General features: G+C 61.0%; 109 protein-coding genes and 2 pseudogenes (2 of these 111 only partly in view). 71 read left to right on the plus strand and 40 right to left on the minus strand.

Annotated elements, in window-relative coordinates:
* The 4 genes and pseudogenes from HKD24_RS03155 to minC form a co-directional block, all read right to left on the minus strand.
* Nucleotides 1-22: pseudogene (locus HKD24_RS03155) on the minus strand (YidB family protein); its annotated part reaches 362 nt to the left of the window's first position; the annotation flags it as partial.
* Between the two features lie 60 nt (nucleotides 23-82).
* On the minus strand, nucleotides 83-361 hold the full coding sequence (minE, locus tag HKD24_RS03160; RefSeq protein WP_011251986.1) for a cell division topological specificity factor MinE: 279 nt from the start codon (nucleotides 359-361) through the stop codon (nucleotides 83-85).
* A 4-nt stretch (nucleotides 362-365) separates the two neighbouring features.
* Complete coding sequence (minD, locus tag HKD24_RS03165; RefSeq protein WP_194258991.1) at nucleotides 366-1178, minus strand: septum site-determining protein MinD; 813 nt, start codon at nucleotides 1176-1178, stop codon at nucleotides 366-368.
* Nucleotides 1179-1327: 149 nt separating this feature from the next.
* Nucleotides 1328-2056 carry a septum site-determining protein MinC gene (gene minC / locus HKD24_RS03170; RefSeq protein WP_194258992.1) on the minus strand — a complete coding sequence of 243 codons (729 nt, stop codon included), beginning with the start codon at nucleotides 2054-2056 and terminating at the stop codon, nucleotides 1328-1330.
* A 77-nt stretch (nucleotides 2057-2133) separates the two neighbouring features.
* Here minC and fzlA point away from each other — a divergent pair, with 77 nt between their 5' ends.
* The 48 genes from fzlA (at nucleotide 2134) to HKD24_RS03410 (ending at nucleotide 44526) form a co-directional block, all read left to right on the plus strand.
* Nucleotides 2134-2802, plus strand: coding sequence for an FtsZ-binding protein FzlA (fzlA, locus tag HKD24_RS03175; RefSeq protein WP_194258993.1), 669 nt, complete (start codon nucleotides 2134-2136; stop codon nucleotides 2800-2802).
* A gap of 11 nt (nucleotides 2803-2813) precedes the next feature.
* Complete coding sequence (locus HKD24_RS03180; RefSeq protein WP_194259117.1) at nucleotides 2814-3989, plus strand: BaiN/RdsA family NAD(P)/FAD-dependent oxidoreductase; 1176 nt, start codon at nucleotides 2814-2816, stop codon at nucleotides 3987-3989.
* Nucleotides 3990-4112: 123 nt separating this feature from the next.
* On the plus strand, nucleotides 4113-4358 hold the full coding sequence (locus HKD24_RS03185; RefSeq protein WP_194258994.1) for a hypothetical protein: 246 nt from the start codon (nucleotides 4113-4115) through the stop codon (nucleotides 4356-4358).
* 46 nt (nucleotides 4359-4404) lie between these two features.
* On the plus strand, nucleotides 4405-5637 hold the full coding sequence (locus tag HKD24_RS03190) for a DNA recombination protein RmuC (protein WP_194258995.1): 1233 nt from the start codon (nucleotides 4405-4407) through the stop codon (nucleotides 5635-5637).
* A gap of 69 nt (nucleotides 5638-5706) precedes the next feature.
* Entirely contained in the window at nucleotides 5707-6432 is a 726-nt protein-coding gene (locus HKD24_RS03195; protein WP_407646347.1) for a response regulator transcription factor, read from the plus strand.
* The gene (locus tag HKD24_RS03200) at nucleotides 6419-7849 is read left to right on the plus strand and encodes a sensor histidine kinase (protein ID WP_194258997.1); all 1431 of its coding nucleotides are present in this window, start codon (nucleotides 6419-6421) and stop codon (nucleotides 7847-7849) included. The genes HKD24_RS03195 and HKD24_RS03200 overlap by 14 nt, the downstream gene beginning before the upstream one ends.
* A gap of 169 nt (nucleotides 7850-8018) precedes the next feature.
* Complete coding sequence (locus HKD24_RS03205) at nucleotides 8019-11186, plus strand: efflux RND transporter permease subunit (RefSeq protein ID WP_194258998.1); 3168 nt, start codon at nucleotides 8019-8021, stop codon at nucleotides 11184-11186.
* Nucleotides 11183-12475 carry an efflux RND transporter periplasmic adaptor subunit gene (locus HKD24_RS03210; protein WP_194258999.1) on the plus strand — a complete coding sequence of 431 codons (1293 nt, stop codon included), beginning with the start codon at nucleotides 11183-11185 and terminating at the stop codon, nucleotides 12473-12475. Before HKD24_RS03205 ends, HKD24_RS03210 begins: the two co-directional genes overlap by 4 nt.
* Nucleotides 12475-14130: an efflux transporter outer membrane subunit gene (locus tag HKD24_RS03215; protein WP_228124133.1), complete on the plus strand. Its 1656-nt coding sequence runs from the start codon at nucleotides 12475-12477 to the stop codon at nucleotides 14128-14130. Before HKD24_RS03210 ends, HKD24_RS03215 begins: the two co-directional genes overlap by 1 nt.
* Nucleotides 14131-14229: 99 nt before the next feature.
* Nucleotides 14230-14664, plus strand: coding sequence for a 50S ribosomal protein L11 (gene rplK / locus HKD24_RS03220; protein WP_008852418.1), 435 nt, complete (start codon nucleotides 14230-14232; stop codon nucleotides 14662-14664).
* A gap of 4 nt (nucleotides 14665-14668) precedes the next feature.
* Nucleotides 14669-15361: a 50S ribosomal protein L1 gene (gene rplA, locus HKD24_RS03225; RefSeq protein WP_194259000.1), complete on the plus strand. Its 693-nt coding sequence runs from the start codon at nucleotides 14669-14671 to the stop codon at nucleotides 15359-15361.
* A 308-nt stretch (nucleotides 15362-15669) separates the two neighbouring features.
* Nucleotides 15670-16194 carry a 50S ribosomal protein L10 gene (gene rplJ / locus HKD24_RS03230; RefSeq protein ID WP_062509665.1) on the plus strand — a complete coding sequence of 175 codons (525 nt, stop codon included), beginning with the start codon at nucleotides 15670-15672 and terminating at the stop codon, nucleotides 16192-16194.
* 67 nt (nucleotides 16195-16261) lie between these two features.
* Entirely contained in the window at nucleotides 16262-16636 is a 375-nt protein-coding gene (gene rplL / locus HKD24_RS03235) for a 50S ribosomal protein L7/L12 (RefSeq protein ID WP_041110858.1), read from the plus strand.
* 239 nt (nucleotides 16637-16875) lie between these two features.
* Nucleotides 16876-21048 carry a DNA-directed RNA polymerase subunit beta gene (gene rpoB, locus HKD24_RS03240; RefSeq protein WP_194259119.1) on the plus strand — a complete coding sequence of 1391 codons (4173 nt, stop codon included), beginning with the start codon at nucleotides 16876-16878 and terminating at the stop codon, nucleotides 21046-21048.
* A gap of 80 nt (nucleotides 21049-21128) precedes the next feature.
* A complete protein-coding gene (gene rpoC, locus HKD24_RS03245) occupies nucleotides 21129-25448 on the plus strand; it encodes a DNA-directed RNA polymerase subunit beta' (RefSeq protein WP_194259001.1) in 4320 nt (1439 codons plus the stop codon).
* A gap of 378 nt (nucleotides 25449-25826) precedes the next feature.
* Nucleotides 25827-26198, plus strand: a complete 372-nt coding sequence (gene rpsL / locus HKD24_RS03250; RefSeq protein WP_011251969.1) for a 30S ribosomal protein S12 — start codon at nucleotides 25827-25829, stop codon at nucleotides 26196-26198.
* A gap of 12 nt (nucleotides 26199-26210) precedes the next feature.
* Nucleotides 26211-26687, plus strand: coding sequence for a 30S ribosomal protein S7 (gene rpsG, locus HKD24_RS03255; protein WP_011251968.1), 477 nt, complete (start codon nucleotides 26211-26213; stop codon nucleotides 26685-26687).
* A gap of 115 nt (nucleotides 26688-26802) precedes the next feature.
* A complete protein-coding gene (gene tuf, locus HKD24_RS03260; RefSeq protein WP_062368211.1) occupies nucleotides 26803-27993 on the plus strand; it encodes an elongation factor Tu in 1191 nt (396 codons plus the stop codon).
* Nucleotides 27994-28112: 119 nt separating this feature from the next.
* The gene (gene rpsJ / locus HKD24_RS03265) at nucleotides 28113-28421 is read left to right on the plus strand and encodes a 30S ribosomal protein S10 (RefSeq protein ID WP_007282720.1); all 309 of its coding nucleotides are present in this window, start codon (nucleotides 28113-28115) and stop codon (nucleotides 28419-28421) included.
* 10 nt (nucleotides 28422-28431) lie between these two features.
* Nucleotides 28432-29115, plus strand: coding sequence for a 50S ribosomal protein L3 (rplC, locus tag HKD24_RS03270; protein WP_194259002.1), 684 nt, complete (start codon nucleotides 28432-28434; stop codon nucleotides 29113-29115).
* 11 nt (nucleotides 29116-29126) lie between these two features.
* A complete protein-coding gene (rplD, locus tag HKD24_RS03275) occupies nucleotides 29127-29741 on the plus strand; it encodes a 50S ribosomal protein L4 (protein WP_011251965.1) in 615 nt (204 codons plus the stop codon).
* A gap of 41 nt (nucleotides 29742-29782) precedes the next feature.
* On the plus strand, nucleotides 29783-30079 hold the full coding sequence (locus tag HKD24_RS03280) for a 50S ribosomal protein L23 (protein ID WP_172492046.1): 297 nt from the start codon (nucleotides 29783-29785) through the stop codon (nucleotides 30077-30079).
* A gap of 16 nt (nucleotides 30080-30095) precedes the next feature.
* A complete protein-coding gene (gene rplB / locus HKD24_RS03285) occupies nucleotides 30096-30926 on the plus strand; it encodes a 50S ribosomal protein L2 (RefSeq protein WP_011251963.1) in 831 nt (276 codons plus the stop codon).
* A 16-nt stretch (nucleotides 30927-30942) separates the two neighbouring features.
* Complete coding sequence (gene rpsS / locus HKD24_RS03290) at nucleotides 30943-31221, plus strand: 30S ribosomal protein S19 (protein ID WP_011251962.1); 279 nt, start codon at nucleotides 30943-30945, stop codon at nucleotides 31219-31221.
* Nucleotides 31222-31223: 2 nt separating this feature from the next.
* Entirely contained in the window at nucleotides 31224-31652 is a 429-nt protein-coding gene (gene rplV, locus HKD24_RS03295) for a 50S ribosomal protein L22 (RefSeq protein ID WP_194259003.1), read from the plus strand.
* Between the two features lie 3 nt (nucleotides 31653-31655).
* Nucleotides 31656-32333 carry a 30S ribosomal protein S3 gene (gene rpsC, locus HKD24_RS03300; protein ID WP_011251960.1) on the plus strand — a complete coding sequence of 226 codons (678 nt, stop codon included), beginning with the start codon at nucleotides 31656-31658 and terminating at the stop codon, nucleotides 32331-32333.
* 57 nt (nucleotides 32334-32390) lie between these two features.
* Nucleotides 32391-32807, plus strand: a complete 417-nt coding sequence (rplP, locus tag HKD24_RS03305) for a 50S ribosomal protein L16 (RefSeq protein WP_011251959.1) — start codon at nucleotides 32391-32393, stop codon at nucleotides 32805-32807.
* Nucleotides 32807-33040 carry a 50S ribosomal protein L29 gene (gene rpmC, locus HKD24_RS03310; protein ID WP_011251958.1) on the plus strand — a complete coding sequence of 78 codons (234 nt, stop codon included), beginning with the start codon at nucleotides 32807-32809 and terminating at the stop codon, nucleotides 33038-33040. The genes rplP and rpmC overlap by 1 nt, the downstream gene beginning before the upstream one ends.
* 13 nt (nucleotides 33041-33053) lie before the next feature.
* A complete protein-coding gene (gene rpsQ / locus HKD24_RS03315) occupies nucleotides 33054-33326 on the plus strand; it encodes a 30S ribosomal protein S17 (RefSeq protein ID WP_041110838.1) in 273 nt (90 codons plus the stop codon).
* Nucleotides 33327-33338: 12 nt separating this feature from the next.
* Entirely contained in the window at nucleotides 33339-33707 is a 369-nt protein-coding gene (rplN, locus tag HKD24_RS03320; protein WP_011251956.1) for a 50S ribosomal protein L14, read from the plus strand.
* Nucleotides 33707-34027: a 50S ribosomal protein L24 gene (gene rplX, locus HKD24_RS03325; RefSeq protein WP_011251955.1), complete on the plus strand. Its 321-nt coding sequence runs from the start codon at nucleotides 33707-33709 to the stop codon at nucleotides 34025-34027. The genes rplN and rplX overlap by 1 nt, the downstream gene beginning before the upstream one ends.
* A gap of 11 nt (nucleotides 34028-34038) precedes the next feature.
* Nucleotides 34039-34602, plus strand: a complete 564-nt coding sequence (gene rplE, locus HKD24_RS03330; protein WP_011251954.1) for a 50S ribosomal protein L5 — start codon at nucleotides 34039-34041, stop codon at nucleotides 34600-34602.
* A gap of 132 nt (nucleotides 34603-34734) precedes the next feature.
* Nucleotides 34735-35040, plus strand: coding sequence for a 30S ribosomal protein S14 (gene rpsN / locus HKD24_RS03335; protein ID WP_011251953.1), 306 nt, complete (start codon nucleotides 34735-34737; stop codon nucleotides 35038-35040).
* Between the two features lie 12 nt (nucleotides 35041-35052).
* Complete coding sequence (gene rpsH, locus HKD24_RS03340; protein ID WP_011251952.1) at nucleotides 35053-35451, plus strand: 30S ribosomal protein S8; 399 nt, start codon at nucleotides 35053-35055, stop codon at nucleotides 35449-35451.
* A 10-nt stretch (nucleotides 35452-35461) separates the two neighbouring features.
* The gene (gene rplF, locus HKD24_RS03345) at nucleotides 35462-35998 is read left to right on the plus strand and encodes a 50S ribosomal protein L6 (RefSeq protein ID WP_062509657.1); all 537 of its coding nucleotides are present in this window, start codon (nucleotides 35462-35464) and stop codon (nucleotides 35996-35998) included.
* Entirely contained in the window at nucleotides 35998-36360 is a 363-nt protein-coding gene (gene rplR / locus HKD24_RS03350) for a 50S ribosomal protein L18 (protein ID WP_011251950.1), read from the plus strand. Before rplF ends, rplR begins: the two co-directional genes overlap by 1 nt.
* Nucleotides 36361-36372: 12 nt before the next feature.
* Nucleotides 36373-36948, plus strand: a complete 576-nt coding sequence (gene rpsE, locus HKD24_RS03355; RefSeq protein WP_062509655.1) for a 30S ribosomal protein S5 — start codon at nucleotides 36373-36375, stop codon at nucleotides 36946-36948.
* Nucleotides 36941-37129 carry a 50S ribosomal protein L30 gene (gene rpmD, locus HKD24_RS03360; protein ID WP_011251948.1) on the plus strand — a complete coding sequence of 63 codons (189 nt, stop codon included), beginning with the start codon at nucleotides 36941-36943 and terminating at the stop codon, nucleotides 37127-37129. Before rpsE ends, rpmD begins: the two co-directional genes overlap by 8 nt.
* A gap of 1 nt (nucleotide 37130) precedes the next feature.
* A complete protein-coding gene (rplO, locus tag HKD24_RS03365; RefSeq protein ID WP_194259004.1) occupies nucleotides 37131-37619 on the plus strand; it encodes a 50S ribosomal protein L15 in 489 nt (162 codons plus the stop codon).
* A gap of 96 nt (nucleotides 37620-37715) precedes the next feature.
* Nucleotides 37716-39089, plus strand: a complete 1374-nt coding sequence (gene secY, locus HKD24_RS03370) for a preprotein translocase subunit SecY (RefSeq protein ID WP_062509651.1) — start codon at nucleotides 37716-37718, stop codon at nucleotides 39087-39089.
* Entirely contained in the window at nucleotides 39086-39667 is a 582-nt protein-coding gene (locus tag HKD24_RS03375; RefSeq protein WP_194259005.1) for an adenylate kinase, read from the plus strand. The genes secY and HKD24_RS03375 overlap by 4 nt, the downstream gene beginning before the upstream one ends.
* 216 nt (nucleotides 39668-39883) lie before the next feature.
* Nucleotides 39884-40261 carry a 30S ribosomal protein S13 gene (gene rpsM / locus HKD24_RS03380; protein ID WP_011251944.1) on the plus strand — a complete coding sequence of 126 codons (378 nt, stop codon included), beginning with the start codon at nucleotides 39884-39886 and terminating at the stop codon, nucleotides 40259-40261.
* A gap of 57 nt (nucleotides 40262-40318) precedes the next feature.
* A complete protein-coding gene (gene rpsK, locus HKD24_RS03385; protein WP_011251943.1) occupies nucleotides 40319-40711 on the plus strand; it encodes a 30S ribosomal protein S11 in 393 nt (130 codons plus the stop codon).
* Nucleotides 40712-40843: 132 nt separating this feature from the next.
* A complete protein-coding gene (locus tag HKD24_RS03390) occupies nucleotides 40844-41863 on the plus strand; it encodes a DNA-directed RNA polymerase subunit alpha (protein WP_011251942.1) in 1020 nt (339 codons plus the stop codon).
* Nucleotides 41864-41890: 27 nt separating this feature from the next.
* On the plus strand, nucleotides 41891-42313 hold the full coding sequence (rplQ, locus tag HKD24_RS03395) for a 50S ribosomal protein L17 (protein ID WP_062502141.1): 423 nt from the start codon (nucleotides 41891-41893) through the stop codon (nucleotides 42311-42313).
* Nucleotides 42314-42653: 340 nt separating this feature from the next.
* On the plus strand, nucleotides 42654-43964 hold the full coding sequence (locus tag HKD24_RS03400) for an MFS transporter (RefSeq protein WP_194259006.1): 1311 nt from the start codon (nucleotides 42654-42656) through the stop codon (nucleotides 43962-43964).
* 105 nt (nucleotides 43965-44069) lie between these two features.
* Complete coding sequence (locus HKD24_RS03405) at nucleotides 44070-44294, plus strand: hypothetical protein (protein ID WP_194259007.1); 225 nt, start codon at nucleotides 44070-44072, stop codon at nucleotides 44292-44294.
* A gap of 61 nt (nucleotides 44295-44355) precedes the next feature.
* The gene (locus HKD24_RS03410) at nucleotides 44356-44526 is read left to right on the plus strand and encodes a DUF1328 domain-containing protein (RefSeq protein ID WP_011251938.1); all 171 of its coding nucleotides are present in this window, start codon (nucleotides 44356-44358) and stop codon (nucleotides 44524-44526) included.
* A gap of 62 nt (nucleotides 44527-44588) precedes the next feature.
* Here the strand turns inward: HKD24_RS03410 and HKD24_RS03415 are convergent, their stop codons facing one another.
* The 4 genes from HKD24_RS03415 to HKD24_RS03430 are packed head-to-tail and all read right to left on the minus strand — an operon-like array spanning nucleotide 44589 to nucleotide 53991.
* Nucleotides 44589-46133: an efflux transporter outer membrane subunit gene (locus HKD24_RS03415; RefSeq protein ID WP_194259008.1), complete on the minus strand. Its 1545-nt coding sequence runs from the start codon at nucleotides 46131-46133 to the stop codon at nucleotides 44589-44591.
* A complete protein-coding gene (locus tag HKD24_RS03420; protein ID WP_194259009.1) occupies nucleotides 46133-49411 on the minus strand; it encodes an efflux RND transporter permease subunit in 3279 nt (1092 codons plus the stop codon). The genes HKD24_RS03415 and HKD24_RS03420 overlap by 1 nt, the downstream gene beginning before the upstream one ends.
* Nucleotides 49408-52608, minus strand: a complete 3201-nt coding sequence (locus HKD24_RS03425; protein WP_194259010.1) for an efflux RND transporter permease subunit — start codon at nucleotides 52606-52608, stop codon at nucleotides 49408-49410. The genes HKD24_RS03420 and HKD24_RS03425 overlap by 4 nt, the downstream gene beginning before the upstream one ends.
* A gap of 39 nt (nucleotides 52609-52647) precedes the next feature.
* A complete protein-coding gene (locus tag HKD24_RS03430; RefSeq protein WP_194259011.1) occupies nucleotides 52648-53991 on the minus strand; it encodes an efflux RND transporter periplasmic adaptor subunit in 1344 nt (447 codons plus the stop codon).
* A 281-nt stretch (nucleotides 53992-54272) separates the two neighbouring features.
* Here HKD24_RS03430 and HKD24_RS03435 point away from each other — a divergent pair, with 281 nt between their 5' ends.
* The 4 genes from HKD24_RS03435 (at nucleotide 54273) to HKD24_RS03450 (ending at nucleotide 57131) form a co-directional block, all read left to right on the plus strand.
* A complete protein-coding gene (locus HKD24_RS03435; RefSeq protein ID WP_062509635.1) occupies nucleotides 54273-54563 on the plus strand; it encodes a CsbD family protein in 291 nt (96 codons plus the stop codon).
* Nucleotides 54564-54641: 78 nt separating this feature from the next.
* The gene (locus tag HKD24_RS03440; RefSeq protein WP_194259012.1) at nucleotides 54642-55280 is read left to right on the plus strand and encodes a DUF4339 domain-containing protein; all 639 of its coding nucleotides are present in this window, start codon (nucleotides 54642-54644) and stop codon (nucleotides 55278-55280) included.
* 145 nt (nucleotides 55281-55425) lie between these two features.
* Entirely contained in the window at nucleotides 55426-56049 is a 624-nt protein-coding gene (locus HKD24_RS03445; protein ID WP_194259013.1) for a ribonuclease HII, read from the plus strand.
* Nucleotides 56046-57131: a site-specific DNA-methyltransferase gene (locus HKD24_RS03450; RefSeq protein ID WP_194259014.1), complete on the plus strand. Its 1086-nt coding sequence runs from the start codon at nucleotides 56046-56048 to the stop codon at nucleotides 57129-57131. The genes HKD24_RS03445 and HKD24_RS03450 overlap by 4 nt, the downstream gene beginning before the upstream one ends.
* Nucleotides 57132-57203: 72 nt before the next feature.
* Here HKD24_RS03450 and HKD24_RS03455 read toward each other — a convergent pair whose 3' ends face one another.
* The 5 genes from HKD24_RS03455 to HKD24_RS03475 all read right to left on the minus strand — a co-directional run bounded on the left by HKD24_RS03455 (nucleotide 57204) and on the right by HKD24_RS03475 (nucleotide 64645).
* Nucleotides 57204-57821 (minus strand): ankyrin repeat domain-containing protein, encoded by a 618-nt coding sequence (locus HKD24_RS03455; protein ID WP_194259015.1) that lies wholly within the window; start codon nucleotides 57819-57821, stop codon nucleotides 57204-57206.
* A 77-nt stretch (nucleotides 57822-57898) separates the two neighbouring features.
* The gene (locus HKD24_RS03460; RefSeq protein ID WP_194259016.1) at nucleotides 57899-59956 is read right to left on the minus strand and encodes a VWA domain-containing protein; all 2058 of its coding nucleotides are present in this window, start codon (nucleotides 59954-59956) and stop codon (nucleotides 57899-57901) included.
* Nucleotides 59953-62688 carry a DUF4159 domain-containing protein gene (locus tag HKD24_RS03465; protein WP_194259017.1) on the minus strand — a complete coding sequence of 912 codons (2736 nt, stop codon included), beginning with the start codon at nucleotides 62686-62688 and terminating at the stop codon, nucleotides 59953-59955. The genes HKD24_RS03460 and HKD24_RS03465 overlap by 4 nt, the downstream gene beginning before the upstream one ends.
* Nucleotides 62685-63611, minus strand: coding sequence for a DUF58 domain-containing protein (locus HKD24_RS03470; RefSeq protein WP_194259018.1), 927 nt, complete (start codon nucleotides 63609-63611; stop codon nucleotides 62685-62687). The genes HKD24_RS03465 and HKD24_RS03470 overlap by 4 nt, the downstream gene beginning before the upstream one ends.
* Before the next feature lie 5 nt (nucleotides 63612-63616).
* Complete coding sequence (locus tag HKD24_RS03475; RefSeq protein WP_194259019.1) at nucleotides 63617-64645, minus strand: AAA family ATPase; 1029 nt, start codon at nucleotides 64643-64645, stop codon at nucleotides 63617-63619.
* A 155-nt stretch (nucleotides 64646-64800) separates the two neighbouring features.
* On the opposite strand from HKD24_RS03475, the gene HKD24_RS03480 reads away from it, so the two are divergent.
* From HKD24_RS03480 to HKD24_RS03490, 3 genes are read left to right on the plus strand one after another with little or no spacing between them, the layout of a single operon-like run.
* Entirely contained in the window at nucleotides 64801-65337 is a 537-nt protein-coding gene (locus tag HKD24_RS03480; protein ID WP_194259120.1) for a DUF1285 domain-containing protein, read from the plus strand.
* Entirely contained in the window at nucleotides 65334-66524 is a 1191-nt protein-coding gene (locus HKD24_RS03485) for a CCA tRNA nucleotidyltransferase (RefSeq protein WP_194259020.1), read from the plus strand. The genes HKD24_RS03480 and HKD24_RS03485 overlap by 4 nt, the downstream gene beginning before the upstream one ends.
* 45 nt (nucleotides 66525-66569) lie before the next feature.
* Nucleotides 66570-68324, plus strand: coding sequence for an ABC transporter ATP-binding protein (locus HKD24_RS03490; protein ID WP_194259021.1), 1755 nt, complete (start codon nucleotides 66570-66572; stop codon nucleotides 68322-68324).
* Here HKD24_RS03490 and HKD24_RS03495 read toward each other — a convergent pair.
* From HKD24_RS03495 to HKD24_RS03520, 6 genes are all read right to left on the minus strand, one after another.
* Nucleotides 68282-68794 carry an RNA pyrophosphohydrolase gene (locus HKD24_RS03495; RefSeq protein WP_194259022.1) on the minus strand — a complete coding sequence of 171 codons (513 nt, stop codon included), beginning with the start codon at nucleotides 68792-68794 and terminating at the stop codon, nucleotides 68282-68284. The genes HKD24_RS03490 and HKD24_RS03495 overlap by 43 nt on opposite strands.
* A complete protein-coding gene (locus HKD24_RS03500) occupies nucleotides 68791-69960 on the minus strand; it encodes a divergent polysaccharide deacetylase family protein (RefSeq protein WP_194259023.1) in 1170 nt (389 codons plus the stop codon). Before HKD24_RS03500 ends, HKD24_RS03495 begins: the two co-directional genes overlap by 4 nt.
* A gap of 25 nt (nucleotides 69961-69985) precedes the next feature.
* Complete coding sequence (locus HKD24_RS03505) at nucleotides 69986-71446, minus strand: S41 family peptidase (RefSeq protein WP_194259024.1); 1461 nt, start codon at nucleotides 71444-71446, stop codon at nucleotides 69986-69988.
* A gap of 130 nt (nucleotides 71447-71576) precedes the next feature.
* Nucleotides 71577-72866: a murein hydrolase activator EnvC family protein gene (locus tag HKD24_RS03510; RefSeq protein WP_194259025.1), complete on the minus strand. Its 1290-nt coding sequence runs from the start codon at nucleotides 72864-72866 to the stop codon at nucleotides 71577-71579.
* A complete protein-coding gene (gene gpmI / locus HKD24_RS03515) occupies nucleotides 72853-74385 on the minus strand; it encodes a 2,3-bisphosphoglycerate-independent phosphoglycerate mutase (RefSeq protein WP_194259026.1) in 1533 nt (510 codons plus the stop codon). The genes HKD24_RS03510 and gpmI overlap by 14 nt, the downstream gene beginning before the upstream one ends.
* Nucleotides 74386-74501: 116 nt before the next feature.
* Nucleotides 74502-74684, minus strand: coding sequence for a CsbD family protein (locus HKD24_RS03520; RefSeq protein WP_322783270.1), 183 nt, complete (start codon nucleotides 74682-74684; stop codon nucleotides 74502-74504).
* Nucleotides 74685-74869: 185 nt separating this feature from the next.
* Between HKD24_RS03520 and msrB the strand changes: the two genes are divergently transcribed.
* From msrB to HKD24_RS03535, 3 genes are all read left to right on the plus strand, one after another.
* Entirely contained in the window at nucleotides 74870-75286 is a 417-nt protein-coding gene (gene msrB, locus HKD24_RS03525) for a peptide-methionine (R)-S-oxide reductase MsrB (RefSeq protein WP_194259028.1), read from the plus strand.
* A complete protein-coding gene (gene upp / locus HKD24_RS03530; RefSeq protein ID WP_062509596.1) occupies nucleotides 75283-75921 on the plus strand; it encodes a uracil phosphoribosyltransferase in 639 nt (212 codons plus the stop codon). Before msrB ends, upp begins: the two co-directional genes overlap by 4 nt.
* Nucleotides 75922-76002: 81 nt before the next feature.
* Entirely contained in the window at nucleotides 76003-76290 is a 288-nt protein-coding gene (locus tag HKD24_RS03535; RefSeq protein WP_194259029.1) for a DUF1330 domain-containing protein, read from the plus strand.
* A gap of 3 nt (nucleotides 76291-76293) precedes the next feature.
* On the opposite strand, the gene HKD24_RS03540 is transcribed toward HKD24_RS03535, so the two are convergent.
* Complete coding sequence (locus tag HKD24_RS03540) at nucleotides 76294-77520, minus strand: threonine ammonia-lyase (protein WP_194259030.1); 1227 nt, start codon at nucleotides 77518-77520, stop codon at nucleotides 76294-76296.
* A complete protein-coding gene (gene greA, locus HKD24_RS03545) occupies nucleotides 77520-77993 on the minus strand; it encodes a transcription elongation factor GreA (protein WP_194259031.1) in 474 nt (157 codons plus the stop codon). Before greA ends, HKD24_RS03540 begins: the two co-directional genes overlap by 1 nt.
* A 203-nt stretch (nucleotides 77994-78196) precedes the next feature.
* Here greA and HKD24_RS03550 point away from each other — a divergent pair, with 203 nt between their 5' ends.
* A complete protein-coding gene (locus tag HKD24_RS03550; protein ID WP_194259032.1) occupies nucleotides 78197-78403 on the plus strand; it encodes a helix-turn-helix domain-containing protein in 207 nt (68 codons plus the stop codon).
* Nucleotides 78404-78465: 62 nt separating this feature from the next.
* Here HKD24_RS03550 and carB read toward each other — a convergent pair whose 3' ends face one another.
* Nucleotides 78466-81720, minus strand: a complete 3255-nt coding sequence (gene carB, locus HKD24_RS03555) for a carbamoyl-phosphate synthase large subunit (RefSeq protein WP_194259033.1) — start codon at nucleotides 81718-81720, stop codon at nucleotides 78466-78468.
* A gap of 3 nt (nucleotides 81721-81723) precedes the next feature.
* Entirely contained in the window at nucleotides 81724-83103 is a 1380-nt protein-coding gene (carA, locus tag HKD24_RS03560; protein WP_194259034.1) for a glutamine-hydrolyzing carbamoyl-phosphate synthase small subunit, read from the minus strand.
* A gap of 261 nt (nucleotides 83104-83364) precedes the next feature.
* On the opposite strand from carA, the gene HKD24_RS03565 reads away from it, so the two are divergent.
* Complete coding sequence (locus tag HKD24_RS03565; protein WP_194259035.1) at nucleotides 83365-83820, plus strand: GatB/YqeY domain-containing protein; 456 nt, start codon at nucleotides 83365-83367, stop codon at nucleotides 83818-83820.
* Between the two features lie 57 nt (nucleotides 83821-83877).
* On the opposite strand, the gene HKD24_RS03570 is transcribed toward HKD24_RS03565, so the two are convergent.
* Nucleotides 83878-84675, minus strand: a complete 798-nt coding sequence (locus tag HKD24_RS03570) for an AraC family transcriptional regulator (protein ID WP_228124136.1) — start codon at nucleotides 84673-84675, stop codon at nucleotides 83878-83880.
* A gap of 97 nt (nucleotides 84676-84772) precedes the next feature.
* Here HKD24_RS03570 and HKD24_RS03575 point away from each other — a divergent pair.
* The 3 genes and pseudogenes from HKD24_RS03575 to HKD24_RS03585 form a co-directional block, all read left to right on the plus strand.
* Nucleotides 84773-85669 (plus strand): annotated as a pseudogene (locus HKD24_RS03575) (NAD(P)-dependent oxidoreductase); the annotation flags it as partial.
* On the plus strand, nucleotides 85670-86083 hold the full coding sequence (locus HKD24_RS03580; RefSeq protein ID WP_194259037.1) for a nuclear transport factor 2 family protein: 414 nt from the start codon (nucleotides 85670-85672) through the stop codon (nucleotides 86081-86083). It begins immediately after the preceding pseudogene.
* A gap of 70 nt (nucleotides 86084-86153) precedes the next feature.
* Complete coding sequence (locus HKD24_RS03585; protein ID WP_194259038.1) at nucleotides 86154-87116, plus strand: cation diffusion facilitator family transporter; 963 nt, start codon at nucleotides 86154-86156, stop codon at nucleotides 87114-87116.
* Nucleotides 87117-87177: 61 nt separating this feature from the next.
* Here HKD24_RS03585 and HKD24_RS03590 read toward each other — a convergent pair whose 3' ends face one another.
* The 7 genes from HKD24_RS03590 to HKD24_RS03620 form a co-directional block, all read right to left on the minus strand.
* Complete coding sequence (locus tag HKD24_RS03590) at nucleotides 87178-87558, minus strand: hypothetical protein (protein WP_194259039.1); 381 nt, start codon at nucleotides 87556-87558, stop codon at nucleotides 87178-87180.
* A gap of 77 nt (nucleotides 87559-87635) precedes the next feature.
* Nucleotides 87636-89015, minus strand: a complete 1380-nt coding sequence (locus HKD24_RS03595) for a sensor histidine kinase (RefSeq protein ID WP_194259040.1) — start codon at nucleotides 89013-89015, stop codon at nucleotides 87636-87638.
* 125 nt (nucleotides 89016-89140) lie between these two features.
* Nucleotides 89141-90124 (minus strand): zinc-dependent alcohol dehydrogenase family protein, encoded by a 984-nt coding sequence (locus tag HKD24_RS03600; protein ID WP_194259041.1) that lies wholly within the window; start codon nucleotides 90122-90124, stop codon nucleotides 89141-89143.
* Nucleotides 90125-90149: 25 nt separating this feature from the next.
* Nucleotides 90150-91181 carry an alcohol dehydrogenase AdhP gene (gene adhP, locus HKD24_RS03605; protein ID WP_172491767.1) on the minus strand — a complete coding sequence of 344 codons (1032 nt, stop codon included), beginning with the start codon at nucleotides 91179-91181 and terminating at the stop codon, nucleotides 90150-90152.
* 24 nt (nucleotides 91182-91205) lie between these two features.
* Nucleotides 91206-92627, minus strand: a complete 1422-nt coding sequence (locus HKD24_RS03610) for an NAD(P)(+) transhydrogenase (Re/Si-specific) subunit beta (protein ID WP_194259042.1) — start codon at nucleotides 92625-92627, stop codon at nucleotides 91206-91208.
* On the minus strand, nucleotides 92624-92953 hold the full coding sequence (locus HKD24_RS03615; protein ID WP_041110778.1) for an NAD(P) transhydrogenase subunit alpha part 2: 330 nt from the start codon (nucleotides 92951-92953) through the stop codon (nucleotides 92624-92626). Before HKD24_RS03615 ends, HKD24_RS03610 begins: the two co-directional genes overlap by 4 nt.
* Nucleotides 92950-94176, minus strand: coding sequence for an NAD(P) transhydrogenase subunit alpha (locus HKD24_RS03620; RefSeq protein WP_194259043.1), 1227 nt, complete (start codon nucleotides 94174-94176; stop codon nucleotides 92950-92952). Before HKD24_RS03620 ends, HKD24_RS03615 begins: the two co-directional genes overlap by 4 nt.
* A gap of 343 nt (nucleotides 94177-94519) precedes the next feature.
* Between HKD24_RS03620 and dnaG the strand changes: the two genes are divergently transcribed.
* The 7 genes from dnaG to HKD24_RS03655 all read left to right on the plus strand — a co-directional run bounded on the left by dnaG (nucleotide 94520) and on the right by HKD24_RS03655 (nucleotide 101955).
* On the plus strand, nucleotides 94520-96364 hold the full coding sequence (gene dnaG / locus HKD24_RS03625; protein WP_194259044.1) for a DNA primase: 1845 nt from the start codon (nucleotides 94520-94522) through the stop codon (nucleotides 96362-96364).
* 147 nt (nucleotides 96365-96511) lie between these two features.
* Complete coding sequence (rpoD, locus tag HKD24_RS03630) at nucleotides 96512-98470, plus strand: RNA polymerase sigma factor RpoD (RefSeq protein WP_194259045.1); 1959 nt, start codon at nucleotides 96512-96514, stop codon at nucleotides 98468-98470.
* A gap of 133 nt (nucleotides 98471-98603) precedes the next feature.
* The gene (locus HKD24_RS03635) at nucleotides 98604-99056 is read left to right on the plus strand and encodes a GNAT family N-acetyltransferase (protein ID WP_228124137.1); all 453 of its coding nucleotides are present in this window, start codon (nucleotides 98604-98606) and stop codon (nucleotides 99054-99056) included.
* 159 nt (nucleotides 99057-99215) lie between these two features.
* On the plus strand, nucleotides 99216-99698 hold the full coding sequence (gene rpsF / locus HKD24_RS03640) for a 30S ribosomal protein S6 (protein WP_041110770.1): 483 nt from the start codon (nucleotides 99216-99218) through the stop codon (nucleotides 99696-99698).
* Between the two features lie 5 nt (nucleotides 99699-99703).
* Nucleotides 99704-99994 carry a 30S ribosomal protein S18 gene (rpsR, locus tag HKD24_RS03645; RefSeq protein ID WP_062509557.1) on the plus strand — a complete coding sequence of 97 codons (291 nt, stop codon included), beginning with the start codon at nucleotides 99704-99706 and terminating at the stop codon, nucleotides 99992-99994.
* A 10-nt stretch (nucleotides 99995-100004) separates the two neighbouring features.
* The gene (gene rplI / locus HKD24_RS03650; RefSeq protein ID WP_194259047.1) at nucleotides 100005-100601 is read left to right on the plus strand and encodes a 50S ribosomal protein L9; all 597 of its coding nucleotides are present in this window, start codon (nucleotides 100005-100007) and stop codon (nucleotides 100599-100601) included.
* 133 nt (nucleotides 100602-100734) lie between these two features.
* Nucleotides 100735-101955: an SAM-dependent methyltransferase gene (locus HKD24_RS03655; protein WP_194259048.1), complete on the plus strand. Its 1221-nt coding sequence runs from the start codon at nucleotides 100735-100737 to the stop codon at nucleotides 101953-101955.
* 6 nt (nucleotides 101956-101961) lie between these two features.
* On the opposite strand, the gene rsmA is transcribed toward HKD24_RS03655, so the two are convergent.
* The 9 genes from rsmA to HKD24_RS03700 are packed head-to-tail and all read right to left on the minus strand — an operon-like array spanning nucleotide 101962 to nucleotide 111869.
* On the minus strand, nucleotides 101962-102780 hold the full coding sequence (gene rsmA / locus HKD24_RS03660) for a 16S rRNA (adenine(1518)-N(6)/adenine(1519)-N(6))-dimethyltransferase RsmA (RefSeq protein ID WP_194259049.1): 819 nt from the start codon (nucleotides 102778-102780) through the stop codon (nucleotides 101962-101964).
* Nucleotide 102781: 1 nt separating this feature from the next.
* Nucleotides 102782-104143, minus strand: coding sequence for a peptidylprolyl isomerase (locus HKD24_RS03665; RefSeq protein ID WP_194259050.1), 1362 nt, complete (start codon nucleotides 104141-104143; stop codon nucleotides 102782-102784).
* A 2-nt stretch (nucleotides 104144-104145) separates the two neighbouring features.
* A complete protein-coding gene (locus tag HKD24_RS03670; protein ID WP_407646348.1) occupies nucleotides 104146-106470 on the minus strand; it encodes an LPS-assembly protein LptD in 2325 nt (774 codons plus the stop codon).
* Nucleotides 106470-107660: an LPS export ABC transporter permease LptG gene (gene lptG / locus HKD24_RS03675; RefSeq protein ID WP_194259051.1), complete on the minus strand. Its 1191-nt coding sequence runs from the start codon at nucleotides 107658-107660 to the stop codon at nucleotides 106470-106472. Before lptG ends, HKD24_RS03670 begins: the two co-directional genes overlap by 1 nt.
* Nucleotides 107657-108826 (minus strand): LPS export ABC transporter permease LptF, encoded by a 1170-nt coding sequence (gene lptF, locus HKD24_RS03680; RefSeq protein ID WP_194259052.1) that lies wholly within the window; start codon nucleotides 108824-108826, stop codon nucleotides 107657-107659. Before lptF ends, lptG begins: the two co-directional genes overlap by 4 nt.
* Before the next feature lie 57 nt (nucleotides 108827-108883).
* A complete protein-coding gene (locus HKD24_RS03685) occupies nucleotides 108884-109366 on the minus strand; it encodes a hypothetical protein (RefSeq protein WP_194259053.1) in 483 nt (160 codons plus the stop codon).
* 2 nt (nucleotides 109367-109368) lie between these two features.
* On the minus strand, nucleotides 109369-110382 hold the full coding sequence (locus HKD24_RS03690; RefSeq protein WP_194259054.1) for an L-threonylcarbamoyladenylate synthase: 1014 nt from the start codon (nucleotides 110380-110382) through the stop codon (nucleotides 109369-109371).
* Nucleotides 110379-111176, minus strand: coding sequence for a 3'(2'),5'-bisphosphate nucleotidase CysQ family protein (locus tag HKD24_RS03695; RefSeq protein ID WP_194259055.1), 798 nt, complete (start codon nucleotides 111174-111176; stop codon nucleotides 110379-110381). Before HKD24_RS03695 ends, HKD24_RS03690 begins: the two co-directional genes overlap by 4 nt.
* Before the next feature lie 54 nt (nucleotides 111177-111230).
* Nucleotides 111231-111869, minus strand: a complete 639-nt coding sequence (locus tag HKD24_RS03700; RefSeq protein ID WP_194259056.1) for a hypothetical protein — start codon at nucleotides 111867-111869, stop codon at nucleotides 111231-111233.
* Nucleotides 111870-111972: 103 nt separating this feature from the next.
* Between HKD24_RS03700 and HKD24_RS03705 the strand changes: the two genes are divergently transcribed.
* Nucleotides 111973-112848, plus strand: partial view of a leucyl aminopeptidase gene (locus tag HKD24_RS03705; protein WP_194259057.1) — the 5' portion only. The gene runs 597 nt beyond the window's last position; 876 of the gene's 1473 nt are visible here — the first part of the coding sequence; it begins with the start codon at nucleotides 111973-111975; its stop codon lies beyond the right edge, outside the window.

Here is a 112848-nt window from a genome sequence, read left to right on the forward strand (position 1 = left end):
GTATTGTTCCGTCTCTTGCAGATGCGGCATCAGGGCCGCAGCCGGTATCTCTAAAACTGGGTTGTGTCCGGAAGGCTCCGGATCACGAACCCCGCTTGCCGCTGAGTTCCTGTGGAACCTCGACGTCGATTTCGAGCATGGAGCAGCCGCTGCCACGGTCGACCTTGATCTGGACCTTGTCCTGATCAACGGCGACATGGCGGGCGATCACTTCCATGATCTCCTTGTGAAGCTGGCGGATCAGATCGGACTCACCGGCCTCACCCGCACCGCGCTCATGCGCAAGCAGGATCTGCAGACGGTCCTTGGCGACGCTGCTGGACTGCTGTCGCCGGGCGAAGATGTTTGAGAGAAAACTCATGAACTCATGCGTCCCTCTTGAAGAGCCAGTCAAAGAAACCGCGTTTCTCGACTGGAACCGAGACCTCGAGCTTCTCGCCGCTCAGGCGACGGGCGGCTTCGAAATAGGCGCGGGCAGGAAGGCTCGTAGGCGCGGCAAGCGTCACGGGAGCGCCGACATTGGAGGATTTCAGCACATCCTCGCTTTCCGGAACGATGCCGAGCAGCGGAATGGAGAGGATCTCAAGGACGTCCTCAACGCTCAGCATTTCCTTGCGGGCAGCGCGAGCCGGGTCGTAACGGGTCAGAAGCAGATGCTTGTCGACCTTCTCCCCCCGTTCGGCCTTCTGGGTCTTGCTGTCGAGCAGGCCGATGATCCGGTCGGAGTCACGCACCGAGCTGACTTCGGGATTGGTCACGATCACGGCCATGTCGGCGTGATACATGGCGAGCTGTGCGCCACGCTCGATGCCAGCCGGGCTGTCGCAGATGACCCAGTCGAACTTCTCGCGAAGCTCGTCCATGACGCGGGCAACGCCCTCGGATGTCAGGGCATCTTTATCGCGGGTCTGGGATGCCGGGAGGATGGACAGCGTTTCACAGCGCTTGTCGCGGATCAGGGCCTGTGACAGGCGGGCATCGCCCTGCACGACATTGATCAGATCGAACACGACCCGGCGCTCGGCGCCCATGACCAGGTCAAGGTTCCGAAGACCGACATCGAAATCAACCACCACCACATTCTGCCCGCTCTGAGCGAGAGCGGCGCCGAGCGCGGCGGTCGATGTCGTCTTGCCGACGCCACCCTTGCCGGAAGTGACAACCAGAACCTTGGCCATGAATACTCCAAAATAACGTCTTTGCGGTCTGCGGTTGCCTGTAACGAAGGACCGCAACCGGTTTTCTCATTCTATGAAAGTTTTATACCCCGCGGCAACCGGCGAATAGGGGTGCTTTCATGGCAGCGGCACTCAATTTACAGTTCCCGTTATGCCAGCAGGGGCAGGACACGGACCCGGTCTTCGTCCAGGGCTGCCTGTGCGGCCTGACCCAGGATGGCAGGATCGATGTCTTCCGTGACGGCGTAATACCCGTCGAGCGCCAGCAGTTCGGCCAGCATCCGGCTGGCAAAAATGCGGCTCTGGGATTGTCCCCCGACCCCGGCGATCGCCCGGCCGCGTAACGTTCCGTACACATGGATGGAGCCAGCAGCCACGATTTCCGCGCCAGACGAGACGGATCCAAGAATAATTACATCGCCCTGCATGTGCTGGATGCTCTGACCGGAACGGACATGCTGGTCGATGATCAGCGTCCCGCCCCCCGAGACCGGGCCCGCTGCACTGACAGCAGGGTCTTCCGGAATCTCGACTTCTCCCGCCGGACGGCCGCCATCCAGCGTTTCCGGCCAGTCCCAGTGCGCAACCACCGGCCAGTGACGGCTCCCGCCCTCAATACCGATGATCCGGACACCACGGCCGCGGATATCATCCAGCAGCGTTGCCAGACCCGGCGTGGTTTCGTTGAGGAGACCGAGGTCCAGGATGACTGGTTTTCCTGTGAAGAGGCCGCCCGAGCGGGCGATCTGATAGTCGAGGCCTTCCAGCCAGAGGGGGAGGGGGGCCTCTGGAGACAGGACGAGCGCCAGGAAGGAGCGGCCGCGCGCACGGATGCGCATGGGGGTGTGCGAAGAGGTAGTGGAAACGGGATCGGGCATCGTGAAAATCGTCGGACCTGTGTCGGGCAGTCGGTGAGGCTCTTGTGAGCGGGTATCGGCTGACTTAGAAAGTGGCAATGCGTATCCTGCATCACCTTCCACTTTCTCCGCAATGCCGTCTTGTGAGGCTCGCCCTCAGCGAGAAGCGACTCCCGTTTGAACTCGTCGTCGAGCGGGTCTGGGAACAGCGCGAGGAATTCCTGCATCTCAATCCCGCGGGCGAGGTTCCCGTTCTGGTTGAGGAAAATGGTCTGGCCGTACCAGGCGGGCGTGTCATCTGCGAATATCTCGAAGACGCCTATCCTGACACGCCGCTTCTGGGGCGCACCTTCGCCGACCGCGTCGAGACGCGACGGCTCGTGGACTGGTTCGAGACCCGGTTCGCACAGGAGGTCACTCGCAACCTGCTCGGCGAAAAGGTGGACAAGCGCCAGTTCGGGCGCGGTCACCCTGACGGCAATGCGCTGCGGGCCGGCTATGCGAACATGCGCTTTCACCTCGATTATATCGGCTGGCTGGCAGAAACGCGGTCCTGGCTGGCGGGGCCTGCACTGTCGCTCGCGGATTTCGCGGCTGCGGCCCATCTTTCGGCGCTGGATTTCATTGGAGACGTGAACTGGTCCAAGGCACCTGCCGCGAAGGACTGGTATGCGCGGGTGAAGTCGCGGCCCTGTTTCCGAGGGCTGCTGTCTGACAAGGTCAGTGGCATCACGCCGCCGGCGCATTACGCCAATCTGGATTTCTGAGAACCGCCATGATGAACCCCGATGTGATTGTGCTCGGAGCTGGTGCAGCGGGGCTGATGGCTGCGGCGACGGCCGGTCAGAACGGGGCGCGGGTCCTTGTTCTGGATCACGGGCCGGAGCCGGGGCGCAAGATCCTGATTTCGGGCGGCGGCCGGTGTAATTTCACGCATCTCGAGACCGGCCCCAACTGCTTCATCTCGCAGAACCGCCATTTCGCGCGCTCCGCACTGGCGCGATACACGCCGCAGGATTTTCTCAAGCTGGTGAACCGTTACGGCATTGCCTGGCATGAGAAGGCGCGGGGGCAGCTCTTCTGCGATGGCTCGGCCGGGCAGATCGTGGACATGCTGGTGTCGGAGTGCCGGACCGCCGGATGTGAGCTTCGGATGCAGACCCGCATTCTGGATGTACGGCAGGCGGAGCACGGCTTCATCGTCGTCACGGATGGGGGCGAGATCCGGACCGGGGCAGTGATCCTCGCGACGGGCGGCCTGTCCATTCCCAAGCTCGGAGCGTCCGACCTGTCGCTGCGGCTGGCGCGGAAATTCGGTCTGCGGATTGTGCCGCCGGCCCCGTCGCTCGTACCGCTGGTTCTGGCGGATGCCGATCCGGAGCTTGCTGGCGTGTCATTGCCGATCGTGGCGCGCGTGGGCAAGAAGGGCCCGCGGTTTGAAGACGGAATGGTCTTCACCCATCGTGGCGTGTCCGGCCCGGCGATCCTGCAGATTTCGTCCTATCTTGAAGCCGGGGATGCGGCGCAGATTGATCTGCTGCCGGGGCAGAATGCGCTGAATGTGTTGCTGAAGGTCAAGAAAGACCGTCCGAAAGCCCTGCCGCCGAGTCTGCTGGAAGCACTGCCCCAGCGACTGGCCCGTGTTCTGGCGGCCGGGCTCGGGGACACGATGCTGGCGAACCAGCCGGACCGGGCGATCAAGGCACTGGCCGAGCGCGTGTCGAACTGGCAGCTTCGCCCCGCCGGGACGGAAGGTTACGCCAAGGCGGAAGTCATGCGCGGTGGCATCGATACGCGGGACCTGTCGTCCCAGACGCTGGAGGGCCGTGATATTCCGGGGCTTTATGCGATCGGGGAAGCCGTGGATGTAACGGGCTGGCTGGGCGGGCACAATTTCCAGTGGGCCTGGGCAAGTGGCGTTGCGGCGGGGCAGGCTGCTGCCGGGCATCGCTAGACGCTCTTTGCCACAGGATTGCCATTCTCGCATCCGATCACGTGGCAACCGGTGAGGCGGCGATCCGTTTCCGCTTCTCCGAACCCTGGTTTTCTGCAACTGGCCCACAAGGACACAACCAAGATGCCTCGTTCCGTTTTTCGTCATGCTCTGCGTGCTGCTGCCGGCCTGTCCCTGCTGGGGCTGGGGGCCTGTGTCGGGACAGCGGCGTCCGGTCCGGTTGCGCCGGGAACGCCCATCGCGGGGTATGGCTATACCTGCAAGGCCGGGATCTACACCTGCAAAATGCCGACGCAGGTTCCGCTGGGGGCACCGTGCTCCTGTCCGGGACTGGGAGCTGCGTCTTACGGCAATATCCATCAGCCGTAAGCGGTACGGCATTGGCCGTATTGCGCTGAGCGGGTAGGACTGCGCCATGCAGGAGGGTTTTTCCGGAATGGCGCAGTTTCTTCCCTGGATCGTGGCGGCGGTGGGGCTGCTGGTTGCGCTTGTGGCCGTCCTGCGGGGCGGCAATGGCAGCGGCCGTTTCGAGCGTCTGCTTGAGCGTGAGGCGCAGGAACGGGCGCAGGATGTCGAATATCACCGGGCGCATCTGTCGGAAGTCGAACGTGTCCTGTCCGGGCGGCTGGATCAGTTCCGGCTGGAGACCAGCGAGCGTCTGAGCACGCTGGCGCGAAATCTGGGGCAGGATCAGGCGGAAGGGCGGCTCCTGCTGTCCGATGCGCTGCGGGAGATGGCGCAGAGCCAGAACGAGCAGATCGAGCGGATCCGCGCGACCGTAAACGAACAGCTCCATGGCGCGGTCGAAAAGCAGATGCAGACCAGCTTCCAGCGCGTGGTCGAACAGTTCAGCGCCATGCAGAAAGCCTTGGGCGAGGTCACGAGTGTGACGGCGCAGATTGGCGATCTGAAGCGGCTGTTTTCGAATGTGAAGACACGCGGTGGCTGGGGCGAAGCGCAGTGCCGGGCCATTCTGGACGATATTCTCCCCGAAGGCAGTTACGACACGAATTTCCGCCTCGGGACAGCAGGCGAGAATGTGGAATTCGCGGTGAAGATGCCGGTGCGCGGAACGGAAACGCCGCCGCGCCTTGCGATCGACAGCAAGTTCCCGACCGAAGCCTATGAACGGCTGCTGAATGCCGCGGAAGCGGGAGACGCGCTGGCCGAACGTCAGGCCCGGCGGGAGCTTGAAAACGTTATCCGGTTCGAAGCGAAGAAAATCGCGTCCAAATACATCCTGCCGCCGGTGACGGTCGAATTTGCCGTGCTGTATCTGCCGACGGACGGGCTTTATGCCGAAATCGCCCGGATGCCCGGCGTGATTGACGAGATCGGCCGGCTGTACCGGGTCATGGTGATGGGACCGTCGCTTCTGCCAGCCATGCTGCGGACCGTGCATCTGGGATATGTCACGCTGACGCTCGAAGAGCGGACAGAGGCGATTGCCGGGCTTCTCGGGGCGACGCGGCAGGAAATGCTGCGGATGGATCAGGTTCTGGAAAAGCTGCATCGCAATGCGGGTACGATGGGGAATACGATCGAGGAAGCCCGGCGTCGCACCCGTGTGCTTGGACGCAGGTTGCGGGCGCTGGACGGCACGGCGGACGAGATGGAAGAGGCGCTGGACGAGACGTCCCTGTCCTGAGGCACGGCACCTTTAAGACCGATTTTAATTGGATGACATGGGACGCTGCCCCATGTGAAGATCATGAGCATGACGTCCGCACATGAATCCGGGGCGCCTGAGCGCCTTCCCGAACCTTCCCCCCGGCTTCTGCTGATCGAGGATGACGACAGCATTGCGGCCGAGGTCGCGGAGGAACTGACGACGCGCGGCTATGACGTAACGCGCGCTGCAACAGGCGTTGAGGGGCTGGACCATGCCTGTGCCGGGCAGTTCGATCTCATGATCGTGGACCGCATGTTGCCGGAGCTGGACGGGCTGACCGTTATTGAAAGCGTCCGGGCCCAGCGGATCAACATTCCCGTTCTTGTGCTCTCCGCGCTTTCGGCGGTGGATGATCGTGTGAGTGGCCTCAAGGCGGGCGGAGACGATTATCTGACCAAGCCCTTTGCCATGGAAGAACTGGCGGCCCGTCTGGAAGCGCTTCTGCGCCGTCCGACGGACAGTCGCGTGACGATGCTTAGGGTCGGGCCACTTGAAATGGATCTGATCGAGCGCCGGGTGTTCCGCAACGGGCAGGAGATTGATCTGCTCCCGCGTGAGTTCCGCCTGCTGGAATACATGATGCGCCGCCCCGACACCGTGCTGACGCGTACCATGCTGCTTGAAGATGTGTGGAACTACCGGTTCGTTCCGCAAACGAACCTGGTGGACGTCCATATCGGGAAGCTGCGTCGCAAGATCGACGTGCCCGGCGAGCCGCTGCTCATTCACAGCATTCGCGGTGCCGGGTTCAGTCTGCGTGTCCCGGGCTGACCTGCGCCTTTCCGGACTCTTCCGGGCTGATCTTTTCCGAACGGCCACGTTCCGGCTGACACTGGCCTTTGTCGTGGCGATCATCGCGGGGATGGCGCTGCAGTTCGGGCTCGTTTACGGCCAGATGAGCGGATACGAGCAACAGCGCTCGACCGATCTGCTCCAGCGTGAGGCGGCGCTGCTGGTTCACGAAACACCGGCCCAGCTTGAATATGAAGTCCGCGAGCGCAGCAAGACCGATCTGCGCGTGATCCTCAACGGGGCGGCCCTGTTCGACATGAGCCGCAACCGGATTGCGGGTGACATCAAGAAATGGCCGGTCGGGCTTGAGGTCTCTCCCAGGACGCAGCGTCTGTGGGATGCCCCGCCGGGAGATACGCCCTACGAAATGCGGTATCTGGCCGTCGAGGTCGAGGGGACGAACGGCAACCGCGACCGCATTCTCGTTCTGGCCCGCTCGCTGCATATGGCGAACGAACTGCGTTACATCACCAAGCGTGCAGCGCTGATGTCTGTCGTCCCGGTTGTGGCATTTGCCCTGATGGCCGGGATTTTCCTGAGCCATCGTGCGCTGGGACGGATCAAGGACATGCATGAGGCGATCGACCGCATCATGGATGGTGATCTGCACGAACGTCTGCCGACCGGTCGCGAGCGCGACGACATCGAGCGGCTGGCGGTTTCGGTCAACCGCATGCTGGACCGGCTGGAGCATCTGCTTGATGAGATCCGGGATGTGGGCAATGACATCGCCCATGATCTGCGGACCCCTCTGGCGCGGGTGAAGGCCCGGCTGGAGCGTGTTTCGGCCATCACGAATGATCCGGCTGCGCTTCAGGGTGCGATCGAGCGGGCGGCTTTGGATCTGGAACAGTGTTTTTCCGTCATTACGGCCCTGCTGCGGATTGGCGAAATCGAGAACGGTCGCCGCCGGGCGGGATTTGCCATGCTGGATCTGCGTGAACTGCTGGCGGGCGTGGTGGATCTGTACGAACCCATCGCCGAGACCGAAGGTGTGACGCTTCGGGTGGTGGATTCGGTGGAATCGGTTCCGTTGTTCGGAGACAAGGATCTGCTGAACGAGGTTCTCGCCAATCTTGTGGACAACGCAATCAAGTTTACGCCCGCTCCCGGAACGGTCGAACTGAGCGCGGGGCAGGGGGCTGGTGGCGCATGCTGGCTTCGTGTCGCGGATACGGGGATCGGCATTGCGGAGGATGAGCGCAAGGCCGTCATGGGGCGGTTCTACCGCTCGGACAAAAGCCGCCATGTTCCGGGAAGCGGGCTGGGACTGAGCCTGGTATCGGCCATTCTGCGACTGCACGGGGCGTCCGTGGATATCGTGGCAGCCCGGCCTGGCAACGCATTACCTGGAGCAGTTTTCACCATTCATTTCGCGGCGCCTGCGTCCGTCTGAGGACGGTGCAATGTGTCTTACTGTGTCAAAGTTTGCCGTGTGTCTTGATATTTAAACAGAATTTTCCTTGTCGTCTGAGTCCCGATGGATATGACTCGGATCAATTTGCAAGGGGACACCCGTTGAGAATGACCGGACCAGGAAGAGCCCGCAGGGGTAGTCTGACCGCATGAATGCCATCGTCGTTACCGCGCTGAAGCGGCCTTATACTTTCGTTGTTCTGTCAATCATGATCCTGATCTTCGGGGTCAGGGCCATTGTTTCTACGCCGACGGACGTCTTTCCCTCGATCAAAATTCCGATTGTGGCTGTCATCTGGTCCTATACGGGCCTGATGCCTGAGGACATGTCCGGGCGTATTGTCTATTATTACGAGCGTGCTCTGACAGCGACTGTCAGCAATGTCGAGCACATTGAAAGTTCGTCCTATTACGGGCGCGGCATCGTGAAGATATTCTTCCAGCCCGGAACCAATACCGCCGTTGCGCAAACGCAGATTACGTCCGTCTCCCAGACAGTTATCAAGCAGTTGCCAACGGGTTCGACGCCGCCGCTAATTCTGGCCATGGACGCATCTTCTGTTCCAGTTCTGACGCTTCAGGTCAATAATCCGAAGATGTCAGGGTCGGAAATCTATAATATGGCTTCGAACCTGATCCGGCCGGAACTGATTTCTGTTCCGGGGGCCGCGATCCCTAACCCCTATGGTGGTCTGGCTCCGGACATCATGGTGGATATCGATCCGATCAAGCTTCTGGCGCATAGACTGTCGCCGGAAGATGTTGCAGCGGCGCTTAACCGTCAGAATATCGTGCTTCCTGCGGGCGATCAGCGGATCGGTCAGCTGGACTGGATGGTGAAGACGAACTCGACCCCCCTTGATCTCTCGGTTTTCAACAGGATGCCGATCAAGCAGGTTGGTAATTCCGTGATCTATCTCCGGGATGTCGCCTGGGTGCATCGTGGTGGTCCACCACAAATGAACGCCGTGCTTGTGAAAGGGCAGCAGGCGGTGCTGATCGTCATCCTCAAGAGTGGCGATGCGTCCACGCTGTCTGTCGTGAGCGGGATCAAGAAGCTCCTGCCGCAGGTCGGGACGACGCTGCCAGCCGGGACGACGATGAATGTCCTGACCGATGCGTCGAGCTTCGTGAAGGAATCGGTCGTGGACGTGGTGCGTGAAATGATCACCGCCGCCATCCTGACCAGTCTGACGGTCATGCTGTTCCTGGGCTCGTGGCGCTCGACCGTGATCGTGGCGACGTCCATTCCACTGGCCATGTTGTGCTCGATCATCGGGCTGAGCATTGCAGGGCAGTCCATCAACGTGATGACGCTGGGCGGTCTGGCGCTGGCCGTTGGTATTCTCGTGGATGACGCGACCGTCATGATCGAGAACATCGATGCGCATCTCGAGACCGGCAAGGAACTCGAAGACGCCATCATCGATGCAGCGAACCAGATCGTCATTCCAACCTTTGTGTCCACGACCTGTATCTGCATCGTGTGGCTGCCGCTGTTCGAACTGACGGGCATTTCCGGCTGGCTGTTCATGCCGATGGCCGAAGCCATCATCTTTGCCATGATCGCATCCTTCATCCTGTCGCGGACACTGGTGCCGACCATGGCGAACTGGATGCTGGCAGCACAGGTGCGGATGCATCGCGATCCCGAATGGCACAATCGCAAGCTCAGCATTTTCGGGCGTTTCCAGCGGGGCTTCGAGGCACGTTTCACCAGCTTCCGTGAGCATTACAAGACGATCCTCGAGACCCTGATCTCGATCCGCGGGCGCTTCGTGACACTGTTCCTGCTGGCAGCCATCTCATCCATGGCGCTGCTGCTGTTCATCGGGCAGGACTTCTTTCCCGAGATCAAGTCGGGGACGCTGCAGATGCACATGCGCGCGCCCATCGGCAGCCGGCTGGAAGAAACCGGCAAGATCGCCGGGCTGGCAGAGCGCCGGATCCGCAGTCTGCTGCCGGGGCAGGTGGTCAATGTCGTGCATAACTGCGGCCTGCCGTTCAGTCAGCTGAACCAGGCGATGATTCCGTCTCCGACCGTCGGCTCGCAGGATTGCGACATCACCATCCAGCTGCGCAATTCCGAAAGCCCGATCCCGGAATATCGCCGCACGCTCCGCAAGGGACTGACGAACGACTTCCCGGGCACGGTCTTTACGTTCCAGCCGGGTGATCTGACAGCCAAGATCCTGAACTTCGGTCTGCCGTCACCGATCGACGTACAGGTTGTCGGGCGTGATCTGAGCGGAAACTTCAAATTTGCCACACGGCTGGCCAAGAAGCTCCGTCACATCCCGGGCATTGCCGATGTCTCCATTCAGGAGCCGATGACGCAGCCGACCATCATGGTCAACAACCGCCGAAGCTTTGCACTGGGAACGGGCATCACCGAACGTGACGTGGCCCTGAACGCGCTTGTCACGCTCTCCGGCAGTGGTCAGGTGGGGCAGACCTATTATCTGAATGCCCAGGGCACGTCACAGCTGATCGATGTGCAGACACCGGCGAACTATCTGCAGACCATGAACGATCTGGAAATCCTCCCGATCGACAAGGGAGACGGCAATCCGACCAATCAGACGCCGCAGCTTCTGGGTGGACTGAGTGAGCTGGTCCAGACTGGGACGCCGGCGGAGGTTGCGCATTACAACATCATGCCGGTCTTCGACATCTATGCTGCGCCGGAAGACATGGATCTGGGGACCGTCTCGCGGGCGGTGAACCGGATTGTCGATCAGGAGCGCAAGCTTCTGCCGCATGGTTCGAGCCTTGTGGTCCGCGGTCAGGCCGTGACGATGAACGATGCGTATGTGCAGCTGGTCGGCGGGCTCGCGCTGTCGATCGTGCTGGTTTACCTGATCATCGTCGTGAACTTTCAGTCCTGGCTTGATCCGTTCGTCATCATCACGGCCCTGCCGGGCGCGCTGGGTGGCATCTCGTGGAGCCTGTTCCTGACGCATACCTCAATGTCAGTGCCGGCGCTGACGGGTGCGATCATGTGCATGGGTACGGCCACGGCCAACGCCATCCTTGTGGTGTCCTTCGCCCGTGAACGAATGGACCATCATGGCGATGCCATCACAGCGGCACTGGAAGCGGGTTACGAACGTATCCGCCCGGTTCTGATGACGGCGCTGGCCATGATGATCGGCATGATTCCGATGTCCATCAGCAATTCCGACAATGCCCCGCTGGGCAAGGCGGTAATCGGTGGCCTGCTGGTTGCGACCGTTGCCACACTGCTGTTCGTCCCCTGCGTATTTGCCCTTATTCATTACAGGCGTCCTGCTGAGCCTGAAGGAGACCACGCGTGAGCCATTCTACGGATCAGGGGCACGTGCCTCCGACAAACCATCCGGCACGCACGGGGTCCGGAGCGCGGGGCAAGATCATCCTGCTGGTGGTGGTCCTGCTGGCAATCGCGCTGGCCGCCTGGGGCATCGTACAGCGGGGAACGCATTATCATTCCCTGACGGGTGCGACGGAAGATGCGGCCATTCCGCCCGTCACCCTGATTACACCGCAGCCGGGTCCGAAGACTCGGCAGGTGGATCTGCCGGCTAATCTTGCCGCCTGGTACGAGGCGCCGATCTACGCGCAGGTCTCGGGCTATGTGAAGATGTGGTACAAGGACTACGGCGCGCATGTGAAGCGCGGTGACGTGCTGGCGGAAATCAGCACGCCAAGCATTGATGCCCAGTTCGAAGCCGCCAAGGCGCATTACAACGTCATTCTGGCGCGCTACAATCTGGCCGTGATCACGACCCAGCGCTGGACGGCACTGAAGGGAACGCAGGCCGTGTCCCGTCAGGAAGTGGACGTGCAGGCCGCCAATGCTGCTGCCCAGAAAGCCGAACTCGAAGCCGCACGTCATGACGTGGACCGTTTTCAGGCTCTCGAGGACTTCAAGAAGATCGTCGCGCCCTTCGATGGCATCGTGACGTCGCGTCTGGTGAACGTGGGTGACTACGTGAATGCCGGGGGCGGGAACCTCAATTCACGCGGTACGGCCTCCGAGCTGTTCTCGGTCGCCGATGTGCACCGCATGCGTGTGTTTGTCTCCGTACCGCAGGACTTTGCAAGCGTCATCTCACCGAAGATCGAGGCCGAGCTGACGGTGCCGCAATATCCGGGAAGCCGCTTTAGGGCGACGTTCCTTGCAACGGCCAACGCCTTCAATGCCGCGACCCGTACGGTCACGACCGAGCTGACACTGGATAACGGCGATAACCTCCTGTGGCCGAACTCCTATGCGACGGCCCATATTTCGGCTCCGGGCAATCCGAACATCCTGATTCTGCCGGAAGGCGCGATCATCTTCCGGGCCGAAGGAAATCAGGTGGCCAAGGTCATCAACAACCATGCCCATCTGGTGAACGTGAAAGTCGGCATCAATTTCGGGACGACAGTTCAGGTGCTCAGCGGTATTACAAAAGACGACCGCGTGGTTGCCAACCCTACGGCTGATCTGCTGGAAGGGGACGAGGTCAAGATCGTCCCGACCACACCGGGATACAACACGCCGAGCAAGGCGCAGCAGGATGCCGATCAGCAGCCTGTCCGTCAGCATGATGCAAACCCTGAGGAGGCCGGATCTCGCTGATGAAACCGGAATGTTCCCAGTCATCTCCAGCCACCCCGGCCTCTTCCAGACGTAACCGCTCCAGGTGGCGAATCACGACGGCGCTGGCTGGCGTGCTCTCGATCGGGCTGGCTTCATGTGATCTGGCGCCGGAATATCATCCCCAGAAATTCCTCTATCCCGATGGCTGGGAAGGGAAGGGGCTGATGGTCAACGCACAGCCTGCGGATGGTGCTGTCCGCAGCGACTGGTGGACCATGTTCAACGATCCCATCCTTGACGGGCTCGAAAGGCGTATGCTGGCCGTCAATCCCGATCTGCAGGCGCAGGCGGAAGCCTTCACGCAGGCTCGTGACGTGGCCCGGGAGACGGAAAGCCGTCTGTATCCGCAGGTCACCGGTGCGGCTCACATGAGCGACAACAAGGGCTCCGTGGGTCGGCTGTATAACAACCCGGCCCGCAGCAGCAGCCTCGTCTATGAGTCCAATCAGGCTTACAGCGGCGCTGCGACCTGGGAGCCGGATTTCTGGGATTCGATCCGCAACACCACGCGGATGCAGAAAAACCTCGCACAGGCTTCGGCTGGTCAGTATGCGCTCGCACGACTGAGCCTGGAGGCCGAACTGGCGTCAGACTACATCGCGCTGCGCGGACTGGATGCGCAGAATGCGGTCTATGATGACTCCATCCGCTACTTCCATGCTGCGGTTGAAATCACCGAACTGCGTCAGGCGGGGTCGATCGGTGCGGGTCTCGATGTCTCGCGTGCGGAGACGCAGCTTTATTCGGCACAGGCCGGAAAGAGCAATCTGATCGCCCGGCGTAATGTCATGGAACATGCGATCGCGGTTCTGCTGAACACGGCTCCCGCAGGTTTCCATATTGCGCCCGTCAAGGACGTGAAGATGCATTTCGGGGTCGTGAAGATCGACGCCGGACTGCCTGCCTCCCTGCTTGAGCGCCGCCCGGATATCGCAATCGCCGAGCGCCAGATGGCCGCGTCAGCCCGTGCGATCGGCGTGTCACGCGCCGCGTTCTACCCGCATATCACCTTCAGCGCTGAGGGTGGGTTCGAAGACGGCGGGTTCGATCTCGCCAGCATTTCCCGGGCGTTCTGGAAGATTGCGGTTCAGGCGGTTGAACCGGCCTTTACGGGCGGCCTGCGGCGTGCGGCTCTGCAGCGGTCCTGGTCTCAGTACCGGGAAATGGTGGACAACTACCGCTCAGTGGTCCTTTCGGCGTTTCAGGATGTCGAGGACGGTCTGACGCAGACAAGACAGTTCAAGATCGCACAGGACCAGCAGCAGAAAGCGGTGGACGCCGCGCTGCGGACGCAGAACATGACCATGGCGCTCTATACCGGTGGTCTGTCGAACTATCTTGATGCCCTCGTGGCCCAGCAGGATGCGCTTCAGGCGCGTCTCGCCGAGGTCGAGGTGCAGACGGCGCAGGTCCAGTCCTCCGTGCGTCTGGTTCGTGCCCTGGGTGGTGGCTGGAGCACTGCTGACCTGCCGGGTATCAAGCAGATCGATCCGTTCGGTCCGCTTCAGTATAACAATCTGCGGACGCCGAAGCCGGTCAATGGCATCGACAATCATGCCAAGCCGCTGGACAATGATCTGCGCGGTGATCAGGTGTCAGCGAATGTCCAGCAAGGCTTGACGGGACGGCCCTGACTGGTCTAGGGGTCCGCCTCACTTCGAACGCGGGAGGAGCTGGCATGGCCGACTCCGTTGAACCGCGGTTCGGGAACGACAAACAGGGGAGTCCCGGATATGGCCAAAAAAGTTGTTGGCTACATCAAGCTTCAGATCCCGGCTGGTAAAGCCAATCCTTCTCCGCCGGTTGGTCCGGCTCTGGGTCAGCGCGGCCTGAACATCATGCAGTTCTGCAAGGAGTTCAACGCCAAGACCCAGCAGCTCGAGCCCGGCATGCCGATCCCGGTGGTCATCACCGCCTATGCGGATCGCACGTTCTCCTTCATCACGAAGACGCCGCCGAACACGTACTTCCTGCTGAAGGCTGCCAAGATTTCCAAGGGCAGCCAGACGGTTGGCAAGTCCGCTGCGGTTGGTTCCGTGACGACGGCTCAGCTTCGCGAGATCGCTGAGACGAAGTTCAAGGACATGAACGCCAACGACATTGACGGTGCCGTGCGCATGCTCGCCGGTTCTGCCAAGTCGATGGGCCTGAACGTGGTGGAGGGCTGATATCATGGCCAAGAACAAGCGTCTGAACGCTGCTCGCGCAACCGTCGAGCGCAACAAGCCGTATGGTCTGTCCGAGGCTGTTGCTCTGGTAAAGAGCAATGCCAAGGCAAAGTTCGACGAGACCGTTGAGCTGTCGCTGAACCTCGGCATTGACCCGCGTCACGCCGACCAGATGGTCCGTGGTCTGCTCTCCCTGCCGAACGGCACGGGCAAGACCCTTCGCGTTGGCGTTTTCGCCCGCGGCCCGAAGGCTGAAGAAGCTCTGGCCGCCGGTGCGGAAGTCGTTGGTGCAGAAGATCTGGCTGAAAAGATCCAGGCTGGTGAAATCGATTTCGACCGCTGCATCGCAACGCCGGACATGATGGCTCTCGTGGGTCGTCTGGGTAAGATCCTCGGCCCGCGTGGCCTGATGCCGAACCCACGTCTCGGCACGGTGACCATGGACGTCAAGGGTGCCATCACGGCGGCCAAGTCCGGTCAGGTTGAGTATCGCGCCGAGAAGGCTGGTATCATCCACGCCGGCGTTGGCAAGGCTTCCTTCGACGAAGCTAAGCTCGTTGAGAACATCAACGCTCTGGTCGATGCCGTTCAGAAGGCTCGTCCGGCAGGTGCCAAGGGTACGTATCTGAAGAAGGCAGCCCTGTCTTCCACGATGGGCCCGGGCGTTCGCGTTGATGTTGCGAGCTTCGAAGCCTGATTGACAGGAGGTCTTCCTTCTGGGAAAGACCTCCACGAAATGACGTCATGCCTTCGGGTGTGATGGCTTAGGGGTGGCCCGCTTCGGCGGGCTGCTTCCGAACCTGTCCAAGACCGCACGTGGACCTTCGGGGCCTTAAGGATCTTTCGGGATCGCGGGCGTCAGACGGGGCGACAGTATTTTTGTGGCTCTGCTGCGATGTGCTGGGTTCGCTCACTTCTGTGGACAGGCGAGCGGGACTGCTTCGAAAGAGGCGGTCCCATGGGTAACCTGGTCCGGTGAAAGCCGGGCTGACGAGGAGACAGGTTTTGGACCGTACGGAAAAACGGGCCTTTGTTGAGTTCCTCGCCGATGTGTTTGGCAGCACGTCCATGGTTGTCGTCACCCAGAACAAGGGTCTGACGGTTGCCGATGTGACGGAACTGCGTCGACGCATTCGTGCGGCAGGGGCGACATACAAGGTTGCGAAGAACCGGCTGGCCAGCCGTGCTCTGGATGGGACCCAATTCGACGGCATCGCGCCGCTGCTCAAGGGACCGACCGCGCTTGCGTGGTCCGAAGACCCGGCAGCAGTGGCAAAGGTGATCGTCGAGTTCGCCAAGACGAACGACAAACTGGTGGTGCTTGGTGGTGCCCTCGGTTCCCAGACGCTTGGCGTCGATGGAATCAAGGCCCTTGCCGAGCTGCCGTCGCTGGACGAGCTGCGCGCAAAGCTGGTGGGTATGATCAATACCCCTGCCACGCGTATCGCAGGTGTTGTCCAGGCGCCGGCTGGCCAGCTTGCTCGCGTCTTTGGCGCCTATGCCAAGGCCGGCGAAGCAGAAGCCGCCTGAGAATGAAGGTCTGCGCTGCGGCGTAGGCTTGAACCTGATCAACAGTACATCATATTAGGATAAGACCATGGCCGATCTGGCAAAGATTGTTGAAGAGCTGTCCGCTCTGACCGTTCTGGAAGCTGCAGAACTCTCCAAGATGCTCGAAGAGAAGTGGGGCGTTTCCGCTGCTGCTCCGGTTGCAGTTGCTGCTGCTGCCGGTGGTGCTGCTGCTGCCCCTGCTGAAGAGCAGACCGAATTCACGGTTGTCCTGGCTGACGCCGGCGACAAGAAGATCAACGTGATTAAGGAAGTCCGTGGCATCACGGGTCTGGGTCTGAAGGAAGCCAAGGACCTGGTCGAAGGCGCACCGAAGACCGTCAAGGAAGGCGCGTCCAAGGACGAAGCTGCCAAGATCAAGAAGGCTCTTGAAGACGCCGGCGCCAAGGTTGAAGTCAAGTAATTCACTGACTTCAGGCTGTACCGTTCGCGGAGCAGCCTCTGCCTGGCAGACAGATGGGGCGGGGATCGCATGCGGTTCCCGCCCGATTTGCCGTTGGAGCAAAACGGGCGTATAGTGCGCGGCTCGCCACGTACTGAAATTTCATAATGACCGGTCGTTCCGGTCGTCCGCAATGCTGGGGCCAGATTCCCAGCGCCGTTTACGGGCGACTCGAAGGTCTGGTGCAGAGGGCAGAAGAGATGAACGCGATCACCAAATCGTTCACGGGACGCAAAAGGATCCGCAAAAGTTTCGGGCGTATTCCCGAAATTGCGCCGATGCCCAATTTGATCGACGTGCAGCGCGCCTCCTATGAGGCATTCCTGCAGATGAACGTGAACCCTGACAGTCGGCAGGATGCCGGGCTTCAGGAAGTCTTCCGTTCGGTTTTTCCGATCAACGATTTTGCGGGTCGCGGTCGTCTGGACTTCATGTCCTACGAATTCGAAGATCCGAAATATGACGTCGAAGAGTGCATTCAGCGCGGTCTGACCTATGCAGCGCCGCTGAAGGTCATTCTTCGTCTGACGACATGGGACATCGACGAGGATACGGGCTCGCGCTCGATCCACGACATGAAGGAGCAGCCGGTTTACATGGGCGACATGCCGCTCATGACCGATAACGGCACCTTCATCATCAATGGCACCGAGCGTGTCATCGTCTCGCAGATGCATCGTAGCCCGGGCGTGTTCTTTGATCACGACAAGGGCAAGACGCATTCTTCGGGCAAATACCTGTTCGCTGCCCGCGTCATTCCGTATCGTGGTTCCTGGCTCGATTTCGAGTTCGACGCCAAGGACCTGATCTATGTCCGTATCGACCGCAAGCGCAAGCTGCCGGTCACCACGCTTCTTTATGCGCTTGAAGGTGCAAACTACCTCGCGCAGCGTGAGCAGAAGATTGCAGACGGTGGTGATGTCGAGGGTCTCGATATCCGCGGCATGGATCAGGACGAAATCCTGTCCTACTTTTATGAGGCCGTGCCGTTCACCCGTCTGGGTGGCGAATGGGCGCGTCCGTTCGATCCGGATGCATTCCGTGGCCTGAAGCTGCTCAGCCCGCTGGTCGATGCTGATACGGGTGAAGTGGTCGCCGAGGCCGATGCCAAGCTGACCGCGCGTATGGTCCGCAAGATTGCGGAAAAGACCCGCGTCGTGCAGGTCGGTCGTCTCGATATCCTCGGACGCTTCTTGGCTTATGATCTCGTGAACGAGAACACGGGCGAGATCTACGGCGAAGCTGGCGAAGAGCTGACGGAAGACCGTCTGGCCGCGCTTGAGGAAATGGGGATCACGGAGCTTCCGCTGCTGTCCGTGGACGGTTCGCACGGCCCCTGGATCCGCAACACGCTGGCTGCCGACAAGAACAGCTGCCGTGATGAAGCGCTGATCGACATCTACCGCATCATGCGTCCGGGCGAGCCGCCGACCAAGGAAACGGCGGAAGCCATGTTCCATGGCCTGTTCTTCGATCAGGGCCGCTACGATCTCTCCGCAGTCGGCCGTGTTAAGATGAATATGCGTCTTGATGTGGATGCGCCGGATACCCTGCGCGTGCTGCGCAAGGAAGACATTCTGCGCACGATCAAGATCATGTGCGACCTGAAGGACGGGCGTGGCCAGATCGACGATATCGACAACCTTGGCAACCGTCGTGTCCGCTCTGTCGGCGAGCTGATGGAAAACCAGTATCGTGTTGGTCTGCTCCGTATGGAGCGTGCCATCCGCGAGCGTATGGGTTCCGTCGACATCGACACGGTCATGCCGCATGACCTCATCAACGCGAAGCCGGCTGCCGCTGCGGTCCGTGAGTTCTTCGGATCCTCGCAGCTCAGCCAGTTCATGGATCAGACGAACCCGCTTTCCGAAGTGACGCATAAGCGTCGTCTTTCGGCGCTTGGCCCGGGCGGTCTGACCCGTGAGCGTGCAGGCTTCGAAGTTCGTGACGTTCATCCGACGCATTACGGCCGTATCTGCCCGATCGAGACGCCGGAAGGCCCGAACATCGGTCTGATCAACTCGCTGTCGACCTATGCCAAGGTAAACAAGTATGGCTTCATCGAGACGCCGTATCGTCTGGTGGAAGAGGGTGTTCTTCAGGATGGCTGGAAATATCTTTCCGCCATGGAAGAAGAAAAGCTCGTCGTCGCTCAGGCTGATGCCAAGCAGAACGACCAGGGCCGCCTGACGGACGAACTCGTTTCCGTCCGTCGCTCAGGTGACTTCCGTGTCGTTCCGCCGGAGCAGGTCACGGCCTGTGACGTTTCGCCGAAGCAGCTTGTTTCTGTCGCCGCTGCGCTCATTCCGTTCCTTGAGAACGATGACGCCAACCGTGCACTGATGGGCGCGAACATGCAGCGTCAGGCTGTGCCGCTGGTGAAGGCTGATGCCCCGCTGGTCGGCACCGGCATGGAAGCTGCTGTTGCGCATGACTCGGGTGCCACCATCGTGGCCAAGCGCCGCGGTGTGGTTGACCAGATCGATGGTGCCCGTATCGTCGTCCGTGCAACAGATGAAGCCGGTGCCACGCAGGGTGTCGACATCTACCGTCTGCGCAAGTACATGCGCTCCAACCAGTCCACCTGCATCAACCAGCGTCCGCTGGTGAAGGTCGGTGACACGGTTCACGCTGGCGACATCATCGCCGACGGTCCGTCCACCGAGCTTGGCGAACTGGCTCTGGGTCGTAACGTGCTCGTCGCGTTCATGCCCTGGAACGGTTACAACTTCGAAGATTCCATCCTGATCTCCGAGCGTATTGCGCGTGATGACGTCTTCACTTCGATCCATATCGAAGAGTTCGAAGTCATGGCCCGCGATACGAAACTGGGTCAGGAAGAAATCACGCGTGATATTCCGAATGTCGGTGAGGAAGCCCTGCGCAACCTCGATGAAGCCGGTATCGTTTATGTCGGCGCCGAGGTGAACCCGGGTGACATTCTTGTTGGCAAGGTGACGCCGAAGGGTGAAAGCCCGATGACGCCGGAAGAGAAGCTTCTGCGCGCCATCTTCGGTGAAAAGGCCTCCGATGTCCGTGATACGTCCCTGAAGCTGCCGCCTGGCACGACGGGTACGATTGTCGACGTTCGCGTCTTCTCCCGCCGTGGCGTGGACAAAGACGAGCGTGCGATGGCCATCGAGCGCGCTGAAATCGAGCGTCTTACCAAGGACCGTGACGACGAGCGTGGCATTCAGGAGCGCAGCTTCTACAACCGTCTGCGTGAGCGTCTGGTTGGCCAGACGGCCGGTGCCGGCTTCAAGGGCATCCGTTCCGGCACGCCGATCACGGAAGAGGTTCTGGACGAGCATCATCGCGCAACCTGGGCCAGCATCACGGTCACGTCCGACGAAGTCATGGCGGAGCTTGAAAAGCTGCGTGGTGAGTTCAAGGAAGCGACCCGCCGGATCGATGCGCGTTTCGACAGCAAGGTCGAGAAGCTGCAGCGCGGTGACGAGCTGCCGCCTGGCGTGATGAAGATGGTCAAGGTCTTCGTTGCCGTGAAGCGCAAGCTTCAGCCGGGTGACAAGATGGCCGGTCGTCACGGTAACAAGGGTGTCGTCTCCCGCGTTGTTCCGGTCGAGGACATGCCGTTCCTTGAGAACGGCCAGGCCGTCGACATCGTGCTGAACCCGCTGGGTGTGCCGTCGCGCATGAACATCGGTCAGATCCTCGAGACCCATCTGGGCTGGGCCTGTGCCAATATCGGCGCAAGCATCGGCGATATGGTGGACGAGTATCAGCGGACCGGTGAGCGCAAGCAGGAACTGCTGGATCGCCTGCACGAAGTCTATGGCGATGTCATCTTCAACGAAGATGTGGCGACCCTGCCGAACGAGCAGCTGATCGAGCTTGCGAACAACCTTCGCAAGGGTCTGCCGATCGCAACGCCGGTGTTCGACGGCGCCTCCATCCCGGACATCGAAGAGATGCTCGAGAAGGCCGGTGTCAACAAGTCGGGCCAGTCGCAGCTGATCGATGGTCGTACGGGTGAGCCGTTCGAGCGTCAGACGACGGTTGGCTACATCTACATGCTGAAGCTGCATCACCTTGTCGATGACAAGATCCATGCCCGTTCGATCGGTCCTTACTCGCTCGTTACGCAGCAGCCGCTGGGTGGTAAAGCGCAGTTCGGTGGTCAGCGCTTTGGTGAAATGGAAGTGTGGGCCCTTGAGGCATATGGTGCAGCCTACACGCTGCAGGAAATGCTGACGGTGAAGTCGGATGACGTGTCCGGCCGTACCAAGGTCTACGAGGCAATCGTTCGCGAGCAGGACGATTTCGAAGCCGGCATTCCGGAGAGCTTCAACGTTCTGATCAAGGAACTGAAGTCGCTCGGCCTGAACGTCGAACTCGAGCAGAGCGGGCTTTAATTGCCCGCTCCCTCCTTCTCGCCACGGTTCATTTTTAAGGTGTCCGCGGGACGCCGCGGTACACATTGGGGTTTCGGCGCATGAACGAACTCATGAAGATCCTGGGTCAGACCGGCCAGTCGGTGACCTTCGACCAGATCAAGATCCAGCTCGCCTCCAGCGAGCAGGTGCGGTCGTGGTCTTACGGCGAAATCAAGAAGCCGGAGACCATCAACTACCGGACGTTCAAGCCTGAGCGTGACGGTCTGTTCTGTGCTCGTATCTTTGGTCCGATCAAGGATTACGAGTGCCTCTGCGGCAAGTACAAGCGGATGAAATTCCGCGGTATTGTCTGCGAAAAATGCGGTGTGGAAGTCACGCTGGCCAAGGTGCGCCGTGAGCGCATGGGCCATATCGAACTGGCTTCCCCGGTTGCACATATCTGGTTCCTGAAGTCCCTGCCGAGCCGCATCGCCACGATGCTGGATCTGCCGCTCAAGGACGTCGAGCCGGTTCTGTATTTCGAGAAGTTCCTGGTGCTCGACAAGGGCGTCTGTGAATCCGATCAGATCGATTCCTACAAGAACGGCAAGAAGCGCGACCAGTACCTGCTGGACGAAATCCGCTGCGAAGACCTGCTGGATGAATATCCGGATGCGGGCATCGACGTCGGAATTGGCGCGGAAGCCATCAAGCGCGCGCTGTCCAGCTATGACTGGGGTATTCCGAACGACCAGGAACGTGACCTGAGCCTCGCGGCAAAGGAAAAGGGCCTGCCGGATCCGTTCGACTATGACGCAGACGTCATGGAAGGCGATTCCGAGAAGACCATGATGCGCAAGAAGCTGCGCAAGGCGACTTCGGAAGCCGCGCGCAAGAAGCTCGTCAAGCGTCTGAAGCTGGTTGAAGCCTTCGTGGAAAGCGGTTCGCGTCCTGACTGGATGATCATGGACATCGTTCCGGTCATTCCGCCGGAACTGCGTCCGCTGGTGCCTCTGGATGGTGGCCGTTTTGCGACGTCCGATCTGAACGACCTGTACCGTCGCGTCATCAACCGTAACAACCGTCTGAAGCGGCTGATCGAGCTGCGTGCGCCGGACATCATTGTCCGCAACGAAAAGCGCATGCTGCAGGAAGCTGTTGACGCCCTGTTCGACAACGGCCGTCGTGGCCGTGCCATCACGGGTGCCAACAAGCGTCCGCTGAAGTCACTGTCCGACATGCTGAAGGGTAAGCAGGGCCGCTTCCGTCAGAACTTGCTCGGAAAGCGCGTCGACTATTCCGGCCGTTCGGTCATCGTGGTCGGTCCGGAACTGAAGCTGCATCAGTGCGGTCTTCCGAAGAAGATGGCGCTTGAGCTGTTCAAGCCGTTCATCTACTCGAAGCTCGAGAAGTACGGTCACGCCACCACCATCAAGGCTGCAAAGCGCATGGTGGAGAAGGAGCGTCCGGAAGTCTGGGATATCCTCGAAGAGGTGATCCGCGAGCACCCGGTCATGCTGAACCGTGCGCCGACGCTTCATCGTCTGGGTATCCAGGCGTTCGAGCCGACGCTGATCGAAGGCAAGGCCATCCAGCTTCATCCGCTGGTCTGCACTGCGTTCAATGCCGACTTCGACGGTGACCAGATGGCCGTTCACGTGCCGCTGTCGCTTGAAGCCCAGCTTGAAGCCCGCGTGCTGATGATGTCCACGAACAACATCCTCAGTCCCGCAAACGGCAAGCCGATCATCGTGCCGTCCCAGGATATCGTTCTTGGCCTGTATTATCTGAGCCTTGAGGTTCCGGAATACCGCGAGACGCCGGACGAGGCTGTCATCAAGGATGGCAAGGTCGTCACGGCTGCTCCGCCGGCCTATTCGGATGTCGCCGAAATCGAAAGCGCCATGCTTTCGGGTTCGCTGAAGCTGCATGACAAGATCCGTCTGCGCCTGCCGACGGTTGATGCGGATGGCAAGCCCGTGCGTCAGACGATCCTGACGACACCGGGTCGTGCCCTGATCGCGCAGATCCTGCCGAAGCATCAGGCCATTCCCTTCAGCCTGATCAACAAGCAGTTGACGAAGAAGAACGTGTCCGACGTAATCGACACGGTCTATCGTCACTGTGGTCAGAAAGAAGCGGTGATTTTCTGTGACCGTCTGATGGGACTTGGTTTCCGTCACGCAGCCCGTGCCGGCATTTCCTTCGGCAAGGATGACATGATCATTCCGGAAGCCAAGGCAACGCTGGTTGGCAAGACGTCGGAAGAGGTCAAGGAGTTCGAACAGCAGTATCAGGATGGTCTGATCACGGCTGGCGAGCGCTACAACAAGGTGGTTGATGCCTGGTCACGCTGCACGGATGAAGTCCAGGCCGCGATGCTTAAGGAAATCTCCAAGCAGGTCATTGGCAAGCCAACGAACTCGGTCTGGATGATGAGCCACTCCGGTGCCCGTGGGTCGCCGGCCCAGATGAAGCAGCTCGCCGGTATGCGCGGCCTGATGGTGAAGCCTTCGGGCGAGATCATCGAGCAGCCGATCATCGCGAACTTCAAGGAAGGCCTGTCGGTTCTCGATTACTTCACCTCCAGCCACGGTGCCCGTAAGGGTCTTGCGGATACGGCGCTGAAGACCGCGAACTCGGGTTACCTGACGCGTCGTCTTGTCGACGTGGCGCAGGACTGCATCATCGTCGAGCCGGATTGCGGCACGGAACGCGGTCTGACGGTCCGTGCGGTCATGGATAGCGGCGAAGTCGTCGCGTCTCTGTCCGAGCGTATCCTGGGTCGTACGCTGTCCAAGGACATCATGCATCCGGTTACGCAGGACGTGCTGCTGACACGCAATACGCTGATCGAGGAAGCCGAGGCTGAACTGATCGAGAAGGCGGGCGTGGAAAGCGTTGACATCCGTTCGGTCCTGACCTGTGACAGCCGCGTGGGCATCTGTGCTCACTGCTATGGTCGTGACCTCGCACGTGGTACGCCGGTCAACATTGGTGAAGCTGTGGGCGTTATCGCCGCTCAGTCCATCGGTGAGCCGGGTACCCAGCTGACGATGCGTACCTTCCATATTGGTGGTGCGGCAACGCGTGGCGCTGAGCAGTCCACGGTCGAAGCCTCCCGCGACGGTATCGTGACGATCAAGAACCGGAACGTTGTCGAGAATTCGCAGAAGGTTCTGGTTGTGATGTCGCGTAACTGCGAGATCCTGCTGACCGACGAGAACGGTGTGGAACGTGCCCGCTACCGTGTGCCTTACGGTGCGCGTCTGATGGTTTCAGAAGGCGAAGCGGTGACGCGGACCCAGAAGATGGCCGAGTGGGACCCGTACACCCTGCCGATCATCACCGAGCAAGCTGGTACCGTCGAGTATCTCGACCTGATCGACAGCATCACGCTCGTTGAACGCATGGATGAAGTCACGGGTCTGAGTTCGAAGGTCGTCGTCGACTACAAGCAGGCAGCCAAGGGTGTGGATCTACGTCCGCGCCTGCAGCTCAAGGATGCTTCCGGCAACGTCGTCAAGCTCGCCAATGGCAATGATGCCCGCTACTTCCTCTCTCCGGACAGTATTCTGTCGGTGGAGAACGGAGCAGAGGTCAATGCCGGCGACGTGCTGGCCCGTATTCCTCGCGAAGGGTCAAAGACGCGTGACATTACGGGTGGTCTGCCGCGTGTGGCAGAACTGTTCGAAGCGCGTCGTCCGAAGGATCATGCGATCATCGCCGAAGGTGAAGGCCGCATCGAATTCGGGAAGGACTACAAGTCCAAGCGCTGCGTTATCGTCAAGAACGACGATACGGGTGAAGAGACGCAGTACCTCATCCCGAAGGGCAAGCACGTTTCCGTTCAGGAAGGCGACTTTGTCCAGAAGGGCGATCCGCTGGTCGACGGTCCGCGCGTGCCGCATGACATTCTCAAGGTCATGGGTGTCGAAGCCCTGTCCGACTATCTCGTCAACGAGATCCAGGACGTCTATCGACTGCAGGGCGTGAAGATCAATGACAAGCACATCGAAGTCATTGTTCGTCAGATGCTGCAGAAGGTGGAAATCCTTGAGCCGGGTGATTCGACCTACCTGATCGGTGAGACGGTGGATCGTATCGAGTACGAAGGTGAGAACCAGCGTCTCATGGAGAACGGGGATACGCCTGCAAGGGCCATGCCGGTTCTGCAGGGCATCACCAAGGCGTCCCTGCAGACGCAGTCCTTCATCTCGGCGGCCTCCTTCCAGGAGACCACACGTGTCCTCACGGATGCGGCAACGTCGGGCAAGGTGGATACGCTCAACGGTCTGAAGGAGAACGTGATTGTCGGGCGTCTGATCCCGGCAGGAACGGGCAGCGTGATGAACCGCTTACGGGGCATTGCTGCAAGCCAGGACCGTCAGCGCGTTGGCGGAACATCTCCCGCAGCTGTGGAAGATGCCGCGGAATGAGGAACAGGGTCCCTGCTTTTAAACGGGGCAGGGATCCGTTCAGCCCGATTCCGCAAACTTTCAGTGCAGAATCGGGCCATTTCGGCTGAACCACTTGACTTGGCGTCGAACCCTTCGTAGGTTCCGCGCCCTCGGCTCCTGCCTTCCCGGAAGGCTGAAAAAGCCGACGAAGTTTAAAGAATCGCATGCGGTGCCGCTATTCTCTTCCGGGGGAAAATGCCAAGGCCGTACGCTAAAGAGAGAAGGGAACAGTTCAGGCTGTTTCCTTTTCACGATGTGGAAATGGCAGGCGGTCCTACCGCATGTCGGTTGGAACAAATGTCACGACAGAAACAGCAATGTTGCTGTCTGAAATAGGACAAGGATTGGGAAGGGCGCATGCCGACCATCAACCAGTTGATCGCGAACGGCCGTGAGCCGGCCGCAAAGCGGAACAAGGTCCCCGCACTGCAGGGCTGCCCGCAGAAGCGCGGCGTTTGCACGCGTGTGTATACCGTAACGCCGAAGAAGCCGAACTCCGCTCTGCGTAAGGTCGCCAAGGTGCGTCTGACCAACGGGTATGAGGTCGTGAGCTACATTCCGGGTGAAGGCCACAACCTTCAGGAACACAGTGTTGTTCTGATCCGTGGTGGCCGCGTGAAGGATCTTCCTGGCGTCCGTTATCACATCCTGCGTGGTGTGCTTGATACACAGGGTCTCGCCAAGCGTCGTCAGCGTCGTTCGCTGTATGGCGCGAAGCGTCCGAAGTAAGAGGTATTTGGAATGAGTCGCCGTCACCGCGCTGTAAAGCGCGAGATCCTTCCCGATCCGAAGTTCGGAGACGTCGTCATCACGCGCTTCATGAATGCGCTGATGTATGATGGTAAGAAATCCACTGCCGAAGGCATCGTTTACGGTGCTCTCGAAGTCATGCGCCGTCGCGGCGGCACGACTGCAGATCCGGTGGCCATGTTCCACTCGGCTCTGGACAACGTGAAGCCTGCGGTTGAAGTCCGCTCGCGTCGCGTCGGTGGCGCAACCTATCAGGTTCCGGTTGAAGTCCGCGCCGAGCGCCGTCAGGCTCTCGCGATCCGCTGGCTGATCGATGCCTCCCGCAAGCGTGGCGAGAACACGATGCAGGAGCGTCTGTCCAACGAACTGATGGATGCGGTCAACAACCGTGGCTCCGCTGTCAAGAAGCGCGAAGACACGCACCGCATGGCTGAAGCCAACAAGGCATTCAGCCACTATCGCTGGTAATCAGAACCGGTTAAAGGGCTTCCGGCAGTGTGTCGATCTCAGGATCATGCACTGACTGGTTTGAACTTTCAGTCTTACTCCCGTTCCAGGTGGAGCGGGGTTTTGGAGAAAGACGATGGCAAAGGCTAAATTCGAGCGGACGAAGCCGCACTGCAACATCGGCACCATCGGTCACGTCGATCACGGCAAGACCTCGCTGACTGCTGCAATCACCAAGACGCTGGCTAAGACCGGCGGCGCCACCTACAGCGCGTACGACCAGATCGACAAGGCTCCGGAAGAGCGCGCCCGTGGTATCACCATTTCCACGGCTCACGTTGAGTACGAGACGGCTGACCGTCACTATGCTCACGTCGACTGCCCGGGCCATGCTGACTACGTGAAGAACATGATCACGGGTGCAGCTCAGATGGACGGCGCGATCCTCGTCGTGTCCGCTGCTGATGGTCCGATGCCGCAGACCCGCGAGCACATCCTGCTTGCCCGTCAGGTTGGCGTGCCGGCACTGGTCGTGTTCCTGAACAAGGTTGACCAGGTTGACGATCCGGAGCTGCTCGAGCTCGTGGAAATGGAAGTTCGTGAGCTTCTGTCTTCCTACCAGTTCCCGGGCGACGATATCCCCATCGTCAAGGGCTCCGCTCTTGTGACGCTGGAAGATGGCGACCCGTCCATTGGTGAAGACCGCGTTCTTGAACTGATGACGCAGGTTGACGCCTACATCCCGCAGCCGGAGCGTCCGGTTGACCGTCCGTTCCTGATGCCGATCGAAGACGTGTTCTCGATCTCGGGTCGTGGTACGGTTGTCACGGGTCGTGTCGAGCGTGGCGTTGTCAACGTGGGTGACGAAGTCGAAATCGTCGGCCTGAAGGACACCGTCAAGACGACCGTTACGGGCGTCGAGATGTTCCGCAAGCTGCTCGATCGCGGTGAAGCCGGTGACAACATTGGTGCGCTGGTTCGTGGCACGAAGCGTGAAGACGTCGAGCGTGGCCAGGTTCTGGCAAAGCCCGGCTCCATCACGCCGCACAAGAAGTTCAAGGCTGAGGCTTACATCCTCACGAAGGAAGAGGGTGGCCGTCACACGCCGTTCTTCACGAACTACCGCCCGCAGTTCTATTTCCGTACGACCGACGTCACGGGCGTCGTGACGCTGCCGGAAGGCACGGAAATGGTCATGCCGGGTGACAACGTTGCCATGGACGTGGAGCTGATCGCTCCGATCGCCATGGACGAAGGTCTGCGCTTCGCTATCCGCGAAGGTGGCCGTACCGTGGGTGCCGGTGTGGTTTCTTCCATCACCGCCTAAGTCCTGCGTTTAGCCGTTGGCTTTGACAGCCCCGGTCAGATTTTTTCTGACCGGGGTTCCCTTTCAGGGGCAATGGCAGTAGGACGACACCCGAATTTTTGAGTTGGACGAACAAGAACATGGACAACCAGAACATCCGCATTCGCCTTAAGGCGTACGATCATCGCGTGCTGGACAACAGCACCAAGGAGATCGTAAACACGGCGAAGCGTACGGGTGCGCGGGTTCGGGGTCCGATCCCGCTGCCGACGCATATCGAACGGTTCACGGTGAACCGCTCGCCACACGTGGATAAGAAAAGCCGCGAACAGTTCGAAATTCGGACTCACCGCCGGCTGCTCGACATTGTCGAGCCGACCCCGCAGACCGTGGACGCCCTCATGAAGCTCGACCTCGCCGCTGGCGTGGACGTCGAGATCAAACTCTAAGGTCCAGACGATGCGAACCGGATTGATTGCAAAGAAGCTGGGTATGACCCGGCTGTTTAAGGAAGATGGCACGCATGTGCCTGTGACGGTCCTTCACCTTGACAATGTCGAGGTTGTGGATGCCCGCACGAACGAGCGCGATGGCTATACCGCCATTCAGCTCGGACTTGGTAATGCCAAGGTGAAGAATGTCACCAAGGCAAACCGTGGCCATTTCGCCCGGACCAAGGTCGAGCCAAAGAAGCATCTGGCAGAGTTCCGCGTCTCTGAAGACGCCCTGCTGCAAGCTGGAACCAAGCTGTCCGCTGCTCACTTCGTTGTGGGACAGAAAGTTGACGTCACGGGCCAGAGCAAGGGTAAGGGTTTTGCGGGTGTTATGAAGCGTCATAACTTCGCAGGTCTCGAAGCGTCCCACGGCGTCTCCATCAGCCACCGTTCCCATGGTTCTACGGGCCAGCGCCAGGATCCTGGCAAGGTCTTCAAGGGAAAGAAGATGGCAGGTCACATGGGTGACGAGCGTGTTACCACGCTGAACCTTGAGATCGCTGCCGTGGATGAAGAGCGCAACCTGATCATGGTCAGGGGTGCAATTCCTGGTGCGAAGAACGGCCTTGTGCTGATTCGCGATGCAATCAAGAAGGCTCGCCATGCTGATGCGCCGTATCCGGCAGCAACAGTGGCGGCCGCCGGTTGAGGACGAGGGGCATGGAATACGATATCAAGACCCTCGATAACGGTAGCGCAGGCTCTGTCGCGCTTCCTGAAGAGATTTTCGCGGTCACTCCGCGCTCTGACATCATGGCACGTGTTGTGCACTGGCAGCTCGCAAAGCGCCGTGCCGGTACGCACCGTACGAAGGGCATGGGTGAGATTTCTGGCACGACCAAGAAGCCTTACCGCCAGAAGGGCACGGGTTCTGCCCGTCAGGGCTCCCTGCGTGCACCGCAGTTCCGTACGGGTGGCGTTGTCCATGGTCCGGTCGTTCGCGACCACGGCTATGACCTTCCCAAGAAGGTCCGTCGTCTCGGCCTGATCTGCGCCCTGTCGCAGAAGGCAGCCGAGGGCAAGCTGATCGTTCTCGATGCAGCCAACGGTGTCACCAAGACCCGTGAAGCCGCAGCGAAGATCAAGGCCCTGGGCTGGACGTCCGCGCTGATCGTTGATGGCGCTGTTGACGAGCAGTTCGCTCGCGCAATCGCCAATCTGCCGAAGATCGACGTTCTGCCGACTATTGGTGCAAACGTCTATGACATCCTCAACCACGACGTGCTGGTCATCACCCGCGCCGGTCTTGAGGGTCTTAAGGAGCGTCTGGCATGACCACCAATACCGTCATGAACGCACACAAGACGGCACAGAACATGTCGCAGGAAGCCCTGTACGACGTGGTCCGTGCACCGCTGATCACCGAAAAGGCTACGCTTCTTTCCGAGCGTAACCAGGTGGTGTTCAAGGTCGCTCCCGGTGCGACGAAGCCTCAGATCAAGGCTGCGGTTGAGAAGCTCTTCAACGTGAAGGTTACCGGCGTGAACACGCTGGTCCAGAAGGGCAAGGTCAAGCGCGTCAAGGGTCGTCCCGGCCGTCGCTCGGACATCAAGAAGGCGTATGTACAGCTTGCTGAAGGTCAGTCCATTGACCTTACAGCCAAGCTGGGCTGACGCGGGGTAGGATACCATGGCACTCAAGCACTTTAATCCCACGACGCCGAGCACACGCGGCACCGTGCTGATTGACCGCAGCGAGCTCTTCAAGGGCAAGCCGGTCAAGCAGCTGACGGAAGGCAAGAACAAGTCGGGCGGCCGTAACAATCACGGTCGTACCACGGTTCGCTTCCGTGGCGGCGGGCACAAGCAGTCCTATCGTTATGTCGACTTCAAGCGTCGCAAGTTCGATGTGGCCGCGACGGTCGAGCGTCTCGAATACGATCCGAACCGCACGGCATTCATTGCGCTGATCAAGTATGAAGATGGCGAGCTCGCCTACATTCTTGCTCCGCAGCGCGTGAAGGTTGGCGATCGCGTTATCTCCGGCGCCCACACGGACGTCAAGCCTGGCAACGCAATGCCGCTGGGTGCAATGCCGGTCGGAACGATCGTGCATAACATCGAGCTGAAGCAGGGCGCTGGTGGCAAGCTGGCCCGCTCCGCTGGCACGTATGCCCAGCTGGTTGGCAAGGACGCCGGCTACGCACAGGTCAAGCTGCAGTCCGGTGAGCTGCGTCTTGTTCGTGGTGAATGCATGGCAACCGTTGGTGCCGTGTCCAACCCGGACAACATGAACCAGCACATGGGTAAGGCCGGCCGTTCCCGCTGGCTCGGACGTCGCCCGCATAACCGTGGCGTTGTCATGAACCCGGTTGACCATCCGCATGGTGGTGGTGAAGGCCGGACCTCTGGTGGCCGTCATCCGGTTACGCCGTGGGGTGTTCCGACCAAGGGTTACAAGACGCGTGTTAACAAGAAGACGGATAGCCTGATCATCCGTCGCCGTAAGTCCGGCAAGTAAGAGGGGGCAAACAGAGATGGCACGTTCCGTCTGGAAGGGCCCGTTCGTTGACGGGTATCTGTTCGGTAAGGCTGAAGCGTCACGCGCTTCGGGTCGTAATGAAGTGATCAAGATCTGGTCGCGTCGTTCGACGATCCTTCCGCAGTTCGTCGGGCTTACGTTCGGCGTCTATAATGGTCACAAGTTCCTGCCTGTGCAGGTCACGGAGAACATGGTCGGTCACAAGTTCGGTGAGTTCTCGCCGACGCGCACCTACACCGGTCATGGCTCTGACAAGAAGTCGAAGCGGGGCTGAAAATGAGCAAGCCGAAGCACATCCGCACGCTCGCTGACACGGAAGCGCAGGCAGTCGCCCGCAACATCCGCGTCAGCCCGCGCAAGCTGAACCTGGTCGCGGCAATGATCCGCAACCAGCCGGCTGACAAGGCTATCGCCGCTCTGACCTTCTCGCGTCGTCGTATCGCGCAGCAGGTCAAGAAGACTCTTGAGAGCGCCGTGGCCAACGCTGAGAACAATCACCAGCTCGATGTCGATCAGCTGGTGGTCAAGACGGCAGAAGTGGGCAAGTCCATCGTCATGAAGCGTTTCCACGCTCGTGGCCGTGGCCGTTCCGCTCGCGTCGAGAAGTTCTTCAGCCACCTGAAGATTGTTGTTGCCGAGCGTGCAGATGCACCGGAAGAGACGAAGCCGTCTCGCGGAACCAACAAAGAGCAGAAGGCAGCCTGATCCATGGGACACAAGGTCAATCCGATCGGGCTTCGGCTCGGCGTCAACCGTACCTGGGACAGCCGCTGGTACGCCGGTCAAGATTACGCACGTCTGCTGCATGAAGACCTGAAGCTTCGTGCATTCCTGCGTCGCAAGCTGTCCGGCGCAGGCGTGTCCCGCGTTGTTATCGAGCGTCCGGCCAAGAAGCCCCGCGTGACGATCTACGCCGCCCGTCCGGGCGTCGTGATCGGCAAGAAAGGCCAGGACATCGACGCGCTTCGCAAGGAACTGAGCCGTATGGCGAAGACCGACGTGGCGCTGAACATCGTCGAGATCCGTAAGCCGGAAATCGATGCAACCCTCGTTGCCGAGAACATCGCTCAGCAGCTGGAACGTCGCGTTGCTTTCCGTCGTGCCATGAAGCGCGCAATTCAGTCCGCAATGCGTCTTGGTGCCCAGGGCATCCGGATCACCTGCGGTGGTCGTCTGGGTGGTGCTGAAATCGCTCGTGCCGAAAAGTATCGTGAGGGACGCGTTCCCCTGCATACACTTCGCGCCGACATCGATTACGGTACGGCAACCGCCAAGACAACGTATGGCACCTGCGGTGTGAAGGTATGGATCTTCAAGGGTGAGATCCTGGCTCATGACCCGCTGGCACAGGATCGTCGTGCTGCGGAGCAGGCTCCCCAGCGCTAAGACTGTGAGCGAAAGCTCACAGTTCCATTGCTGGTGCTGATTTGAGGATTTAACAACATGCTTTCCCCGAAGCGGACAAAGTTTCGTAAGGCCCACAAGGGCCGCATTCACGGTCTGGCGAAAAGCGGAACCCAGCTCAACTTCGGTGCCTTCGGCCTGAAGGCGCTGGAGCCGGAGCGGATTACCGCTCGCCAGATCGAAGCCTCCCGTCGTGCGATCACGCGTGCCATGAAGCGTGCCGGTCGTGTGTGGATTCGTATCTTTCCGGACACTCCGGTCTCGACAAAGCCTGCAGAAGTGCGTATGGGCTCCGGTAAGGGTAACCCCGAGTACTGGGCAGCACGTGTCAAGCCGGGTCGTATCCTGTTCGAGATCGAAGGCGTTCCGCCTGAGGTTGCCAAGCTGGCCCTGAGCCTAGGTGCTGCAAAGCTTCCGATCAAGACCAAGTTCGTTCAGCGTATCGGAGACGCGTAATGGCCGACACGTACAAGCCTGCCGATCTGCGCGCGAAGAGCGAGGACGAGCTGAACGCTCTTCTGCTCGATCTCAAGCGTGAACAGATCAACCACCGTTTTTCGGCTGCCACCGGGCAGTCGGAGAACACAAGCCGCGTCAAGGTCGTGCGCCGTGCAGTAGCACGTATCAAGACACTGGCTCATCAATCGAAGAACCGTGCGGGCGCCAAAACGTCCGCCGCTAAGTCCTGAGAGGAGACGGACGATGCCAAGGCGCGTCCTGACGGGTAGGGTCACGAGCGACAAGATGGACAAGACGGTTACCGTTCTTGTCGATCGTCGCATCATGCATCCGCTCTACAAGAAGTTTATTCGCCGCTCCAAGAAGTATGCGGCTCATGACGAAGAGAACGTCTGCCAGACGGGCGATCTGGTCCGCATTGAAGAATGCGCACCGATCTCCAAGCGCAAGACGTGGTCTGTCGTGTCGCGCAACGGAGAGGATCTGGCTGCTGCCTCCTCTTCCGTCAGCGCTTAAGGGGGTAGACACATGATTCATCCCGAGACCAACCTGGACGTCGCCGACAATTCCGGCGCACGTCGGGTGCAGTGCATCAAGGTGCTGGGCGGTTCCAAGCGGAAGACCGCCTCGGTCGGCGACGTCATTGTCGTGTCCGTCAAGGAAGCAATTCCCCGCGGCAAGGTGAAGAAGGGTGACGTCCATCAGGCCGTTATCGTTCGCACCTCCTACCCGGTCCGTCGTGCAGATGGCTCCGCCATCCGCTTCGACAAGAATGCTGCCGTTCTGCTGAACAAGCAGCAGGAGCCGATTGGTACGCGTATCTTTGGCCCGGTGGTTCGTGAGCTGCGTGCACGCAAGTTCATGAAGATCATCTCGCTGGCTCCGGAGGTGCTGTAATGGCTGCTCGTATCAAGAAGGGTGACCAGGTTCTGGTCCTCTCCGGCAAGTCCCGTGGCGTTCGTGGCGAAGTTCTCGCCGTGATGCCGAAGGCCGAGAAGGCTGTGGTGCGTGGCGTTGCAGTTGCCAAGCGTCACACGAAGCCCAACCGCATGGGCGGAGAAGGTGGGATCATCGAGCGCGAAATGCCGATCCACCTGTCCAACCTGAAGCTGGTTGATCCGAAGAGCGGCAAGCCGACGCGCGTTGGTTTCCGTATTCTGGAAGACGGTCGCAAGGTTCGCGTTGCCAAGGCAACCGGCGAAGTGATCGAAGGCTGAGGAGCGCAACAATGAGCGAATATAAAAACGCTTTGCCGCGTCTGCACCAGCGCTACGAAGACGTTCTGAAGAAGCAGCTGCGCGAGCAGTTCGGTTACGCCAACGAACTTCAGGTTCCGAAGCTCGAGAAGATCGTGCTGAACATGGGTGTTGGTGAAGCCGCCGGCGACCAGAAGAAGCTTGATGCCGCTGTTGCGGAAATGACCGTCATTTCCGGTCAGAAGCCCGTCAAGACCCTTGCTCGCAAGGCTATTGCCGGCTTCAAGATCCGTGAAGGTCTGCCCATCGGCTGCAAGGTCACGCTCCGTCGTGCCCGCATGTACGAGTTTCTTGACCGTCTGGTGACGATCGCCATGCCGCGTATCCGCGATTTCCGCGGTCTGCCGGCAAACAAGGGCTTTGATGGACATGGCAACTTCGCCATGGGCATCAAGGAACAGATCGTGTTTCCTGAGATCGAATATGACAAGATCGATGCCGTCCGCGGCATGGACATCATTTTCGTGACCAGCGCCAAGTCTGATGCTGAAGCAAAGGCCCTGCTGAAGGCCTTTGATCTGCCGTTCAACGGCTGATCCATAATTTTTCAGACCGATCACGGTTAAAATCAGGATTCGGCCTTCCATTGGAAGGCCGCTTTCCTTTATAGACACGCTGATTGGAAAACCGTCGGGATAGGCCTGACAGGTTCCGGGAGAAAATTCGAGATGGCGAAGGTCTCAGCGGTAAACCGTAATAACCATCGCGCTGCCCTGGTGAAGCGCGACAAGGAAAAGCGGACCGCTCTCAAGAACATCATCAAGGATCGCACTCTGTCGGTTGAAGACCGCTTTGATGCGACCCTCAAGCTGGCCCAGATGCCGCGCAATGGATCCGCCACGCGCGTCCGCCTGCGTTGCAAGCTTTCTGGTCGCCCCCGTGCCAACTATCGCAAGTTCGAGCTGAGCCGTATCGCTCTGCGTGACCTTGCCTCCGCCGGCCAGATTCCTGGCATGGTCAAGTCGAGCTGGTAAAGGGTAGATCGAATGTCTTTGTCTGATCCACTGGGCGATATGCTGACCCGGATCCGCAATGCGCAGCGTGCCCGTCATGCTGTCTGCGTTGCGCCTGCATCCAAGCTGCGCGCAAGCGTTTTGGAAGCTCTGAAGCGTGAGGGCTACATCCGTGGCTTCGCAGCTGAGGAACTCCGCAAGGGTGTTGCACAGCTCCGCATCGAGCTGAAGTATGTAGAAGGCCAGCCGGTCATCAAGGAAATCCATCGCGTTTCCAAGCCCGGCCGTCGCGTCTACTCGAAGATCAAGGAACTTCCGCGCGTTTATGCCGGCCTTGGTGTGTCGATCCTGTCCACCCCGCGTGGCGTCCTGTCGGACGTCGAGGCTCGCGCTGCCAACGTTGGCGGCGAGGTCCTCTGCCGCGTCTTCTAAGGAGGATCGCATGTCTCGCGTAGGTAAATATCCCGTCGAAGTTCCGACTGGCGTGCAGGTGTCCGTTGCTGATGGCGTATTCAAGGCCAAGGGCAAGCTAGGTGAACTGAGCGTTCCGGTATCCCGTCATGTGGAAGTCAAGATCGAAGGCAGCAATGTTTCCGTTGCTCCTGTCGGTCGTCGCTCCCGGGAAAACTGGACCATGTGGGGAACTACCCGCGCTCTGATCGCCAATACGGTCAAGGGCGTGTCGGACGGCTTCACCAAGGGTCTTGAAATTCAGGGTACGGGTTTCCGTGCTGCTGTTCAGGGTTCCAACCTGGTGATGAACCTCGGCTTCTCGCATGATGTTGTCTATCCGATTCCGGAAGGCATCAAGATCACCACTCCGCGTCCGACCGCGATTGTCGTTGAAGGTAACGACAAGCAGCGTGTTGGTCAGGTTGCGCTCGATATTCGCAGCTTCCGCAAGCCTGAGCCTTACAAGGGCAAGGGTGTTCGGTACGACACCGAGGTTCTGCGTCGTAAGGAAGGTAAGAAGAAGTAATGGCATCGCAGCAAGGATTGCAGGAACGTCGCCGTCAGCGGCTGCGCTTCCAGCTTCGTCGCAAGAGCGGCGGCCGGCCGCGTTTGTCGGTCTTCCGTTCCAGCAAGCACATTCACGCCCAGATCATCGACGACGCACAGGGTCGCACGCTTGCCAGCGCTTCCACGCTGGAAAAGACGCTGCGTGACGCTGGCAAGACCGGCGCCGATGTCTCTGCGGCTACGGTTATCGGTAAGCTGATTGCCGAGCGCGGTGTTGCAGCTGGCGTCAAGACCGTCGTGTTCGACCGCGGCTCTTATCTGTATCATGGCCGGGTCAAAGCCCTGGCAGAGGCTGCCCGTGAGGGCGGACTCTCGTTCTAAGGAGGATCACACATGGCACGTGAGCCAAGAGAAGGCGGCCGTGGTGGTCGTGAGCGCGAGCAGGGCGATGATCTGGTCGACAAGCTCGTAACCATCAACCGTGTTGCCAAGGTCGTGAAGGGTGGTCGCCGTTTTGCGTTCGCCGCCCTCGTGGTTGTTGGTGACCAGAAGGGTCGTGTTGGTTACGGTGCGGGCAAGGCCCGTGAAGTTCCCGAAGCGATCCGCAAGGCAACCGAGCGCGCCAAGCGCACGATGATCCGCGTACCGATGAAGGAGGGGCGTACCCTTCATCACGATACGTTCGGTCACTACGGTGCCGGCAAGGTTGTTGTCCGTGCGGCTGAAGCCGGTACGGGTATCATCGCCGGTGGTCCGATGCGTGCGGTGTTCGAAAGCCTCGGCGTCAATGACGTTGTGGCCAAGAGCCTCGGAACGCGTAACCCGCACAACATGATCAAGGCGACATTTGCTGCGCTCGAAAAAGCCAGCAGCCCGCGTCATGTTGCATCCCGTCGCGGCAAGAAGGCTGCTGAACTGTTTGGCAAGCGCGAGCAGAGCCAGACGGAAGCGGAGGTGACAAATGGCTGAGAACGGCAAGACCGTCCAGGTTACGCAGATCGCTTCGGTCATCGGTCGTAAACCGGGCCAGGCCGAGACCATCACCGGTCTTGGTCTGCGTGGAATTGGTTCCACGCGTACGCTGGAGGATACTCCGGCCGTGCGTGGAATGATCCGCAAGGTTGCCCACCTCATCAAGGTGGAGGGTTGAAATGAACCTCAACGAACTGCGTGACAACGAGGGTTCTCGTTATCGCAAGAAGCGTCTTGGACGCGGCATCGGGTCCGGCAAGGGCAAGACGTCGGGTCGTGGCGTCAAGGGTCAGAAGGCTCGTGAGGGCGTGTCCCTCAACGGCTTCGAGGGTGGTCAGCTTCCGCTGTACCGTCGTATGCCGAAGCGTGGCTTCGTGAACATTTTCCGCAAGGAATATGCTCCGGTGAACCTCGGCGCGATCTCCAAGGCGATCGAAAGCGGCAAGCTGGACAAGGCTGCAACCGTCAATGAAGAGTCCCTGCGCAAGGCTGGTCTCGTCAACGGTAGCAAGCTGGCCGGTGTCCGTCTTCTTGCCCATGGTGAACTTTCGCATGGCGTGACCATCGAAGTTGCCGGTGCCTCTGCTGCAGCTCTGGCTGCTGTCGAGAAAGCCGGTGGTACCGTGAAGGTACTCGAAGCCAAGAAGGAAGCTCAGGCTGAGGCCTGAGATTTCTTTCCTGGGTTTTCCCCGGGATAGGGTTAGATAGTGAACAGCGTCCCGTGCTCTTGTGCGGCGACGCTGTTTTCATGAAAGGACAGGTGGATGGCTTCCGCAGCAGAGCAGCTCGCCGCCAATCTCAATATGAGTTCGTTTTCCAAGGCGACCGAACTCAAGAAGCGCATCTGGTTCACCCTTGGTGCGCTGATCGTCTACCGGCTTGGCACGTATATTCCGGTTCCCGGTGTGGATGCGACCGTGATGGGACAGCTTCTGGCCCAGCATCAGGGTGGCATCTTGGGGATGTTCGACATGTTCACGGGTGGTGCGCTAGGGCGTATGACCGTGTTCGCGCTGAACATCATGCCGTATATCAGTGCCTCGATCATCATCCAGCTTCTTTCCACGGCGCTTCCGTCCATGGAAGCCATGAAGAAGGAAGGTGAGGCGGGTCGTAAGAAGCTCAACCAGTATACGCGCTATCTTACGGTCTTCATTGCTCTTTTTCAGGCCTATGGCATCGCTGTCGGGCTTGAGAACATGACGGCGCATGGTGCGAGCGCTGTGGTGGCCCCCGGGATGTTCTTCATTGCATCCTGCGTCGTGACCCTCGTGGGGGGAACGATGTTCCTGATGTGGCTTGGAGAGCAGATCACGTCCCGTGGTGTAGGGAACGGGATTTCCCTCATCATTTTCGCGGGTATCGTTGCAAACCTGCCGCATGCCATGGCCAGTCTTTTCGAACTCGGACGGACAGGGGCGCTGTCGCCTATTTTCGTTGTGATTTTCCTGGTGCTGGCAATCGCGGTCATTGGCTTCATCGTCTTCATGGAGCAGGCGCAGCGCCGTGTCGTGATCCAGTATCCCAAGCGTCAGGTTGGAAACCGCATTTTTGGCGGTGACTCCACCCATATGCCGCTGAAGGTCAATACGGCCGGTGTCATTCCGCCAATCTTTGCATCTTCCGTTCTTCTGATTCCGGTGACCATCTCCGGCTTCATGAACGGGCATTCGATGCCGGGATGGCTTTCGGTTCTGGGCCAGCAGCTGGGGCAGGGACAGCCGCTGTACATGCTGTTCTATGCCGCGATGATCCTGTTCTTCTCCTATTTCTATGCGGCGATCACGTTCAATCCCGAAGAAACGGCTGAAAACCTGCGCAAGCAGGGAGGCTTCATCCCAGGTATCCGTCCAGGTGCGAGTACGGCCACGTATTTCGATAAGATCCTGTCCCGCCTGACAGCAATCGGTGCACTGTATCTTGTTGTGGTCTGCCTCCTGCCGCAGATCCTGATCAGCAAATATAACGTGCCGTTCTATTTTGGTGGCACAAGCCTGATCATCATCGTCTCCGTGACGATTGATACCGTGACGCAGATCCAGTCGCATCTGGTTGCTCACCAGTATTCGGGGCTGATCCGCAAGCAGCGTAGCCGTGGCTCACGTGGCGGCGTACAGGGAGGCATGAAACGTCGATGAACATCATTCTTCTTGGGCCTCCCGGGGCCGGTAAGGGAACTCAGGCCAAGCGGCTTGAGAACCTCTATGGCTTCAAGCAGATTTCGACTGGCGACATGCTGCGTGCAGAGGTTGCGGCGGGATCTGATATCGGAAACGAAGCCAAGGCGATCATGGAGAAGGGGCAGTTTGTTCCTGATCCAATTATCGTCGCCATGATCCAGAACCGGATTGCACAGCCGGACTGCGAGCGGGGCTTCATTCTTGACGGCTTCCCACGGACCGAGAGCCAGGCCGAGGCGCTGGATACCATGCTCTCCCAGCGTGGCCTGACGATCGATGCTGTCATCCTGCTCGACGTCAATGAAGATGAACTTGTTGAACGGATCGCCAGCCGTCGCGGCGAAGACGGAACACGTCGTCCGGATGATAATCCGGATGTGGTCCGTGCCCGTCTGGATGTCTATCGCAAGCAGACCGCGCCGATCCTTCCCTATTATGAGAAGGCCGGACGTCTGCTGCATGTCGATGGCATGAAAGACGTTGAGAGCGTTGGCAAAGAGATCGACGCCATCGTTGCGGCAGCAAAGAAACACTGAGTATTCTGATAGAATCACGAAAAAGTGATCTCTATCATTTGACTCAGGTAGGGTGGGCAGTATATTGCGCGCCCTCGACACAGGTGCAGTCAGACCGTGTATGCGCCTGCCGGAATCGGCAGGTGACAGGTCCGGCTGCGACATAATCGACCTGGCCACGGCCGGGCATGTAACAGTCTGGTGCGGTCCTGAGCCGCGCCAATGGGAGTAACAGGCGTGGCACGTATTGCCGGCGTAAACATTCCGACCAACAAGCGGGTCGTCATTGCCCTGCGTTATGTCTACGGCATCGGCCCGTCGACGGCGCAGTCCATCTGCAACAAGCTCGAAATCCCCGATGCCAAGCGCGTCAACGAGCTGTCTGACGATGAAATCGTGAAGATCCGCGAGCTGATCGATTCCGAACTGCGCGTTGAAGGCGACCTCCGTCGCGAAACCGCAATGAACATCAAGCGTCTGATGGACCTCGGTTGCTACCGTGGCCTTCGTCACCGTCGTGGCCTGCCGGTCCGCGGTCAGCGCACGCACACGAATGCCCGTACCCGCAAGGGCAAGGCCGTGGCGATTGCTGGCAAGAAGAAGGTCACGCGCTAATCCGCGCCTGACATCTTCATCGACGTTTTTCGTTAAACTTTTAGGACGACCTCTCTCATGGCCAAGGCCGCTGCTCCGCGTATCCGTAAAAAGGAACGCAAGAATATCATTTCCGGTGTTGCTCACGTGCTTTCCACGTTCAACAACACCATGATCACCATTTCTGACGCACAGGGCAACGCGATTGCCTGGTCGTCGTCGGGTGCGCAGGGGTTCAAAGGCTCCCGTAAGTCCACGCCGTATGCTGCTCAGGTCGCTGCAGAAGATGCCGGCCGCAAGGCACGCGAGCATGGCATGGAAACGCTTGAGATCGAGGTCTCCGGTCCGGGTTCGGGGCGTGAAAGCGCTCTCCGTGCCCTTCAGGCCGTAGGGTTCAACATTACGTCCATCCGCGACATGACGCCCGTGCCGCACAATGGCTGCCGTCCCCGGAAGCGTCGTCGCGTCTGAGTGATGCTTTGCTGCGTATCGTGCGCGATACGCAGCATCTGTAAGTGATTGCATCTTTTGCCGCACCTCTGGTGCGGGCCCAGGTGCCGCCAATTTCCCTTGGCGTGCTTCGTTGTTTGAAAGGCCACGACCTTGGTTCTCCAGAAAAACTGGCAGTCCCTCATCAAGCCGGAGAAGCTTGAAGTCGAGCCCGGACCGGTTGCCTCGCGCATCGCCACTGTCGTGGCCGAGCCTCTGGAACGCGGCTTCGGCATGACGCTCGGTAACGCACTGCGTCGTATTCTCCTGTCGTCGCTGCAGGGCGCTGCCGTGACCGCCATCCAGATCGATGGCGTGCTGCATGAGTTCTCCGCTGTGCCGGGTGTTCGCGAAGACGTCACGGACATTGTCCTGAACGTCAAGCAGCTCGCCCTGCGTATGCATGGTGAAGGCCCGAAGCGCATGATCCTGACGGCCACGGGCCCGGGTGAAGTGACGGCTGGCCAGATCCAGGCGGGTCATGACATCGAGATCATGAATCCCGATCTCGTGATCTGCACGCTCGATGACGGCGTGAAGCTCGGCATGGAATTCACTGTCAATATGGGCAAGGGCTATGTTGCAGCAGCAGCAAACCGTCCGGAAGATGCCCCGATTGGCCTGATTCCCATCGATGCGATCTACTCGCCGGTGCGCCGCGTGTCCTACAAGATCGAGCAGACGCGTGTCGGTCAGGTCACTGACTATGACAAGCTGCTTCTGACGGTCGAGACCAATGGTGCGGTGACGCCCGAAGACAGCCTGGCTCTTGCAGCCCGGATTCTTCAGGATCAGCTGCAGCTGTTCATCAACTTCGATGAGCCGCGTCCGGTCCAGCATGAAGAGCCGCAGGATGACCTGCCGTTCAACCGCAATCTTCTCCGCAAGGTTGACGAGCTCGAGCTGTCGGTGCGTAGCGCCAACTGCCTCAAGAACGACAACATTGTCTATATCGGCGATCTGGTGCAGAAGTCCGAACAGGAAATGCTCCGTACGCCCAATTTCGGGCGCAAGTCGCTCAACGAGATCAAGGAAGTTCTCACCGGTATGGGGCTGTCGCTCGGCATGAGCGTCCCGGCCTGGCCGCCCGAGAACATCGAGGATCTGGCCAAGCGTCTCGACGAGACGTTCTGAGAACTTTCAAGGTAAGGAAAACTAGCAATGCGTCATGGTGTGAGCGGGCGTAAGCTCAACGTCACCTCTTCTCACCGCGCTGCCATGTTCCGCAACATGGCCGTGGCTCTCATCAAGCACGAGCAGATCACGACGACGCTGCCGAAGGCGAAGGAACTTCGCCCGGTCGTCGAAAAGCTGATCACGCTCGGCAAGCGCGGCGACCTGCACGCTCGTCGTCAGGCTTTCGCCCAGCTGCGTGACGACGCTGTCGTGACCAAGCTGTTCTCGGCTGTTGCCGAGCGCTACAAGGGACGTGCCGGTGGCTACTCCCGCGTCCTGAAGGCTGGCGTTCGTTATGGCGACAATGCCGATATGGCCGTGATCGAGCTGGTCGATCGTGATGTTTCTGCCAAGGGCCAGGACAGCGGACCGAAGCAGAACGTTGCAGAAGAGCAGGAAGCCGCCTGAGGCTCCTGTTTTTCAGGAATTCGGAAGAGGCCGGGGCAGGAATGCTCCGGCCTTTTTTGATTCGTGGTTTCTTTGCCACGATGTTGTGTGGTATGCACTCATCACTCTTTGCAGAATCTTTCCTGTCTCCATCCGGAGACAGCCTGAATGTCCGCTCTTTCTTCAGGAGCGGTTCGTACCCTTTTGGAGAACGTTCCTTCGTTCTCCGCGTTGGGTCTGCACAATTCTGAGAAACAGGTCCGAGCACTCTCGTAGGGCCTGCCACGACGCATCGAATATGTATCCCGGCAATGAGGCCTGGATGGGTTCGTGATGCGTCCAGCGTTTGGAGAGCGTTATAATGTCCGAATCTTCCCCCCCCAAGCACGGGCTTGCGGAAACCCTTGGGATACCCAGAGCCCTGTTCTGGGCATTTGTGGGGCAGCTCCTGTTCATGGTCGGCGATGGTGTGGAGGCAGGGTATCTCGATACCTACATGCTTCATCACGGCCACACGCAGGGTTTCGTGAACGAAATGTTCACGTTCTACGGTATCACCGTGATGATCGCCGCCTGGTTCTCCGGTCCCCTGTCGGATCTCATGGGACCGAAGAAAGTCATGTGGCTTGGTCTCATTCTGTGGTCCATTCTTGAAGTAGGCTTCCTGTCCCTGGGTCTTGGACCCAACAGCGGACCGATGATCCTGCTTTTCTATACGCTTCGCGGTTTTGCCTATCCGCTCTTTGCGTATGGCTTCCTTGTCTGGATCGCCGCCGCCACGCCGACCGCCATGCTGGGTTCGGCTGCCGGCTGGTTCTGGTTCTCCTTTTCCGCAGGTCTGCCGACGCTTGGCTCGCAGTTCGCCCGTTTTGCCATTCCGCAGATCGGCGAACTCCGGACCTTCTGGTGCTCGCTTGGACTGGTGATCATCGGTGGCCTTGTCGCCCTGCTGTTCACGCATGAGCCGACTGGCAAGAAGCGTCTTCTGCCAGACCATGTTCCGACCAAGGACATTTTCTTCGGGTCCATGAGCATCATGTGGCGTGAGCCCAAGACGCTGATTGCCGGTATCGTCCGTGTGATCGACACGTCTTCGGAATATGCGTTCCTGGCGATCATGCCGGCATTCTTCGTCGACCATCTCGGGTTTTCCCTTGGCCAGTGGCTGAACCTGCTGTCGCTCATCTTCCTGAGCAACATCCTGTTCAACCTTGTCTCTGGTATGGTTGCCGACAGCCTCGGGCACCGGTTCGTCGTTGCTGTGTTTGGTGGTATCGGTGGCTTTATCGCCATTCCGCTGTTCTATTATGTGCCGCTGTGGTTCCCCGGAAACTTCTGGGCCGTGGCCGCCGCAGGCATCTTTTATGGCGCGACCGTGGCAGCATTCGTTCCGCTGTCCGGCCTGATGCCGCAGATCTGCCCGCGTGAGAAAGCTGCTGCACTGTCTATTCTGGGTCTGGGTGCTGGTGCATCCACCTGGGTTGGTCCGGCAGTCGTAGCTGGTTGTGAAGCCGTCTTCGGTCCGGGCATGCAGTATGTGATCTGGACCTTTGCCGTGATCTATCTGGCTTCTGCCGGCATGACGATGGCTCTGACCATTTCGCCGGAAGCACGTCGCTACAGCGAAGAAGCTGCAGCACGGGGCGAAAGCGGTCCTGTGGTCGGTCACTGATCCAGAGCATCGCATCATCGCTCTGAGGATGTAAAAGGAAGGGGCAGTCCGGCATCGGGCTGCCCCTTCCTGCGTTTGGGACCTGTCATATCAAGGAGAAGACCTATGGACGCCGATCTGGAGCGTTATCTCGAAGCCGGTGTAGGCCGGGTGCAGGACGAACCTGCCTGCTGTTTTTCGAAATGTGAGTTTGGAGAAAAAATTTCTGGTGCGGCAAGAGAAACGGGAGCACTTGTCAGCGATCTGATGGTGGATCAGCCGCTCCTGTGGCTTCTGGTTTCGTTTTTCCTTGGTCTCTTGCTGGGAAAGCGACTTTTTCGAGGAAATTAAACTTCTGCAGGTTGCTCACGTTACGACATGACCACGAACTCTTGGGCGAGGAGCCTGCGTCATGCTGCACTATGCGATTGTTTTCTTTATCATTTCCATCATTGCCGGTGTTTTCGGCTTCTCTGGTATTTCAGCCGCGACCGCAGGCATCGCCAAGCTGTTCTTCATCGTCTTCCTCGTGCTGGCCGTGCTTGCCATTCTCGCAGGTGTTGCGGGGCTGCACGCTCTCTGAGGGCATGACGCAGGGTTGATGTGAAAAGGGCGGGTGCCAATGGCCCCGCCCTTTTTTGTTGTTCAGTTCCCGTTCTTGTCCCTCTGGATGAAGGAGGGGAGGAAAGGGTTGTCCGTCTGGAGCGAGCCTTTGCTGGGAAGCTGCTGGGTGGTCCAGCCGCCGCCCAGATCCGTGATGAGTTTGACCTCGGCCAGGAACTGCTGCTGGCGTACGCTGAGCTGCGTTTCCTGATACTGTAGGGCGTTCTGCTCGGCAGTGATGACCGTGGTGTAGATCTGGGTTCCGGCAAGATACTCGTTCATCGAGACCTGAACCGCTTCCTCTGCAGATTTTACCGCCGCGTTCTGCAGAGCCAGCTGCTGATCGAGATAATGCAGCCCCGACATCTGGTCTTCGGTATCCTGAAGTGCGGCCAGAACGGTCTGGCGGTAGGTAGCAACGGCATTGTCGTAATCTGCTTCGGCACTGCGGACAGCGGCGGAACGTGAGCCCCCTTCGAAAATGGTTTCCGTTGCCGCAGCACCGAGGCTCCATGTCCGCGTTGCCGTCTGGATCAGCTGCTGGAGCGGATTGCCGCTATAGCCATAGGATGCGGAGAGGGTGACCTGCGGGAAGAAAGCACCGATTTCGTAACCGATCTCTGCGTTATAGGCTTCCATGTTGCGTTCGGCCTGCGCCACATCCGGCCTGCGTTCCAGCAGCATGGAGGGTACGGCGACAGGTGCGGCCGGGATCGTCGCGGGGAGCGGCGAGGGGGGTAGCGTAAGTTCTGCCGGTGCGCGGCCTGTCAGCATTGCAATGGCATGTTCGTATTCCGCCCGCGCGATATGAGCGTTTGCCAGATTGGCCTGCGTGGACTGCAGCAGATAACGGGCCTGCAGAACGCTTGTCGGATCCGCAACGCCGGCATCAAGCTGGTTCTGGAGAATTTCCAGATTGTGGCGATACAGATCCACATTGCGGGCATAGAGCGCAATCAGACTGTCCTGATAGCGCAGATCAAAATAGTCCTGAGCCAGCTGAAGCTGATAGGACAGGCGCATATTCGCAACGAGCGCTGCATCCGCCTGTGTTGCGGCGACCTGTTCCTGGACCTGACGACGGATCATGCCCCAGACGTCCACGGTCCAGCTTGCGGACGGCCCGGTTGTCCAGGTGTTCGTGGTGTAGGACTGCGTGGAGGTGTAGGTGAAGCCGCCACTCGTGTTCTGGGCGCTGCTGCCCTGCGCATACCGGTTGAAGCTGAACTTGCCGCTGAGGGTCGGGAAAAGCTGGGCACGGATCGAATCAATCGTCGCGGCAGCCTTGCGGTACTGCGCCTCGTATTCCTTCAGGCTCTGGTTGGACTTGGCAACACGCTCTTCAAGATCGTTCAGAACGGGGTCATTAAAGACCGTCCACCAGTCACCCTTGGGCATTTTTGCAAGGTCCGGCGCGGCCATTTGCCAACCCGGCGGTGGCGGGGCTTCCTTGAATTTCTCAGAGATGATGGCCTTCGGGCGATGATAATTCGGCCCGACCATGCCGCCGATGCAGCCGCTCAGGAAAGGCAGGGTTGCTGCCCCCAGCAGGGAATTGCGCAGGGTAGACTTACGGAGGGCGGTCATCAGGACTGTGTTTCCCGGGATGAAAGATGGAAGAAGGAGGCGAGATGGGCCCGCAGACGGCCCATGGCGCGCCCGAACCGGTCGAGATACAGGAAAATGACGGGGGTGCTGTAGAGCGTCAGAAGCTGGCTGACCACGAGGCCGCCAAGGATGGCAATGCCGAGCGGACGCCGCAGCTCACAGCCGTAACCATTGCCGATGATCAGCGGCACGGCACCAAAAGCCGCGGCCAGCGAGGTCATGAGAATCGGACGGAAACGCAGATGGCTGGCCTGGCGGATGGCATCCATGGCCGACATCCCCTCGCGCTGTGCCACCAGGGCGAAGTCGATCAGCATGATGGCGTTTTTCTTGACGATGCCGATCAGCAGAATGACACCGATCATCGCCATCAGCGAAAACTCTTCCCCGCAGATCTGAAGCGCAAGAATGGCGCCCACGCCTGCGGAAGGTAGGGTCGAGAGGATCGTCAGGGGATGGATCAGGCTCTCATACAGAATGCCGAGAACAATATAGACCGCGGCCAGAGCAGCTAGGATCAGCAGGATCTCGCTGCTGGCCGATTGCTGGAAGGCGGCCGCATTGCCGGCAAACCCGCCGTGAATGTCCGAGGGTACATGAAGCTTGACCATGGCTGACTGAACGGCATCAACGGCCGGCCCGAGCGAGACGCCCGGCGCCAGATTGAAGGAAATGGTTGTAGCGACGAACTGTCCCTGATGGCTGACCGTCAGCGCCGTATTCGTGTTGCGCTGGCGCGAGACAACGGAGAGCGGAACCATCGTGGCCGCGCTTGTCGCAACAGCCGAACCGCTCGAAGCCGACTTGCCGCCGGCAAGCGCATTGGCGACCGAGTTCTGGTAGGAGATTTCACTCTGGGACAGGGTGGTGGCCGTGGTCGCCGCTTTGACACGGATGTTGTTGGAGGCTGTGCCGCCTGCTGCTGTCCCGCCGGAAATGCTGACCCACATCTGCTCCAGCATCGACGGGTCCTGCCAGTAGCGCGGGGCCGCTTCCATGACGACGCGGTACTGGTTGAGATTGCCGTAGATGATGGAAGCGGCGCGCTGGCCGAAGGCATCATAGAGCGTGTTGGAGATCAGCTGCGGCGTGACGGAATAGCGCGCTTCCGTATCGCGGTTGATGGCGATGTTGATGCCCTGTCCGCCCTGTTCCACGTTCGAGGTCACGTCCATGAGCTGCGGCAGTTTCGAGAGCGCGGCCACGATCTTGGGCGTCCATTCGAACAGATCTTCGGCGGATGCACCTTCCAGCGAATACTGGTAGGCGCCATCGCCGGAGCGCGCGCCCGTCCGCACGCTGCCCGGTGCCATCAGGCGCAACTGGGCGCCGGGGGTATGGGAGAACTTGCGGGTCAGGCGCTGGATGGTGGTGGCGAGATCGTCCGTCCGTTCGGATTTGGGTTTGAGAGCCACAAAAACGTTGGCAGAGTTTGCCGAACGCCCGCCCACGCCACCCATGACGCCAACGACGTCGCGGTCGGATGCGATGACCTTCATGGCCTTGACCACGATTTTCTGCAGCGCCTGAAAGGAGATCGACTGGTCAGCGACTATGCGGCCCATGATCTGCCCGGTGTCCTCGGACGGGAAAAAGCCCTTGGGCATTTTCACGAACAACACGCCCGCGAGTACCAGAGTAGCGGGCAGGGACAATGCAATCAGGAACTGATGACCCAGCGCCCAGTCCAGCGATCTGCCATAGCCTGTCGTGGTGGCATTGATCATGCGCTCACAGAACCGGCCAACCTTTTTCCAGAAACCGGGCCCGTTATCGTCCGAATGGGTCAGGAGCTGGGCGCTGATCATGGGCGTCAGCGTCAGGGACAGCACCAGGGAGATGCAGAGCGTGATGACCATGGTCATCGCGAACTCGTGGAACAGACGACCGGCAATGCCACCCATGAGCATGATCGGGGCGAAAACGACGATCAGCGAGACAGTGATCGAAATGACGGTGAAAGCGACCTCGGTCGTGCCCTTGATGGCGGCTTCCTGCCGCCCGTAACTCATCTCCATGTAGCGGGCGATGTTTTCCAGCACCACGATGGCATCATCGACCACGAAGCCCGTGGAGATGGTCAGGGCCATCAGCGACATGTTGTCGAGCTGGTATCCCATCAGCGACATGACGCCGAACGTGCCGATGATCGAGACCGGCACCACGATCGCCGGTACCATGATCGCCGACAGGCTGCGCAGGAATAGCAGGACGACTGCCACCACGAGGACGACCGCGATGATGAGCGTCTGTTTCGTGTCGTCCAGCGAGGCCCGGATCGTCTTGGAACGGTCGATCAGGATCGAGATGTTCGTGTTGCCGGGCAGGGCGGACTGCAGCACGGGCAGGCGGGTGCGGATCCCGTCGATCGTCTTGATGACGTTGGCGCCGCCCTGCGTGAACACGGTGCAGATAATGGCAGCCTGACCGTTGAGATAGCCAGCCTGACGCAGATCCTCGACGCCGTCATTGACCTCCGCAACATCCGTGAGACGGACGGGCTGGCTGTCGCGATAGGCAATGATCAGGTCGCGGTATTCCTCCGCTTTCGTGGCCTGATCGTTGGTGGAGAGCATCATGCGCGCGCCATTGGCGTCCACAAAGCCCTTGGGCGTATGCGCATTGGCGGACGCCAGGGCAGCGCGGAGATCCTCGAACCCGATCCCGTAACGGAACAGCCGCAGCGGATTGATCTCGACCCGCACAGCCGGCAGCGAGGCTCCACGGATGTCCACATTCCCCACGCCTTCGATCTGGCTGAGCTGCGGGATGAGGATATTGCTGGCGAAATCGTAGAGTTCCTGCGGCGTCCGGGTGCTGGAGGTCAGCGTCAGCGCAAGAACGGGCGGGCCGTTCGAGTTCGCCTTCATATAGGTCGGGTTGCTGCGCAGGGTCGTGGGCAGATCCTGCCGCGCGCCTTGCAGCGCCGCTTCCACGTCACGCGCCGCGCCATTGATGTCTCGCGACAGATCGAACTGCAGTGTGATGCGCGTCTGGTTGACCGTGGATTCCGACGTCATCTCGGTCACGCCGGAAATCGCGCCGAGATGCCGCTCCAGAGGTCCGGCAATCGTACTCGCGATTTCGGACGGGGAGCCGCCGGGCTGGTTCGCGGTCACCATGATGACCGGGAAATCCACGTTCGGCAGATCGGCGACCGGAAGGGCGAAATACCCCATGATGCCGCCGATCACGAGGGCCACGGCCATCAGCGTCGTGCCAACGGGCCTCAGAACGAAGAGGCGGACCAGATTCACGGAGCGCCTGTCTGGGGGTTGGAGGGCTGGTTCGGCGAAGGGGGGCTGCTGCGGCGATGGCGCTTGATGAAGGCACGGCTCCGCGTGCCGAGTTCATCCATGAACAGATAGATGACCGGCGTGGTGAACAGGGTCAGAAGCTGCGACATCATCAGACCGAAAACGATGGCCACACCCAGCGGACGACGCAGTTCGGAGCCGACACCCGTGCCAAGCAGCAGGGGCAGGGCGCCGAACAGGGCGGCCAGCGTGGTCATCAGGATCGGACGGAAACGGAGCATGGCCGCGCGCTTGATGGATTCAAGGGGCGTATGGCCTTCCAGACGTTCGGCTTCGAGTGCGAAGTCGATCATCATGATGGCGTTCTTCTTCACGATACCGATCAGCAGCACGATGCCGATGATGCCCATGATGTCGAGATCCATCCCGAACAGATAGAGCCCGATCAGTGCACCAATGGCAGCCGAAGGCAGGGTGGAGAGGATCGTGATCGGATGGACGTAGCTCTCATAGAGAATGCCCAGCACGATATAGACCGCGATCACGGCCGCCATGACCAGCCAGACTTCGTTGGACAGCGACGAGCGGAAGGCCGCGGCCGTGCCCTGGAAGGCGGTCTGGAACTCGGGCGGCAGGCCGATCTGCTTTTCCACGCGCTCAATGGCGTTGGTCGCGGTGCCCAGCGAATAGCCATTGGCCACGTTGAACGAGACGGTCGTAGCCGGAAACTGTCCGTAATGACTGATCAGCAGCGGGGAGAGCGCATGGGTGATCGTCGTCACCTGTGACAGCGGCACGAGGCCGGATGTCGGCTGGCGCGTCGGACCCGATGTGCTGCTACCGGCTTCGGACGAGATGCCCGGCAGGTAAAGCTGACTCAGGGAGGTCAGATCGGTCTGGAGCTTCGGATCGGCTTCCAGAATGACGCGGTACTGGTTGGACTGCGTGTAAATCGTGGTGATCTGGCGCTGGCCGTAGCTGTCATACAGAAGATTGTCGATCGTCTGCGGCGTGATGGAGTACCGCGCGCCTGTCGGACGGTCGAGCGAGAGCTGCGCGACCAGTCCCTCGGCCTGAAGATCGGACGTCACATCCGTCAGGGACGGTTCCTTGCGCAGCGCATCCACGAATTTCGGCACCCAGGTCTTAAAGGTGTCGTAATCCGGGTTTTCCAGCATGAACTGGTACTGCGTGGCGGAAATCGAGGAATCCAGCGATAGATCCTGGATCGGCTGGACATAGAGTTCGGCGCCGATCACCTGCTGCCCGACGGAAGAGAGGCGGCGCAGGATCGTCTGAAGGTCGCTCGTCCGCTGTTCACGCGGCTTGAGGTTGATCAGGAAGCGGCCGACATTCAGCGTCATGTTCTGGCCGTCGATCCCAACAAAGGACGAGATGCTGGCGACGTCCGGATCCTTGAGGATTACGTCTCCAAGGGCGGCCTGACGCTCCTTCATGCCTTCAAACGAAATGGCTTGCGACATCACGGAGATGCCCTGGATGACACCGGTATCCTGTGTCGGGAAGAAGCCCTTGGGAATGGTCCAGGCCAGCACACCGGTCAGAACGATCGTCCCCAGCGTGACGAGCAGGGTGGTAACACGGAAGCGCAGCACGACGTCGAGCCAGCGGCCATAGCCTGCGATCAGTGCATTGATGCCGCGTTCGGTGCTGTTGGACAGACGGCTCCAGAGCGTGTTCTTTGTGGACGGCGCATGCGTATCTGAGAGCAGGCGCGCGCACATCATCGGCACCAGCGTCAGGGCGACGACGGCGGAAATGATGATCGTGATGGAGAGCGTCATTGCGAATTCATGGAAAAGACGCCCGACGACATCCTTCATGAATAGCAGCGGGATCAGCACGGCGATCAGCGAGACCGTCAGCGAGATGATGGTGAAGCCGATTTCACCCGCACCCTTGAGTGCTGCGGTATAGCGGTCCTCGCCGGCCTCGACATAACGCGCGATGTTCTCGATCACCACGATGGCGTCATCGACCACGAAGCCGGTCGCAATGGTCAGGGACATCAGCGAGAGATTGTCGAGCGAGAAGCCCAGCAGATACATCGCCGCCAGCGTGCCGATCAGCGACAGCGGGACGGAGAGGCTGGGAATGATCGTCGCCGGAACATTCCGCAGGAACACGAAGATCACGCCCACGACCAGCAGCATGGCCAGCGCGAGTTCGTATTCGACGTCATTGACCGAGGCGCGGATCGTTGTGGTCCGGTCGGTTAGCGGCGTGACGTCAATGCCGGGCGGCAGGTCGAGCTTGAGCTGCGGCAGGACGCGCAGCACGTTGTCCACGACGCCGATGACATTCGCGCCGGGCTGGCGCTGCACGTTCAGGATCAGCGCAGGCGTGCGGTTGGCCCAGGCGGCGAGCTGTGCGTTTTCTGCGCCTTCGACGACGGTCGCAATGTCGCGTACGCGGATCGGACCGTTGTTCTGATACGCGATCACCTGGTTCATGAGCTGTTCGACGGACTGGATCTGACCGTCGATGCGCAGGGAGGTGGAGCGCTTGGGGCCGTCGAATGTACCGGTCGGCGAATTGACGTTCACCGTGCTGATGATGGTGCGCAGGGTGTCGATCGCGATGCCGTACGAGGTCAGCTTCGGAATGTTGACCTGGATCCGGTAGGCTTTGCGGTTGCCACCCGACAGGGTGACGAGGCCGACGCCGGAAATCTGGCTGATCTTCTGTTCAAGACGCGTGTTGACGTAGTCCTCGACTTCCGGAAGCGGCAGCGTCTTGGACGTGATGCCGAGCGTCAGGACGGGTGTGTCCGCCGGATTGACCTTTGCATAGATCGGGGGCGCGGGCAGATCACTGGGGAGCAGGGAGGTGGCGTTGTTGATCGCCGCCTGGACTTCCTGCTCGGCCACGTCCATCGACATGTCGAGCCCGAAGCGCAGGGTCACGACCGAGGCACCGCCCGAGGACTGGGACGTCATCTGATCCAGCCCCGCCATCTGGCCAAGCTGGGTTTCCAGAGGCGCTGTGACGGACGTGCTCATGACGTCCGGCCCGGCGCCCGGATAGAAGGTCGAGACCGTGATCGTCGGATATTCGACCTGCGGCAGGGCTGACACGGCCAGGAAGTGATAACCGAGCAGGCCGCTCAGCAGGATGGCGAACATCAGAAGGCTGGTGGCAACCGGGCGCTCGATGAACAGGCGGGACGGATTCACGGTCTTGCTGTTCCCTAATTTTACTGTTCTGGTCGGCGATCAGTGATTGCCGGTATCGGCGGGCGAGGACGGGTCGTTCTGCTGCTGCGGTGCGTCGGAGCTCTGCTGTCCGTTACGGTGACGGCGGTGCTGGCCAGCCGTCTGCTGTTCGGCTTCCGTATTCTGTTTCGCGGTCGAAGACGTATCGGGGATCGAGACTTTCTGACCCGGACGCAGATGGCTGACGCCGTCAGTCACGACGCGGTCGCCTTCGCTCAGACCCTTCTGGATTACGGCATTCGTGCTGTCGGTCGTGCCCACGGTGACGGGCACGGTTTCCACGGTCATGTCAGACTTGACGCGATAGACAAAGCGTCCGTCCGGACCGGTCTGCAGGGCATTGCCGGGAATGAGCAGCGCGTTGTGCAGTGTGGTGACCAGAAGATGCGGGTTGACGAACTGGTTCGGGAAGAGGTGTTCGTCCTCGTTCGCGAAAATGCCACGCATCCGGACCGTTCCGGTTGAAGTATCAATCTGGCTGTCCAGCGCCTTGACGGTGCCGGTGGCGAGTTTCTGGGTATTGTCGCTGTTCCAGGCCTCGACGGTCAGTTCGCCGGCTTCACGCAGATGGGTTGCGACTTCGCCAAGCTGGTTCTGCGGGACCGTGAAGATCACGGAAATCGGCTGCATCTGCGTGAGGACCGTCAAACCACCGGACTGGCCAGCAGTGACATAGTTGCCAACGTCGAGCGCACGGATACCGACACGGCCTTCGACCGGCGCGGTGATGTGGCAGTACATCACGTTCAGTTCGGCATTGCGCACATTGGCGCGGTCGAACTCGACCTGACCTTCAAGCTGCTGCACCGTGAATTCCTGGTCACGCGCGGTCATGGCCGAGGTGGAGTTCTGCTTGATCAGGCGCTGGTAACGGGCATTGTCCACGCGGGCCTTTTCAAGCTGCGCGATATCGGCCGCGAGCGTACCACGATATTGGGCGAGCGTGGCCTCATAAGGCCGCGGATCGATCAGTTCGAGCTCGTCACCCTTATGAACGTGCTGGCCTTCCTGATAATAGACAGCGGCGATATGGCCGTTCACGCGCGGCGTGATCGTTACGTTGGTGACAGGAACGACCGTACCGATTTCCTGGAAAATGACGGGCATGTCGCCGGTATGGGCAGTGGCGACGGCGACGGGCTGGACGCTGCCATCGGCTGCCGCACCACGACCGTGCTTGTGCGTTGTCCCGTGTGGGCGGAAGATCGCGAACAGGATCAGAAGAGCGACCAGAAGAACAACGGCCCACAGGATCCAGCGACGGCGGGACCGTGCGCGGGGCGGGGCGGACTGGGTGGTGCTGTTCGTAAGGCGGTCGCTGGAGCCGGCCGTCTGCTGATCCATGGTTGTTCTGTCTTTCCCGTATACCAGAGCGCGTGGCTCTCAGGCGGCAATGCTGTATGTTTCCATACCTATAAGGCAGGAGACCCGGGTCGGCCATGACGGGACCTTAAATCCTGTTCAGTTTTGATAGTGAAAATCAAAATGAGCATAAATGATACACTCTGTTACTGATTTGCGGGGCTTGTCTCTTTTCCGCTCAAGGATCATATCGGACAGGAACCGGATGCTCCTGTTGCGCGTTGGAATGCGGACACAGGTTTATCCGGACAAAGGAGAACAACATGGCTGATACAACTGAAACGAAGGCTGAAGGCCTCCTGGATGACGTCAAGGGCAAGGTCAAGGACGGCGTGGGCGGCCTGACCGGCGATGCAAAGATGCAGGCCGAAGGCAAGTTCGACCAGCTTTCCGGCATGGCACAGCAGGACTTTGCCGATCTGTATGACGAAGGCGAGACCAAGCTCGAAGCCGCTACGGCATTCGTTCAGGACCGTCCGCTGATCTCGCTGGTGATCGCCACGGTTGTGGGCATGATCGTCGGCGGACTGATGTTCGGCCGCAAAAGCTCCTGAGGAAGCCACAGGCCTTTCGACCATCGCAGGGTCTTTGTGCTAGAAGCCTTCCGGAGCAATCCGGGAGGCTTTTTTTGCATGGAATGGTTTTACGAGAATAACGGGCAGCAGGTTGGTCCCGTTTCCCGTGAAGAAATCCTGCGTCTGATCATGCAGCAGCGCATCAAGCCCGAAACGCTGGTCTGGACGTCGGAGTTCGGCGAGGCCTGGCGTCCTGCCAGTGCTGCCGGGCTTGTCTCTCCGCTGACGGGCCTGCTGCGCCTGTCCACGGGCATCTCGGAGCACTGGGCCTGGGTTGTGCTTGTCGGCCCATGGCTGATCCAGCGATTGACGCTGCTGATTCTGGACTGGCGTCAGGTGCCTTACAGTGAGCAGGCTGGGCCATCTTCCATTGTCGCGATCATGTCTCTGGTCCTGTTTTTCACGGCCTTCACGCTGGACCGCAATTCCATCCGTGAAAACGGGCAGACGCCGCCGGGCTTCTGGTGGTGGATGTTCCTGCCGGGATATTTCTGGAGGCGGCGGCAGATTGTCGGGCGGGGTCTGTCACTGCTCCTGGTCAGTCTGGTGCTGTTTGCGGCCAATGTGACGGAGAAGATCTACCAGTTGCCGCAGATGAAGGCCGAACTCCAGCACCAGCAGGAGCAGATGCACCAGTCTGCGCCATCAAATCCGCCAGCCTCTTCCGGGCAGGACGACGAACAGGAAGAACTCTGAGCCCTGAGGAAAGAGTCTTTCGAACCACACTTGACATACTAAACTGAAGAACAATGCATTTTTAGGCTTCCCTTTCGAGTCGCCATGATTCAAAACCGATTCGGTCACCTGATTTCGGGGTGTCTGTCGGGGAGAATGCTCAGAAATGCCGGATTACGCCCTGGAAGCTGCCCATGGGGGGCTGGTCGTCGGGATCGACGAAGTTGGGCGTGGTCCTCTGGCGGGGCCGGTGGTGGCTTCTGCTGTAGCCTTTACGGCACCGCCCTCAGAAGCCCTCTCTTCCCTTCTCGATGATTCCAAGAAACTGACCGCCCGGCGCCGGATGCTCGCCTATGAGGTCCTGATGGCCGATGATCAGGCGCTGATCGGCATTGGTGCCGCATCTGTCGGGGAAATCGAGCAGATCAATATTGCTCAGGCCTGTTATCTGGCCATGCGTCGCGCCCTGTCCCGTCTGGGCCGGATGCCTGATCTGGCGCTTGTGGACGGCAAGCATGCTCCGAAGCTGCCCTGTCCCATAAAAATGGTGATTGGCGGAGACGGGATCAGCCTGTCCATTGCCGCAGCCTCCATCATCGCAAAAGTGACGCGGGATCGCCTGATGGCGCGTCTGGCGGTGCGCCATGATGCTTATGGATGGGAGCGCAATGCCGGTTACGGCACGGCTGCGCACATGCAGGGCCTGAAACTCCGGGGGGTGACACCCCACCACAGGCGCGGGTTCGCGCCGATACGAAACATGATTGAAGCAGAGGCACACGCAGCATGAGCGGTGAATTTCCCGTCGACCAGATCCTGCGTGGAGAATGCATCGAAACGATGAAGACGCTGCCCGATGGGAGCGTGGACTGCATTTTCGCCGATCCGCCGTACAATCTGCAGCTCCGCGGTGAACTGCGTCGTCCGGACGAGACCGTCGTGGACGGGGTGGATGACGACTGGGACAAGTTCGCGAATTACGCGACATACGACAATTTTACGCGCGAATGGCTTAGCGAAGCACGCCGTATCCTGCACAAGGACGGCACGATCTGGGTTATTGGCTCATATCACAACGTCTTCCGGCTTGGTGCGATCATGCAGGATCTGGGCTTCTGGATCCTGAACGACATCGTCTGGCGCAAGTCCAACCCGATGCCGAATTTCCGCGGACGTCGCTTCACCAATGCGCATGAGACGCTGATTTGGGCGGCGCGCGGTCCGCAGAGCAAATATCGCTTCAACTATCAAGCCATGAAGGCCCTGAACGATGATCTTCAGATGCGTTCGGACTGGTACCTGCCGCTCTGCACGGGCAATGAGCGTCTGAAAAATGAACATGGCCTGAAACTGCATCCGACGCAGAAGCCGGAAAGCCTGTTGCATCGCGTGCTGGTGGCCTCGACCAATGCCAATGACGTGGTGCTCGATCCGTTCTGCGGAAGCGGCACGACCCCGGCGATGGCGAAGCGTCTTGGGCGTCATTACATCGCGATCGAACGCCACCCGGACTACGTCAAAGCCGCCCGGGAACGCGTGGCGCGTGAAGAGCGCCTGACATCCGAGCAGCTTGCGACGACGCCCGCCAAGCGCGAAATGCCGCGCATTCCGTTCGGAAGCTTCGTCGAGACGGGAGCTCTTCCGGCTGGGACATTGCTCTATGACCGGCAGAAGCGTCTCAAGGCGACGGTGACGCCCGATGGCACGCTCGTATCGGGCAACCAGCGCGGTTCCATCCACAAGCTGGGTGCGATGCTGACCAATGCACCGTCCTGCAATGGCTGGACGTTCTGGTATTTTGAGCGGGACGGTCAGTTCGTCCAGATTGATGTGCTGCGTCAGGAAAGTCAGGCGCTGCGTAACGTCGGCTGAAGCCAAGGCACAGCGGTTATAAAAAAAGCCGGAGATTGCTCTCCGGCTTTTTTCGTGTCTGGGTCAGAAAATCTAGTGCCCCGCGAAGCCGAGGAAGCCGACCGAGGGGTCTGCCTTGCCTCCACTTGTATCGAAATGCGGAGTGGCTGCGACGAGGGAGCGCTTCGGAGTGACGGTTTTGCCGCCGATCGTCAGATGGCCGTTGTCGTTTTTCATTTCAACGCCCTGATCGGAGACGCTGTTCTCGATCCTGCCATCCGGGTTGTAGGTCCGCATCGACAGCAGCAGGAACATGATGTCCTTGCGGTTCAGATCGATGGCCATGTCCAGCGGCGTCTGATCCAGCACATTGTGCCCGCCCATGTCGGCACCACGGTTGAGCGCCTCCTTGGCGGCGTTAAGTGAACCACGATTGATCGCATCGAAAAGCGCGGTCGTCGGGTTCATGTCCGCTCGGGCATGACCGGCATCGTCGTCGGATGCTTCTGCTCCGGGCAGGGCGGAAGGCGGCGCGGCGCGCTGGGCGGCCTTGCGGGCCTCGGCCTTCTTCTGGTTGGCCTCGGCTTCCTGTTCAGCCTCGGCGTCGTCGGCATCCTGAGCCTGGGCATGATGCCAGGGTACGAAAATCGTCGGCGTCATTGCCAGAGCGGCAATGAGCAGCAGGCGGGGCAGGGTGGGGAGCAGTCGCATGATGCCAATATACTGTGATCGATCGTCCTGTGCGAGTCTGCAGATGCCTCTCAGGCATGCCGGATTGTGACATTTTTTCAATGACCTTCCCGCCACCATCCGATCGCAAGGAAAATCAGGGCTGCGAGCAGCGCCGCCCAGGCCGGAACGAGATCTTTCGTGCGCGTCTCACCCGCGACGGCGGCGGTCGTGACGGGAAGGCCCATCCAGTCCGATCCGCTCATGGCGTTACCGGCCGAGACCTGTCGCAGATGGGGCGTCTGATCCGCAATCCATGAGACGGTGCCGCCGGAAGTTTTGGCACTGGCGCCCATGATGGTCGCGGTGGCGCGCAGGTCTTGACGCTCGATCGGATCATGCGAGACGGGGCTGGCAAAGGCGACGAGGCCGTCCTGCCGGACACTCCAGATTCCCGGCAGGGTCGCGGGCACACTGGCGTGCCAGACGCCTTTGGTCTGCGTCAGTGTTACGGGCTGGCGCTTTCCGTCCGGTGCGGTCACGAAGGCTTCCGGCGATACTGTCTGCCCGGCCGCATGACGTTCCACGGTGAGCTGTCCGTTTTCGATCCGGGCGGTGAGGCGGTTTTCCTCAAGATCCGGCTCTTTCATCAGCCAGTGCGACAGGCGCCGCAGAAGCTCGGCTTGCGGTCCGCCGCCACCCTCACCGCGCGACCAGAGCCAGAGCTGGTCCGACAACAGCATGGCCACCCGTCCGCGATCCACGCGGTCCAGCAGAAGAAGCGGCGCACCATCAGGACCGTGCATCAGGTCTTCGCCGTGAGACTGGTCGGGGCGAAGTGCGCGGTACCAGGGGCCCCAGTCTTCCGTCAGGCCAGCGGTGACCGGATGGGTCTTGCCGAGATCGGTCAGGGAAGGGCGGAAGGCGCGGGTGACGATTCCGTCCGTGCCAACATGCGCGGGCAGCACCTGTGCGAGGCTTGTGTCCTGAAGCGTGCCGTCCTGCGTGAATTCAGGCCCTGCCGTCACCAGCAGCCCGCCACCATTGCGGACATAATCGGCGATGTTGGTCAGGTACTCGTCGGGGAGGATATTGCTGTTGCGGAACCCGTCCAGAATGATGAGGTCAAAGCTGCGGATCTTTTCCTGAAACAGTTCGCGGATCGGGAACGGGATCAGCGCCAGATCCGACAGCGGAGTGCCGTCATCGGTATTGGGGGAGCGCAGAATGGTGAAGTGCACGAGATCGACGGACGGATCGGCCTTCAGCAGCCGGCGCCAGACGCGCTCGCCCTGATTGGGCACGCCTGAGACCAGCAGCACGCGCAGCCGGTCCCGGACGCCACGGATACGGACGACTTCACTGTTGTTCTCGGTGGACGCTTCCCCGGCCAGAGGAGAGACGGACAGGCCGACCAGCGTCTCGCCGGGATGCTGGACAGGCAGCGTGATGTCCTGCGGCGTGCCGGTCTGGATGGGGCGTGTCTGCGGCGGGGCGTCGCCGGAGCGGATCGTGAGAATGGCGACCGAAGCGCTCGGGGCGCCCAGATCGTCCACCTGAACGCGGATCGTGGCGTTCTGGCCGACGATCGCATAGGGCGGCGTGCTCAGGATGCGCAGGCGCCGGTCCTGTTCTTCGCCATGCGCCGTCAGCAGAAGATGCAGCGGAAGCGTCTGGCCGTTTGCGCCATGAAAGCGGGGCGGCAGATGGGGTGGAACGTGCAGATGGGGTGGAACGTCATGATCCATGCCATCCGTCACGACGATGGCGCCCGCGAAACGTCCCTGCGGCAGATCGGCGTGATCCAGCGCTTCGAACAGGCGCGTTCCGTGACCGGTACCGCCCGGGACATCGACGCGGTGCAGCGTCAGGCCCGGAAGATGGGCCGCGTCCTGCATGATCTGTTCGGCGGCATGGTCCGCGATGGCAGTCCGGTGCCCGACCTGCATGGAGGCCGAGCGGTCCACGACCAGAAGCGCATCCTGCGGAACGGGCCGTAGCACCGGATGGAGCGAGCGCGGTCCGGACAGCCAGCCCAGAAGAGTCAGAACAGCCAGCGCCCGCCAGAGCATGCCGCGTGCGCCACGCAGCGCACCGTAAATCGCGCCCGCAACTGTCAGAATTGCCAGCGTTGCCAGAAGCCAGACCGGCAGCATGGGAGAAAGGTCGAACATCATGGTGCGTCCTCCTCATCAACGCTGTCGGGGCTGGTTGCGGCGGCCCCATTGTCGGGTGTGCCGAGGCGGCGGAGCATTTCCGGGTACTGGGCCTGATCGTTCTTGTAGTTTCCGGTCAGGGCGTACAGCACCATGTTCATGCCAAAACGATAGGCCTGCGTGCGCTGGTCCTCGCCACCGGGAATGACGGCGAAGGGATGGTTGCCCGAACCATCCACGGCCCAGGCATGCGCCCAGTCGCCATTACCGATGATGACCGGGCTGACATCATCATTCGCCTCATCGCCATTACGCGCGACATAGACCGGCTGCCCGGCAACGCGGCCGGGGAAGCCGCTGTGCAGCAGATAGAACGTGTGAGCCAGAACGTGCTTTTCCGTCAGCTTGGCGAGCGGCGGCACGACGAGGCCGTCAGTCACACGCTGAAGCGCAGCCCGGGCTGCGGAACTGGTTCCGGAATCCGTATCGGTGCCCGCGCCCTGTTCGTCGATCAGCAGGATGCCGCCGTGATCCATGAACGTATTGAGAGCCTTTGTGCGCTCGGGATCGGGTTGGGCGTCGGGTGTGACCGGCCAGTACAGGAGCGGATAGAACGCCAGATCGTCCTTGCCCGGAATGACGCCATCCGGATGGCCGAGCGTCGCGGAACTGCGCGCCGTCGTGAAGTCGGAAAGGCCCTGAAGCCCCTCTCGGGAGACGGTGTCGATATCGTCATGGCCGGTGATGACATAGGCCAGCCTTGTATCGAGCGCAGCCTGCGGCACTGTTGTCGGCAGGGGCGGCATCTGCGTCGTGCTCTGGGCATGGGCTACGGGTAGGATCAGCAGACAGGCCACGCCCAGAGCGCCCAGCAGCCCGCGACGCCGCAGGGACAGGATCAGGTCCAGCAGCAGAAGCAGCAGACCGGCCGTCATCAGTGCCGGGCCAAGCGGACGGTCCGCATGGGCGCCATCCGGTGAAATGCGGGACCCAAGCAGGGCTTCTTCCTTCATTGCGGGCGCAGAATCGGAAAGGTTCAGGGCATGCGTTCCATGGGCTGGACCATAAAGTCCGGCGGGATAAGTGACGGAGACAGGCGTATGCGCCAGATCCGAGACGCGGATGGAGCGTGCGGCCTGTGGCGGCATGATGAGCCCGCCGTCACTTCCAACAATACGCCAGGGCGCAAGCTCCGAAGGTCCACCGCCCGCAACACCGGCCGAACGCTCGATCAGGCGCTCCAGCATGTCGGGGAACAGGCCGGACAGCGGCACATTGGACCAGTCCGGCGAGGCCGTGACATGGAACAGCACGATCTCGCCATTGCCTTCCGCCCGCGCGGTCACGAGAGGCGTGCCGTCACTCAGAGCCGCCCAGACATGATCTGTCAGGCCCGTTTCGGGCTTGGCCAGAACCTGTCGGGAGACAGTGACATCAGGTGGGATCGTCAGATCGGAGAACGGCGAAGTCTCAGGGAAAGACGCCAGTGTCTGCGGCTTCCCCCAGGACATGGGACCGCCGAGCTGCCGCATCCCGCTCATGAGATGAACGGGCAGAAGCGCGTCTGACGTGGCGTCGGAAGCGGCACCCTGATCGGCGGCAAGGCCGGGACCGGCAAAGCGGACGAGCATGCCGCCATGACGGACCCAGTTCAGGACACGGCTGCGCGTCTGATCGCCGGAAAGCGCGCCATCAGTCGCGATCAGGACAGACAGGGGCGCACCCAGCAGGGCCGTCGCATCCCCGCTATGCAAGTCTGAAATGGGCTGCAAGGCGCGGTTCAGGAAGAACGCCGAACCGACGAGTGGTGTGGCATCGCCTGGCGTCTGGAGGATCCCGACGGGGCGGCGATGATCGGCCTGGCCCATCAGGTGCACGGCAGCCGGGCCAGTCGCCCCTTCCAGCGTCAGATGATCGAGTTGGTTCCGCAGGAGAGGCGGGAGCGAAATGCTCTGGTCCTGCCCGGTTTTGACGGGATAGGCGGCAAGCGTTCCACCATTGGCATTGGCGGCATGAAGCGTCACGGTGCGCGTCGGGCAGGAGAGCGTGTCCACTCTGGCATGAAGGGCGCCGTCCTGACCGATGGACGCGGCAAGGCGCAGGATGTCGCAGCCATTCCAGCGCATGTCCTGAACGGAACGGGCCTTGGCGAGCGCATCATGCAAGGCAGTGTCTCCGTTTGCTGCCAGCCCGTCCGAAAGGAGCATCACGCGCTGGCCGGATAGATCCCGGTGCTGGAGCAGGGACGCCAGGGCCTGACGATCCGTGGGCCAGGGCTGAGGCCGCAGGCGGGAGAGATGTTCGGACAGGGCATGTGCATCATGTGTCGTGAACGCTTCGGGCATAGCGCCATCAGGCGCGCGGGCGGCGTGCAGGAGCGTTACGTCCTGACCATTGCGGATCGCCGTTTCGCCAAGGGCCAGAGCCGCGGAAATACGTTCGTTCCAGTGCGGAATGGCTGCCCAGCCATCATCCAGAACGAGTGTGAGCGGGCCGTTGCCGGTTTCAGCCTGATGCGGGGTCAGGACAGGCCGGGCCAGTCCGAAAATGACGAGGGCTACGGCGGCCATGCGCAGAAGCAGGAGCCAGAGCGGAGAGCGGGCCGCATCCTCACGCCGGGCCGTCAGCCGGTTCAGGATGAGCAGGGACGGAAAGCGCTGATCCTGCGGGGCAGGCGGCGTGGCGCGGACCAGCCACCACAAGGCGGGCAACGTGAGAAGGCCGAGCAGCAGGAGCGGGGCGAGAAGGATCATCGGCCACCTCCCAATGCCATGTGAAGGGCAAGCAGGGCCGGAAGCGGGTTCTGCGACGTGTCATGCATGATGCAGTCGGCATGGAGCGAGGCCGCACTCTGCTTCAGGGCTGCAAGATGGGCATTCATGGCCTGTTCATAGGCATGGCCAAGGCTTTCCATGGCTGGAAGGGTCAGAACGCCGCCTTCCAGCCCTTCAAACCGGATTCGTCCGGAGCGTTTCAGTTCCCGTTCCGCAGGGTCGAGGACGCAGAGAAGATGCGTGCGCACGGGGCGGCTGGCGCAGGTCTTGAGAAAGGTGTCGATCCGGTCTTCGTCCCACAGGAAATCGCTGATCACGACCAGATCGGACCGGGCGGGAACGAGTGCCATGCGCGGAAATTCGGGTTCGTCCGCATCCGGATGCAGAAGGGAAGCGGCCAGCCGCGGCAGAACCTGCCGACCGGCCAGCGCGCGTCCTGCCTCGATCCCGGTCAGCAGCCCGGCGCGTTCGCCACCCCGAAGAGACGCGGACGCCAGAGCCAGCGTGCAGAGCTGGGCCCGCTCCGCTTTGGTGGGCAGGGCATCGGACGAGCGCCACTGCATGGAGGGCGACGGGTCGCACCACAGCATCAGCGACTGGACGTTTTCCCGCTCGCGCTCACGGACCCAGAACGTGTCTTCGACCGGAGAGCGGGCAGACTGCCGCCAGTCGATGGACGTTGCGGGCTCGCCGGCGTGATAGGGACGGAATTGCCAGAAATCCTCACCCGCCCCCGACCGTCTGCGGCCATGAACACCGCTTTGCAGGCTCGCAGCAATCTTTTCGGCTTCAAGAACAAGTGCGGGCAGGGCCAGACTTTCCGCCTGCACGGTCGGAGCGCTGGAAGCGGCGCCCCGGTTGCGGCGGAAGAGGCTGCGCAGGGTATCGGACGGACTTTTCACGGCGATCAGAGGAGGGCCTGTGCCTGCTTGCGGATCAGGGCTTCGCGATCCGTCCCTGAAGCGCGCGCGCCAAAGCCCAGCCCGATACGATGGGACAGGACCGGGCTTGCGAGGGCCACGACGTCATCAAGGCTCGGCGCCAGACGGCCGTCGAGCAGCGCGCGGGCGCGGGTCGCGATCATAAGGGCCTGTGCCGCACGGGGGCCGGGACCGTAGGAGACGGCATCACGTACGTCCTGCGGAGAAGACGGATCTTCCGGACGCAGGGAGCGCGTCAGGGTCAGGATCGCATCCACGATCTGGTCACCAACCGGTAGACGGCGAACAAGGTTCTGGGCCGCGAGAAGGCTTTCGGCATTCATCAGTGCCGTGGCAGTCGGCGTCGTGGCGCCCGTGGTCTGAAGCAGCATCTGACGTTCCGCGTCCCGGCCCGGAAATCCGAGGCTGATCTGAAGCATGAAACGGTCGAGCTGGGCTTCGGGAAGCGGATAGGTGCCTTCCTGCTCGATCGGATTCTGGGTCGCGAGAACGTGGAAAGGACGGGGAAGGGCATAATCCTTGCCGCCCTGCGTGACACGGCGCTCCGCCATGGCCTGAAGCAGTGCGGACTGGGTACGCGGGCTGGCACGGTTGATTTCGTCGGCCAGAACAAGCTGACCAAAGATTGGACCGGGCAGGAAGCGGAAGGCGCGACGCCCGTCAGCATCCTGATCGAGGATTTCCGCACCTGTGATATCCGACGGCATCAGGTCAGGCGTGAACTGGATGCGTGTGGCGTCCAGACCCAGCACACGCGACGCCGTATTGACCAGAAGCGTCTTACCCAGACCGGGTGCGCCCATCAGAAGCGCGTGACCACCGGACAGGATCGTGACAAGCACCTGTTCAATGACGCTGTCCTGGCCCAGAACAATCCCGCCAATGGCCTGGCGGACATGACGGAGAACCGGGGCCAGACGGTCGGCTTCAGCCACGTCCGCCTCGCCCTGCAGGGTGCCGGCGGAAACGCCGGAAGAATATTGCTGCTCGCTCATGACGCCAGTCTGACAGGTGTGGGGGTTTCATCAAGGCTCGATTGCACCCAAGTTGGTGTGAGAAGAGAGTTTTTATGCAGTTGGAGGGAAAATTGAGCGATCATGAGTTCCGGCAGGCGGCCTGTCCTGACGTCTCCCTGTCTCCAGATCCCCTGATGCCCCCGTCTTCCTTCCCTGGAACGCCCGGTACAGGCCCCCGGCTGCTACCTTTTCTCATTCAGCGCGACGGCACTTGGCTCTACCGGGGCTCTGCGATCAAACGCAAAGCCATGCTGTGCATGTTCTCTTCAATGCTGACCCGTGATCCCGAAGGGACGTACTGGCTGAAAACGCCGATGGAGCAGGGCATCATTCAGGTCGAAGATGCGCCGTTTGTGGCGGTCGAGCTGGATTTCCGCGGAACCTGTGGACGTCAGCAGAACCTGTGCTTCCGTACGAATATGGATGAACTGATCTGCGTCGGACCCGAGCATCCGCTATCCTGTGACTGGGATCGACCGTCTGATGACTGCGCCAGCGTGCCCTATGTTCATGTCCGTGACGGCGAGGGGGCCTTTTCCATCCTCGCACGGGTCACACGTGCGGTGCATTACGAACTCGCGGCTCTTGCTGTTCCCGGACATGTGAAAGGGCAGCCCTGTCTGGGTGTCTGGAGTCAGGACTGTTTTTTCCCGCTCTCGCGCCCTGCATGATGCAGCATTCCGGCCTGCTGGAGCGCCTCCCGGACCGGTCCGGTCTGGAGCGGATCTGGAATATTCTGCCTGATGCCCGGCTTGTAGGCGGTTCGGTTCGCGATCTCTTAGCCGGTGCCACTGTCCACGATCTGGATTTGGCGACTCCGGAGCCACCCGAAGATGTGCTGCGCCATCTTGAGGATGCCGGGATCCGCGTCATTCCGACTGGACTGTCCCACGGAACGGTAACGGCAGTGCTGGACGGCGTGCCCTACGAAATCACGACGCTGCGCCGCGATGAGGAAACGGACGGACGCCATGCGGTCGTCGCCTGGACGCAGGACTGGGCAGAGGACGCGGCCCGACGGGATTTCACGATCAATGCCATGTCGCTGGACCGGCATGACGGACTTCACGACTATTTTGGCGGCCGGGAGGATCTGGCGAACCGGCATGTCCGGTTCGCCGGAGAAGCATCCCGCCGGATCGAAGAAGATGCGCTGAGAGCGCTGCGCTTTTTCCGGTTCGATGCGCGATATGGGAACGGTCATCCTGACGAAGCGGCCTGCGAAGCCGTCTCGAAACAGCTTGAACTAATCCGCACACTCTCGGCCGAACGGATCGCATCTGAACTGCTGCGGATTCTGGCCGGTCCCCGTCTCATGGAGACGATCACGGCAATGTCGCGTGTCGGCCTGCTTCAGGCCGTTTTGCCGTCTCCAGACACCGCCTTTCTATTGCGCCTCATGAACTGTGATGCGCCGTGCGATCCGTTGCTGCGCCTGTTTGCACTTTGCCGCGGGAGAAGCAGCGAACTGGCTGGACGTCTGAAGCTCTCCAATGCGGACGGTGCAAAGATTGAAGCCTGGGCCTCCGACAGTCCGGCGTTGCATCCGGACGCATCAGATGATGATCTTCGGCGCCTGCGTGTGCTGCAGCCTCTGGATTGCCTCATGGAACGAAGCTGGTTTGAACAGGCCCGGCGTGTCGGCGCGCCTGACCCTGACTGGGACAGCTTCCGGGCGAGACTTCAGACCATGCCACAGTCGGAGTTCCCCCTGTCAGGCAAGGATGCCATTGCCCAAGGCGTTCAGCCGGGGCCGGGAATGGGGGCATGGCTGAAAACCGGCCGGGACTGGTGGATGGCGCAGGGATGCATGCCAGACCGGGCCGCCTGTCTGGCCTATTTGGCCGCACACAGGTGAGGCTGCGGTTTCGTCCTTTTCGCAAGGCCTGCTAAACCCAGGCATATGACGAAAACGACAGCTCTTGATACGGACAGCCGCGTCCTGATGAAACGCATCTGGCGCGAGGAAATGCGCCAGCATGTTGGACGGATCATATCCGTGGTTATCCTGACGGTTCTGATGGCCGGACTGACCGCGCTTTATCCCGCGGTCATCAAACGCGCCGTGGACATGTTTGCCGCGCATGATTCCCGGATTCTGTATCAGGTGCCAGCGCTGGTCGTGATTGTCACGGGGCTGAAAGCCGCCTCACAGTACGGACAGACGATCGCCGTGCAAGGGCTGGTTCTTGCCGTAATCCGTGGCCTGCAGTCCCGCATGTTCGCGCATTCCCTGCAGGCAGACGTCTCGACGATCGAGAAGGAAGCCCCGGCCAAATGGGCCGCGCGCTTCACCACGGATGCCATCTCGATCCGTGAAGCCATGATCCGGGTCGTCAATGCGCTCGGGGACGCGGTGACGGTGGTGGGTCTGGTCATTTCCATGATCGTGACAGACTGGGAACTGAGCCTGATTGCGCTCGTGCTTTATCCGGTTGCGGCGGTGCCCATCCAGAAGCTGGGCAAGAAGGTACGCCGGGCTTCGGGCGGCATGCAGGAACAGATTGGCGAGACATCCGCCCTGCTGAACGAGAGCTTTGCCCTGGCCCGTCAGGTCCGTATCTACCGTATGGAAGACCGGGAAAGCACACGGGTCGATCAATCTCTGGACCTGCTGCATTCGGCGTTCCTGCGGATTGCAAAAGGACGTGCCCGTGTTGATCCGGTTCTTGAAGTTCTGGGCGGAGCGGCTGTGGCGGCCGTGCTGGGTTTCGCAGGCTGGCGGGCGGCGCAGGGTGGCGCGACGCTCGGAGACTTTACGGCCTTCATTGCCGCTCTTTTGACGGCATCGCGGCCGATCCGGGCCTTGGGTTCGCTCAATACCGCCCTTCAGGAAGGACTGGCCGGCCTGTCGCGCGTCTTTGCCGTGATCGACGAGCCTCCGGCAGTGATGGAACGGCCCGGCGCGATATCGCTGCCATCAGGAAAAGGCCATCTGGCCTTCCAGCAGGTCAGTTACCGTTACGAAGATGGACGGGTTGGTCTGAAGAACCTGACCTTCGATGTTCAGCCGGGAAAAACAGTGGCGCTTGTCGGCCCCAGCGGCGCAGGCAAATCCACAGCACTCTCCCTGATCCCGCGCCTGCATGATGTGAGCGAAGGCAGTATCTGTTTGGAAGGTGTGGATCTGCGGGATCTGACGCTTTCATCCCTGCGCGATGCCATTGCGTATGTCAGTCAGGATACGACCCTGTTTGACATGTCCCTGATCGAGAATATCTGGATCGGGCGGCCGTCTGCGTCGCGGATTGAAGTCGAAAAGGCCTGCGCCATGGCCGCGGTCGATTTCCTCGATAATCTGCCGTCGGGTCTGGAAACCCGGGTCGGGCCGGGCGGTCGCCGCCTTTCGGGCGGACAGCGTCAGCGCGTGGCACTTGCGCGTGCCCTGCTGCGCAATCCGCGAATTCTGCTTTTGGATGAGGCAACCAGTGCCCTGGATTCCGAAAGTGAGGCCCGCGTGCAGAAGGCACTGGCCAATCTGCGCTCAGGCCGGACAACCGTGATCGTGGCACACAGGCTCTCAACCGTGCAGGCAGCCGACCTTATCGTCGTGATGGATCATGGTGCCGTCGCCGAAGCGGGCACCCATGCGGAACTGCTCAGAAAGAACGGTCTTTATGCGCGGCTGGTGCGGACCCAGTCTCTGGCGGCGGCCTGAAACAGGGCCTTCAGTTCCGGAATCAGCGCGGCATAGAGATCTTTCTTGAAGCCCAGATTGCGCTCCAGCAGCTCTGTCGGCTCGACCCATTCCCAAGTGTCGAATTCCGCCGGATCATGAAGGTCCAGACGGATATCAGCATCCTGACCTTCATAACCCATCACGAACCATTTCTGGGTCTGCCCCCGAAAGCGGCCACCAAGAGCCTTTCCCATCAGAGCCTGCGGCAGGTCATAGGAAAGCCAGCCTTCACGCTCTGCCAGAATACAGGCGTTCCGCGTTCCGATTTCCTCTTCCATTTCCCGCAATGCAGCGACTTCGGGTGTCTCCCCATCATCAATGCCGCCCTGCGGACACTGCCAAACATCGCCTGGAAGATCCGTCCGGCGGGCAATGAACAGTTTGCCATCGCGGTTGAAGAGGGCAATGCCCACATTCGGGCGATAGGGCAGGGTCTGGGGATCGATCACAAAGGAGCTCCCTGGCTGGAGGGTGAAAGATTGGCCGCCTGATCATTGCTGATACCGCTATCCGCGAAAGCCGAAGGGGGCACCAGCACAAAGCGGGCTGCCGCAGGTCCCTTGAGCCAGTTCGCCAGACGATCGATCATGACAGGTGTGACCGGTCCAACCATCAGCAGTATTTTTGCAGGTTTCCCATCCTGAGGCAGCAGGGCCGCGAGCCTGTTGTCCAGAGTGGTCGCGTCCGTATCCCCATCAATCCAGGCTGTTGCCGTCATGCCGCGTGTCCGGCGGCCATCCTGTGCTGAACCTGCCAGATACAGCAGGCCCTTACTGCTGATGATATTGGCGATCGGTGAAAAATCCGGAGAGGTCGCATAGCCACCGCCGGGCTGGTCATCCCCGTTTTCGGACGCATCCGTCAGGCCTTCCGCACCCGCCGCACGGGACAGGCACCATTCCAGTTCACGCTGGTCATCAGCAGCCGAGTTCCCATATCCAAGCGCATGCGGACCTTCATCGACCCGCTCGGGATGCGCACTCTGCATCGGCAGGGTGACATAGACTTCCCGATGGCTGGCATGTGCCCGCGCAATCACGTCACTGATATTGCTGACATACGGCGAAACGCCCACAGCGACAGGCGCGGGAATACGCGACAGCACGTCATAGGTCAGAGCGTCGGAATATCCGAACCCCTGCAACACGATCGCGATAGCGGTTTTGTCCGTCGGAAGGGTAACCGGAGCCGGGCTGACAACTGCCGGTGAATTGGGTGCGGCAGGTGACGTAACCGGCGGAAGGGATTGTTGTGCAACAGCGTTTGGATCTGCCTTGGGCTCCACCACATCAGTCGTGGCCGGAGGTGCCGCGGTAGAAGATCCCGCCGAATGAGAGGCCTCCTGTACCGGCTGAGTCTCAACCGTTTTTACAGCAGGGGCGGCATCATTCGGGAGCGGTGTGGAAGCAATTGAAGACTCGGTGTGAGCGGGAACGGCAGGCCTGGCTGGTGGCGTTGCTTTCGCGACGACCGCAGGTTTGCGCTGATGCAGCAGAAATGCCGTTGCGCCTGCCCCTCCCGCCAGGAGGACAGCCCAGAACGCGATCAGAAGGCGTCCGATAACAGGAAGTCGTTGCCAGAGCCCTGGTCGGCTGGAGGCGGGACGGTTCTGCACGATCCGGGATGTCCTTTTTTGGTTTTTAGTGATGCGCTTCAGGCGGCTTGGGGGAGGCGGGAGGTGTGGAAGCCTTGACCTCGGTCGCAGGCGCAGTCGCCGGGGCCGGGTTCGAAAGCCCTGCCATGGCATTGATCACCTTGATCGCCTGCTGAAGCTGGAAATCGGTTGCAGGTTTTGTGGCATCGAATGCGGGCCAGCTGGCATCCGGCATCTTCGGAATGGACTTCGCGATCGGCGGAATGTCGGTGCGCGGCGTCTCGTTCGTCCGGTTGCCGCCGATATTCGTCAGGATATGGGACAGATCGGCCTCACGATAACCATAGGCATCGTCATCCTTGGTCTCAGCCACGGGAATATCAGGCGTAATGCCCAGGCCCTGGATGGAGCGCCCGGACGGCGTATAATAACGCGCTGTCGTCAGACGCACTGCTCCCTGATCACCGATGGGGATGAGAGTCTGGACCGAGCCTTTGCCGAAGGTCTTTTCGCCAAGGATGATGGCGCGGTGATGATCCTTCAGGGCGCCGGCCACGATTTCACTGGCCGAAGCCGAGCCACCATTCGTCAGGACGACGATCGGCAGGCCATTAGTGATGTCCGTGCCCTTTGCATCCCAGCGCTGGTTGTTCTCAGCATGACGGCCACGGATCGAGACGATTTCACCGTCCTTGATGAAGTCGTCCGAAACGGCAATGGCCTGATCGAGCTTGCCGCCCGGATTGGAGCGCAGGTCAAGGATGATGCCGGTCAGCTTGCCGCCTGGCGCCTTGGTGGCCTGAGCCTTGAGCTTGTCGAAGGCGGCATGCATGGCGCTTTCGAGATCATCATCGAACTCGGTCAGGCGGATATAGCCCGTGCTGCCATACAGCGCAGATTTCACGATCTGGACGTGCACGATCTCACGCGTCATGTCGAAGGTGAGCGTCTTGCCGGTCTTGGGGCGCACGATCGTCAGGCTGATTTTTGTGCCCGGATCACCACGCATTTTACGAACGGCCTGATCGAGCGTCAGGTCATCAATGCTCTTGTGGTCCACCATCGTGATGAAATCGCCGGGCTGGATGCCCGCGCGTGCAGCCGGGGTGCCGTCGATCGGGGAGACGACGCGGACGTGGCCCGATTCACCCTGAACCTGAAGACCCAGCCCGCCGAATTTGCCCGAAATCTCGGTCTGCATGTCGTGGAACTGGGCCGCGGTCATGTAGGACGAATGGGGATCGAGATTTCCGACCATTCCATCGAGCGCGTTATTGATCAGATCCTTGTCGGAGACGGGGTGGACATATTCCGCCTTCACTACGTCCATGACCGTTCCCAGCAGCGTCAGCAGACGGACGGTTTCCGCGCTGTTGTCATGGGAGATTTCACGGGCGAGGGCTGCGCCCGGAAAGTCGCCGGAGCCAGCAAGACGCAGGGCGCCCGGTCCGACGGCCAGTCCGGCCAGAAAGGCGGTGCCCAGCAACAGGCCACTGCGAAACTTCATGTGATCTCCATCCTCGGGAACGAAGGAACGTCCTGACCTGTCATTACCTGTTAAGGCAGGCTTAGCCGGTTCAGGTTGCCAAATTACTAAGAAATGATCCTACAAGGTCAGACGCGCTCGGCAAACCGGATCATAGGAACGGAGCAGGACTGACGACCTGCGTGCCATGCCGGAGCTGGACAAAAAGCATCCCGTCGGCCGCAGGCATCTGGCCGAGTGTGGCAGCTTTCCTGATGCTTTGGCCACCCGAAACATTCAGTTGTCCCAGTCCGGAAAGTACGAAGCGGTAATTCCGCCCGCAGTCCAGGATCAGCATCTGTCCGAAGGAGCGGAAGGGACCGGCAAATTCGACTCGGCCCGTGCAAGGGGCCTGTACGGGCGCGGAGGAGAGGGCCGCATAGGTGATGCCAGTTGCGGGACCAGCTTCCGTCGTCTGGCCCCAGCGGACGGAAACATGACCTGAGACGGGGGCATGGCCACTGCCGCTTGAGACGCCCTGTCCGGCCGAAGACAGGGCCTGGGCCTGCGACCGTGCATGGCGGGCGCGTTCGAGCTGGTGCTGCCGGGCCAGAGCAGCAGCTTCCTTTTCCAGTTCGGCGCGGGCCTGGGCTTCCTGCCGGACAAGCGTGTCGATTTCGGCGGACAGATCCGCTGCGGCCTGCATGGCGTCGGCAACGGCCTTGCGGGCTTTCTGGGCGCCCTGATCCGCGACGGCTTCCTGGCGTGCTGCAACTTTGGTCCGGGCTGCGGCTGCATTGCGCTCGCGGGTCTGCTGCGCAAGCAGGTCTGCGAGTTCTTTCTGTCGGTTGTCCAGATCGACACCGATGGCATGGAGTTCGTCTTCGCGGGACTGCAATGCCTGCGCCCGCTGCTGGGTCAGGCGCGAGAAACCACCAAGAACGGACAGTGCCGTTACGCTTTCGGACGCTGTTTCAGGCGAGGCCAGCAGTGCCGCATCCGGTGCGATGGATAGGCGGGCTGCGACGGGAAGCAGGGGCTGAAGCGCATCATTCTGGTGGCGAATATCTGCTTCAACAGTCGCCCGCTTGTCCATCAGTTCCGCAATATTGGCCTTGAGTGCAAGAATACGGCTCTGGGTCGTGTCCACGGCAGACTGTGCCGTATGGGTCTGGGCCGTGAAGGCAAGGGTGCGTGCGTTGTCCTGACGGGCTTTTGCTTCGGCCTGTGCCGAGGCGATCTGTTTTGCCTTCAGGACCGCAGCTTCATCCGCCTGCCGTTTTTCCAGAGCTCTGCGCGCGGCCTGGGCACGGGCGAGGGCTTTCTGTCCCTCGCTGGGCGCGGCGACCGCCGGTTTTTCTGTATGGCGGGTGTGATGATGGGACGCGTGATGCGCTGCCGCCCAGCCGGGCGACAGGACCAGAACGAGCGGCAGAAACGGCCGTAGATCAGGCGCTTTCAAGCAGGGAAACACCCGTCATGGCTTCAGGCTGTTTCACGCCCATCAGGGCCAGCATGGTGGGAGCCAGATCAGCCAGACGGCCGTCATGGATGGTCCGGCCGTCCGCATGTGCCAGAATGACAGGCACGACGTTCAGCGTGTGAGACGTGTGTGCACCGCCCGTCACGGGATCGCGCATGGTCTCGCAGTTGCCGTGATCCGCTGTGACAAGCAGGCTGCCGCCTGCCTTGACGATGGCGTCGTTGATGCGGCCCAGCCCCTGATCGACGGTCTCACAGGCCTTGATGGCGGCGGACAGGGAGCCGGTATGGCCGACCATGTCCGGATTGGCGAAGTTCAGCACGATCATGTCGAATTTGCCGCTTTCGATGGCGGCAACGGCCTTGTCCGTCAGCTCTGGGGCGGACATTTCGGGCTGCAGATCATAGGTCGCGACTTTGGGGGACGGGACCAGAATGCGCTCTTCGCCTTCGAACTGCACTTCGCGACCGCCATTCAGGAAGTAGGTGACGTGCGGGTATTTTTCCGTCTCCGCCATGCGAAGCTGTGTCTTGCCGGCTTTGGACACGACATCGCCCAGCAGGTCGTCAAGCGAGACCTTGGCAAACAGGACGCTCATATGTGGGGCCAGATGGTCGGAATAGCGCGACATGCCGCAGACGGACGCGAACTTCACTTTCCGGCCGCTGTCGTAATCCGCAAAATCGGGCAGGACGAGGACGTCCAGAAGCTGGCGGATGCGGTCTGCGCGGAAATTGCAGGCCAGGATGCCGTCGCCATCCTTCATGCCGGCATAGTCACCCAGAACGGTGGGGAGAACGAATTCATCCCCCTTGTCAGCGTCGTAGCTGGCCCTGAGGGCGGAAAGCGCATCCGGAGCGTGAGGGCCTTTCGCATCACGGATGGCATCGACCGCAAGAGCCACGCGTTCCCAGCGGCGGTCGCGGTCCATCGCATAATAGCGGCCGCTCAGAGTTGCGATTTTGACGCTGTCAGGCAAATCCTTGAGGAATTTGCCGATGAATTCCTTACCCGAACGCGGCGCAGTATCGCGGCCGTCACTGAAAATATGCACGGCAACCGGAACGCCGGCTTCGCTGACGATCTTCGCGAGTGCGACGACATGGTCCTGATGGGCATGGACGCCGCCGGGCGAGATCAGGCCCATGAGATGGCAGGTGCCGCCCGAAGCCTTCAGGGAGGCAATGAAGTCCAGAAGGACCGGGTTCTGTGCCAGCGAGCCATCACGGGCGCTGCGGGAAATGCGTGGCAGCTCCTGCATGACAACACGACCGGCGCCGATATTCAGATGGCCGACTTCGGAATTGCCCATCTGGCCGTCGGGCAGGCCAACGTCTTCACCTGACGTTTTCAGGAAGGCATGGGGACTGGTGGCCCAGAGATGGTCGAATGTCGGGATATTGGCGAGACGGACCGCATTGTCGGATTCATCCTCGCGCCAGCCGAAGCCGTCGAGAATGACGAGCATGACGGGGCGGGGGATCGGGGATGTGGACATGGGCTGTCTCCTGCCGGGAAGGAGGGATGGGACTGTTTCCCATCATGCCATCATTCCATACAAATGCGAACGCCCGCCATGAAGGCGGGCGCTGCATCGTGATCAGTGCGTCAGCGTCAGATCTTGTCGACGCCGCTCTTAACCGCGTCCTTGGCATCGCCGGTGGTCTGCTGGACCTTGCCCTTGATGTTCTGGGCCACGCCCTCACCTTCAAGTTTCTTGTCGTTGGTGACGTGACCGACTTCTTCCTTGACCTTGCCGATAGCCTGGTTGGCAACGCCTTTGATTTTGTCTTCCATGGAGCTCATGATCGCATCCTTTCGTCTTCAGGTGTGTTGACGATAACGGTCAGCGATGCGGCAGGTTGCGTCCTGACAGTTTAAGATGCGTGACAAAATACGGCGGCGCTTACATACATCCCCACAGAAGCCCTTTTACAGAAGCCCTGCCTGAAGACGTCCTCAAGATTTTCCGGAGAACCAGCATGACCCAGAGTTGCGGCCCGAACGGGCAGACCGGTGGCGGTTGCGGTGTTGGCCTGACACCGGAGCAGCGGCGTATCCTCCATGAACATGGAACGGAACGCCCCGGCTCCAGTCCTCTCAATGACGAGAAGCGTACGGGGATCTATGCCTGCGCGGCCTGCGGACGGGAGCTGTTTTCTTCGGATACGAAATATGACAGCGGAAGCGGCTGGCCGTCTTTCTTCCAGGCGCTGCCCGATGGTGTCGAAACCACACAGGACAGCCGCTATGGCATGGTCCGCACCGAGGTTCACTGTGCGAACTGCAAGGGGCATCTGGGGCATGTCTTCCCCGATGGGCCACCGCCCACGGGACTTCGTTACTGCATGAACGGTCTGGCGCTCGATTTCCGCCCGGCCGAAGGAGAAAAAGCATGAGTCAGGCGCTGCCGCCTATCGTTCTCGACCACCCGCTGGTGCGCCACAAGCTGACCCGTCTGCGTGACCGCAATACATCCACGGCCGGGTTCCGCCGCCTGACGCGCGAACTCAGCCTGCTGCTGGCCTATGAAGCCACACGCAACCTGTCACTGGTGCCGCGTCATATCGAGGCCCCGAGCGGCCCGATGGAAGGTGAGGAACTGGACGGCAAGAAGCTCTGCTTTGTCTCCATCCTGCGCGCCGGCAATGGTCTGCTGGACGGTATGCTGGATCTGGTGCCGTCCGCACGTGTCGGACATATCGGTCTGCGCCGCGATCATGAGACGCTGGAAGTCAGCGAGTACTACTTCAACATGCCAAGCGACGTTCCGGGCCGAACCTGCATCGTGCTTGATCCAATGCTGGCGACCGGACATTCCGCCGCTGCGGCCATCACCCGCGTGAAGGCGGCTGGTGCCAAGGATCCGGTTTTCGCCTGCCTGCTGGCCGTGCCGGAAGGGATCGCGCATGTGCAGGGACTGCATCCTGATGTGCAGATCGTAACCTGTTCCATCGACAGTCATCTGGACGAGCACGGCTATATCGTTCCGGGCCTCGGCGATGCGGGTGACCGTCTGTTCGGTACGCGCTGAGGCGTCGGCACACGCTCTTGTGTGCTGAAAGTTGCGGTGTTTTGTGGCGGGTATGGAGGCTCATCCTGAGGAGAGCATTCCATGCCTGCCTATGCCGTATTCATTCGTGAAAAACTGACCGATCCGGCCGAATTCCAGAAATATTCGGAATTGGTCGGTGAGACCTTCAAGGGCTTTCCGGCCAAGATCCTCGCAGCTTATGGCAAGCAGGAAAAACTCGAAGGCACTGAGCCTGATGGTGTCGTGATTATTGAGTTTCCGGACGCGGCTTCAGCCCGGGCCTGGTATGAAAGCCCGGCCTATCAGAAAGCCGCCGCGCATCGCTGGAAAGCCGGGCCCTATAACGTTGTTATCGTGGACGGTCTCTGAAAATCAGTCGCGCCGGACGATGTAATGCCGCGCCAGATCGGTCTCGATCTGGTGGGCATGTTCGGTGTCGCGGGCTTCCACCATCACCAGCAGTTCTGCCGTCTGAACGGAGGGGGACGCGAACAGGCGGTGATGGGAGACCTCGATGATGTTCCCGCCGTAATTGCCGATACGGGCCGAAATATCCGCCAGCATGCCCGGACGGTCGGGGATCTGGAAGATCAGACGCAGGATCCGTCCGTCCCGGAGGAGGGAGCGCAGGATCGTGTTGGCGAGGATGCGGGCGTTGATATTGCCGCCAGACAGGGGCAGGGCAACACGGCGTCCCTTGAACAGCTCCGGATAGGCCAGAACGGCTGCAAGGCCCGTGGCACCTGCACCTTCACAGACCTGCTTGGCCTTTTCGGCCAGTGTCGTAATGGCGCTTTCGACCTGAAGCTCGCTGACGACAAGGATCTTCGAGATCTTGTTGCGAAAGGCGTTCAGACAGTGATCGCCAAGCCTTGTGACGGCGATACCTTCGGCAATGGTCGAACCGCCCTGCGTCGGGCCGTCTTCCTGCGGATAATTTGACAGGGAGGCATAAGCCTCGACCTGGACGCCAATGACCTCGACATCCGGGCGAAGCGCCGCCATGACGGTCGCAAAACCACCGATCAGTCCGCCGCCGCCTACAGGGACGACGACCGTGTCGATATCCGGGGCATCCTGCAGAAGTTCAAGTGCGGCTGTCCCCTGACCGGCAATGACGGCCGGGTCATTGAACGGGTGGACGAGGACGCGGCCATCCTGCTTCTGCAACTCGGCAGCAGTCTCGCTGGCCTGCGCGAAATCGTCACCCGCGAGTACGACATTCGCGCCCCAGGCCTGCGTTGCCGCGACCTTGGTGGCCGGCGTGAAGCGCGGCATGACGATGGTGGCGTCAATGCCAAGAAGACTGGCCTGACGGGCCACACCCTGTGCGTGATTGCCTGCCGAGACGGTAATAACGCCGCGTGCCCGCTCTTCCGGCGTCAGAAGGGCCATCTTGTTGGCCGCTCCGCGCTCCTTGAAGGAGCCGATCGCCTGAAGGTTTTCGAGCTTGAGCGTAATCTCCGCGCCTGTCAGCCGGGAAAGGGCCGGGCAGGCGATGGTCGGTGTGCGGACCACCGTGGACGCGATGCGCTCATGGGCGCTCTCGATATCCGCGATGCTCACGACAGGGGTGGTGGACGCCAGGACGTCAGACATCAGCGATATGCGACCTTGAGGATTTCGTAGGTCCGGTCGCCGCCGGGGGCAGGGACGGAGACGGTATCACCGACATCCTTGCCGATCAGCGCCTTGGCCAGCGGAGACGAGATCGAGATCAGGCCCTGCTTGATGTCGGCCTCATGGACGCCCACGATCTGGTACAGGGATTCCTTGTCGGTTTCTTCGTCGATAAGTTCGATATGCGCGCCAAAACGGACGCGCGTTCCGGTCAGCGTCGAAGGATCGATCACCTCGGCATTGGAGATGATGCCTTCCAGCTCCAGAACGCGGCCTTCGATGAAGGACTGGCGGTCACGGGCGGCGTGGTACTCGGCGTTTTCGGACAGGTCACCGTGCTCGCGGGCTTCGGCGATGGCACGGATGACAGCAGGGCGGTCGACGCTCTTGAGGGTCCGCAGTTCGTCTTCGAGACGCTGTAGTCCCTTTGCGGTCATGGGGATCTTCTGCACTCTGAAATCCTCGGAAAAGCGTGACTGAAACTGTGATGAAGCCAGACAATCTAGGGTTTGCGGGGGTTTTTTGCAAGATGGGGCGGTTTTTATTATTGATATTCGATAATCGTCCTGTCTTGGATAACCGGCATGAATTTATCGAAAATCAATAACCTGCTCTTGCTTCTGCCACGTCAATCAGCGTGCCACGGAGAGGCGTGATGCCCGTTCGTGTCAGGCTGGATGATGTTCTCAGGAACCGGAACATGTCCCTGACGGAACTGTCGGAACGTGTCGGTCTGACGATGGCCAATCTGTCCATTCTCAAGACGGGTAAAGCCAGAGCAATCCGCTTTTCCACGCTTGAGGCGATCTGTCGCGTGCTGGACTGTCAGCCCGGAGACATTCTTGATCTGGCCCAGGACTGAAAAACCCCGGCGGAGAGGATCTCCACCGAGGTTTCTGTTGCTTCAGGCCCGGGACTGACGGGTCAGAATGCACCCTTGAAGTAGGACTGGAGCGGGGCAACGCCCAGATTGTCTTCCTTCATGACCGCAATGGCGTAGGTCGCGGCGCGAGCGCCTGCGATCGTCGTGTAATGCGGGATGCCCATGGTCAGTGCACTGCGACGGATCTCGTAGCTGTCCTGCGCGGCCTGACCGCCCTGTGAGGTGTTGATGACCATCTGCACGTCACCCGAGCGGATGGAATCCACGCAGTTCGGACGGCCCTGCATCACCTTGTTCACACGCTTTACGGGAATGTCTGCGGCTTCCAGCCGCGCTGCCGTGCCGCTCGTAGCAAGGATCGTGAAGCCCATGGCGACCAGCTTGCGGGCCAGCGGCTGGACATGCGCCTTGTCACTGTCGCGAACAGAGAGGAACACCGTACCCGAAAGTGGCAGCGTCACGCCGGCTGCAAGCTGCGACTTGGCAAAGGCGCGCTCGAAGCTGGAATCCAGCCCCATGACTTCACCCGTGGACCGCATTTCCGGACCAAGGATGGTGTCGGCATTGGCGAAGCGGTGGAACGGGAACACGGCTTCCTTGACCGCGACATGCGGAGAGACTGCACCACCATTAAGCTGGAACTCCGTCAGCTTCGCACCGGCCATGACGCGGGCGCCGATCTTGGCAACCGGAACACCGGTGGCCTTGGCGACGAACGGCACGGTCCGGGAAGCACGCGGGTTCACTTCGAGCACGAAGACTTCCTGATCCTTGATGGCGTACTGGACGTTCATCAGGCCACGGATGCCCAGTTCGCGGGCCATGGCTTCGGTCTGCGAGCGCAGTTCGGTCACGAGGGCCGGGGAGAGCGTGTAGGGCGGCAGGGAGCAGGCGGAGTCACCGGAATGGATGCCGGCTTCCTCGATGTGCTCCATGACGCCTGCGACATAGACGTTCTCACCGTCGCAGATGCAATCCACGTCCGCTTCGATCGCGTCGTTAAGATAGTGGTCGAGCAGGACGGGGCCGGTCGAGACTTCGGGGCCGGCAGCACGCAGGACTTCGTTGAGGTAACGCTTGAGGCCCGGCTTGTCATAGACGATTTCCATCGCACGGCCGCCCAGAACGTAGGACGGACGGGCGACGACCGGGTAGCCGACCTCTTCCGCGATTTTCTCGGCTTCCGCCGGGCTGCGGGCGATGCCGTTGCGCGGCTGGCGCAGGCCGAGCTTGCGGAGCATGGCCTGGAAGCGCTCGCGGTCTTCGGCACGGTCGATTGCATCGGCCGGGGTGCCCAGGAGCGGGATACCGGCTTCTTCAAGAGCGCGGGACAGCTTGAGCGGGGTCTGGCCGCCATACTGCACGATGCAGCCCAGAACCTTGCCGCCCTTGGCTTCGGTACGGATCAGGGCGATCACGTCCTCGGCGGTCAGGGGCTCGAAATACAGACGGTCCGAGGTGTCGTAATCGGTCGAGACCGTCTCGGGGTTGCAGTTGACCATGACCGTCTCGAAACCGGCTTCGCGTAGGGCGTAGGCGGCGTGAACACAGCAATAGTCGAACTCGATGCCCTGACCGATGCGGTTCGGGCCACCGCCGAGGATGACGATCTTGTCGCGGTTCGTCGGGCGGCTTTCGCAGTCCGGGGTGCCGAACCCGCCTTCATAGGTCGAGTACAGATAGGGCGTGTCGGAGGCGAATTCGGCGGCGCAGGTGTCGATCCGGCGGTAGACCGGCGTGACAGCCAGCTTCTCGCGCAGTTCTGCAACATCCGTGATGCTCTGGCCCGAGAGGCGGGCGAGCTGGGCGTCGGAGAAGCCCTGGGCCTTGAGGCGGCGCAGGTTGTAGGCGTCCTTCGGCAGGCCGTTCTTTTCGATCTCGCGCTCGGACGTCACGATGTCTTCGAGCTGGCGCAGGAACCAGGGCTCGAACTTGCAGGCTGCGTTGATCTGCTCGACGCTCAGCCCGGCGCGCAGGGCCTGCGCGGCCATCAGGATGCGCTCGGGACGCGGCTCGGCCAGAGCGGCGAGATAGGCGTTGTGCGAGCCGTCGCCGGGAGCTTCGACCGGGTCGAGGCCGGTGAGGCCCGTTTCCATCGAGCGCAGGCCCTTCTGGATGGCTTCGGCGAAGGAGCGGCCCACCGACATGGCTTCACCGACCGACTTCATGGATGTCGAGAGCAGCGCCGGCGAGCCGGGGAACTTCTCGAAGGTGAAGCGGGGGATCTTGGCGACGACGTAGTCGATCGTCGGCTCGAAGGAGGCCGGGGTTGTTTTGGTGATGTCGTTCTTGAGCTCGTCCAGCGTGTAGCCGACGGCCAGCTTGGCGGCGATCTTGGCGATCGGGAAGCCGGTGGCCTTCGAGGCCAGTGCGGAGGAACGCGACACACGCGGGTTCATCTCGATGACGACCAGACGGCCATCGGCAGGGTTGACGCCGAACTGCACGTTGGAGCCGCCGGTTTCGACGCCGATCTTGCGTAAGCACGCGATCGAGGCGTCCCGCATGCGCTGGTATTCCTTGTCGGTCAGCGTCAGGGCGGGAGCGACGGTGATGGAGTCACCGGTATGCACGCCCATCGGGTCGATGTTCTCGATGGAGCAGATGATGATGCAGTTATCCGCGGTGTCGCGAACCACTTCCATCTCATATTCTTTCCAGCCGAGAACGGACTCTTCGATCAGCACTTCGGTCGTGGGGGAGGCATCGAGGCCGCCCGTGACGATCTGGTCGAATTCCTCGCGGTTATAGGCGATGCCGCCGCCAGCGCCGCCCATGGTGAAGGACGGGCGGATGATGGCGGGCAGGCCGACATCGGCCAGTGCCGCGCGGGCTTCTTCGAGCGTATGGGCGATGGTGCTGCGGGGGCTTTCGATCCCGATCTCGTCCATGGCTTCGCGGAACTTCTGGCGGTCTTCCGCGCGGTCGATGACTTCCGCGTCCGCGCCGATCAGTTCCACATTGTGTTTTTTGAGGAAGCCGGACTTGTCGAGCGCCATGGCGGCGTTCAGGGCTGTCTGGCCACCCATCGTCGGCAGGACGGCGTCGGGCTTTTCCTTGAGGATGATGCGCTCGACGAATTCCGGGGTGATCGGCTCGATATAGGTCGCATCCGCCAGACCGGGGTCGGTCATGATGGTGGCCGGGTTCGAGTTGATTAGGATGACGCGATAGCCTTCCTCACGCAGGGCCTTGCAGGCCTGTGCGCCGGAATAGTCGAATTCGCAGGCCTGTCCAATGACGATCGGGCCAGCGCCGATGATCAGGATGGACGAGATGTCTGTCCGTTTTGGCATGGCTCAGGCTCCTGCTTTAGCGCGACGGTCCATGACCGCGACGAAACGCTCGAAAAGATAGAAACTGTCAGACGGGCCGGGGCTCGCCTCGGGGTGGTACTGGACGGAGAAGGCGTCCTTCGTGGTGGAGGCGATGCCTTCGTTGGAGCCATCGAACAGGCTCACATGCGTCACCTTCACATCAGCCGGAAGGGATTTTTCGTCCACCGCAAAGCCATGGTTCTGGCTGGTGATTTCCACGCGGCCGGTCTCGATGTCCTTGACCGGCTGGTTTGCGCCGCGATGGCCGCGCTCCAGCTTGTAGGTCTTGCCGCCCAAAGCCTGCGCGAGAAGCTGGTGACCGAGGCAGATGCCGAAGACGGGGACGTTCGCGTCCAGCACCGTGCGGATCGCGGGGACGGCATAGGTGCCGGTCGCGGCCGGATCGCCGGGGCCGTTAGAGAGGAACACGCCTTCGGGCTTGAGTTCCAGAATTTCTTCGGCGGTGGCCGTGGCGGGCAGGACGGTGACGTCACATCCGGCGGTCACGAGGCAGCGCAGGATGTTGTCCTTGGCGCCGTAATCCATGGCGACAACGCGGCGGCGGTTTTCGGTCCGGGCCGGGCGGGTGGTTTCCCACACGCCCTGTGTCCAGACGCGCTTGGGCTGGGTCACCTCTTTGGCGAGGTCCATGCCTTCGAGGCCGGGCCACTGGCGGGCGCGGTTCAGTAGGCTGTCCGTGTCGATACGGCCGTTTTCCGGGAAGGCGAGGATGGCGGTCTGCGGGCCGTTGTCGCGCAGGGTGCGTGTGATGGCGCGGGTGTCAATGCCGCTGATGCCGGCACGACCGTGATCGCGGAGCCATGCGGCGAAGGGCTCGTGGGAGCGCCAGCTTGCCGGGGCGGTAATGTCTTCCTTCACGACGGCGCCGAGGGCCGCCATCTTCGGGGCCTCGTTGTCATCGGCGTTCGTGCCGACATTGCCGATATGCGGGAAGGTGAAGGTCACGATCTGTCCGGCGAAGGACGGGTCGGTCAGGGTTTCCTGATAGCCGGTCATGCCGGTGGAGAAGCAGAGCTCACCGACGGCGCCTTCTGTATGGGCGCCGAAGCCGCGGCCCCACAGGACTGTCCCGTCTGCAAGGACAAGGGCGGCGTTGGCGCCGGGAGGGCAGGGATTGGACACGTCCGTCTCTCTTTCTTGTTCTTGTGGGGTTTCAGTCGTGGTGAGGTCTGCTGTCAGATCCTGAAGGGCGATTCCCGGTACGCGCAGCAGGGCTGGCCAGTGTTTGGTGGGGACCATGCGGGACTGGCGCCATTTGCGTACGGCTTCCAGTCCGACGCCGGCGAGAGCGGCGATTTCGTCCGCGCCTCCGGCTTTTTCGATGATTCTGTCGATGTCCATGGTCGCCCCGTTGCTGGCTGCCGGATGTCCTTCTGGAGCCTCTGAATACGGGATCGGAAACGGAATGGGAAGTTTTTTCCCACTGCACGTTCTGTATACCAGGAGCGGGTGGGAAGTTTTTTCCGAATGGCTCGTTTCGTGTGCTGGGAGGCTGCCGGATTGTTGCAATCCGGCTTTTGTGCGATTTTGCCGCCATTCACGGAAAGAGGGATGGCTCGCCGAGGGAGTTTCCTGCGGGCCGTCCAATGAAGGAGAACGGCGATGTCGCTTCGCAAGCAGATCATGGATGACCTCAAGACGGCAATGAAGGCCGGTCAGTCCGAGACGGTCGCGCAGATCCGCGGGATCACGGCCAAGATCAAGGATCTGGACGTTGCAGCCCGTGCCAAGACGGGCGAAGTGACGGATACGGATATCATTTCCGCCCTGCGCTCCATGATCAAGTCCCGTACGGAATCCGCCACGATGTATCGTGAGGGTGGCCGTCCGGAGCTGGCGGAAAAGGAAGAGGGCGAGATCGCGACGATCAAGTCCTACCTGCCGCCGGAGCTGGATGAAGCCACTCTGAAGGCCGGGATTGAAGACGCCGTGAAGAAGACGGAAGCGGCCGGCATGAAGGACATGGGCAAGGTCATGGCCGCGCTGAAGGAGCGTTTTGGCGCGGATCTGGATCCGGCGAAGGCCAGTGCGCTGGTGAAGGCGCATCTTTCGGCCTGATCCGTCGATCAAGTCGCACGATGAAAAGCCGCTCCTTCGGGGGCGGCTTTTCTGTTTTCAGGGTGTCCGGCAGAGCCTGGCGTAATCGCTGGGACGGTAGCCCGTGTTTTTATAGAAGGTCGTGGCGAAGGCGCCGAGGCTTTCATAACCGACGTCCAGTGCCACGCTGGCCACGCTTTCGCCGCGGGCCAGTTTTTCCTGTGCGTTCAGGATGCGCAGGCGTTGCCGCCATACGGAGAACGGCAGGCCCGTCTCAAGCGTGAAATGGCGGACGAAGGAGCGGAGCGACATGGCGGCGAGTTCGGCCCAGTCTTTCTGGTCACGGGAATCTGCCGGGTTGTCGCTCAGGGTGTTGGCAACGCGGCAGAGTTTCTCGCTTTGGGGGAAGGGCAGGGACACGGAGGCGCGGGGGGCGGTCAGGAATTCGTGCCAGAAGCATTCCGCGAGGCGGCTGATCTGGGCGTCCCATCGTGTTTCGTCGGCGTCGTGGGAGAGACGGTCCGCCAGAGCGGTGAGGAGACGTGTGCCGCCTGCGAGAAAGGGGTCTTTCGGGAGGCCGGAGCATTTTGCTGCGCTGACATACAGGCTCCAGCCTGCGACGGCGCCGTGGGAGCGGGCTTCGTGCGGAATATGGGGCGGGAGCCCGAGGCACTGGCCGGGGCCGATCAGCCAGTAGGCGTGCTCGGTACGGATGGCCATGACGCCGCTTTCAATACCGAAGATCTGGCCGCGTGCATGGGCGTGGCGTTCGGCGATCCGGCGCGTGTCCTGCTTTATGTGTCCGCCAAGCAGCCACGGCGTTTCGGCGTCTGGACGGTCTGCGGCGGCAGGGGTCATGAAGGAATTGGCGCACATGAGTCGAACTATGGCCTGAGAGCGTGAGAACGCCAAAATGACTTTCGTTAGAACTGTGGTGTCCGGGCGGGTTTGAAACCCTGAACGGAGTGTTCAGCGGGAGATCAGGATCATGAAAGTCGGCTTTGTGGGCCTTGGGGCCATGGGACATGCGATGGCGGAGCGTCTTCTCAAGGGAGGGCATGAGCTTGTCGTGACCAACAGGACGCGCGCGAAGGCGGATGATCTGGTGGCGCAGGGGGCTGTTTTTGCCGAAACACCTGCGGATGTGGCGCGGCAGGTGGAGGTCGTGTTCTCCATGCTGTTCGATGATGCGAGCACGGAAGAGACTGTTTTCGGAGAACACGGAATTGCAACGGCTCTGGCGCCGGGCGGCATTCATGCGTGCAGCAGTACGCTGTCCCTGGAGCAGGCGCGCCGTCTGCGGGACGGTCATGCGGAGCATGGGCAGGTCTATGTCAGTGCCAATGTGCTGGGGCGCCCGCCAGCCGCAAAGGCGGGTGAACTCTTCGTGGTGACGGCAGGCGCGGATGAGGCGCTGAAGCGTCTGCGGCCTTTGCTGGAGTGTTTTGGCTCAAAGCTTTTCGAAGTGGGGCAGGATCCGGTTCGGGCCAATCTGGCCAAGCTGTCTCTGAACTTCATGATCTATTCGACGATCGAGCAGATGGCGGAAGTTTTTGCGCTGAATGAAAAGGCCGGGACGGATCCGCATAAGATTTTCGAGATCATGACGGGCAGTTTCTACAACGCGCCGGTTCATAAGAATTACGGAAAGCTGATGGTCGATCATGAATACGACCATCCGGGCGCGCCGGTGACGCTGGGGCTCAAGGACATGGAGATGTTCCTCAAGGCGGGGGGTGAGCATGCTGTGCCGCTGCCTTACGCCTCGGTGGTGCGGGACCGGCTGCTGAGCGCGATCAGTGCCGGGGATGCCGAGCGGGATTTCGTCGTGCTGCTGGAGCGTGTGCGGCAGGATAGCGGGCTGAAATAGATGTCAGGACATATTGAAGCGTCCCGTCATGCTCCGGAAAGGATCATCCGGGACATGTTCGCCATGTTTACGGATTTCGGGTCCGATCTGGATGCGTTGACGGCATTCATGACGCCCGATTATCGGCAGCTTGTGGATGGGCGGGAGATGAATCTTGCGGATTTTCGGGCCCATGCGCTGGCTCTGCGGGACGGGCTTTCGTCTCTGGAAATCGAGATCCTGCATCTGGTCTGTGAGACGGATCGGGCGGCGACGGTTCATCTGGCTTCGGCGATCCGTCCTTGTGGGGCGCGGAGTGTGATCCGGGTGGTGGCGTTCTATCAGTTCCGTGACGGGCGGCTCTGTCTGGTGGATGAACTGACGCGTGTTCAGGAGGGCCATGAGGGCGATGATGCGCTCGGAAGCCTGCAATAGCGTGGGGCGGGTTTGACAGCGCGGCGGCGAGGCCCTCACTCTGAAATCCTGTTTTGCGGATGAGGCCAGAATGTCGGCAGGTGGTTCAACGAAGGTCGTTTTCATTGCGCTGGGGGTCAATCTTGCGATTGCCTGCGTGAAAGGGGCGGCCGCGCTGCTGACCGGGTCGGCGGCCATGCTGGCGGAAACGGTCCATTCCTTCGTGGACTGCGGCAATCAGCTTCTCCTGCTGGTTGGCATGAAACGGGCTGAGGCGCCGGCGACGCGGGATCATCCGCTTGGCCATCACCGGGAGCTCTATTTCTGGACGCTGGTTGTGGCGGGCGCGCTGTTCGTTGGCGGTGGTGTTGCGTCCCTGCATGAGGGCTGGGAGAAGGTCTGGCATCCGGCGGCGATGGAGCCGATCCATGTGCTGGGGCATGTCTTTCCCGGCTGGTGGCTGAATGTCGCCATTCTTGTGATTTCGGGCAGCATGGAGGGCTATGGTTTCCTAGCGGCCATGAAGTCCCTGCCTTCGGGCAAGGGGTCGCTGTGGACCCTGATCCGCCGCAGTACCGATCCAGGGCTGTTTGTCGTGCTGTTCGAGGACGGGGCGGCGCTGGTCAGTCTGATGATCGCGCTGGTCTTTACCGTGCTCTCCGTTGTGACGGGGTTGCATGTGCTTGATGGTGTGGCATCGCTGCTGATCGGGGTGGTTCTGGTCATTGTCGCGGTGCTGCTGACGAACGAGACGCGCTCGCTGCTGGTCGGGGAGAGCAGCCCGGAAATCGATGCGTTCGTGCGGGAGCAGGCGGCGAAGCTGCCGGGCGTGGTTGGCGTCAACGAGGTCGTGACCGAAACGCGGGGACCGGGGAGCGTGATTGTCCTGCTGTCGCTGGACTGGGAAGATACGTTGACGGCCGGGCAGGTGGAGCGGGGTGTGTCTGCGCTGGAGCGGAAGGTCCGGGAGCGGTTTCCGGCTGTGCTGCGGATGTATGTGGAAGCGCAGGACAAGCGGGACAGTGCCCCGGATATTGCCATACAGCAGCTCTGAATGCAGATCGGGCCCCCTTTCGGGAGCCCGACACCGTCAGTCGTAACGGACTGGCAGGATGTTACTGCTGCGGCTGTGCGGCCGGAGTTCCCGGAGCCGGAGCGGCAGTGCCCGGCTGGGTCGTGCTGTTCATCTGGCCGGGGGATGTGGAGTGTTCCACGTCATAGGCCGTAGCCTTTTCCTCGTAGGAACCCTTCGCGCCCGGATGTTCCTTGTCATACAGGGCAGCCTTTGCGCGGGCTTCCTTGCGGTAGCGGTGACGCACATACATGCCGGTCGCACAACCGCCCATGGCGCCGAGGACACCGTGATGGTTGGCGACGTGTCCACCGACGGCGCCGGCAGCGCCGTATTTGAGGCAGCCGCCCGGTTCTGCTTCCGCCGTGGTGATCGATGTCGCCAGCAGACCGGCTGCGGCGGCAAGCATCAGGTACTTTTTCATGAACGCTTCCTGTTTTCCAAAGCTGCCGGAGCACCCGGTAGCAGAGAGACAGAGCCGAGCATGCCCCAATCCTGCGTTCAGAACAATCGGGACGGGCAGCGCACGACATTTTCGGCCGGGGCGCTGAAGGTCCAGATGGTGCCGTCCGGTTCGTGGGAGCAGGAGACGCTCGCGCCGGGGATGGAGCGGGGATTGTGTTCGATAACGATTGATCCGAAGCCACGGCGTTCCGGTCGGGTGACGGTGGGGCCGCCGCTTTCCTTCCAGCACATCCGGAAAACGGGGCCGTCTTCTTCGTTCCGCAGATCCCAGCTGACGGTCACGGTTCCAGTGTCGTTCGACAGGGCGCCGTATTTGATGGCGTTGGTGGTCAGTTCGTAGATCGCCAGACCGATACGGTCGGCGGTGTCGGGGACGAACTGGAGGTCCGGATCGCCCTCGATCCGCAGGCGCGTGGCGGGGAAGTCTCCGGCGACAACGGTCTGGGATGTGACAACATCGCGGACTGTAGCACCCGTCCATTCACCGTGGATCAGAAGGTCCTGACTTCTGGCGATGGACGTGATGCGCTGTTCCAGAACCTTGACGAAGGGGGCCGTGGGATCGGGGACAGTGCGCCGGATCAGGGCCTGGAAGATCGCGAGCATGTTTTTCGAGCGATGGTTCAACTCGTTGAGCAGCAGGGCGATCCGCTGTTCATGCTCGCGCTGGATCGTCACGTCGCGCGAAACGCAGAGAATGGCCTCGACGCCCTGATCGGGGTTCAGGAGCGGGGTCAGCATGTTGTCCCAGTGCCGGACGGGCTGATCGGGGAGCTGGCTGGCGCCCACGAAGCGGACGTTCTGTCCTTCAGCGGCGTCCCTGAGGGCTGCATTGCCGGGAGCCTGGGCTTCCGGCGGGAGCAGGTCGAGCCAGCGCATGCCGAAGCCTGAGGTACTGTCGACGCCAAGGGCGTCACAGCCGACCGCGTTCATGTGGACCAGTGTGCCGTCCGTTGCGATTTCCTTGATGCAGTCCACGCTGACATTGAGCATGCGGTCGCGGATATCGGCTTTCTGAAGCAGGGCCTTTTCGCGGCGTTTCTGCTCGTGGATGTCAGTCAGGATCAGGAGGCGGGAGGGGGTGTCGCATCCGGGTGCCGCTCGATGGATGATGCGCAGGAGAAACCAGCGGTACTGCCCGTCGGGATAGCGGATGCGGAATGTTGCGCTCCGGGTCGTGTCGGGCGCCGTGCTTTCGCGAAGGGCGCGGGTGACGTCGGCCTGATCGGGCGGAAGGACGATCGGGATCCATTTCGAAAAATCATCCGGGATGCCCAGGCCGGAGGCGTGGCGTTTCCAGGCCGTGTTGAAATGGCGCGAGCCTGCACTATTGGCAGAATCCACGCAGATCGGGTCTGGAAGCAGGTCAAAGGCGAGATAGGAAGCGTCTCGTGGCAGGGTCTGTGTCTGTCCCATATCTCTCTCTGACGGCAAGGCGCAGGTTTGCGACGGTTTGTGCATCCATGCGCGACGTGTGCCGTCGCGCTGTGCAGCATGTATTCCGAAAGTTAGCTTTTCCGAAACCTGTTTTCCGGTGCCAGTCAGGGCAGAAGGACTGCGGCACCGTCAAATCGACCGTGGCGGAGGTCATCGAGGGCCTGATTGGCGTCCTTGAGGGCATAGGGTGTGTTGGTCACCTTGATGCCGACTTCCGGGGCGATTTTCAGGAACTCCAGACCGTCCTGACGGGTCAGGTTGGCGACGGAGACGATTTCGCGCTCTTCCCAAAGCGTGTCGTAGGAAAAGGCCGGGATTTCGCTCATGTGGATGCCGCCGCACACGACTTTACCACCCTTGCGAATGGCCTTGAGACCCGCAGGAAGCAGGGCGCCGACGGGGGCAAATAGGATCACGGCGTCCAGCGGTTCGGGTGGGAGTTCGTCCGAGCCTCCCGCCCAGACGGCACCGAGGGAGCGGGCGAAATCCTGTTTCTGTGTATCGCCGGGGGACGTGAAGGCATAGACCTTGCGGCCCTGCCAGCGCAGGACCTGCGTGATGATATGGGCGGCGGCACCAAAACCGTAGAGCCCGATCTTCTTGCCGTCCCCGGCCTTGTTCAGGCAGCGCCAGCCGATCAGCCCGGCGCAGAGCAGAGGGGCCAGATCCTTGTCCTCACCCCTGTCGCCCATCGGGAAGGCGTAACGGGCATCGGCGACCGTCATGGTCGCGTAGCCGCCATTGCGGGTGAAGCCTGTGAAAAGGGGATGGTCACAGAGATTTTCCATCCCGTGCGTGCAGTAATAGCAGTGCCCGCAGGTATGTCCGAGCCAGGGCACGCCGACCCTCTCGCCCACCGACAGACCGGTGACATTGCTGCCCAGTTTGTCGATCCGGCCGACGATTTCGTGGCCGGGGATGATGGGGAGGGTGGCGTGCGGGAGTTCGCCATCCACAACATGCAGGTCCGTCCGGCACACGCCGCAGGCGCCGATCCGGATGCGGATTTCATCGGGGCCGGGTTCGGGATCGGGGAGTTCGACCCATTCCAGAGGGGTGTGATGGGCTTTGAGCTGCATGGCGAACATGGCGTGTTCTCCTGTGGCTTATAGTTCAGGACCGGAAGTCGAGCACTGTCCGGCCTTCGAGGCGACCATTCTGCAGATCGTCGAAGATCGTATTGATGTTTTCAAGTTTTCCGGGGGTGACGACGGATTTGACCTTGCCGCGGGCGAAGAAATCCATGGCTTCGATCATGTCCAGCCGCGTGCCGACGATGGAGCCGCGGATGGTGGTGCCGTTCATGACCATGTCGAAGATCGAGACCGGGAAATCGCCGGGCGGCAGGCCGTTCAGGACGATGGTGCCGCCGCGGCGGGCATAGCCCATGGCCTGCGAAAACGCCGTCCGTCCGACAGCGGTGACGAGGGCGCCATGTGCGCCGCCGATCTGCTGCTGGATGAACTTTGCCGGGTCCGTATCCTTGGCGTTGACCGTCAGGGACGCGCCGAGCTTCTTGGCCGTGGCGAGTTTTTCATCATCGATGTCCACGGCGACGACATTCATGCCCATGGCGACGGCATACTGCACGGCCATCTGGCCGAGGCCGCCGACGCCCGAGACTGCGACCCACTGGCCGGGTCGGGCCTCGGTCATTTTCAGGCCCTTATAGACCGTCAGGCCTGCGCACAGGACGGGAGAGGCCTGAAGCGGGTCGATGGTCGAGGGCAGGTGTGCGACGTAGTTCGGGTCTGCCACGACATATTCGGCGAAGCAGCCATTGACGGTGTAGCCGGTGTCGTCCTGCTTTTCGCAGAGTGTTTCCCAGCCGCCCAGACAGTGTTCGCAGTGACCGCAGGCGGAATAGAGCCAGGGCACGCCCACAACATCGCCGGTCTTGACGAAATCGCCGACCTGACTGCCGACGGCGACGATGTGGCCCACACCTTCATGGCCGGGAATGAACGGCGGGTTGGGCTTGGACGGCCAGTCCCCGCGCGCGGCGTGCAGGTCAGTGTGGCAGACGCCGCAGGTATCGACCTTCACGAGAATCTGGTGGGGCTTGATGTCCGGGATGGGCAGCCGCTCGATGGAGAGCGGCTTGCCGAATTCACGGACGACGGCGGCGAGCATTGTATCAGCCATGGGAAAGGCTCCTTCTGGCGGGTGTTACGAGGCGGAGAGGCCCTTGACGGCCTCCACCATCTTGGAAAGCACGGCCTGCGCATCGCCAAAGACCATGGCGCAGTTGTCCTGGAAGAACAGCGGGTTCTGGACGGCGGAGTAGCCCATGCCCATGCCGCGCTTGATGACAAAGACCTGACGGGCCTTGTCGGCATTCAAGATCGGCATGCCGTAGATCGGAGAGGACTTGTCCGTCCGGGCGGAGGGGTTCACCACGTCGTTCGCGCCGATGACGAGGGCGACGTCGGTATCGGCGAAGCTGTCGTTGATGTCGTCCATGTCGTAGATCATGTCGTACGGCACGCCCGCTTCGGCGAGCAGCACGTTCATGTGGCCCGGCATGCGTCCGGCGACAGGGTGGATCGCGAATTTCACGTCCACGCCTGCGGCCTGGAGCAGTTTGACGAACTCGTAGAGCTTGCCCTGGGCCTGTGCGACGGCAAGACCATAGCCCGGCACGATGATGACCGTGGAGGCATAGCGCATCGTGGTCGCGGCATCGCTGGGGCTGACGGATTTGGCTTCCTTCTGCGGGCCACTGGCAGTGGCTTTGGTGGCTTCGCCGAAATTGCTGAACAGGACATTGGTGATGGAGCGGTTCATGCCTTTGGCCATCATGACGGTCAGCAGCGTACCGGCCGAACCCACGACCATACCGGCGATCATCAGGGCCGGATCGGCCATGACATAGCCTTCAAGCCCGACGGCAAGACCCGTGAAGGCGTTGTACAGCGAGATCACGACCGGCATGTCCGCACCGCCGATGGGGACGGTCATGCAGATGCCGCAGAGCAGGGCGCCGATGAAGAACAGCAGGGCAAGCAGCCCGCCGCCGGGCTGATGATACAGGGCGACAGCCATGACACCGAGCAGGACCGTCAGCATGAAGACGGCGGCGTTGACGATGCGCTGTCCGCCGAAGCGGATCGGCTTGTTCATGCGGCCATCGAGCTTGGCCCAGGCGATCAGCGAGCCAGAGAGCGACATGCTGCCGATCAGGCCACCGGCGACGGTGACGAGGAGCTGGCCCACGCCGGTGTCTTTCGGGCCGGTTAGGGCGATGACGGACACGGCCGCGGCAGCGCCGCCGCCCATGCCGTTAAAGAGGGCGACCATCTGTGGCATCGCGGTCATGGCGACGCTGCGGCCTTTCCAGCCGGCCCAGCCGCCACCGATGAGCAGTGCGAGCAGGGCCAGGATGACGTTCACGACGATATGGGGCTGGGCCGCGTCGGAAACGCTGAAGATCTGCAGAAAGCTGGCCGCGACGACGAACAGCATACCCCAGCCTGCGGTCACGATGCCGGAAACGGCCGTGACGGGAGAGGACATGCGTTTGAGGCCGTAGACCAGCAGGCCGGAAGCGACCAGGCCGCTGAGGGCCACGATATAGGCGAGCAGGATCATGACTTGGCTCCTGATGCCGGAGCTGATGCTGCGGGTTTTGTGCTGGGCTTGAACATGGCCAGCATCCGGTCGGTCACGACATAGCCGCCGACTACGTTACCGGCGCCGAGCATGACGCCCAGAAAGCCGACGACCTGTTCCAGAACGGAGGACGCGTTGAACAACGCGCCGAGGGCGCCGACGACCACGATGCCGTGCACGAAGTTCGAGCCAGACATGAGCGGCGTGTGCAGAATGGAGGGGACGCGGCTGATGACCTCATAGCCCGTGAAAGCCGCGAGCATGAAGATGTACAGGGCGATGACGAATGTCATTGCGGTAATCATTTTGCGGTCTCCTTGCCTGTATCGTTTGCGGCGGGAGCTGTCGGCGCGGGAGTGGCAGCAGGCGTGGGGGCAGGTGCGGGCGGAGCTGGCGAATTCGGATCCACGGCTTTGCGGATGCCGTCATTCGTGATGGTGCCGTCATGCGTGAGCGCGGTGCCGGAGATGACTTCGTCCGTGAAGTCCAGCGCCAGGCCTTTGTCCTTGGTGATGATCTGCTGGAGCAGATGCATGATGTTCTTGGAGTAGAGTTCGCTGGCCTGTTCGGCGAGCATGGACGGGACGTTAATTGGCCCTACGATGGTCGTGGGGCCGACCTGAACGGTCTGTCCGGCCTGTGTGCCTTCGCAGTTGCCGCCGCTTTCGGCGCCAAGGTCGATGATGACCGCGCCGGGCTTCATGGCCTTGATCTGTTCGGCGTCGATCAGGCGGGGTGCGCGTTTGCCGGGGACAGCGGCCGTTGTGACGATCAGGTCCGAGCGGGCGATATGGTCGCTCAGCGCCTTGCGGACCTTCTGTTTTTCGTCATCCGTCAGTTCGCGGGCATAGCCGCCCTGACCGGTGGCATCGACGCCGGTATCGACGAATTTCGCGCCCAGAGACTGCGCTTCTTCCTTGGTTTCGGGGCGAACGTCATAGCCTTCGGTGATGGCGCCAAGGCGCTTGGCGGTTGCCAGGGACTGGAGCCCGGCCACACCAAGGCCCATGACCAGAACCTGTGCGGCGCGCAGGGAGCCGACGGCTGTGGTCATCATGGGCAGGATCTTGGGCATGTGCACCGCGCCCATCAGAACGGCGTAATAGCCGGCCAGCGTGGCCTGACTGGACAGGGCGTCCATGGCCTGTGCGCGGGAAATACGGGGCACCAGTTCCATGGCGAAACAGGTGATCTTCCCGTCCCGCAGGGCCTTCACCAGATCCGGATTGTTGCGGCCATAGATGAAGGAAATGAGGATGGCGCCGGGCTTCATGGCCTTCACCGTTTCCAACGTCGGGGGCTGGACGGCGAGGAGGATGTCGGCATCCGCGGCAAGGGCGTTGCGGTCCGACGAGAAGGTAACGTCCTTGTAGGTGCTGTCGGGATAAGACGATGCGACGCCTGCACTCGTCTCCATGGAAAAGCTGATCCCGAGCGGGGTCAGTCTTTCGACAACCTGCGGGATGAGGGCGACGCGGCGTTCCCCGCCTTCGTCGCGTTCTTTCAGGACTGAGATTTTGACAGTCATTGGCTGTGATCCTGTGTCTGTCGTCGGGCGCGGGCTGTCGCCGAAGGAAAGGCGGAGCAGGAGGGCCCGTGCCCCGGTTCAGCGCCACCATGACGCTTCTTCAGGGTGGAAACCATTGATGGATATCAAAAGGAAGAAATTATATCTGCTTGAAAACTGTTCGAAATGACCGATCGGTCATTATGATTTTATGACAGGACTGACCGATCGGTCAGTTTCCTGTGACCCATCGGGAGGGTACGCGCGGTGGATTTCGGAAAAAAGTTTCCTTTAAACAGAAGGACTGGCGCTGTATTCGCTCGTGGACCTTCTTTCCAACCCGCATGAAAGGCTCTTCCTGCCCATGGCAATTGATGCTGCTTTTCTGGATGAACTGCGTAACCGGACTCCGCTTCCGTCGCTGATCGGGCGGCGTAACAAGCTGGTGAGGTCCGGACGTAACTGGAAAACCTGCTGCCCGTTTCATGGCGAGAAGACGCCGTCCTTCTATATTTACGACGATCATTTCCACTGCTTCGGCTGTGGCGTGCATGGTGATGCCATCAGCTATGTGATGCAGAGCGAGGGTCGCAGCTTTCCGGAAGCGGTCGAACAGCTTGCGTCAGAAGCGGGACTCGAGGTTCCGAAAGCGGACCCCCGGACGGAAGCCCGGGCTCGGGAAGCGCAGTCGCTCGGGGATGTGCTCAATCTCGTGCAGGAGAGCTATCGGCGGCGGCTTTATCGGCCTGAAGGGCGCGAGGGGCTGGCCTATCTCAAAGGGCGCGGGCTGACGGATCAGACGATCGAACGGTTCGGTCTGGGCTGGTCCGGTGACGGGCGGCAGCTTCTGGACGAGTTGCGGCCGCATGGGGTGACGGTCGAGATGCTGATCCGGGCTGGTGTCATGCGCGTGGATGAGCAGGGGGCTCCGAAGGGGGAACTGTTCTTCAATCGCGTAACATTCCCGATCCGGGACCGGCGGGGGCGCATCATGTCCTTCGGTGCACGGACGCTGGGGGACGGGCAGCCTAAGTATCTGAACGGTCCCGAGACGGCCCTGTTCTCCAAACGACGCACGCTGTTCAATCTCGATCTTGCGCGCGAGGCCGTGCATCGCGGGGCGGAACTCGTGGTGGTCGAGGGGTACATGGACGTCATTGCCCTGGATCAGGCGGGGTTTGGCGGGGGCGTTGCTCCTCTGGGCACTGCGATGGGCGAGGAGCAGCTTGAGCTGCTGTGGCGCATGTCGCCGTCACCGATCCTGTGTCTGGATGGCGATGCGGCGGGCGCGCGGGCGGCGCTGCGGGTCTGTGAGGTTTCGCTGCCGCTCCTGTCGCCGGAGCGGACGATCCGGTTCTGCCGGCTGGACCCGAAAGACGATCCGGACAGTCTGATCCGAAGCCGCGGACCGAGAGCCATGCAGGAGGTTCTTTCGGGCGCGACGTCCATGGCGGAGGAACTGTTCGGGCTGCTGACGGTGGGGCTGGTGGATCCGGGGCCGGACCAGCGGGCGGCGCTGCGTGAAAAGCTGGTGGCGCTGTCGCGGCTTATTCCGGACAAGGCACTGGCATCGGAATATCGCAGTACGCTGCTCGACATGTTCTTTGCCCGCTTCCGGCGGAAAAAGAATTTTCAGCGCAAGGGGGGCGAGAGCCTGCCGCTTTCCACGCAGGCGCCCGGAGCAATGCGCGATGTGGAGTCGGGAAATCTGGAGCGGCTGAACATCATGACGGCGATGCTGCTCCATCATCCGGATATCCTTCCGGAAGTGGAACAGGCTTACAGCGGTCTGCCTCTGCCGCCTGAACTGGACCGGTTGCGGTCAGCGCTGCTGGACTGGTCATGTCAGGAAGAGGGGCAGGACGGACTGTCTGAAGACGGATGCATGACCTGGCTGGAAGATCATGGGCTTGCGGATCTGGCGGTTGCGGTGAAAAGCGGGCCGCTGCCCCGGGGCGTGGGAGACGAGAAAGTCCGCGACGAGATCCTGAAGGTGGATGTCATTGAAAGCTGGTGGCATTTTTACGGTCTCGTCAATTTCCAGACCTTCGAGCGTGAGGTGACGGCGGACATCCAGAACACCATCATGCAGCTCTATTCGCAGGATGCGCCGGCTGCGGATGGTGCGGATGCGGGGCCGACTTTTCCGGAAGGACTGCTGGCTCGGATGCGGGCGCTGGAGGCGCTGCGCCGGGGCGAGGTCGTCTAGGAAACGAGCGGCTGCAAACGGCAACGTAATGTTTTTTATTCCCGAAAGGTTGCATTCTTTGGAGTGCCAATCTTGACTTCGGGCGAAGGATCGACCACCTGCACGCTGCCGGATTGCTAACTCGCGGCGGAGTTGACGGAGAGACGAATGGCGACGAAAACAGCCTCTGGAACGGATCGGAACGCGCAGGAACAGGAGGGGGATACCACTCTCCTCGATACGCAGTCCGCTGCCGTCAAGCGGCTGATCGCCAAAGGGCGTGAACGCGGGCATATCACCTTTGACGAACTGAATGCTGTCCTGCCGCAGGACCAGATGTCTTCGGAGCAGATCGAGGACGTCATGGCGGCGCTGTCCGAAATGGGCATTCAGGTCATCGAGAATGAAGAGCAGGATGACGCCGAGGCTCCTGCTGAGAAGGAAGCCGAAGGCGAGTCCGAAGAGGCCGAAGGGCCGCAGGGCGGTAACGTCGATGCCGAGGCCGCCAGCCGCACGGATGATCCGGTCCGGATGTATCTACGCGAGATGGGCTCGGTCGAGCTGCTGTCGCGTGAGGGCGAAATTGCGATCGCCAAGCGGATCGAGGCCGGCCGCGACGAGATGATCGGCGGTCTCTGCGAAAGCCCGCTGACGATTCGCGCCATCATCTCCTGGCATGAGCGCCTCAAGGACGGTGAGATGCTCCTGCGTGACATCGTGGATCTTGAGGCCAGTCAGGGCGGCGGTCCGGACCCCGAGGCGGTCGAGGGCGAGGAAGGTGACGAGGCTTCTGAAGAGGAAGACTCCACCGAGGACGAGAACGAAGAGGGTGAAGGCGATCAGCAGGAAGGCAGCGGCCTGTCCCTGTCCGCTCTGGAAGAGAAGCTGAAGCCGGAAATCCTGGCACGCTTCGAAGCCATCGAGCCGCTTTATCACAAGCTGCGCAAGCTCCAGATCAAGCGCATCGAAGCCCTGACGGGTGGCGAGGATCATTCGGACAAGTCCGAGCAGACCTACGAGAAGCTGCGCCATGAACTGGTCAGTCTCGTTGAACAGGTGCATCTGCACAACAACCGGATCGAAGAGCTGGTTGCGCAGATCAAGATGCAGGTTCAGAAGCTGAACAATGTCGAAGGCCGGATGATGCGTCTGGCTGAGAACTGCAAGATCTCGCGTGATGACTTCCTCATCAAGTATCGCAGCCGCGAACTTGACCCGACTTGGCTGGACAGCATTTCCGCGCTGCCGGGCAAGGGCTGGAAGAACCTGACGACCAAGCACATGGACCAGCTGCGCAACCTGCGTGGCGAGATTGCGGCCCTGTCGCATGAGACGGGTCTGCCGGTCGGTGAGTTCCGCCGGGTCTATGCCACCATTTCCCGTGGCGAGCGTGATTCCACACGTGCCAAGAAGGAAATGATCGAGGCGAACCTGCGTCTGGTGATCTCGATTGCCAAGAAATACACGAACCGTGGCCTGCAGTTCCTGGATCTGATTCAGGAAGGCAACATCGGTCTCATGAAGGCCGTGGACAAGTTCGAGTACCGTCGTGGCTACAAGTTCTCGACCTATGCGACCTGGTGGATCCGTCAGGCGATCACGCGTTCCATCGCGGATCAGGCCAAGACGATCCGTATTCCGGTCCACATGATCGAGACGATCAACAAGCTTGTCCGGACATCGCGCCAGATGCTGCATGAGATCGGGCGTGAGCCGGCTCCGGAAGAGCTGGCTGAGAAGCTCGGCATGCCGCTGGAGAAGGTCCGCAAGGTCCTGAAAATCGCCAAGGAGCCGATCTCTCTCGAAACGCCAATAGGTGACGAGGAAGACAGCCATCTCGGTGACTTTATCGAGGACAAGACGGCCGTCATTCCGCTGGATGCTGCGATCCAGACGAACCTGCGTGAAGCCACGACGCGCGTTCTGGCGTCGCTCACGCCGCGTGAAGAGCGCGTGCTGCGGATGCGCTTTGGTATTGGCATGAACACGGACCACACCCTTGAGGAAGTGGGCCAGCAGTTCAACGTCACCCGTGAGCGTATCCGTCAGATCGAGGCGAAGGCCCTGCGCAAGCTCAAGCACCCGAGCCGCTCGCGCAAGCTGCGGTCCTTCCTCGACGACAACTGATCGTCAGGCGGTGCTGCCCGGCTGGCTCCGACCCAAAGGGGCATCCACCCGTCTTGCGGTGGATGTCACCTTTCTGGAGACGCGTACTGCGTGTCCTTCGCCCGTCCTGCCGGACGGGTTTTTCCTGACCCGTATGACTGGCAGCGATGCCGTGCCGCTCTATCGTGCCCTGTATGCAGGGGTGGGGCAGGAGTATTGCTGGTGGATGCGGCGTTCGATGCCGGATCAGGATCTCGCAGATATCCTTCATGATCCCGCCGTTCATTTCATGGTTCTACGCGACAGTTCGAGCAGTCCTGTCGGGTTCTACGAACTTGATCTGAGGCGGGGCGGGGACGCCAATCTGGCTTATTTCGGTCTGCTGTCGCAGGCGATGGGGCGTGGCCTGGGGCGCATGCTGCTGGATCATGCGGTGGCGCGGGCCTTTGATGCCGGAAGCTGGCGGTTGCGGGTCAATACCTGCACGCTGGACCATTCCCATGCTCTGCCGAATTACCAGCGGGCAGGTTTTGTGATCCGGAACGTGGTGTCCGAAACCTGGGACGTTCCGGACGAATATGTCCCGGAAAGACTGAGGCGACTCTAAGGCAGGACTTGCCTTGAGACGCATGGTGTGATTAATGCCGCCTTTCCCTGCCGGGCGATGTGGCATCGCACCGGCTATACCCGTGCCCTGAAACATGGGCCCTGTCTCCGGCATGGGCCGGAGCCAGTTTCGGGTTGACCTCATCCGAAGGGAGTATTCATGCCATTGTATGAAAGCGTGCTCATCGCACGTAACGATGTGTCGCAGGCTCAGGTGGAAACCCTGGTCGAGACCATCGAAACCCTGCTCAAGGACAACGGCGGTTCTATCCAGAAGCGCGAATTCTGGGGCCTGCGTTCCCTCGCATACCGCATCAAGAAGAACCGCAAGGGCCATTACGTCCTGCTGGGCCTTGACTGCACCCCCGACACGCTGCGCGAGCTGGAGCGTCAGCTGGGCCTGAACGAAGACGTGCTGCGCGTCCTCACGCTGCGCGTTGACGAGATCGACGAGAACCCGTCTCCGGTTCTGGCGCGCAAGAGCGATGATCGTGGCGATCGCGGCAACTTCCGTGGCGGCTCCAAGCCGGCCGGTCGTTTCGAGAGCGGCCGTGGCGGTCCCCGTCGCAGCAGCGAAGACCGTGAAGAATATCGTGCACGTGGCGAGCAGGACGATGCTCGTGAGACGGCCGGAGCGGAGTAAGAAACATGTCCGAGACCAACACTCCCGACGTCAACGAAGTGAACCCCGCTGCCCGTCGTACGGCAGTTGGCGCACGTCGTCCGTTCTACCGTCGTCGCAAGTCCTGCCCGTTCTCCGGCCCGAATGCGCCGAAGATCGACTACAAGGACGTGCGTCTGCTGAGCCGCTTCCTTTCGGAGCGTGGCAAGATCGTGCCGAGCCGCATCACGGCCGTTTCGGCCAAGAAGCAGCGTGAGCTGGCACAGGCGATCAAGCGCGCCCGTTTCCTCGCCCTGCTCCCCTACGTCGTGAACTGAGGAGAGCATCATGTCCCAGACCGCACTGATCCTGCTGCAGCGGGTCGAGCATCTCGGCCAGATGGGCGACCTGGTGCACGTGAAGCCGGGTTATGCCCGTAACTTCCTGCTGCCCCAGGCCAAGGCCATGCGCGCCACGGCTGCCAACAAGAAGCGTTTCGAGACCGAGCGCGCCCAGCTTGAGGCCCAGAACCTCAAGAAGCGTGAAGAGGCCGAGCGTCTTGCCGAACGTATGCACGAGCTGTCCGTCGTCATCATCCGTCAGGCTGGTGACAGCGGAAGCCTGTACGGTTCCGTCAGCACCCGCGACATCGCGGCTGCCGCCACGGAAGCCGGTCTGACGATCTCGCGTCAGCAGGTTGTCCTGGCACACCCGATCAAGCAGCTTGGCCTGACGGAAGCACGCATCGTGCTGCATCCGGAAGTGTCCATCCCGCTGACGGTCAACGTTGCCCGTTCCGCTGAAGAAGCAGAGCGTCAGGCTCGTGGCGAAGCCATCGGCGTGCAGGACGAGGATGAGAACATCCTTGGCGAACTGCAGGCTGAGAACGCCGCCGAAGAGGCTGCTGCCGAAGCTGCCGAGGCATCGGAAGAAGCCGAAGGCTGATACCGCTGACCTTGTCCAGGAAAACCCGGCCGGGAGTAATCCCGAGCCGGGTTTTTTTGTGCCTGTTTGACTGGCAGGATACAACTCCAGCACTGCTCGGGCTTTTTCCCGATATTGGATACAGGAGATCGGCATGAAGCAAATTCTGGATTTTGTCCTGAAGAAATTCATCCAGACAGGAAGCCTGCGGGTAACCTTCAGCGATGGCGTTGTCCGTACCTATCGCGGACGCAAACCGGGGCTGGAAGCCGGACTTCATCTGCTGAACAAGCAGGCAGAGCGCGCCCTGATCATCAATTCGGGTCTGGCATTCGGCGAGGAATACATGGCGGGCAGTATCGTGCCCGATGGCTGTACGCTCGAGACGCTGCTGACGGTCCTGATGGAAAACATCAACGGACATGGGCACGTCTTCGAAGAGATCGAGGACCGTCTGCGTTATGTGACGCGCGCGTGGAAGACTCTCAATTCGCTCAAGAAATCCCGCAGCAATGTCGCGCATCACTATGATCTGAACGGCAAGCTGTACGATCTGTTCCTGGACAAGGACCGGCAGTATTCCTGCGCCTATTTCGCGCGTGAGGACATGACGCTGGAGGAGGCGCAGGTCGCCAAGAAGCGGCATATCGCCTCCAAGCTCAATCTGGATCGTCCGGGGCTTGAGGTGCTGGATATCGGCTGTGGCTGGGGTGGCATGGCCCTGACGCTAGCGAAAGATTATGGCGCAAAGGTTCTGGGCATTACGCTGTCACGCGAGCAGCTTGAGGTGGCACGTCAGCGGGCGAAGGATGAAGGGCTTGAAGGACAGGTGCGGTTCGAGCTGATTGATTACCGCAATCTGCGCCAGCAGTTTGACCGGATTGTTTCGGTGGGCATGTTCGAGCATGTTGGTCCGCCGCAGTTTGAAGCGTTTTTCAAACAGCTGAAGGCCTGTCTGAAGCCGGATGGGGTGGCGCTGATCCATTCCATCGGGCGTATGGACGGGCCGGGAACGACCAATCCCTGGATTCAGAAATACATTTTCCCGGGTGGCTATTCGCCGGCGCTGAGCGAGACGCTGGCGGCGATTGAACGCTCGGGACTGTGGATGACGGACTGCGAGGTGCTGCGTCTGCATTATGCGCGCACGCTGGCGGAATGGCGCAAGCGTTTTGATGCCAATCGTGACAAGATCCTGGCGCTTTATGACGAGCGGTTTGTCCGGATGTTCGAGTTCTATCTCGTGGGGGCCGAACTGGCGTTCCGCGTGCAGGGGCACATGAACTTCCAGCTTCAGCTGACCCGGTCGATCGACGCCGTGCCGTTTACGCGGGATTATATGTTCGAGCGCGAACGCGAAAGCGCGAAGTCGTAAGAAGCTTCAGCGGCTGGCGAGATTCAGTTCCGCCAGCCGCGCGAATTCGGCGACTGACAGTGTTTCGGCCCGGCGGGTCGGTTCAATTTCGGCCTGTTCCAGCAGGCGTTCGCCACCAATGGATTTTAGCGAAGAACGCAGCATCTTGCGGCGCTGTCCGAAAGCGGCGGCTGTGACCTGTTCCATGGCGCGGAACAATTGTGGAGACGGCTGCTCGGCATGCGGGATGATGACGGCCACTGCGGAATGGACCTTGGGTGGCGGTGAGAAGGCGGCCGGGGGAATGCGCAGGGCGACCGAGCATGAGGCGCACCACTGGGCCAGCACGGCAAGACGACCGTAAGCCGAGCTTCCCGGCGCGGCACAGATGCGCTCGGCGACTTCCAGCTGGAACATCAGCGACAGGCGTTCCCACTGCGAGGCCTGACGCAGCCAGCCTACGAGCAGGGGCGTGGCGACGTTATAGGGCAGGTTCGCAATGATCTGGCGCGGGGCAGGGGCCAGAGTGGCCGCGTCCAGCTTCAGGGCGTCCTGACGGACGACGTGCAGGCGGTCCGGGTAATAGGTTGCCAGTTCATCCAGCAGGGGCCAGGCGCGTTCGTCGATTTCCACGACATCGACGCGGCTGGCGGGGGTGTCCAGCAGGGCTCGGGTCAGGCCGCCGGGGCCGGGGCCGATTTCGACGACGCTGCGACCGGTCAGGTCTCCACCCAGAGCCGCGATGCGGGCGCAGATGCCCGGATCGAGAAGGAAGTGCTGGCCAAGGGATTTCTTTGCATCCAGACCATGGGCTTGGATGGTGTCACGCAGTGAGGGAAGGGACACGTCAGTTGGTGGCCTTGGCGGCGGGGCGCATCTCGATGATTGCACGGCGCTGAAGGTCACGCTGAAGCTGGCGGGAGGCCTGTTCGACGCGTTCGTTCATAAGCTGATCGGCAATTTCGCTCGGGCTCTGCTGGGCCAGGTTCTTCTGCTGGCGGTCGCAGATCATCAGCAGGGCAATGCCGTCCATCGAGACGAGCGGGCGGCTGACCTTGTTGGGCGGAAGCGTCTCAAGGATGGCCTTCATCTGGGGCATCAGGCGTTCGAGAACCTGTGCACCTGGATTGCTGGGGCGCTTTTCACCCAGAGACTTGTTGAGCGCTTCCATTTCCGGGCAGCTATGGGTGTTCTGGATAGCGGCTGTGGCATGTTGCAGTGCCATTTTCTGCTGGTCGGTCGGGTTCTGCGGATTAAGCGGCGCATCGAACGGGAAAAAGGCCTGTCGCAGGTCGAGAAGGGTTCCCATCTGCTTGCCAACCACGCGCTTGGCCTGAACCGTGGCGATCACGAAGCCGCCCGCAACCTGGATCGGGTTGGAAATGGCGCCGATCGGCATCTGGCGGACGATGCTGACGACCTGCGGATCGAGGCTGTCTTCCTGCACCCAGCCCATGGAGCCACCATCGAGGGCTGACTGGGCCTGCGAGAACTGCGCCGCCACGATCGGGAAAGGCGCACCTTCGCGGAGCTGGGAAATGATGGTCTTGGTGAAGGCGAGTTCGTTCTCGTCATGGCGCGGATCGGCCACGGGAACGAAAATCTCGCTCATGAAGTACTGGGCACGACCCTGCTCGGCCTGAAGGGCCTGCTCGCGCTGGCTGATCTGGGTGGCGGTGATCCGGCCTTCTTCGCCCAGCTTTTCACGAAGAACCTGCATCCAGCCGATCTGCACGCGGATCTGGTCGATCAGCGTCGTCAGGGACACGCCATCCGTTGCGAGACGGTCACGCAGGGCATGTTTGGGCATGCCATTGCGCTGTTCAATGTTGGAGATGGCGCCGGCGATCTGGTCAGGCTCCACGTTGATGTGGCGCTTGAGGATTTCCTGTGTCTTCAGGCGCTCGTCGATCAGCTGATGGATGATCTGGCCGCGCATGCGGTTCATGATCTCCGGGCTGATGGGCAGGCCGGTGGAGAGCACGAAGAGCTTTGCGCGGTTGTCCACGTCACGCTGAGTCAGGACCTGGCCGTTGATGACGGCCAGGATCTGGTCCTCAGGCGGCTTGACCGGAGCAGCTGCTGGTTTGGCCGCTGCAGGCTTCGCCTCTGTTTTGTGATGATGGGGGGCGGCCATGGCCGGCAGGACTGCCGAGAAGGCGAGCAGGGCAGCCAGGGCCGTTGATGCGGTGCAATGGGTCTTGGACATGCTCAACCGTTGATTCCGAATGTGCCGATCGTCTTGAACGTAAAGTTGAACAGGATGGTCTCGTTACGCTGTTCGCCGCCAATACGGGTGTATTGCTTGATATACATGATATCCAGCCCGAAACAGTCATTGGAATAGCCGATCGTCCCGCCATTTGCGACGAACTGTTTCCGCGACAGGCTGCGACGGAAGAAACCCGACGCATGGTAATTGCGCCAGTGCGTTGAGAAACCGCCTGTCACTTCGCTGGTCTTGACCATGTAGGGCGCGTTTGGACCGTACTGGCGGAAGTTCGTTGCGTAATAATAATAGGGTGTCACGGGCGCGTAGACATAGCCGCCTGTCAGGCGGAACATCGGAACGCCCGTGCTGATGAGGCCTTCACCGTAATCGAACTGGTGCGTCCAGGGATTGAAACGGCCGCGGGCCGTGACATCGACATACTGGTTCGGACTGACGCGCACACGGCCCACCGGATCCGACAGGTGATGGTCGAGGCCGGAATAGGGCAGGCGGTTGTGATCGATATGTTCCTGGAAGCTTTCGCCAACGAGCATGTCGATGGCGTGGCCGTTCCAGGACCAGTTCTGGTGGATGCCCACATTCGCGCGGATGCCGCCATCGAGACGGTCAGTGCCGAGATAGCGGTTGAGGGAAAACAGCGTCGTATCCGTGAATTCGTAGGACAGGCTGTCTTCGTTGGGCAGGTGGCGGTTCTGCGAATTGCCGGTATTGGGAGAAGCGATGATCTGGGCGATCGGTTCAAGGATCTGCGAACCATGTCCCTTGGCGAAGCTGCGCAGGAACGGCCAGTTCATGCGCAGGGCGATGGTTGGCTGGACCTGTCCGACAACATGGTTGCCACCCGCACCCGTGTAATAGGTTGGCTGCTGATAGGCCTGGGTGGCGTGATAGATCATCGAATCAAGCCGTGCCGTCAGCAGGAACTGCTGGCCGAGCTTGTTGTGGAACGGGCGGTCCCACTGGGCGGCCACTTCGCCGCGCTGATCGTTAATGCCGTTCTTTCGGTACAGGTTGAAGTTTGTCGTCTGGACGCTGAGGCGGCCGCCGAACATGTCGGGCTGCCCCTGGTAGGCATAAGTCAGTCGCGGAAGGGCCCAGGGAAGATCCGCGTTACGGATGGTACCCTGGTTCAGGCCCTGATAGGCCTGTCCGTCAAAGCGCAGATAGGAGCCGATGCCGTATCCTTCGAGGAAGACGTTGGAATTCAGCATTTCCTGACCGTAGCCCGGAACACGGTAGTCACGCATGTAGTTGGCGGAACTGGCGACGTTGATGTTGGCGCCGGCCTGCCAGTTGCGGTCGATGACGAAGTTGGCCCGGCCGAACACATATCCCTGCACGCCGTATTCGCTGGAAGCGCCGACATTGTTGCCGAACGTGTTCGTGTAACGGCTTTCGTCATGCGTATCGTAGGCAATACCGCCCGTCACATCGACTGATCCGAAATTGAGGCGGTTGCGGTACTGCGCCGTCAGTTCGGGGCCGGTCTTGGTGGAGACGAGGCCGCGGACGGTCAGGTCCTGCTGTTCGTCAATGGCCCAGAAATAGGGGAGCGTGAAATAGGTGCCGAGATAGCGGTCATGCGGGCTGATGCCCGGCATCAGGAAGCCGCTCTGCCGTTTGACGGATGGATCGGTCATGGAGAAGAACGGGAAGTAGAAAACCGGCAGGCCGAGCATTTTCAGCCAGGCATGATCGAATTCGAGACGCTTGTGCTGCACGTCCTGCGTCGCATCGAACGCCTGGAACTGCCAGAAGGGGGGCAGGTCGGGGTTTTTCTCGCAGATCTTGCAGGCCGTGTAGACGGCGTGCGTCAGGTCGTTGAGCATCCCGTTCGTGCGGCGCATGCCGTTGCCGGCGAGCTTGGCGTTGTCTTCCATGCGGATGTAGATGCCGCTGCCGATGCCGTCATGCATGCCATGGCTGAACTCGACGTAATCGGCATAGGTCGTGCTGCCATCGGGTTCCACGACGGCGACATGGCCCTTGGCCGACAGGATGCCGGTGCTGCGGTCATAGGTCACGCGGTCGGCGCGCATGGCGTGATCGCCCTGCCAGACCCGGACATTGCCATCCCATGTGATCAGGCCGTTCTTGGCGTAGCTTTCGCTATCCGCAAGATAGGTCAGGGGATCAGTCTGGGACGTTGGCTTGCCGATGACGATGACATGGGAGTTGTCGCGCTGCATCGTATTGGCAGACATCTTCTGCGGCGCCACGAGCGCGGTTCCAGCCATCAGCGTGGCCCCGACGAACGAAGCGCGTCTGCGGGCGCGTGTTGGGAGCCACAGGGGCACCGTCATCAACCATCCTCCATGTGCAGCAAAAGGGCCACCGCGAGGCAGAGCCCCGCACCTGTCGGCGCCCATGCGGCAAGAACCGGCGGCAGGGCGCCGGATTCACCAAACTGTTCGGCCACTTTCGAGATGGTGAACAGCGCAAAGCCTGCGGCGATTCCCGATCCCAGCATCCGGGCCACACCGCCGCGCCGTGTCGGACGCATCGAGAAGCCTGCGGATACCAATGCCATGGTCCCGGCCAGAATGGGAAGGGCCAGTAGTGACTGGAAATGAAGTCTGTGCCGGATTGAAGGAAAACCGGAGCGTTCCAGCAGGTTGATGAACCCCGGAAGCGCGAAGACGGAGAGGGTATCCGGCGATGCGAAACTTTCCTGCACGCGGCCGACGGTAAGGTCGGATGGCAGGGTCATGTCGCCGATCTGCTGGGGCAGGTGATCCGGATGCAGCAGGGACGTTCCATGAAGGATCCACTGATGATTGCCAAGGGCACCGCTGGGCGCTTCCACGCGGACGATCAGGCGGTCATGGTCGTCGAGACGGAAGATCGAGACACCTGAAACCTTCAGTTCGCCGCTGACAAGATGGACGTCCTGGGCATGCAGGATGGCAACGCCATGGGGCACCAGACCGTCATCGGCCTGCCTGAGCCAGAGCGCGCCGCCATTCAGTGTCAGGGGGCCACCACCGGTGCGTAGATAGGTCTGATCCAGCATTTCGGCGCTGCGGAACATGTCCGAGGACAGAGCGGAAATGCCGGTTGTCGTCAGCAGGCCGGTCAGCAGGGCGCAAGCCAGCGGGCTGGCAAGGAACTGCCATGCTGAGATGCCGGCGGCGCGTGCCACGATCAGTTCGGACGAGCGTGTCAGGCGCGAGAAACAGACGATTCCGCCCAACAGGATGCCGAAAGGCAGGACGTAGATGACGTAATACGGGACATGCAGGGCCGCGATCTTGACGACGAGGCTGGCCGGAACATTCGGGCGGGTGGCCGCACGGCGCAGCAGATCGATGAAGTCGAACAGCGACACCAGCCCGGTCAGGGCAAGCACCATGGAGAGCGTGCTGAGCATGAACTGGCGTGCGATGTAAATCGCGAGTGTCGTGGAGAATCCTGCGTGATCGTCGCGGGTCCTGAAGACCTGAAACAGGGAGGTCAGCCACGGGCCCGGGCGGAAGGTGGATGCAGCCCTCATCGGGCGGCCTCCGCGGAATTCGGGGCAGAGGCAGGTTCACGCACGTTCCCGGTCCACTGTTCGAGAAACAGGAGCACCGCGCAGACCACGGCGGGCAGGATGGCTTCAATCCAGATCAGCGGGACCAGAATGAGATGTCGTCCGGCGAGATTCTGGAGCATGAGCGAAATGGCCAGCAGGCCCACGACCGTCAGGATGGCCGTCAGGGGACGGGTGATGTTGCCATGTCGCGAAAAAGCCCCCCGCAGCACGGTCACAAGTCCGATCATCGCAAAGGACAGGGCTGTCAGTGGTGAGGTGAGCCGACGCCATGCCACGACGATGTTCTTGCCACGGTCCCGTTCGGAGACTTCATGAGGATCGGGATGGAACAGTTCGTGGAGCGACATCTCGTCCGGGTCCCGGTCTTCATGGTTGTTCCGGCGCGAGGAGGTGAGGTCGATCGTGTTGCGTCCGAAAGTCAGGACGTTCAGTCGGCCGGTGTGACGATCGATTTCCTCACGCGATCCGTCATACAGGACGACGCGGGGCTGGTCATTCACCACGACCATGGTGCCGCGCTCTGCCAGGACCGTCGTGTGGGAATCGGGATCGCGGTCATCCTCGACCAGCACGCCATGCAACTGGCCGTCACTGGTCCGGCCCCGCACATAGACCGTCATGTCGCTGGACAGGCTGGTGAAAACCCCGTCCTGAAGCAGGAAGGCGGCCATGCGGTTGCGGATCTGAAACTCGTAACGGTGGAACGCATGATAGGAGACCGGCGCGAGCCACAGGGTCAGGATATAGCACAGGATCACGGAGAAGCCCGCGCAGAGCAGGCCGGGACGGGCAAGCTCCAGCGGTGAGCGGCCGGCCGCGCGCATGACCGTGAGTTCCCGGTCGCCGACCATCCGCTGATAGGTGAAGAGCACGACCAGAAAGGTCGTGATGGGCAGGATGACGGCGATGAAGGATGGCAGCATCAGCGAGGTGAGCTGGATGAAAACCCGCAGAGACAGGCCGTGCTGGACCACCATCGAGACGAAATGCAGCGACTGGGTCAGCCAGATCAGTGCCGTCGCGCCTCCTGTCAGCGCCAGCAGGGCGATGAGGAGCTGACGGAGAATATAGCGGTCGAGCAAAGGCAGGATCTGCCGCCCGGAAGTACCGGAGGATGAGGCCATGGCCCTTCATCTATCCCTAGCGCGTGGCGGGAGGAAGGCGAAAAAACGAAACAGTTTCTATCGCAGATAGGAGGCCCGGTCGATGGGCGGCCTTGTGGGTGTCAGGCTGTGATAGAGTTCTGTCGCGGCAATACCGACCAGAAGTCCCGCACCAACCGCAAAGACGAGCGCAAGATAACGCCAGGGTTTCTGTGTTCGCACGGTGGCCATCTCCATCTGAAGCATTCCCACATCCATCTGGCATCGGCCTAGACGTAACTGGGCGGTGCGGGTGTCCGCTTCGCTTTGTCTGAGGCGGCGCTCCAGCGTGGAAATCCGCTCCCGCAGTCCCTGTTCGCGGTCAGACGTGTCCTTGGGCGGCGCCGTTCCGATGCGGGTCATGAACAGGTTTTTCAGCGCGCCACCCGTGACGCCATCGCGCCGGGCCATCTGACGGATCCGTTCCAGCGCCGTGGCGGCATGACCGGGCTGTTCGTCCAGCACCAGGGCCAGGATATCGGACAGGATCTTGATTTCCCTGGGGTCTGGAGCGCGGGCCATGTTCAGGAGAGCGTCGCAGCATCCGTGCGCGGTTCTGCGGCACGGCGAAGGCGGTCACGGATGGCGAGGCCAAGCCCGTGACGCGGGATCGGCTGGGCGGCGATGGTTTTCAGACCGCGGCGGGTTCCTTCCGCATCCAGAAAGCGCAGTCCGGCGAAGAGACGGGCCGCGGCTTCCTCAAGATCGCCGCTCTCACTCAGGTTCCAGGTCAGTCCGGCGCCGGGCAGCGGTGCGCCGAAAGCAAGCTGGGCTTCATCGGAGGCGACGGAGGTTGCATCCAGTCTGACGGGTAGGCCGGGCGCATAATGCGAGGCCAGGCGGCCGGGAGAGGCCGGAGCAATTTCGGAAAAATCGTCCGGATGGCGGATCGGGCCGCAAAGCGCGGTCAATTCTTCGAGTGTCACGCCCCCCGGGCGCAGGAGGACGGGCACCTCGCGGGTCAGGTCGAGAACCGTGCTTTCCACGCCGATGGAGCAGGGGCCGGAATCCAGAACCACGTCGATCCGGCCATCGAGCGAGCGCAGGACGTGGAACGCATCGGACGGACTGACAGTGCCCGAGACGTTTGCGGATGGTGCGGCCACAGGAGCGCCAACTTCACGGAGCAGGGCCAGAGCCGTCTTGCCGCGCGGAACACGCAGCGCCAGCGTGGACAGGCCGGCGGCGGCGAGATCGGAGACGGTCGAGTCCGGGGAGCGGGGAAGCACCATCGTCAGCGGGCCGGGCCAGAAACGGTCGGCCAGGGCATGTGCGATGTCTTGCATTCTGCCGCTGAGTGAAGCCTGTGCGAAAGCGCTTTCAGCGTCGGGAAGGTGGCTGATGAGCGGGTTGAAGCGCGGGCGTCCCTTGGCGGCGAAGATTTTTGCGACAGCCGTATCGGACGAGGCAATGGCACCCAGGCCATAGACGGTTTCGGTTCCGAACGCGACGAGCTTGCCGGCTTTCAGAAGTTCAGCCGCGCGACGGATCCCTTCGGGTGTGGCTGTCAGACGTTCGGTATGCGGCGTGTCGCTCAAGATGCGCCTCCGGTGCAGTAGAAAGATGAGTTCAGCCGGTCCGGCTTGCCGTAGCGCAGGGGTTTTCCGTGCTCGTCCAGAAGGGCGCCGCCTGCGGCTTCCAGAATAGCCTGGGGGGCGGCCGTATCCCATTCCATGGTGGGTCCGAAACGGGGATAGAAATCGGCAGCGCCTTCGGCGACCCGCATGAACTTGACCGAGGAGGACAGCTTTTCCACGGAGGCAACTTTCCGTCCTGCGAGCCAGCGCTCCAGCAGTTCCGGATTGCCATGGTGGCTGGATGCCAGAACGCGCAGACCCTCGGCCGAGGGTGTGGCGGTCCGGATCGGTGTGCTGTGGGTCCCGTCCGAGCGGTGAGCACCAAGGCCCTGTCCGCCGCTATAGATCAGGCCGTAGCCGGGAAGGGCCACGACGCCCAGAACCGGGCGGTCGTGTCGGACAAGGCCAATATTGACAGTGAAATCTTTCCCCCCTGTGGCAAAGCCGCGGGTGCCGTCGAGCGGATCGACCAGCCAGTAGGCGTCTTCTGCATTGACCCGGATTCCAGCCGACATTTCTTCCTCGCCAATGGCGGGAATGGACGGGCAGGCTGCGCGCAGGCCGGACAGGATGTGCCGCTCGGAAGCATGGTCCGCTTCCGTGACGGGGGAGGCATCGGTCTTGATGTCCGTTTTGAACCCTCGGGCGCGGATGGCATTGATGATGTCCGAGGCTTCGGATGCGAGCCGGAAGGCCAGGGCCAGAAGGGCGCGGTCATCGTCCGCGCCGACGGTGATGGGGGGGGCAGATGTCATTTCCCCAGACTACTCCAAGATGCTTTTTGCGTCATGTGCTGATGAAGGCGGGTGTCACCACGGGCAGGTCGGTATGGGCGCATCATGGCCATTCCATTTTGCAAACGGGATCTTTGTTGCGGCACTCAGCGCGATGTCCGCGTGGCAGGTTGTAACCGGGGATGCGAGCGTGGTCCTGAGTGCGAAATAGAATGGCGTGGTGCCGGGTTCCCCGTCTCCGCGCGTCAACTGATAGATCCGGACATGCGCCGGACTGGGCTGTGGAACAGGATGGGCGCCGGTGTCGCGGGTGGTTACGAACAGCAGGAAGGCTGGTTTCCCGTTGGCCCGGGCGAAGGCAAAATGAATGGTCTGGATGGCATCTTCGCCGGTATGCGGAATGTCGCGCAACACATCGAGAAGTTGACCACCATTATCCGGGTCTTCCGTATCCACGAGGCTTGTGCGGTCGGGTTGTTCTGTATCGCGGGTGCTGACGGCATATAGCGTGTAGCTCCATGCATTGCCGTTTTCGCGCCATAGCGGCGTGATGGTCACGTCAGGAAAACCTGCCGGATGAAGCGTGACAGGACGGTTGTTGATCACGATCGGGTGGATGTCGGTAATCTCTGCACTGACCGTGGCAGCGCGTCCCTGTGTGGTTCCGAAAGCCAGACCGGAGCAGAGCAGGATCTTCACAAGAGCGCGACGCATGGAATGGTCTTTCTTCAGGCCGGACGTGCAGAGGGCTTGTATGGGCGGTTGGTGTTCCCGATAACGGTGACAACGACTTCATGTTCCAGACGACAGGACCATCATGCTTTCAGTGATTTTCGATTCCCTTCCAGCCTTTTCTGCGGATGCGCCCAAGGCTGTCGTTCTGTTGTGTGACGTGGCCGCTGGCGAGATTTTCGCAGCGCTGGACAAGGCTTCGGCGGGGGCGGTTTCGCGCGCTGTTGCGCTGAAGGGGTTCAGGGGCGAGGCCGGGCAGAGCGTGGTGCTTCCGGCGCCGGCCGAAGGGCTGTCGCAGATCGTGCTCGCTGGTGTAAAACCCAAGGGTGGGGCTGCTGTGGATGCCGTGGCCATCGAGAACGCTGCGGGTCGGGCCGTTCGTCTGCTGGATGGTGTCGAGGGCGCGGTTCTGGCGCTTTCCGAAGGGCTGGAGCAATTTGCTCCGGACGCGGCTCTGGGCGCGCGTCTGTCGTCCTATGATTTTGATCTGTACCGCACGAAAAAATCCGACAGCCGTCCGGTTCTGAACAGGCTGCATGTTGCGGTCTCTGATGTTGCGGCAGTGCAGACGCGGTGGGCGGCTCTGGATGCGGTCTCGCATGGTGTGATCCTGACGCGGGATCTCGTGAGCGAGCCGCCGAATGTGCTTTATCCTCAGACCTTTACGCAGCGTATCGAAGAACTGCGTGAACTTGGCCTGACGGTTGAAGTTCTCGACGAAAAGGCCATGACGGAGCTGGGCTTTGGCGCGCTTCTGGGTGTGGCGCAGGGCAGTGTGCACAAGCCGCGCACGGTGATCGTCCGTCATAATGGTGGTGGCAGCGAGGCGCCTCTGGCCTTCATCGGCAAGGGCGTGACCTTCGACAGCGGTGGCATTTCCATCAAGCCTGCGGCCGGTATGGACGAAATGAAGACCGATATGGGTGGCGCTGCGACCGTGATCGGTCTGATGAGCACGCTG

The organism is Gluconobacter vitians, from assembly GCF_015244565.1.
Lineage (GTDB): Bacteria > Pseudomonadota > Alphaproteobacteria > Acetobacterales > Acetobacteraceae > Gluconobacter > Gluconobacter vitians.

Excerpts from the sequence above, each read along its gene's own strand:
- minE (WP_011251986.1), bottom strand. The coding sequence starts at position 361 with ATGAGTTTTCTCTCAAACATCTTCGCCCGGCGACAGCAGTCCAGCAGC.
- minD (WP_194258991.1), bottom strand. The coding sequence starts at position 1,178 with ATGGCCAAGGTTCTGGTTGTCACTTCCGGCAAGGGTGGCGTCGGCAAG.
- minC (WP_194258992.1), bottom strand. The coding sequence starts at position 2,056 with ATGCCCGATCCCGTTTCCACTACCTCTTCGCACACCCCCATGCGCATC.
- fzlA (WP_194258993.1), top strand. The coding sequence starts at position 2,134 with ATGCGTATCCTGCATCACCTTCCACTTTCTCCGCAATGCCGTCTTGTG.
- HKD24_RS03180 (WP_194259117.1), top strand. The coding sequence starts at position 2,814 with ATGAACCCCGATGTGATTGTGCTCGGAGCTGGTGCAGCGGGGCTGATG.
- HKD24_RS03185 (WP_194258994.1), top strand. The coding sequence starts at position 4,113 with ATGCCTCGTTCCGTTTTTCGTCATGCTCTGCGTGCTGCTGCCGGCCTG.
- HKD24_RS03190 (WP_194258995.1), top strand. The coding sequence starts at position 4,405 with ATGCAGGAGGGTTTTTCCGGAATGGCGCAGTTTCTTCCCTGGATCGTG.
- HKD24_RS03195 (WP_407646347.1), top strand. The coding sequence starts at position 5,707 with ATGACGTCCGCACATGAATCCGGGGCGCCTGAGCGCCTTCCCGAACCT.
- HKD24_RS03205 (WP_194258998.1), top strand. The coding sequence starts at position 8,019 with ATGAATGCCATCGTCGTTACCGCGCTGAAGCGGCCTTATACTTTCGTT.
- HKD24_RS03215 (WP_228124133.1), top strand. The coding sequence starts at position 12,475 with ATGAAACCGGAATGTTCCCAGTCATCTCCAGCCACCCCGGCCTCTTCC.
- rplK (WP_008852418.1), top strand. The coding sequence starts at position 14,230 with ATGGCCAAAAAAGTTGTTGGCTACATCAAGCTTCAGATCCCGGCTGGT.
- rplA (WP_194259000.1), top strand. The coding sequence starts at position 14,669 with ATGGCCAAGAACAAGCGTCTGAACGCTGCTCGCGCAACCGTCGAGCGC.
- rplL (WP_041110858.1), top strand. The coding sequence starts at position 16,262 with ATGGCCGATCTGGCAAAGATTGTTGAAGAGCTGTCCGCTCTGACCGTT.
- rpoB (WP_194259119.1), top strand. The coding sequence starts at position 16,876 with ATGAACGCGATCACCAAATCGTTCACGGGACGCAAAAGGATCCGCAAA.
- rpoC (WP_194259001.1), top strand. The coding sequence starts at position 21,129 with ATGAACGAACTCATGAAGATCCTGGGTCAGACCGGCCAGTCGGTGACC.
- rpsL (WP_011251969.1), top strand. The coding sequence starts at position 25,827 with ATGCCGACCATCAACCAGTTGATCGCGAACGGCCGTGAGCCGGCCGCA.
- rpsG (WP_011251968.1), top strand. The coding sequence starts at position 26,211 with ATGAGTCGCCGTCACCGCGCTGTAAAGCGCGAGATCCTTCCCGATCCG.
- tuf (WP_062368211.1), top strand. The coding sequence starts at position 26,803 with ATGGCAAAGGCTAAATTCGAGCGGACGAAGCCGCACTGCAACATCGGC.
- rpsJ (WP_007282720.1), top strand. The coding sequence starts at position 28,113 with ATGGACAACCAGAACATCCGCATTCGCCTTAAGGCGTACGATCATCGC.
- rplC (WP_194259002.1), top strand. The coding sequence starts at position 28,432 with ATGCGAACCGGATTGATTGCAAAGAAGCTGGGTATGACCCGGCTGTTT.
- rplD (WP_011251965.1), top strand. The coding sequence starts at position 29,127 with ATGGAATACGATATCAAGACCCTCGATAACGGTAGCGCAGGCTCTGTC.
- HKD24_RS03280 (WP_172492046.1), top strand. The coding sequence starts at position 29,783 with ATGTCGCAGGAAGCCCTGTACGACGTGGTCCGTGCACCGCTGATCACC.
- rplB (WP_011251963.1), top strand. The coding sequence starts at position 30,096 with ATGGCACTCAAGCACTTTAATCCCACGACGCCGAGCACACGCGGCACC.
- rpsS (WP_011251962.1), top strand. The coding sequence starts at position 30,943 with ATGGCACGTTCCGTCTGGAAGGGCCCGTTCGTTGACGGGTATCTGTTC.
- rplV (WP_194259003.1), top strand. The coding sequence starts at position 31,224 with ATGAGCAAGCCGAAGCACATCCGCACGCTCGCTGACACGGAAGCGCAG.
- rpsC (WP_011251960.1), top strand. The coding sequence starts at position 31,656 with ATGGGACACAAGGTCAATCCGATCGGGCTTCGGCTCGGCGTCAACCGT.
- rplP (WP_011251959.1), top strand. The coding sequence starts at position 32,391 with ATGCTTTCCCCGAAGCGGACAAAGTTTCGTAAGGCCCACAAGGGCCGC.
- rpmC (WP_011251958.1), top strand. The coding sequence starts at position 32,807 with ATGGCCGACACGTACAAGCCTGCCGATCTGCGCGCGAAGAGCGAGGAC.
- rpsQ (WP_041110838.1), top strand. The coding sequence starts at position 33,054 with ATGCCAAGGCGCGTCCTGACGGGTAGGGTCACGAGCGACAAGATGGAC.
- rplN (WP_011251956.1), top strand. The coding sequence starts at position 33,339 with ATGATTCATCCCGAGACCAACCTGGACGTCGCCGACAATTCCGGCGCA.
- rplX (WP_011251955.1), top strand. The coding sequence starts at position 33,707 with ATGGCTGCTCGTATCAAGAAGGGTGACCAGGTTCTGGTCCTCTCCGGC.
- rplE (WP_011251954.1), top strand. The coding sequence starts at position 34,039 with ATGAGCGAATATAAAAACGCTTTGCCGCGTCTGCACCAGCGCTACGAA.
- rpsN (WP_011251953.1), top strand. The coding sequence starts at position 34,735 with ATGGCGAAGGTCTCAGCGGTAAACCGTAATAACCATCGCGCTGCCCTG.
- rpsH (WP_011251952.1), top strand. The coding sequence starts at position 35,053 with ATGTCTTTGTCTGATCCACTGGGCGATATGCTGACCCGGATCCGCAAT.
- rplF (WP_062509657.1), top strand. The coding sequence starts at position 35,462 with ATGTCTCGCGTAGGTAAATATCCCGTCGAAGTTCCGACTGGCGTGCAG.
- rplR (WP_011251950.1), top strand. The coding sequence starts at position 35,998 with ATGGCATCGCAGCAAGGATTGCAGGAACGTCGCCGTCAGCGGCTGCGC.
- rpsE (WP_062509655.1), top strand. The coding sequence starts at position 36,373 with ATGGCACGTGAGCCAAGAGAAGGCGGCCGTGGTGGTCGTGAGCGCGAG.
- rpmD (WP_011251948.1), top strand. The coding sequence starts at position 36,941 with ATGGCTGAGAACGGCAAGACCGTCCAGGTTACGCAGATCGCTTCGGTC.
- rplO (WP_194259004.1), top strand. The coding sequence starts at position 37,131 with ATGAACCTCAACGAACTGCGTGACAACGAGGGTTCTCGTTATCGCAAG.
- secY (WP_062509651.1), top strand. The coding sequence starts at position 37,716 with ATGGCTTCCGCAGCAGAGCAGCTCGCCGCCAATCTCAATATGAGTTCG.
- HKD24_RS03375 (WP_194259005.1), top strand. The coding sequence starts at position 39,086 with ATGAACATCATTCTTCTTGGGCCTCCCGGGGCCGGTAAGGGAACTCAG.
- rpsK (WP_011251943.1), top strand. The coding sequence starts at position 40,319 with ATGGCCAAGGCCGCTGCTCCGCGTATCCGTAAAAAGGAACGCAAGAAT.
- rplQ (WP_062502141.1), top strand. The coding sequence starts at position 41,891 with ATGCGTCATGGTGTGAGCGGGCGTAAGCTCAACGTCACCTCTTCTCAC.
- HKD24_RS03400 (WP_194259006.1), top strand. The coding sequence starts at position 42,654 with ATGTCCGAATCTTCCCCCCCCAAGCACGGGCTTGCGGAAACCCTTGGG.
- HKD24_RS03405 (WP_194259007.1), top strand. The coding sequence starts at position 44,070 with ATGGACGCCGATCTGGAGCGTTATCTCGAAGCCGGTGTAGGCCGGGTG.
- HKD24_RS03410 (WP_011251938.1), top strand. The coding sequence starts at position 44,356 with ATGCTGCACTATGCGATTGTTTTCTTTATCATTTCCATCATTGCCGGT.
- HKD24_RS03415 (WP_194259008.1), bottom strand. The coding sequence starts at position 46,133 with ATGACCGCCCTCCGTAAGTCTACCCTGCGCAATTCCCTGCTGGGGGCA.
- HKD24_RS03430 (WP_194259011.1), bottom strand. The coding sequence starts at position 53,991 with ATGGATCAGCAGACGGCCGGCTCCAGCGACCGCCTTACGAACAGCACC.
- HKD24_RS03435 (WP_062509635.1), top strand. The coding sequence starts at position 54,273 with ATGGCTGATACAACTGAAACGAAGGCTGAAGGCCTCCTGGATGACGTC.
- HKD24_RS03440 (WP_194259012.1), top strand. The coding sequence starts at position 54,642 with ATGGAATGGTTTTACGAGAATAACGGGCAGCAGGTTGGTCCCGTTTCC.
- HKD24_RS03445 (WP_194259013.1), top strand. The coding sequence starts at position 55,426 with ATGCCGGATTACGCCCTGGAAGCTGCCCATGGGGGGCTGGTCGTCGGG.
- HKD24_RS03450 (WP_194259014.1), top strand. The coding sequence starts at position 56,046 with ATGAGCGGTGAATTTCCCGTCGACCAGATCCTGCGTGGAGAATGCATC.
- HKD24_RS03455 (WP_194259015.1), bottom strand. The coding sequence starts at position 57,821 with ATGCGACTGCTCCCCACCCTGCCCCGCCTGCTGCTCATTGCCGCTCTG.
- HKD24_RS03460 (WP_194259016.1), bottom strand. The coding sequence starts at position 59,956 with ATGATGTTCGACCTTTCTCCCATGCTGCCGGTCTGGCTTCTGGCAACG.
- HKD24_RS03465 (WP_194259017.1), bottom strand. The coding sequence starts at position 62,688 with ATGATCCTTCTCGCCCCGCTCCTGCTGCTCGGCCTTCTCACGTTGCCC.
- HKD24_RS03475 (WP_194259019.1), bottom strand. The coding sequence starts at position 64,645 with ATGAGCGAGCAGCAATATTCTTCCGGCGTTTCCGCCGGCACCCTGCAG.
- HKD24_RS03480 (WP_194259120.1), top strand. The coding sequence starts at position 64,801 with ATGCCCCCGTCTTCCTTCCCTGGAACGCCCGGTACAGGCCCCCGGCTG.
- HKD24_RS03485 (WP_194259020.1), top strand. The coding sequence starts at position 65,334 with ATGATGCAGCATTCCGGCCTGCTGGAGCGCCTCCCGGACCGGTCCGGT.
- HKD24_RS03490 (WP_194259021.1), top strand. The coding sequence starts at position 66,570 with ATGACGAAAACGACAGCTCTTGATACGGACAGCCGCGTCCTGATGAAA.
- HKD24_RS03505 (WP_194259024.1), bottom strand. The coding sequence starts at position 71,446 with ATGAAGTTTCGCAGTGGCCTGTTGCTGGGCACCGCCTTTCTGGCCGGA.
- gpmI (WP_194259026.1), bottom strand. The coding sequence starts at position 74,385 with ATGTCCACATCCCCGATCCCCCGCCCCGTCATGCTCGTCATTCTCGAC.
- HKD24_RS03520 (WP_322783270.1), bottom strand. The coding sequence starts at position 74,684 with ATGGAAGACAAAATCAAAGGCGTTGCCAACCAGGCTATCGGCAAGGTC.
- msrB (WP_194259028.1), top strand. The coding sequence starts at position 74,870 with ATGACCCAGAGTTGCGGCCCGAACGGGCAGACCGGTGGCGGTTGCGGT.
- upp (WP_062509596.1), top strand. The coding sequence starts at position 75,283 with ATGAGTCAGGCGCTGCCGCCTATCGTTCTCGACCACCCGCTGGTGCGC.
- HKD24_RS03535 (WP_194259029.1), top strand. The coding sequence starts at position 76,003 with ATGCCTGCCTATGCCGTATTCATTCGTGAAAAACTGACCGATCCGGCC.
- HKD24_RS03540 (WP_194259030.1), bottom strand. The coding sequence starts at position 77,520 with ATGTCTGACGTCCTGGCGTCCACCACCCCTGTCGTGAGCATCGCGGAT.
- HKD24_RS03550 (WP_194259032.1), top strand. The coding sequence starts at position 78,197 with ATGCCCGTTCGTGTCAGGCTGGATGATGTTCTCAGGAACCGGAACATG.
- carB (WP_194259033.1), bottom strand. The coding sequence starts at position 81,720 with ATGCCAAAACGGACAGACATCTCGTCCATCCTGATCATCGGCGCTGGC.
- carA (WP_194259034.1), bottom strand. The coding sequence starts at position 83,103 with ATGGACATCGACAGAATCATCGAAAAAGCCGGAGGCGCGGACGAAATC.
- HKD24_RS03565 (WP_194259035.1), top strand. The coding sequence starts at position 83,365 with ATGTCGCTTCGCAAGCAGATCATGGATGACCTCAAGACGGCAATGAAG.
- HKD24_RS03570 (WP_228124136.1), bottom strand. The coding sequence starts at position 84,675 with ATGTGCGCCAATTCCTTCATGACCCCTGCCGCCGCAGACCGTCCAGAC.
- HKD24_RS03580 (WP_194259037.1), top strand. The coding sequence starts at position 85,670 with ATGTCAGGACATATTGAAGCGTCCCGTCATGCTCCGGAAAGGATCATC.
- HKD24_RS03585 (WP_194259038.1), top strand. The coding sequence starts at position 86,154 with ATGTCGGCAGGTGGTTCAACGAAGGTCGTTTTCATTGCGCTGGGGGTC.
- HKD24_RS03590 (WP_194259039.1), bottom strand. The coding sequence starts at position 87,558 with ATGAAAAAGTACCTGATGCTTGCCGCCGCAGCCGGTCTGCTGGCGACA.
- HKD24_RS03595 (WP_194259040.1), bottom strand. The coding sequence starts at position 89,015 with ATGGGACAGACACAGACCCTGCCACGAGACGCTTCCTATCTCGCCTTT.
- HKD24_RS03600 (WP_194259041.1), bottom strand. The coding sequence starts at position 90,124 with ATGTTCGCCATGCAGCTCAAAGCCCATCACACCCCTCTGGAATGGGTC.
- adhP (WP_172491767.1), bottom strand. The coding sequence starts at position 91,181 with ATGGCTGATACAATGCTCGCCGCCGTCGTCCGTGAATTCGGCAAGCCG.
- HKD24_RS03610 (WP_194259042.1), bottom strand. The coding sequence starts at position 92,627 with ATGATCCTGCTCGCCTATATCGTGGCCCTCAGCGGCCTGGTCGCTTCC.
- HKD24_RS03615 (WP_041110778.1), bottom strand. The coding sequence starts at position 92,953 with ATGATTACCGCAATGACATTCGTCATCGCCCTGTACATCTTCATGCTC.
- HKD24_RS03620 (WP_194259043.1), bottom strand. The coding sequence starts at position 94,176 with ATGACTGTCAAAATCTCAGTCCTGAAAGAACGCGACGAAGGCGGGGAA.
- dnaG (WP_194259044.1), top strand. The coding sequence starts at position 94,520 with ATGGCAATTGATGCTGCTTTTCTGGATGAACTGCGTAACCGGACTCCG.
- rpoD (WP_194259045.1), top strand. The coding sequence starts at position 96,512 with ATGGCGACGAAAACAGCCTCTGGAACGGATCGGAACGCGCAGGAACAG.
- HKD24_RS03635 (WP_228124137.1), top strand. The coding sequence starts at position 98,604 with ATGACTGGCAGCGATGCCGTGCCGCTCTATCGTGCCCTGTATGCAGGG.
- rpsF (WP_041110770.1), top strand. The coding sequence starts at position 99,216 with ATGCCATTGTATGAAAGCGTGCTCATCGCACGTAACGATGTGTCGCAG.
- rpsR (WP_062509557.1), top strand. The coding sequence starts at position 99,704 with ATGTCCGAGACCAACACTCCCGACGTCAACGAAGTGAACCCCGCTGCC.
- rplI (WP_194259047.1), top strand. The coding sequence starts at position 100,005 with ATGTCCCAGACCGCACTGATCCTGCTGCAGCGGGTCGAGCATCTCGGC.
- HKD24_RS03655 (WP_194259048.1), top strand. The coding sequence starts at position 100,735 with ATGAAGCAAATTCTGGATTTTGTCCTGAAGAAATTCATCCAGACAGGA.
- HKD24_RS03665 (WP_194259050.1), bottom strand. The coding sequence starts at position 104,143 with ATGTCCAAGACCCATTGCACCGCATCAACGGCCCTGGCTGCCCTGCTC.
- HKD24_RS03670 (WP_407646348.1), bottom strand. The coding sequence starts at position 106,470 with ATGACGGTGCCCCTGTGGCTCCCAACACGCGCCCGCAGACGCGCTTCG.
- lptG (WP_194259051.1), bottom strand. The coding sequence starts at position 107,660 with ATGAGGGCTGCATCCACCTTCCGCCCGGGCCCGTGGCTGACCTCCCTG.
- lptF (WP_194259052.1), bottom strand. The coding sequence starts at position 108,826 with ATGGCCTCATCCTCCGGTACTTCCGGGCGGCAGATCCTGCCTTTGCTC.
- HKD24_RS03685 (WP_194259053.1), bottom strand. The coding sequence starts at position 109,366 with ATGGCCCGCGCTCCAGACCCCAGGGAAATCAAGATCCTGTCCGATATC.
- HKD24_RS03695 (WP_194259055.1), bottom strand. The coding sequence starts at position 111,176 with ATGACATCTGCCCCCCCCATCACCGTCGGCGCGGACGATGACCGCGCC.
- HKD24_RS03700 (WP_194259056.1), bottom strand. The coding sequence starts at position 111,869 with ATGCGTCGCGCTCTTGTGAAGATCCTGCTCTGCTCCGGTCTGGCTTTC.